Source organism: Nonomuraea salmonea (genome assembly GCF_042428605.1).
Classification (GTDB): Bacteria; Actinomycetota; Actinomycetes; order Streptosporangiales; family Streptosporangiaceae; genus Nonomuraea; species Nonomuraea salmonea.
This window is the reverse complement of sequence record NZ_JBHMCF010000019.1, coordinates 113,177-202,011: the sequence shown is the minus strand read 5'-3', so window position 1 is coordinate 202,011 and position 88,835 is coordinate 113,177. Positions and strand designations below refer to the sequence as shown.

General features: G+C 71.8%; 83 protein-coding genes, 3 tRNA genes and 1 pseudogene (1 of these 87 cut by a window edge). 45 read left to right on the top strand and 42 right to left on the bottom strand.

All coding sequences use genetic code 11. From position 1 onward, the window contains the following. The first annotated feature begins 222 nt into the window (after positions 1-222). Positions 223-831, top strand: coding sequence for an AAA family ATPase (locus ACFFR3_RS20755; RefSeq protein WP_379483657.1), 609 nt, complete (start codon positions 223-225; stop codon positions 829-831). Here the strand turns inward: ACFFR3_RS20755 and ACFFR3_RS20750 are convergent. The 7 genes from ACFFR3_RS20750 to argG form a co-directional block, all read right to left on the bottom strand. Beyond that, on the bottom strand, positions 828-2,033 hold the full coding sequence (locus tag ACFFR3_RS20750; protein ID WP_379483656.1) for an MFS transporter: 1,206 nt from the start codon (positions 2,031-2,033) through the stop codon (positions 828-830). The genes ACFFR3_RS20755 and ACFFR3_RS20750 overlap by 4 nt on opposite strands. A 488-nt stretch (positions 2,034-2,521) precedes the next feature. Next, positions 2,522-3,763, bottom strand: a complete 1,242-nt coding sequence (locus ACFFR3_RS20745) for an amidohydrolase (protein WP_345386656.1) — start codon at positions 3,761-3,763, stop codon at positions 2,522-2,524. 160 nt (positions 3,764-3,923) lie between these two features. Beyond that, on the bottom strand, positions 3,924-5,102 hold the full coding sequence (locus tag ACFFR3_RS20740; RefSeq protein ID WP_345386654.1) for a glycosyltransferase family 4 protein: 1,179 nt from the start codon (positions 5,100-5,102) through the stop codon (positions 3,924-3,926). After that, complete coding sequence (locus ACFFR3_RS20735; RefSeq protein WP_364373335.1) at positions 5,099-5,971, bottom strand: sulfotransferase family protein; 873 nt, start codon at positions 5,969-5,971, stop codon at positions 5,099-5,101. Before ACFFR3_RS20735 ends, ACFFR3_RS20740 begins: the two co-directional genes overlap by 4 nt. A gap of 87 nt (positions 5,972-6,058) precedes the next feature. After that, the gene (locus tag ACFFR3_RS20730; protein WP_379483655.1) at positions 6,059-6,442 is read right to left on the bottom strand and encodes an ATP-binding protein; all 384 of its coding nucleotides are present in this window, start codon (positions 6,440-6,442) and stop codon (positions 6,059-6,061) included. Positions 6,443-6,573: 131 nt separating this feature from the next. Beyond that, the gene (locus ACFFR3_RS20725) at positions 6,574-7,383 is read right to left on the bottom strand and encodes an SAM-dependent methyltransferase (RefSeq protein ID WP_379483654.1); all 810 of its coding nucleotides are present in this window, start codon (positions 7,381-7,383) and stop codon (positions 6,574-6,576) included. 332 nt (positions 7,384-7,715) lie between these two features. Beyond that, positions 7,716-9,185 carry an argininosuccinate synthase gene (gene argG / locus ACFFR3_RS20720; RefSeq protein ID WP_345386646.1) on the bottom strand — a complete coding sequence of 490 codons (1,470 nt, stop codon included), beginning with the start codon at positions 9,183-9,185 and terminating at the stop codon, positions 7,716-7,718. A gap of 269 nt (positions 9,186-9,454) precedes the next feature. Between argG and ACFFR3_RS20715 the strand changes: the two genes are divergently transcribed. The 4 genes from ACFFR3_RS20715 to ACFFR3_RS20700 are packed head-to-tail and all read left to right on the top strand — an operon-like array spanning position 9,455 to position 12,218. After that, positions 9,455-10,126, top strand: a complete 672-nt coding sequence (locus ACFFR3_RS20715) for a TetR/AcrR family transcriptional regulator (RefSeq protein WP_364373346.1) — start codon at positions 9,455-9,457, stop codon at positions 10,124-10,126. Next, complete coding sequence (locus ACFFR3_RS20710; protein WP_345386644.1) at positions 10,123-10,323, top strand: ferredoxin; 201 nt, start codon at positions 10,123-10,125, stop codon at positions 10,321-10,323. The genes ACFFR3_RS20715 and ACFFR3_RS20710 overlap by 4 nt, the downstream gene beginning before the upstream one ends. Beyond that, positions 10,320-11,543, top strand: a complete 1,224-nt coding sequence (locus ACFFR3_RS20705; protein WP_345386642.1) for a cytochrome P450 — start codon at positions 10,320-10,322, stop codon at positions 11,541-11,543. Before ACFFR3_RS20710 ends, ACFFR3_RS20705 begins: the two co-directional genes overlap by 4 nt. 39 nt (positions 11,544-11,582) lie before the next feature. Further along, positions 11,583-12,218, top strand: a complete 636-nt coding sequence (locus ACFFR3_RS20700) for a nucleoside/nucleotide kinase family protein (RefSeq protein WP_379483660.1) — start codon at positions 11,583-11,585, stop codon at positions 12,216-12,218. Positions 12,219-12,254: 36 nt separating this feature from the next. Here ACFFR3_RS20700 and ACFFR3_RS20695 read toward each other — a convergent pair whose 3' ends face one another. Further along, positions 12,255-12,680 (bottom strand): hypothetical protein, encoded by a 426-nt coding sequence (locus tag ACFFR3_RS20695; RefSeq protein ID WP_364373355.1) that lies wholly within the window; start codon positions 12,678-12,680, stop codon positions 12,255-12,257. A gap of 223 nt (positions 12,681-12,903) precedes the next feature. Between ACFFR3_RS20695 and ACFFR3_RS20690 the strand changes: the two genes are divergently transcribed. Next, positions 12,904-13,365 carry a hydrogenase/urease maturation nickel metallochaperone HypA gene (locus ACFFR3_RS20690; RefSeq protein ID WP_379483653.1) on the top strand — a complete coding sequence of 154 codons (462 nt, stop codon included), beginning with the start codon at positions 12,904-12,906 and terminating at the stop codon, positions 13,363-13,365. Here ACFFR3_RS20690 and ACFFR3_RS20685 read toward each other — a convergent pair. Continuing rightward, positions 13,353-14,645: an ArsB/NhaD family transporter gene (locus ACFFR3_RS20685; RefSeq protein WP_345386634.1), complete on the bottom strand. Its 1,293-nt coding sequence runs from the start codon at positions 14,643-14,645 to the stop codon at positions 13,353-13,355. The two genes, ACFFR3_RS20690 and ACFFR3_RS20685, sit on opposite strands and share 13 nt — an antisense overlap. A 155-nt stretch (positions 14,646-14,800) precedes the next feature. Here ACFFR3_RS20685 and ACFFR3_RS20680 point away from each other — a divergent pair, with 155 nt between their 5' ends. The 5 genes from ACFFR3_RS20680 to ACFFR3_RS20660 all read left to right on the top strand — a co-directional run bounded on the left by ACFFR3_RS20680 (position 14,801) and on the right by ACFFR3_RS20660 (position 19,746). Next, a complete protein-coding gene (locus tag ACFFR3_RS20680; RefSeq protein ID WP_364373362.1) occupies positions 14,801-15,544 on the top strand; it encodes a class I SAM-dependent methyltransferase in 744 nt (247 codons plus the stop codon). A 373-nt stretch (positions 15,545-15,917) separates the two neighbouring features. Then, positions 15,918-16,454, top strand: coding sequence for a hypothetical protein (locus ACFFR3_RS20675; protein ID WP_345386630.1), 537 nt, complete (start codon positions 15,918-15,920; stop codon positions 16,452-16,454). 115 nt (positions 16,455-16,569) lie between these two features. Beyond that, entirely contained in the window at positions 16,570-18,813 is a 2,244-nt protein-coding gene (secD, locus tag ACFFR3_RS20670; protein ID WP_379483652.1) for a protein translocase subunit SecD, read from the top strand. A 69-nt stretch (positions 18,814-18,882) separates the two neighbouring features. Continuing rightward, entirely contained in the window at positions 18,883-19,266 is a 384-nt protein-coding gene (locus ACFFR3_RS20665; RefSeq protein ID WP_345386626.1) for a VOC family protein, read from the top strand. 108 nt (positions 19,267-19,374) lie between these two features. Beyond that, positions 19,375-19,746, top strand: coding sequence for a hypothetical protein (locus tag ACFFR3_RS20660; RefSeq protein WP_379483651.1), 372 nt, complete (start codon positions 19,375-19,377; stop codon positions 19,744-19,746). Here ACFFR3_RS20660 and ACFFR3_RS20655 read toward each other — a convergent pair. Then, positions 19,743-21,833 carry a SpoIIE family protein phosphatase gene (locus ACFFR3_RS20655; protein ID WP_379483650.1) on the bottom strand — a complete coding sequence of 697 codons (2,091 nt, stop codon included), beginning with the start codon at positions 21,831-21,833 and terminating at the stop codon, positions 19,743-19,745. The two genes, ACFFR3_RS20660 and ACFFR3_RS20655, sit on opposite strands and share 4 nt — an antisense overlap. 191 nt (positions 21,834-22,024) lie before the next feature. Further along, entirely contained in the window at positions 22,025-22,645 is a 621-nt protein-coding gene (locus ACFFR3_RS20650; protein WP_345386619.1) for a TetR/AcrR family transcriptional regulator, read from the bottom strand. A 141-nt stretch (positions 22,646-22,786) separates the two neighbouring features. Between ACFFR3_RS20650 and ACFFR3_RS20645 the strand changes: the two genes are divergently transcribed. The 5 genes from ACFFR3_RS20645 (at position 22,787) to ACFFR3_RS20625 (ending at position 28,500) form a co-directional block, all read left to right on the top strand. Further along, a complete protein-coding gene (locus ACFFR3_RS20645) occupies positions 22,787-24,010 on the top strand; it encodes an SGNH/GDSL hydrolase family protein (protein ID WP_379483649.1) in 1,224 nt (407 codons plus the stop codon). Positions 24,011-24,117: 107 nt separating this feature from the next. Continuing rightward, positions 24,118-25,494, top strand: a complete 1,377-nt coding sequence (locus tag ACFFR3_RS20640; RefSeq protein WP_345386615.1) for a glycoside hydrolase family protein — start codon at positions 24,118-24,120, stop codon at positions 25,492-25,494. Positions 25,495-25,579: 85 nt separating this feature from the next. Next, positions 25,580-26,056, top strand: coding sequence for a VOC family protein (locus ACFFR3_RS20635; protein WP_364373388.1), 477 nt, complete (start codon positions 25,580-25,582; stop codon positions 26,054-26,056). A 267-nt stretch (positions 26,057-26,323) separates the two neighbouring features. Beyond that, entirely contained in the window at positions 26,324-27,331 is a 1,008-nt protein-coding gene (locus ACFFR3_RS20630; RefSeq protein ID WP_364373391.1) for a sporulation protein, read from the top strand. A 191-nt stretch (positions 27,332-27,522) separates the two neighbouring features. Next, positions 27,523-28,500: an ArsR/SmtB family transcription factor gene (locus ACFFR3_RS20625; protein ID WP_379483648.1), complete on the top strand. Its 978-nt coding sequence runs from the start codon at positions 27,523-27,525 to the stop codon at positions 28,498-28,500. Between the two features lie 128 nt (positions 28,501-28,628). Here the strand turns inward: ACFFR3_RS20625 and ACFFR3_RS20620 are convergent, their stop codons facing one another. Continuing rightward, entirely contained in the window at positions 28,629-30,107 is a 1,479-nt protein-coding gene (locus tag ACFFR3_RS20620; RefSeq protein ID WP_379483647.1) for an Nramp family divalent metal transporter, read from the bottom strand. 172 nt (positions 30,108-30,279) lie between these two features. Between ACFFR3_RS20620 and ACFFR3_RS20615 the strand changes: the two genes are divergently transcribed. Beyond that, positions 30,280-30,639, top strand: a complete 360-nt coding sequence (locus ACFFR3_RS20615) for a hypothetical protein (protein ID WP_379483646.1) — start codon at positions 30,280-30,282, stop codon at positions 30,637-30,639. 228 nt (positions 30,640-30,867) lie between these two features. Here ACFFR3_RS20615 and glgC read toward each other — a convergent pair whose 3' ends face one another. Next, positions 30,868-32,103 (bottom strand): glucose-1-phosphate adenylyltransferase, encoded by a 1,236-nt coding sequence (gene glgC, locus ACFFR3_RS20610; protein WP_345386598.1) that lies wholly within the window; start codon positions 32,101-32,103, stop codon positions 30,868-30,870. A gap of 158 nt (positions 32,104-32,261) precedes the next feature. On the opposite strand from glgC, the gene glgA reads away from it, so the two are divergent. Continuing rightward, positions 32,262-33,434, top strand: a complete 1,173-nt coding sequence (gene glgA / locus ACFFR3_RS20605; RefSeq protein ID WP_345386596.1) for a glycogen synthase — start codon at positions 32,262-32,264, stop codon at positions 33,432-33,434. Here the strand turns inward: glgA and ACFFR3_RS20600 are convergent, their stop codons facing one another. Next, on the bottom strand, positions 33,435-33,839 hold the full coding sequence (locus ACFFR3_RS20600; RefSeq protein WP_364373405.1) for a nitroreductase family deazaflavin-dependent oxidoreductase: 405 nt from the start codon (positions 33,837-33,839) through the stop codon (positions 33,435-33,437). Between the two features lie 80 nt (positions 33,840-33,919). Here ACFFR3_RS20600 and ACFFR3_RS20595 point away from each other — a divergent pair, with 80 nt between their 5' ends. Then, positions 33,920-40,063, top strand: coding sequence for a CHAT domain-containing protein (locus tag ACFFR3_RS20595; RefSeq protein ID WP_379483645.1), 6,144 nt, complete (start codon positions 33,920-33,922; stop codon positions 40,061-40,063). On the opposite strand, the gene ACFFR3_RS20590 is transcribed toward ACFFR3_RS20595, so the two are convergent. The 5 genes from ACFFR3_RS20590 to ACFFR3_RS20570 form a co-directional block, all read right to left on the bottom strand. Beyond that, positions 39,955-40,257: a hypothetical protein gene (locus ACFFR3_RS20590; RefSeq protein ID WP_345386586.1), complete on the bottom strand. Its 303-nt coding sequence runs from the start codon at positions 40,255-40,257 to the stop codon at positions 39,955-39,957. The two genes, ACFFR3_RS20595 and ACFFR3_RS20590, sit on opposite strands and share 109 nt — an antisense overlap. A 33-nt stretch (positions 40,258-40,290) precedes the next feature. Then, complete coding sequence (locus ACFFR3_RS20585; protein ID WP_379483644.1) at positions 40,291-40,746, bottom strand: hypothetical protein; 456 nt, start codon at positions 40,744-40,746, stop codon at positions 40,291-40,293. Between the two features lie 111 nt (positions 40,747-40,857). Beyond that, positions 40,858-41,406: a GNAT family N-acetyltransferase gene (locus ACFFR3_RS20580; protein ID WP_364921308.1), complete on the bottom strand. Its 549-nt coding sequence runs from the start codon at positions 41,404-41,406 to the stop codon at positions 40,858-40,860. 43 nt (positions 41,407-41,449) lie between these two features. Beyond that, positions 41,450-42,157 carry a sirohydrochlorin chelatase gene (locus ACFFR3_RS20575; RefSeq protein ID WP_379483643.1) on the bottom strand — a complete coding sequence of 236 codons (708 nt, stop codon included), beginning with the start codon at positions 42,155-42,157 and terminating at the stop codon, positions 41,450-41,452. Positions 42,158-42,377: 220 nt separating this feature from the next. Then, positions 42,378-43,703 carry an MFS transporter gene (locus ACFFR3_RS20570; RefSeq protein WP_345386578.1) on the bottom strand — a complete coding sequence of 442 codons (1,326 nt, stop codon included), beginning with the start codon at positions 43,701-43,703 and terminating at the stop codon, positions 42,378-42,380. 102 nt (positions 43,704-43,805) lie between these two features. On the opposite strand from ACFFR3_RS20570, the gene ACFFR3_RS20565 reads away from it, so the two are divergent. Continuing rightward, a complete protein-coding gene (locus tag ACFFR3_RS20565; RefSeq protein ID WP_345386576.1) occupies positions 43,806-44,477 on the top strand; it encodes a GntR family transcriptional regulator in 672 nt (223 codons plus the stop codon). An 11-nt stretch (positions 44,478-44,488) separates the two neighbouring features. Beyond that, entirely contained in the window at positions 44,489-44,848 is a 360-nt protein-coding gene (locus tag ACFFR3_RS20560) for a DUF2203 domain-containing protein (protein WP_345386574.1), read from the top strand. Positions 44,849-44,854: 6 nt separating this feature from the next. On the opposite strand, the gene ACFFR3_RS20555 is transcribed toward ACFFR3_RS20560, so the two are convergent. Next, positions 44,855-45,622 (bottom strand): VOC family protein, encoded by a 768-nt coding sequence (locus ACFFR3_RS20555; RefSeq protein ID WP_379483642.1) that lies wholly within the window; start codon positions 45,620-45,622, stop codon positions 44,855-44,857. Between the two features lie 176 nt (positions 45,623-45,798). Between ACFFR3_RS20555 and ACFFR3_RS20550 the strand changes: the two genes are divergently transcribed. Continuing rightward, positions 45,799-46,428, top strand: coding sequence for an alpha-ketoglutarate-dependent dioxygenase AlkB (locus tag ACFFR3_RS20550; RefSeq protein WP_345386569.1), 630 nt, complete (start codon positions 45,799-45,801; stop codon positions 46,426-46,428). Between the two features lie 3 nt (positions 46,429-46,431). Here ACFFR3_RS20550 and ACFFR3_RS20545 read toward each other — a convergent pair whose 3' ends face one another. After that, positions 46,432-47,286, bottom strand: coding sequence for a D-alanyl-D-alanine carboxypeptidase family protein (locus tag ACFFR3_RS20545; RefSeq protein WP_345386567.1), 855 nt, complete (start codon positions 47,284-47,286; stop codon positions 46,432-46,434). A gap of 340 nt (positions 47,287-47,626) precedes the next feature. Beyond that, positions 47,627-48,805 carry a glycosyltransferase family 4 protein gene (locus ACFFR3_RS20540; RefSeq protein WP_345386565.1) on the bottom strand — a complete coding sequence of 393 codons (1,179 nt, stop codon included), beginning with the start codon at positions 48,803-48,805 and terminating at the stop codon, positions 47,627-47,629. Between the two features lie 337 nt (positions 48,806-49,142). Here ACFFR3_RS20540 and ACFFR3_RS20535 point away from each other — a divergent pair, with 337 nt between their 5' ends. Continuing rightward, a complete protein-coding gene (locus tag ACFFR3_RS20535; protein WP_364373427.1) occupies positions 49,143-50,153 on the top strand; it encodes a LacI family DNA-binding transcriptional regulator in 1,011 nt (336 codons plus the stop codon). A gap of 70 nt (positions 50,154-50,223) precedes the next feature. Here ACFFR3_RS20535 and arfA read toward each other — a convergent pair whose 3' ends face one another. Then, entirely contained in the window at positions 50,224-51,717 is a 1,494-nt protein-coding gene (gene arfA / locus ACFFR3_RS20530) for an arabinosylfuranosidase ArfA (RefSeq protein WP_379483641.1), read from the bottom strand. Positions 51,718-51,990: 273 nt separating this feature from the next. On the opposite strand from arfA, the gene ACFFR3_RS20525 reads away from it, so the two are divergent. Genes ACFFR3_RS20525 through ACFFR3_RS20515 form a run of 3 tightly spaced genes read left to right on the top strand, consistent with a single transcriptional unit; the run spans position 51,991 to position 55,081 of the window. Further along, positions 51,991-53,334 (top strand): extracellular solute-binding protein, encoded by a 1,344-nt coding sequence (locus ACFFR3_RS20525; protein ID WP_379483640.1) that lies wholly within the window; start codon positions 51,991-51,993, stop codon positions 53,332-53,334. Further along, positions 53,331-54,251, top strand: coding sequence for a carbohydrate ABC transporter permease (locus ACFFR3_RS20520; RefSeq protein ID WP_364556111.1), 921 nt, complete (start codon positions 53,331-53,333; stop codon positions 54,249-54,251). Before ACFFR3_RS20525 ends, ACFFR3_RS20520 begins: the two co-directional genes overlap by 4 nt. Continuing rightward, positions 54,248-55,081 (top strand): carbohydrate ABC transporter permease, encoded by an 834-nt coding sequence (locus tag ACFFR3_RS20515; protein ID WP_364373435.1) that lies wholly within the window; start codon positions 54,248-54,250, stop codon positions 55,079-55,081. The genes ACFFR3_RS20520 and ACFFR3_RS20515 overlap by 4 nt, the downstream gene beginning before the upstream one ends. Before the next feature lie 173 nt (positions 55,082-55,254). Here ACFFR3_RS20515 and ACFFR3_RS20510 read toward each other — a convergent pair. From ACFFR3_RS20510 to ACFFR3_RS20495, 4 genes are all read right to left on the bottom strand, one after another. Then, positions 55,255-55,329 (bottom strand) — tRNA-Val (locus ACFFR3_RS20510). 1 nt (position 55,330) lies between these two features. After that, a tRNA-Cys gene (locus tag ACFFR3_RS20505) sits at positions 55,331-55,404 on the bottom strand. An 18-nt stretch (positions 55,405-55,422) separates the two neighbouring features. Further along, positions 55,423-55,494, bottom strand: a tRNA-Gly gene (locus ACFFR3_RS20500). A gap of 42 nt (positions 55,495-55,536) precedes the next feature. Further along, positions 55,537-56,172, bottom strand: a complete 636-nt coding sequence (locus tag ACFFR3_RS20495) for an ACT domain-containing protein (RefSeq protein ID WP_379483639.1) — start codon at positions 56,170-56,172, stop codon at positions 55,537-55,539. Between the two features lie 82 nt (positions 56,173-56,254). On the opposite strand from ACFFR3_RS20495, the gene dusB reads away from it, so the two are divergent. Further along, entirely contained in the window at positions 56,255-57,367 is a 1,113-nt protein-coding gene (dusB, locus tag ACFFR3_RS20490; protein WP_345386553.1) for a tRNA dihydrouridine synthase DusB, read from the top strand. A 16-nt stretch (positions 57,368-57,383) separates the two neighbouring features. Here dusB and ACFFR3_RS20485 read toward each other — a convergent pair whose 3' ends face one another. From ACFFR3_RS20485 to ACFFR3_RS20470, 4 genes are all read right to left on the bottom strand, one after another. Beyond that, positions 57,384-57,878 (bottom strand): DUF2087 domain-containing protein, encoded by a 495-nt coding sequence (locus ACFFR3_RS20485; protein WP_345386551.1) that lies wholly within the window; start codon positions 57,876-57,878, stop codon positions 57,384-57,386. A 228-nt stretch (positions 57,879-58,106) separates the two neighbouring features. Continuing rightward, complete coding sequence (locus ACFFR3_RS20480) at positions 58,107-60,605, bottom strand: DEAD/DEAH box helicase (RefSeq protein ID WP_345386549.1); 2,499 nt, start codon at positions 60,603-60,605, stop codon at positions 58,107-58,109. A 54-nt stretch (positions 60,606-60,659) separates the two neighbouring features. Beyond that, positions 60,660-61,163 (bottom strand): GNAT family N-acetyltransferase, encoded by a 504-nt coding sequence (locus tag ACFFR3_RS20475; RefSeq protein WP_379483638.1) that lies wholly within the window; start codon positions 61,161-61,163, stop codon positions 60,660-60,662. A gap of 46 nt (positions 61,164-61,209) precedes the next feature. After that, a complete protein-coding gene (locus tag ACFFR3_RS20470) occupies positions 61,210-62,487 on the bottom strand; it encodes an acyltransferase family protein (protein ID WP_379483637.1) in 1,278 nt (425 codons plus the stop codon). 186 nt (positions 62,488-62,673) lie between these two features. Here ACFFR3_RS20470 and ACFFR3_RS20465 point away from each other — a divergent pair, with 186 nt between their 5' ends. Next, on the top strand, positions 62,674-63,921 hold the full coding sequence (locus ACFFR3_RS20465) for a sensor histidine kinase (RefSeq protein ID WP_364373448.1): 1,248 nt from the start codon (positions 62,674-62,676) through the stop codon (positions 63,919-63,921). Then, positions 63,912-64,559 (top strand): response regulator transcription factor, encoded by a 648-nt coding sequence (locus ACFFR3_RS20460; protein WP_364373450.1) that lies wholly within the window; start codon positions 63,912-63,914, stop codon positions 64,557-64,559. The genes ACFFR3_RS20465 and ACFFR3_RS20460 overlap by 10 nt, the downstream gene beginning before the upstream one ends. Positions 64,560-64,843: 284 nt before the next feature. On the opposite strand, the gene mihF is transcribed toward ACFFR3_RS20460, so the two are convergent. Beyond that, entirely contained in the window at positions 64,844-65,149 is a 306-nt protein-coding gene (mihF, locus tag ACFFR3_RS20455) for an integration host factor, actinobacterial type (RefSeq protein ID WP_043641121.1), read from the bottom strand. Positions 65,150-65,752: 603 nt separating this feature from the next. Further along, positions 65,753-67,006, bottom strand: a complete 1,254-nt coding sequence (locus ACFFR3_RS20450) for an ROK family protein (protein WP_364373453.1) — start codon at positions 67,004-67,006, stop codon at positions 65,753-65,755. Positions 67,007-67,104: 98 nt separating this feature from the next. Here ACFFR3_RS20450 and ACFFR3_RS20445 point away from each other — a divergent pair, with 98 nt between their 5' ends. The 10 genes from ACFFR3_RS20445 to rbsK all read left to right on the top strand — a co-directional run bounded on the left by ACFFR3_RS20445 (position 67,105) and on the right by rbsK (position 77,882). Next, positions 67,105-68,331, top strand: a complete 1,227-nt coding sequence (locus tag ACFFR3_RS20445) for an MFS transporter (RefSeq protein WP_379483636.1) — start codon at positions 67,105-67,107, stop codon at positions 68,329-68,331. Between the two features lie 183 nt (positions 68,332-68,514). Further along, positions 68,515-69,555 carry a LacI family DNA-binding transcriptional regulator gene (locus ACFFR3_RS20440; protein WP_345386534.1) on the top strand — a complete coding sequence of 347 codons (1,041 nt, stop codon included), beginning with the start codon at positions 68,515-68,517 and terminating at the stop codon, positions 69,553-69,555. Beyond that, the gene (locus ACFFR3_RS20435; RefSeq protein WP_364921375.1) at positions 69,552-70,466 is read left to right on the top strand and encodes a carbohydrate ABC transporter permease; all 915 of its coding nucleotides are present in this window, start codon (positions 69,552-69,554) and stop codon (positions 70,464-70,466) included. Before ACFFR3_RS20440 ends, ACFFR3_RS20435 begins: the two co-directional genes overlap by 4 nt. After that, positions 70,463-71,281 (top strand): carbohydrate ABC transporter permease, encoded by an 819-nt coding sequence (locus ACFFR3_RS20430; protein WP_345386530.1) that lies wholly within the window; start codon positions 70,463-70,465, stop codon positions 71,279-71,281. Before ACFFR3_RS20435 ends, ACFFR3_RS20430 begins: the two co-directional genes overlap by 4 nt. A 9-nt stretch (positions 71,282-71,290) precedes the next feature. Next, entirely contained in the window at positions 71,291-72,589 is a 1,299-nt protein-coding gene (locus tag ACFFR3_RS20425; RefSeq protein ID WP_379483635.1) for an ABC transporter substrate-binding protein, read from the top strand. Continuing rightward, positions 72,586-73,536 carry an ADP-ribosylglycohydrolase family protein gene (locus ACFFR3_RS20420; RefSeq protein WP_379483634.1) on the top strand — a complete coding sequence of 317 codons (951 nt, stop codon included), beginning with the start codon at positions 72,586-72,588 and terminating at the stop codon, positions 73,534-73,536. The genes ACFFR3_RS20425 and ACFFR3_RS20420 overlap by 4 nt, the downstream gene beginning before the upstream one ends. Before the next feature lie 5 nt (positions 73,537-73,541). Next, positions 73,542-74,540 (top strand): ADP-ribosylglycohydrolase family protein, encoded by a 999-nt coding sequence (locus ACFFR3_RS20415; RefSeq protein ID WP_379483633.1) that lies wholly within the window; start codon positions 73,542-73,544, stop codon positions 74,538-74,540. Beyond that, positions 74,537-75,673: an ADP-ribosylglycohydrolase family protein gene (locus ACFFR3_RS20410; protein ID WP_379483632.1), complete on the top strand. Its 1,137-nt coding sequence runs from the start codon at positions 74,537-74,539 to the stop codon at positions 75,671-75,673. The genes ACFFR3_RS20415 and ACFFR3_RS20410 overlap by 4 nt, the downstream gene beginning before the upstream one ends. Continuing rightward, positions 75,670-77,001 carry an ADP-ribosylglycohydrolase family protein gene (locus ACFFR3_RS20405; RefSeq protein WP_345386522.1) on the top strand — a complete coding sequence of 444 codons (1,332 nt, stop codon included), beginning with the start codon at positions 75,670-75,672 and terminating at the stop codon, positions 76,999-77,001. The genes ACFFR3_RS20410 and ACFFR3_RS20405 overlap by 4 nt, the downstream gene beginning before the upstream one ends. Next, on the top strand, positions 76,998-77,882 hold the full coding sequence (gene rbsK / locus ACFFR3_RS20400; RefSeq protein ID WP_364373478.1) for a ribokinase: 885 nt from the start codon (positions 76,998-77,000) through the stop codon (positions 77,880-77,882). The genes ACFFR3_RS20405 and rbsK overlap by 4 nt, the downstream gene beginning before the upstream one ends. A 139-nt stretch (positions 77,883-78,021) precedes the next feature. Here the strand turns inward: rbsK and ACFFR3_RS20395 are convergent, their stop codons facing one another. Then, positions 78,022-78,516, bottom strand: a complete 495-nt coding sequence (locus tag ACFFR3_RS20395; RefSeq protein ID WP_364373481.1) for an NUDIX hydrolase — start codon at positions 78,514-78,516, stop codon at positions 78,022-78,024. A 42-nt stretch (positions 78,517-78,558) separates the two neighbouring features. On the opposite strand from ACFFR3_RS20395, the gene ACFFR3_RS20390 reads away from it, so the two are divergent. Next, positions 78,559-78,768, top strand: a complete 210-nt coding sequence (locus ACFFR3_RS20390; protein ID WP_345386518.1) for a hypothetical protein — start codon at positions 78,559-78,561, stop codon at positions 78,766-78,768. A gap of 353 nt (positions 78,769-79,121) precedes the next feature. Here ACFFR3_RS20390 and ACFFR3_RS20385 read toward each other — a convergent pair whose 3' ends face one another. Continuing rightward, entirely contained in the window at positions 79,122-79,826 is a 705-nt protein-coding gene (locus tag ACFFR3_RS20385; protein ID WP_379483631.1) for a FadR/GntR family transcriptional regulator, read from the bottom strand. Between the two features lie 173 nt (positions 79,827-79,999). Here ACFFR3_RS20385 and leuA point away from each other — a divergent pair, with 173 nt between their 5' ends. Beyond that, positions 80,000-81,715, top strand: coding sequence for a 2-isopropylmalate synthase (leuA, locus tag ACFFR3_RS20380; RefSeq protein WP_345386514.1), 1,716 nt, complete (start codon positions 80,000-80,002; stop codon positions 81,713-81,715). Positions 81,716-81,769: 54 nt separating this feature from the next. Here the strand turns inward: leuA and pyrF are convergent, their stop codons facing one another. After that, positions 81,770-82,594 carry an orotidine-5'-phosphate decarboxylase gene (gene pyrF / locus ACFFR3_RS20375; RefSeq protein ID WP_345386512.1) on the bottom strand — a complete coding sequence of 275 codons (825 nt, stop codon included), beginning with the start codon at positions 82,592-82,594 and terminating at the stop codon, positions 81,770-81,772. Positions 82,595-82,743: 149 nt separating this feature from the next. Here pyrF and ACFFR3_RS20370 point away from each other — a divergent pair. Both ACFFR3_RS20370 and ACFFR3_RS20365 read left to right on the top strand, forming a co-directional pair. Beyond that, a pseudogene (locus ACFFR3_RS20370) lies at positions 82,744-83,936 on the top strand (RNA-guided endonuclease InsQ/TnpB family protein); the annotation flags it as partial. Between the two features lie 157 nt (positions 83,937-84,093). Next, positions 84,094-84,588 (top strand): DUF2283 domain-containing protein, encoded by a 495-nt coding sequence (locus tag ACFFR3_RS20365; RefSeq protein ID WP_364373489.1) that lies wholly within the window; start codon positions 84,094-84,096, stop codon positions 84,586-84,588. Between the two features lie 121 nt (positions 84,589-84,709). Here ACFFR3_RS20365 and ACFFR3_RS20360 read toward each other — a convergent pair whose 3' ends face one another. After that, entirely contained in the window at positions 84,710-85,075 is a 366-nt protein-coding gene (locus tag ACFFR3_RS20360; RefSeq protein WP_345386508.1) for a hypothetical protein, read from the bottom strand. 385 nt (positions 85,076-85,460) lie between these two features. Between ACFFR3_RS20360 and ACFFR3_RS20355 the strand changes: the two genes are divergently transcribed. After that, positions 85,461-86,294: an HAD family hydrolase gene (locus ACFFR3_RS20355; RefSeq protein WP_345386506.1), complete on the top strand. Its 834-nt coding sequence runs from the start codon at positions 85,461-85,463 to the stop codon at positions 86,292-86,294. 60 nt (positions 86,295-86,354) lie between these two features. Here ACFFR3_RS20355 and ACFFR3_RS20350 read toward each other — a convergent pair whose 3' ends face one another. The 5 genes from ACFFR3_RS20350 to ACFFR3_RS20330 form a co-directional block, all read right to left on the bottom strand. After that, entirely contained in the window at positions 86,355-86,717 is a 363-nt protein-coding gene (locus tag ACFFR3_RS20350) for a hypothetical protein (protein ID WP_379483630.1), read from the bottom strand. Between the two features lie 173 nt (positions 86,718-86,890). After that, entirely contained in the window at positions 86,891-87,436 is a 546-nt protein-coding gene (locus ACFFR3_RS20345) for a TIGR00645 family protein (RefSeq protein ID WP_345386502.1), read from the bottom strand. A gap of 74 nt (positions 87,437-87,510) precedes the next feature. Then, positions 87,511-87,657, bottom strand: a complete 147-nt coding sequence (locus tag ACFFR3_RS20340; RefSeq protein ID WP_345386500.1) for a hypothetical protein — start codon at positions 87,655-87,657, stop codon at positions 87,511-87,513. Between the two features lie 96 nt (positions 87,658-87,753). After that, positions 87,754-87,960 (bottom strand): hypothetical protein, encoded by a 207-nt coding sequence (locus ACFFR3_RS20335; protein ID WP_345386498.1) that lies wholly within the window; start codon positions 87,958-87,960, stop codon positions 87,754-87,756. An 82-nt stretch (positions 87,961-88,042) separates the two neighbouring features. Then, positions 88,043-88,393 carry a winged helix-turn-helix transcriptional regulator gene (locus tag ACFFR3_RS20330; protein ID WP_345386496.1) on the bottom strand — a complete coding sequence of 117 codons (351 nt, stop codon included), beginning with the start codon at positions 88,391-88,393 and terminating at the stop codon, positions 88,043-88,045. Positions 88,394-88,497: 104 nt separating this feature from the next. Here ACFFR3_RS20330 and ACFFR3_RS20325 point away from each other — a divergent pair, with 104 nt between their 5' ends. Next, positions 88,498-88,835 carry the 5' end (the start) of an NADPH-dependent F420 reductase gene (locus tag ACFFR3_RS20325; protein WP_345386494.1) on the top strand. Its footprint extends 355 nt past the window's final position, so only the first 338 of its 693 coding nucleotides appear in the window; it begins with the start codon at positions 88,498-88,500; its stop codon lies off the right edge, out of view.

The following is an 88,835-nucleotide window of genomic DNA, read 5'->3' as shown; positions in this document are numbered from 1 at the left end:
CAAGGTGCTGATCAAGGAGATGCAGTCGCTGTGCCTCAACGTCGAGGTGCTCTCCAGCGATGGCTCGTCCATCGAGATGCGCGACACCGACGAGGACGTCTTCCGCGCGGCCGAGGAGCTCGGCATCGATCTGTCCCGGCGCGAGCCGAGCAGCGTGGACGAGATCTGACCGCACACCCCGGGGTGGGCCGCCGCGCCCACCCCTGCGATCATGCGAGGACGATGCGTTACATCCTCACCGGCACCCCCGGGGCCGGGAAGACCACGATCCTGCGCGGCCTGGCCGCGCGCGGCCACGTCACCGTCGAGGAGGCGGCCACCGCGGTCATCGCGGCCGAGCAGGCCCGCGGCGACGCCGAGCCGTGGACCCGCCCCGCCTTCATCGCCAAGGTCGCCGACCTGCAGCGCCGCAGGCAGGAGCAGGCGGACGCGGGCCCGGGCGGGCCTCCGGGCGAGGGCGCGAGGGGCCCGGGCGGGGTCGCCGTGCGGTTCTTCGACCGGTCGCCCGTCTGCACCCACGCGCTCGCCACGTACGTCGGCCACCCCGTCCCGCCCGCCCTGACCACCGAGGTCGAGCGGCTGGCCCGGGAAGAGGTCTACGACCGGCATGTCTTCTTCGTCCGCAACCTCGGCTTCTGCGAGCCGACCGACGCCCGAAGGATCACCTTCGAGGAGTCCCTGGAGTTCGAAAGCCTCCACGAGAAGACCTACCGGGCGTTCGGCTACCACCTCATCGACGTGCCGGCCGGGCCACCGGACGAGCGGGTCGCCCTGATCGAGGAGACGGCGTCGAGGCTGGCGGCCGGGGCAGGCTGCCCCGCCTGCCCTTAGGGCGTCACGGGGACGGCCTGGCGGACGGCGGGGGAGAGCCAGCTCAGCGCGAGCGCCGTCGTCGCGGCGCCCAGCGCGGTCAGGATCGGCAGGACGGCGGCGACCTCGTACAGGGCGGTGCCGAGCAGCGGGCCGACGATGAACGTGGTGCCGATCGTGGCGTTGACCAGCCCCGCCACCGAGGCGTGCTGGCCCGGCCCCGCCACCAGGGTCGGCGCGGCGGTGAAGCCCGGCGCCGCCAGCCCGAGCCCCAGCCCCAGCAGCACGAACGCGGCGACGATCAGCCAGAGCGTGTCCGCCGCGGCGAGCAGCGCGAACGACGCCGCCGTGAGCGGGGCGCCGGCCCGCATCAGCCGCAGCACCGGCCAGCGCAGCACCGGGATGAGCGCGCCCTGCACGGCCACGAGCACCAGCCCGGCCGCGACCAGCGTGACGCCCACCGCCCCCGCCGTCTCCTGCGGCCCCAGGTGGAGCCGGTCGGCCAGCAGGAAGCCGACGATCACCTGCACCAGGCCGAGCGACACATAGAGGCAGAAGCCGATCGCGAGCAGCGGCCACATGCGCGCGTCCCACGGGCGCAGCCGCGCCACCGGCTGCTCGGGCGGGGGAGCGGGCGCCACCGGCGGCCGTACGGTGACCAGCACCCACACCGTGAGCAGCAGGCACACGACGGGCGCCAGGTAGAGCGGCAGCATGAGCGAGACCACGGCCAGCGCGCCGCCGCCGGCCGGTCCGAGTACCAGGGAGAGTCCCTGCGCGGCGCCGATCAGCCCGGTGGCGCGGGTGCGCTCGGCCTGCGTGGTGGTGCTCGCGGCGGCGACGGCGAGCGTGGACACCGGCAGCGCGGCCAGGCCCGCGCCGAAGAGCAGGCTGCGGGTCACCAGCAGCAGGCCGAACAGCACGGGGGAGGACAGGTGTCCGTCGAGCCCCACCGCGGCGACGACCCCGAACCCGGTCATGCCCGCCGTCGCCAGGCCGAGCCCGCACAGCAGCACCAGGCGTAACCCGAGCCGCCGCAGCGCCATGCCCCACAGCGGGCTGGCGATGGTCAGGGACGTGGCGGCGGCGGTGACGACGAGCCCGAGCTGGGTCTCGGTCAGGTGCAGCTCGCGGGAGAGCGGGGCGAGGACGGGGGTGAGGAGTTGCTGGGCCGAGAACACCACCAGGATGGTGACAAGTAACGGGATCAGGGCCTTGCGCACCAGCTGTCCTTTCTTTGAAAGGTCAGGGACAGCGTACGTGTGCGCGGCAATAACGACAATCATTTCCCGATAAGGCGGGCGTCGCGAGCGCAGCCACATTTACCGATTTTTCGGGACATGTGGCTTTTCATTTAGCGCGAAAAATGGCCCTTCGCGAGGACTTGCGAGCTGCCCCGCAGCCGCGTCCGCCATCGGGCGCCTGACCCGCGACATCCGGTATGACCAGGCATGATCGGCCAAGTGCCGCCGTCCGGCCTGGGCACTGCCCGGCCTAGCCACCGAGCGGCCTAGCCGACTGAGCGGCCTGGCCGACTGAGCGGCCTGGCCGCTGCGCGGTCTCGGGGGCGTTGAATCCAGAAGTGGCCTGAGGTGGCGGTGCGGCCGATCTCGTCGTCCACGGCATCCGTTAGTCAATGGGCTTTTGCTGGAGTCTGTGGTGAAGGACGAGAAACGCCCCGGTGCTCTTGGCGGTTCAGCATGTCGAAGGTTCAGGGGGCGAGCCAGGCGAGGGCCGCGACCACGGCCGCCTGCACGCCGGTGTCCAACGTGGGCCGGATCGGCGGCGCGAAGCGGGTGCTGTGGTTGCCGGGGACGTCGGCGGTGATCGTGTCGCGCCCGGCGGCCGCCTCGTACGCGGCCGGATCCGCCCCGCCGAACGCCCAGTACGTGTACGGCACCCCGAACGCGTCAGGGATCTCGCTGAAGTCCTCGCTGGCCGTCTGCAGGTCGAGCGGCACCGCCCGGCCGTTGAAGCGGGCGGCGAAGGCGGCGGCGACCTTCGCGGTGGCCGCCTCGTCGTTGACCGTGGGCGGGAACATGCCGAAGTGGTCGATCTCCGGCGGCCTAGGGGAGTCGGATGCGGCGCTCTCCGCGCGGGCGATGCGGGTGACGGCGTCCTTGACGCGCCGCCGCACGTCCTCCCGGTACGTCCGCACGTTGATCTGGATCTCGGCCCGCTCCGGGATGTTGCTGGGGTTCGTACCGGAATGGATGCTGCCGACCGTGAGCACCACCGGGGACAGCGCGCTCACCTCCCGCGCGACGACCGTCTGCAGCCGCACGACCAGCATCGAGGCCAGCACCACCGGATCGACGCCCCGGTCGGGGGCGGAGGCGTGGGCTGAGCGGCCGTACAGGGTGACGCGGTAGTCGTCGGCGGCCGACAGCACCGCGCCGGGGCGGGTCAGCACCTGGCCGGCGGGATAGGGCAGCACGTGCTGGGCCAGGCACACCTCCGGCCTGGGCACGCGCTCGGTCAGCCCGTCGGCGAGCATCGCGCGGGCGCCGTCGCCGGTTTCCTCGGCCGGCTGGAACAGCGCGACGTGCGTGCCCCGCCAGGCGCCGGTGGCCTGTGACAGCAGCCGGGCGGCGCCCAGGAGACAGGCCATGTGCAGGTCGTGGCCGCAGGCGTGCATGAGCGGGCGGCCGCCGGCGTCGGTCGCGGTGCTCGCGTACGGGAGGCCGGTCTCCTCCTCGAGCGGCAGCGCGTCAAGCTCCGCGCGGGACAGCACGCACGGGCCCGCGCCGTTGCGCAGCACGCCCACGACGCCGGTGCCGCCGATGCCGCAGTGCACCTCGTAGCCCAGCGCGCGCAGCTCGTCGGCCACCTTGGCGGCGGTGCGGTGTTCCTGGTGGCTGAGTTCCGGGTGGGCGTGCAGGTCGCGGTAGAGCTCCTCCAGGCCGGGCCTGGCGGTGTCCAGACCGGCCAGCACCGTTTCGACGTTCCGCACACCGGGATGCTTTCCGCGAACGGCGCGTCAATGGCTATGGGCTCGCAAATGCTTCGGCAAGCCGCACAGACCGGCCGCACAGACCGGCCGCACAGACCGGCCGCACAGACCGGCCGCACAGACCGGCCGCACAGACCGGCCGCACAGGGCGGCCGGTCGTTCAGCGGGCCGCCCAGGCGGGGTCCGTGAGCGGGGCGCCCGTCGCCAGCGCGGCGAAGAGCTTCTCCCAGAGGGGCATGACGACCTCGGGCGTGTAGCCGTGGGCGGTCTGCGCCGCGGCGGCGCCCAGGCGGACGCGCAGGTCGCGGTCGCCCATGACCTGGCTGAGCGACCGGGCGAGCGCGTCGACGTCTCTGGGCGGCACCAGGATGCCGTCCTTGCCGGGGGTCAGCACGTCGGCGGGCCCGGTGGGGCAGTCGAAGGCGACGATCGGCAGGGCGTGGCCCATGGCCTCGATCATGGCCATCGGCAGGCCCTCGATGCGCGAGCTGAGCGCGTAGACGGACGACTTCGCCAGCTCTTCGTGGATGCGGTTGCTGCGTCCCATGAGCTTGATGCGGTCGCGCATGCCGCTCTCGTCGATGCGCTCCTGCAGCCGTTCCTTCGACGGCCCGGTGCCGAAGATGCGCAGCTTCCACCCCGGATGCTCGGCCGCCGCGGCCGCGAAGGCCGGGATGAGCATGTCGAAGCCCTTCTGCGGCACCAGCCGCCCCACCGCGATCACGATGGGGTTGCTCTGGTCGGTGTGCTTGCGCTGGTCCATGTGGACGGCATTGGGGATGCGGACCACAGGGGTGCCGGACAGCAGGTCCGTGTATTCGCGGCGGCTGGTCTCGGTGAGCACGGCGATGGCGTCGAAACGGCCGTAGTGGCGGCCGATCTGCTCGCGTACGGCCTCGTGGTAGGAGGCGAGGTTCATGTGCTCCTGGGCCACCCGGATCACGCCGGCGTTGGCGCGGCGGGCGGCGATCAGGTTGAGCGCGGGGCGGGTGGTGACGAGGATGCCGTCGCGCAGCTCGGAGACGTAGTCGATGACCGCCCCCTCCACGCGCTCGGTGAAGTATTCGGCGGCGAACTCGCCGTACGGGACGATCTTGCCGCGGGCGCGCCGCCACACCTTGCGGGCCAGCGAGTCGGCCACGACGCCGTCGCGCTGGTCGACCAGCGCGGACAGCCGCACCCGCGGGTCGATGGCGAACTGCGGCTCGTCACGGCGGCGGACCACGCTGACGATCTCGACGTCGTGGCCCGCCTCGACCATGGCGTGCGCCTGGTTGACGACGGTGCGGATGGTGCCGCCCATGCCGTAGGCGTGCAGCAGCATGTAGCGGATCTTCATGAGAGGTACTCCCAGGTCCGGCACATGTCCTTGAGCACGTCGGGGATCTCGTCGGCGCCGGGCAGGTCGCGCCCGCGCTGCACGGTGCCCGACTGGATCTTGTCCTTCCAGTCGCCCAGGCCCTTGGTGACCACCTCGGGCTTGCCGTACGACAGGAGCTGCGGCGACCACGGCACCGACAGGAAGTCGCAGATGGCGCGCCCGATCTTCTCCGGCTCGGCGGTCAGCTCCTCGTAGCGCACGGTCAGGCCGGGCAGGGCCTTGCGGGCCCGTTGCACGGCCTTCATGTAGCGCAGGGCGTCGGCCGCCGCCTCGTCGCGGGTGCGTTTGCCCGGGCTGGCTTCGTACCAGGAGGCCGCGATGGAGGCGGGATGGCGCAGCAGGAACACGAACCGCGCGTCCGGCCAGCAGGCCGCCAGCCGCTCGTACGCGAACGCGTTCGCCGGCGTCTTCTCCACGATGAACCGCTTGCCGCTGCGGACCAGCTCACGGTGGAGCACGCGGTCCCACAGCAGGTGTTCGAGGTCGGCCTTGTTGTGCCCGAGGGCCTCCATGGCCTTCTCCGCCAGCGAGGTATCGAATTCCACGCGCAACCGGCGTACGTGCAGCTCATGGGGAGCGTGCAGGTCGGGGTGGGCGTTGAGCATCGCCCGCAGCAGCGTCGAGCCCGATCGCACCGGCGAGATGATGAACACCGGCGCCTTGACGAGGCGGTCGGTCTCGGGATCGGCGGGCGGGCGGAACGGCGACTGCGGCCGTTTCTCCGGGGCGGGCTTGGGCGCCGCCACTTGCCCCGCTTTACCTACTCGGTTGAGCTGGAATCCTGTGTACCTGGCCAGCGCTCCGTTGATTGTGCGCTGCCACTTCATGCCGAGCGAGGCTACCTGTCTTACCTGGGGATTGCCTGAAGGACCCTTGCAGCTTACCCGGTCAGCATGAGATGTGGCTCACAGTGTTCACGGTGTGACGCAGAACCACACGACCTTGCCGTTGTCCGTGGCCGTCACGCCCCAGGCGTCGGCGATCGCCCCGACGATCTGCAGCCCCCGCCCCGAGATCGCGTCCATGTCCGCGGCCCGCGGGCGCGGCACGCCCTGGCCGGGGTCGAAGACCTCCCCGTAGACCTCGCCCGCGCGCTCTTCCAGGCGCAGGGCGTAGGCGGAGCCCCCGTAGCGTACGGCGTTGGTGACCAGCTCGCTGACGATGAGCAGGCAGTCGTCCACGATGTGCGCGAGTCCCCAGTCGGTCAGATCGGTCCTGATCAGCTCGCGTGCCCTGCCGACGCCCGACGGTACGGACGGCAGCAGGTATTCCACCATGCGGGCCGGTGGTGCTGACAAGGACCCCGGTTGGAGGGCCATACGCATCACATCTCTCGGTTTTGGGAGCGCTCCCAACTCCACGATAAACGCTCGCCCTCACTCTTGTGAATGCGCACCGGAAAACTTTGCAAACGAGACTTGACGTGCTTTCAGGGGATGCGGGCGACAGCGCCGTAGTTGCCGGACTTGCTGGGCTCCTCCTGGCAGGAGAGGTCCTCGCCCAGCGGCCGCCACTCCGGTACCCAGACCAGGCCGGGCGCCACCAGATCGAGTCCCTCTAACAGGGCCGCCACTTCCTCTTTCGAGCGTACGGCCAGGTGGGGGAGCGTCATCGCGAGCAGGTCGTCGATGGCGGGCAGCAGCTCCGGTGGGACACCGTCGAACGTGGTGTGCAGAAGGGTGAGGAAACTACCGGCGGGAGCCGTGTGACGGAGTCGCTTGATGACATAGTGGGCATACTCCTCATCGTGCAGGCTGTAGGCCGACAGCAGGAGCACCGCCACCGGGCGGTCCCAGTCGATGAAGGTCCTGACCACGTGGTGGTCGAGCACCTCGTCGATCTCCCGCACGTCCCCCTCCACCACGCGCACCAAGTCGGTGAACGGCTCGATGGTGGCCTGCGCCAAGGTCACCACCATGGGGTTGTTCTCGACGTACAGGACTCTCGGGGCGGGCCCGCCCGGGTGCTTCGCCAAATCGTGCAGATTCCGCCCGGCGGACAGCCCGCTCGGAATTCCGCTGCCGACGATCAGGAATTGATCCACTTCTTCCTGCACCGCCAGATGACGGATCACCCGCGACAAGAACTCCAGCACCGCGTGGGCGGCGTTCGTCAGAGCCGGGGCGGCTTGATCGAAATGGCGCACCGCGTCCTTGTCGACCAGGAAGTTGTTCTTCCCGCCGGCGGCCGCGTCGAAGATACGCGTGATCCTGGCCTGCGTGGTCTCCAACTTGGCCAAATTCCGGACAGCACGCTGGTGCATGAGCGTTGCCCCTTTCCCCTCGCCGCCGACCCTTATTCGCGGTAAGCGATCTTTGGACCTCACTCAGGACTCGAACCATATGTTCCAACAATTCCAGTCAATGACAACCCGATAGACCGGTTATCTTGGGAAATGTTTGTTACCAGAATCATCGTGGCAAGAAGCTCTGAGTGCGCACCGGCAGGGCCCTACGACGGCTCGCGGTAGGGCGGCACCGGGCCTGAGCAGGGCGAACTCCCCCTGGAGACGACGAAACCCCGCGTGCTCGCGGGCACGCGGGGCGGTCGAAGCGGGACGGATCAGACGGATCAGTCGGTGCCGAACTCCATGGCGGCGTGGTCGAGCAGCACGTCGTCCTCGGGAACCTCCGAGGGGGACGTGATCGACTCGCCACGGGCCGCGATGGCCTCGGCGCCGCCCTCGTCGAGCGAGCCGATGAGGCCGCTGGCCGCCGCCTGCGGAGCGCCGAGGAGCGACTGGTGGGGGCTGCCCACCATGCCGAGCCCGGCGTACTGCTCCAGCTTGGCGCGGGAGTCGGCGATGTCGAGGTTGCGCATGGTGAGCTGGCCGATGCGGTCGAGCGGGCCGAACGCGGCGTCCTCGGTGCGCTCCATCGACAGCTTGTCGGGGTGGTAGCTGAAGGCGGGGCCGGAGGTGTCGAGGATCGTGTAGTCCTCGCCGCGCCGCAGCCGCAGCGTGACCTCGCCGGTGACGGCCATGCCGACCCAGCGCTGCAGCGACTCGCGCAGCATCAGCGCCTGCGGGTCGAGCCAGCGGCCCTCGTAGAGCAGCCGGCCCAGCTTGCGGCCCTCGATGTAGTAGCTGGCCAGGGTGTCCTCGTTGTGGATGGCGTTGACCAGCCGCTCGTACGCGGCGTGCAGCAGCGCCATGCCGGGAGCCTCGTAGATGCCGCGGCTCTTGGCCTCGATGACGCGGTTCTCGATCTGGTCGGACATGCCGAGCCCGTGCCGCCCGCCGATGGCGTTGGCCTCCAGCACCAGGTCGACGGCCGAGGGGAACTCCTTGCCGTTGATGCTGACCGGACGCCCGCGCTCGAAGGCGATCGTGACGTCTTCTGCGGGGATCTCGACCTCAGGGTCCCAGAACCGCACGCCCATGATCGGCTCGACGATCTCGATGCCGGCGTCGAGGTGCTCGAGCGCCTTGGCCTCGTGGGTGGCGCCCCAGATGTTCGCGTCCGTCGAGTACGCCTTCTCGGTGCTCGCGCGGTAGGGCAGGTCGCGGGCGAGCAGCCACTCCGACATCTCCTTGCGCCCGCCCAACTCGCTGACGAAGTCGGCGTCGAGCCACGGCTTGTAGATGCGCAGGGACGGGTTGGCGAGCAGGCCGTAGCGGTAGAACCGCTCGATGTCGTTGCCCTTGAAGGTGGACCCGTCGCCCCAGATGAGCACTTCGTCGTCGAGCATGGCGCGCACCAGCAGCGTGCCCGTGACGGCGCGGCCGAGCGGGGTGGTGTTGAAGTAGGTGCGGCCACCGGACCTGATGTGGAACGCCCCGCAGGCCAGCGCCGCCAGACCCTCCTCGACGAGGGCCTCCCGGCAGTCGACCAGGCGGGCGACCTCGGCGCCGTACTGCGTGGCACGCCCGGGCACCGACGCGATGTCGGGCTCGTCGTACTGGCCGATGTCGGCGGTGTAGGTGCAGGGCACCGCACCCTTCTCGCGCATCCACGCGACAGCCACGGAGGTGTCGAGGCCGCCGGAGAAGGCGATCCCGACGCGTTCGCCTACTGGGAGGGAGGTGAGCATCTTGGACACGAGTAGAAGTATATACACACGAATGCATGACCATTCAAAGCCGACCCCATGAAATGGCGTGATCAGGCGGAGAGTTGCCTGGTCAGCGGCGAGATGTCCGATTTGCGGCCGGGATGGCATGATCGCCGCCGGCGGCGTCCCGTCCGGCGGGGCGTCATGGCGGAGCAAAATTTAAAGCAGTCGCTTGACTTACGCCCACCTGCTTGATTGGCTGAATTCGCCCGAATCCGACGGATCCAGTCAGGATCTGTCAGCGTGAGAGGTGGACCATGGCGACCAGGACGGCCCGGGTCAACGCCACCCGGGAGCAGATCCTCACCGCCGCCGAGCGGCTCTTCGCCGAGCACGGCGTGTACGCCGTCTCCAACCGCCAGGTCAGCGAGGCCGCGGGCCAGGGCAACAACGCCGCTGTCGGCTACCACTTCGGCACCAAGGCCGACCTGGTACGCGCCATCGTGCGCAAGCACGCCGACCAGGTCGAACGGCAGCGCCGCCGCTTCCTGGCCGAGGTCGAGGGCACGGGCGAGGGCACGGCCGAGGCACGCGACTGGGTCGGCTGCCTCGTCCGCTCGCTCACCGAGCACCTGGCCGCACTCGGCACCCCCACCTGGTACGCCCGCTTCGCCGCCCAGGTCATGACCGACCCCGCGCTGCGCAAGATCATGCGGGAGGAGGCGCTCACCTCGCCCGCCCTCATGCGCGTCCTGGAGGGCCTGCGCCGCTGCCTGCCCGAGCTGCCCGCCGACGTACGCGCCGAGCGCGACGAGATGGCCAGCCAGCTCCTCGTCCACATGTGCGCCCAGCGCGAGCGCGCGCTCGCCGAGAACCTGCCCACCCCGCGCTCCACCTGGCACGACGCCGCGACGGGCCTGATCGACGCGATCACCGCGATCTGGACCGCCCCGGTCACCAGGGACGCCAAGGAAGGAAGAACGTCATGAAGGTCACCGTGGACCAGGACAAATGCTGCGGCGCCGGGCAGTGCGTGCTGCTCGCGCCCGACGTGTTCGACCAGGGCGAGGACGACGGCATCGTGCTGCTGCTCGACGCGGAGCCGCCCGAGGGGCTGCACGCCGCCGTACGCGAGGCCGCGGCCGTCTGCCCCGCAGGCGCCATCGACGTGAGCGAGGACGCATGACCGGCACCGTGCACGAGACCGCAGGCCAGGAGCAGGTCCCGCAGTTCCCCGGCGTCAGGGCCGTGCGCTGTCCCTTCGACCCGCCGCCCGGGCTGCGGGCGCTGCAGGAGAGCGGGCCGCTGACGAAGGTGCGGCTCTGGGACGGCAGCACCCCTTGGTTCGTGACCCGGCACGCCGAGCAGAAGGCGCTGCTGAGCCATCCGAAGGTGAGCGCCGACGTCACCAGGCCCGGCTACCCCATCCACACGCCCGCCGCCGGCGGCGGCTCCCTCAGCTTCATCCTCATGGACGACCCCGAGCACGCCAGGCTGCGCCGCATGGTGCAGGGCGCGTTCACGGTCCGGCGCGTCGAGGGCATGCGGCCGGCCGTCCAGCGCATCGTGGACGACCTCATCGACGAGCTCCTCGCCGGTCCGAAGCCGGTGGACCTGGTGGAGGCGTTCGCGCTGCCGGTGCCCTCGCTGGTGATCTGCGAGCTGCTCGGGGTGCCGTACGCGGATCACGGCTTCTTCCAGGACAACAGCAAGACGATCATCAAGCGGAGCGTCACGCCGGAGGACCGCGCCGTCGCCTTCGGCCGCCTGTACGAGTATCTGGACGGCCTGGTGGGAGAGAAGCTGGCCGACCCCGCCGACGACCTGCTGTCGAAGGTGGCCGCCCGCGTGCGGGACGGCGAGCTGACCCGGCAGGAGGCCGCGCAGATGGGCGTGCTGCTGCTCATCGCCGGCCACGAGACCACCGCCAACATGATCGCCCTCGGCACCCTCGCCCTGCTCCAGAACCCCGCCCAGCTCGCCCTGCTGCGCGACTCCGACGACCCCAAGCTGGTCGCGGGAGCGGTCGAGGAACTGCTGCGCTACCTCAACATCACCCACAGCGGACGCCGCCGCGTCGCACTGGAGGACATCGAGATCGCCGGCCAGGTGATCCGCGCCGGCGAGGGCATCATCATGCCCAACGACATCGGCAACCGCGACCCCGGCGTCTTCCCCGACCCCGACCGGCTCGACGTGCGGCGCGACGCCCGCCGCCACGTCGCCTTCGGCTTCGGCGTGCACCAGTGCCTCGGCCAGCCGCTGGCCAGGGTCGAGCTGCAGGTCGTGTACGGCACGCTCTACCGGCGCATCCCCACCCTCGCGGCGGCCGTGCCGATCGAGGAGATCCCGTTCAAGCACGACGGCCAGGTCTACGGCGTCTACGAGCTGCCCGTCACCTGGTGAGCCCCATAATGAACCTGGGCTGATGGGGGTGCGGTGCTGATGGGCGAGGCGCTGGTCGAGCGGGTGCGCGGGCTGTGCGGCGGCGGGGAGCGGGTGATCGTCGGCATCGCCGGCTGCCCCGGCGCCGGCAAGTCGACGCTGGCCCGATGGCTGGCCGGGGCCCTGACCGGCGCCGGGCTGCCCGCCGTCCACGTGCCCATGGACGGCTACCACCTCGCCGACGTCGAGCTCGACCGCCTCGGCAGGCGGGCGCGCAAGGGCGCCATCGACACCTTCGACGCCCACGGCTACCTCGCGCTGCTGCGGCGGGCCCGCACCGAGGCCGGCTCCATCGTGTACGCGCCGTCCTTCGACCGCGACATCGAGCAGCCCGTCGCCGGCGCGATCCCCGTCCTGCCCGGCACCCGCGTGGTCGTCAGCGAGGGCAACTACCTGCTCTCGCGCACCGACCCCTGGCCCGCCGTCCGGGCCGCCATGACCGAGGTCTGGTACGCCGACCTCGACGACCGCGTCCGCCTCGACCGGCTGACCAGGCGGCACGTCGAGTTCGGCAAGACGCCCGACGAGGCGGCCCGGTGGGTCGCCTCGGTGGACGAGCCCAACGCCGCCGCCATCCGCGCCACGCGTCACCTCGCCGACCTCCACATCGACATCGACGCCCTCACCCTGTCCTGACCGATGTCGCCGGACCCGTACGCCGCCTGCGCGAGGTCAATGGTGGGGGACACCGGAGATGAGGAGATACCGGTACAGCTCGTACGCCACGAGCGCCAGCACCGGCAGCCCCGTGACGATCAATAACCGGCGTGGCAGCCCCGCGCGTACGGCGGGCCGCTGCCGCGCCGGCTCCACGGGCAGCGCCGGCACCCTGGCGGGCGGCAGCGGGTCGGCCGCCACCAGCTCGGGATGGCGGTCGAGGTAGCCGGGCGGGAACGAGGTCAGCGACGACGACCCGCAGGCCGGGCAGCACGGCCCCGACCAGGGCGGCTGCACCGGGACGCCGTGCCTGAGCCAGACCTGGACCGTGTGGCCGTGGCCGTCGCTGAGGTGCCTGACGACGTAGTCCTCCTCCCAGACGTGCAGGCAGCGCAGGCACTCGAAGGGCCAGGACTCGCGGGATTCGAACTCGTCGCGCACGAGGAACCACCCCCGGGGCAGCTTCAGCGTTCACCTTGAGTGTGCGCCGGGGGCCACGTCCTCCTTCAAGGCGCGGTCGCGACACTTTGCGCCACACAATGGTCACCGTTTGTCAGGTTGCGTGGTCAAGTGTTCCCTCGGTCAGGCGCGTTTGTGCAGGTCGGCCGTGCGGTATGGGCGCTCCTGAAGACGGCCGGACGGCCGGCACAGGAGGAGGGGATGGATGCGGGGGTACGAGAGCGGGCTCTGCGCGGAATTCGTCGAGGTGATCCACCGCCAGGCGGCGGGGCGGCGGGTGTCCGCGGTGCGCGTACGCGTCGGGGCCAGGCACGCGGTGACCGCTGAGACGTTCAGGCAGGCCTTCTGCCGGGCCGCCCGCGGCACGGCCGCGCAGGACGCGGCGGTCCACCTGGTCGTCTCCCCGGTGACGATCGACTGCGACGGGTGCGGCCGGCGTACGGAGTCGATGGATCCGCCGCTCAGGACGCCCGCCCGCGCCCGGGCCGCGGCCGGCGCGGCGGGACCCGCGCCCGGCCCCTCGCTGGCTGAGCTGGATGAGCTGGATGAGCTGGATGAGCTGGACGGGGCGTACGTGTGCCCGCGCTGCGCGGGCGACCGCGTGACCGTCAGCGGCGGTGACGAGCTGGCGCTGGAGGCCGTCTGGTTCCGTACTCAGGCGAGGTAACGCAGCCACAGGTACGGCGCGCACAGGGCGACCGTGACCACGGTGACGACCAGGCCGTACCGGGTGAACTGCCAGAAGCTGATCGGGGTGCCGTTACGGGCGGCGATGCCGAGCACCACCACGTTGGCCGCCGCCCCGACGGCCGTGGCGTTGCCGCCCAGGTCGGCGCCGAACGCCAGCGCCCACCACAGCACCTGCGCGTGCTCGTTGCCGCCGTTGGCCTGGACGAGGTCGGCCACGATGGGGCTCATGGTGGCGACGTACGGGATGTTGTCCACGATCGCCGACAGCACGCCCGACGCGCCGAGCAGCACCATCGTGGTCAGCCCCAGCCGTCCCTGCGTCGCGTCGGCCGCGGCCTGCGACACCTGCTCGATCACGCCCGTGTGCACCAGCGCCCCGACCATGACGAACAGCCCGGCGAAGAACACCAGCGTCGGCCACTCCACCTCGCGGATCGCCTCCGACGTGGTGATCCTGGTGGCCGCCACCAGCACGCCGGCGCCCAGGACCGCCACCACCGACGGCTCGTAGTGCAGCACGGGATGCAGCACGAACGCCACCATGACCAGCGCCAGCACGGCCAGCGACTGCCACAGCAGCCGCCGGTCGGCGATCGCCTCGCGCTCGTCGAGCGCCATGACCTCGGCCGCGCGCTCCGGGTCGTAGATGAAGGACTTGCGGAACAGGAACCGGCACATCCCGATGAAGACGACCATCAGGACGACCACCATCGGCGCCATGTGTACAAGGAAGTCGTTGAAGCTCAGCCCGCCGCGGCTGGCGATGATGATGTTCGGCGGGTCGCCGACCAGCGTGGCCGCGCCGCCGATGTTCGACGCCATCGCCTCCGCGATCAGGAACGGCACCGCGTTGAGCGCCAGTCGCTCGCACACCAGGAACGTCACCGGCGCGATCAGCAGCACGGTCGTCACGTTGTCCAGCAGTGCCGAGGCCAGCGCGGTGATGACCACGAGCAGGACCATCAGCCGGTACGGTCGGCCCTTCGCCCGTTTGGCCGCCCAGATCGCGAGATATTCGAAGACCCCGGTCTGTTTCAGCACGCCGACGATGACCATCATCCCGAGCAGCAGGAAGATGACGTTCCAGTCGATGCCGGTCTCTTCGGAGAAGAACGCCGCCTGCGCGTCGGTGGCGTGGATCAGCAGCATGATCCCGGCCCCGCCGAGCGCCGCGGCCACGCGGTGCACCTTCTCGCTGGCGATCAGCGCGTACGCGAACAGGAACACCGCCACCGCGGCCCACGCGATGAAGGTCACGAGCGGGCCTGCGGGCAGAACGTGCTGGGCATGCGGCGGGTGCCTCCTCAAGGAACGACGATGACCATCGCCGACCAGACTTCCCGGCACACCTGTCACCAAAGTATCAAGCCGCGCCAAACGCCACACCATCAGGAGCGGCGTAGCGTGATCGCATGGCCGATGCACACGCCGACGCACACTTCGAGCACCCCCGTCTCGCCGCCGTCTACGACCCCCTCGACCCCGATCGCAGCGACCTCGACGCCTATGCCGCCATCGCCGCCGAGCTGAGGGCGCGCCGGGTGCTCGACGTCGGGTGCGGGACGGGCACGTTCGCGCTGCTGCTGGCCGGGCGTGGGCTCGACGTGACCGGTGTCGATCCCGCGGCGGCCTCGCTCGACGTGGCGCGGGCCAAGCCGGGCGCCGATCGGGTGCGCTGGATCCACGGCGACGCCACCGCCGTGCCGCCGATCTCGGCCGACCTGGCCACCATGACCGCGAACGTCGCCCAGGCGATCGCCGGGCCCGACGGCTGGTCGGCCACCCTCGACGCCGTGCACGCGGCCCTGCGGCCCGGCGGGCACCTGGTGTTCGAGACCCGCGACCCGGCCAGGCGGGCGTGGCTCGGCTGGAACCGGGAGGAGACGTACGTGCGGGCCGACGTCCCCGGGGTGGGCGTGGTGGAGCACTGGGTGGACCTGCTCGACGTCAGCGGGCCGCTGGTGACCTTCCGCGGCACGTACGTGTTCGCCTCCGACGGCCAGGTGCTGACCTCGGACTCCACGCTGCGCTTCCGCGAACGCGACGAGGTCACGGCCGACCTCGCCGCCCACGGCTACACGCTCAAGGACGTCAGGGACGCCCCCGACCGCCCAGGCCGCGAGTTCGTCTTCCTCGCCGAACGCCCCACCACCTGACGCCCCCGTGGCCGAACGCACCTTTCCAAAGGACCCCGCCGCACTCCGGCCGAAGTCCTTTTGGGTGTGAGGGGCGTGGGGATCTCGCCGTACTTCGGTTGGGGGTGAGGGGTGTGGGGATCTCGCCGTACTTCGGTTGGGGGTGAGGGGTGTGGGGATCTCGCTGTACTTCGGTGGGGGTCCTTTGGGGGTGAGGGGTGTGGGGATCCCGCCCGCGCCGCCTGACGCCCGCGCCCCTGAGGCCCGCGCCGCCTGACCCCCCCGCCTGGTCCGGCGGCCTCCTACTTCATCCCCTGCCCGCCTGATCCCTGCGCGGCGCGGTGCCGGGCTGGCCTGGGGCGGCTAGGGTGAGGCGCGAAGGGAGGGGAGCGTCATGCGTACTCGGCTGCCTGCCGCGCTGCTCCTTCTCCTGTCCTGGTTCCTGCCGCCCGCCGCTCACGCGCAGGCCGTGCACGCACAGGCCGTCCAAGCGCAGGCCGTGCACGCGCAGGCCGTCCAAGCGCAGGCCGTGCACGCGCAGGCCGTCCAAGCGCAGGCCGTGCACGCGCAGGCCGTCCAAGCGCAGGCCGTCCAAGCACAGGCCGTCCACGCACAAGCGGCCCACGCACAAGCCGTCCAGCTACTCGCCGCCCACGCGGGCGTTCAGGCGGCTGTCGATGCGGCTCCTGGGCGGGCCGAGCAGGACCAGGCGGTGTTGCGGCAGGTGCCGCAGTTGCCGCCGGTCGTGCGGGTCTGGTCGCCGTTCTGGGCCGGCGGTGCGGTGCCGGGCGGGGTCGCCCCGCCGCAGCCTGAGCAGGGCGGATCCGGTGGCTCGTGGGCGGTCGTCGTCCCGCGGGCCGCCTGCGGTGCTCCGGCGGGATGCCGGCCACCGGCGACGCCGCCCCGCGCGCCGCCTTCCACAGGGCACTGACGACGTCCCTTTCCTAACGACCCGTCCCCGCACGTCGCTCCGGCGATGCGCGTGACCCTCCCTGCCCGCTGGGCAGGTGTGGGCGGAGGGCGGGCCAAGCCCTGTGGAGGCTCTCATGAAACGTGCGCCGCTCTGGCGTGCGCTGGCGGCCTGTGCCGTCATCGTGATCTCAGTGATCGTCAGTTTTTCCGCCACGCCGCGTCTAGGACTGGACCTGCGTGGCGGCACCCAGCTCGTCTTCGAGACCAAGGACTCGCCCACGGTCAAGGCCGACGCCGCCGCCACCGACCGGGCGATCAGCGTGCTGCGTCAGCGGGCCGACGCGCTCGGCGTGGTCGATCCCACCCTGGTCCGCTCAGGCGAGAAGCGGATCATCGTCGAGCTGCCGGGCGTGCTCGACCCCCGGCAGGCCGCCGAGGTCATCGGACGTACCGCGCAGCTCACCTTCCACGCCGTGCTCGGCACGGCAGAGGAGGGCGACAAGTCGGCCGTACGCGATGAGAGCGGCGCGCCGCTCAAGATCGGCCCCGCGGTCATCACCGGCGACGGCGTCACCGACGCCGCCGAGCGCAGCGACCCCCAGCGCGGCCCGGGCTGGTGGGTCAGCATCGACTTCCGCGACGGCGCGGCGTGGGCGAAGCTCACCGGCGAGGCCGCCTGCCACCCGTACGGCGACCCGAAGCGCCGCGTCGCCATCGTGCTCGACAAGGAGGTCATCTCCTCGCCGTCGGTCGACCCGTCCGTGGCCTGCCGCGTCGGCATCCCCGGCGGCAGCACCGACATCACCGGGTCGTTCACCCACGAGGAGGCCCGCGACCTGGCCGTGCTGATCAAGGGCGGCGCGCTGCCCGTGCCGCTCGACCTGGTGGAGCAGCGCACGGTCGGCCCGACGCTCGGCGAGGCCGCCATCAAGGCCAGCGCCGAGGCCGCGGTGACCGGCCTGCTGCTGACCGCCGTCTTCATCGTGGCCGTCTATCGCCTGTCCGGGCTGCTGTCCACGATCGCCCTGCTCTGCTACGGCCTCATCTCGTACGCCGCGCTCGTCGCGATGGGCGCCACCTTCACGCTGCCGGGTTTGGCCGGGTTCGTGCTGGCCATCGGCATGGCCATCGACGCCAACGTGCTCGTCTTCGAACGCGCGAGAGAGGAGTACCAGCAGGCGCAGAAGAGAGGGCTGCGCGCGGCCCTCGTCCGCGGCTTCAGGAACGCGTGGAGCGCGATCGCCGACTCCAACATCACGACGCTGATCGCGGCCGGGCTGCTGTTCTGGCTCGCGTCGGGCCCGGTCAAGGGGTTCGGCGTGACGCTGGGCGTCGGCGTGATCGCCTCGCTCGTGTCGGCCATGGTCATCACCCGTGTGCTCACCGAGGCCGTCATGAACAGGGCGGGGCCGCGCGTGTCGGGGCTCGGCTCGCCCGGAGCCGTCAGGACGTGGCTCAACCGCAGGAACCCGGAGCTCATGCGGGGACGCAAACTGTGGCTGGCGATGGCCGGCGTGCTGGCGGCGGCGGCCGTCGCCGGGCTGGCCGTACGCGGCCTGAACTTCGGCGTCGAGTTCACCGGCGGCCGGCTCGTCGAGTTCGGCACGTCCAGGCCGGTGTCGGCCGAGGCGGCTGGGCAGGCCGTCGCGCGGGCCGGGTTCCCCAGCGCCGTGGTGCAGACCGGCGACGACGGCGTCACCGTACGCGCGGCGCGGCTCGGCCTGGAGGAGACGGCCAGGATCGAGCAGGAACTGAGGGCCGAGGCCGGCGAGGTGACCAAGCGGCGCGAGGAGTTCATCGGCCCCAGCCTAGGCGAGGAGCTGCGCCGCAACGCGCTCATCGCGCTCGGCGTGGCCGTCGCCATGCAGCTGGCCTACCTCGCCTTCCGCTTCCGCTGGACGTTCGGCGCGGCGGCCGTGACCGCCCTGGTCGTGGACGTCGTGCTGGTGAGCGGGATGTTCGCCTGGCTGGGCAAGCCGATCGACGGCGTGTTCCTGGCCGCGATGCTGACCATCGTGGGCTACTCGGTCAACGACAAGGTGGTGGTGTTCGACCGGGTCAGGGAGCTGTGGGCGATCCGGCGCAAGGAGCCGTTCGCCTCGTCGGTGAACGGCGCGATCCTGCAGACCCTGCCGCGTACCGTCAACACGGGGCTCGGAGCGCTGTTCATTCTGGTCGCGCTCATGGCGTTCGGCGGCGACTCGCTGCGGGACTTCGCGATCGCGCTGGTGACGGGCATCGTGGTGGGCACGCTGTCGTCCGGCTTCGTGGCCGGTCCGGTGGCCATCCTGCTGGCCCGCTTCGACCGCAAGCCGCCGCCCGCGCCGCCCGCGCCCAAGGTCAAGCGTGAGCGCCGGGGCACGGGAGCCGTCGTGTGAGGCCCGGGGGCGGGGAGCCCGGTCCCCCCGCCCCCGCATCTCGGGCGCTTCGCGGGGAACGGATGCGGCATGGAGGTGCTGAGCAGCCGCGTGCTGCTGCGTCCAGGTGACCTTGAGCGCAGCCGCCGCTTCTACGCCGAGACCCTCGGCCTGGCCGTCTACCGCGAGTTCGGGCCGCCCGATCACCCCGGCACGGTGTTCTTCCTCGGCGGTGGCTTCCTGGAGGTGTCGGGCCAGGGCGCGCAGGACGGCTCGGCGCACACCCTGTGGCTGCAGGTACGCGACGTCGCCCACGAGGAGCGGCGGCTCAGGCAGGCGGGCGTCACCGTGCTGCGCGAGGCGCGTGAAGAGCCGTGGGGCCTGGTCGAGCTGTGGATCGCCGACCCCGACGGCCACCGCGTGGTGCTGGTCGAGATCCCTGACGACCACCCCCTGCGCCGCGACACCCGCTGAGCCCCGGGACCGGTCCCGGGCCGGGCATCGCATACTGGGGCGGCTGACGGAAGGCACCCTCTTCCGTACGATCCGGTCAGCGATCAGCAGCGGAGAGCTAGGAGAGTCATGCCCGCCACGATCACCACCGCCCTGGCGGTGGCCGCGTCCCTCGCGTTCGCCCCCGCCGTCACGACGGCGGCCCCCGCCACCGTGGCCCATGCCGCGGCGAAGAAGCCGAACCTGCGGGCCTGCTACGACGGCAAGTGCAACCTCACCCTCACCAAGTCCGTCTCGTTCCGGGTCAGCTCCCGGTACGGCATCACCCGCCTGGCCATCTCCTTCTCCTCCACCAGGGTCCACGTCAAGGGCACGGGCCCGGGGGTGACCTCGCAGGCCTGGCTCGGCAAGGGCACGTCGGGGTCGGTCAACAACATCGGCGTCAAGGTGGTCTCGCTGTCCTCGGGCAAGGCCAAGCTGCAGCTGGCGCCGCGCCGCTAACCGGGCTCGCAGGAGTTGCGCAGGAGCAGCACGGCGATGTCGTCGGGACGCTGCTCGATCGCGGCCGGATCGGTGAGCGCGTCGGCCAGGCCGTGCAGGGGCAGGCCGGGCTCGGGGCGGAAGCGGGCGGCCAGGGCCGCCATGGAGTCGCCCAGGTCGACGCCGGGCTCCTCGATGAGCCCGTCGGTGTAGAGGAGCAGCACCGAGCCGGGCGGCATCGGCAGGGGAGTGGTCGCGTACGTGGCCTCGGGGTCCACGCCGAGCAGCAGGCCCGGCGTGGTGTCGGCGACCTCGCCGGGGCCGTCGGGCCGGCCCAGCACCGGGGGCGGGTGCCCGGCGCTGGCCAGGTGCACGGTGTGCGCGGCGAGGTCCAGGCAGACGTACAGGCAGCTGGTGAACCGGTCGGGGCTCAGCTCGGTGAGCAGCCTGTTGGTGTGCGCGAGCACCTCGCCGGGGTCGGCGCCGGCCGTGGCGTGGGCGCGGACGGCGGTGCGCACCTGTCCCATGAGCGCGGCGGCGGTCACGTCGTGGCCCTGGACGTCGCCGATGACGGCGGCGGCCATGTCGTCGCCGAGCCTGATCAGGTCGTAGAAGTCGCCGCCGATGTCCATGCCGGGGGTGGCGGGGACGTACCGGGCGGCCACCTCCAGGCCGGTCACCCGGGGCAGGGTGTGCGGCAGCAGCCGCGCCTGGAGACACTGCGCGAGCTGGTGCTTGACGTCGTAGAGCCGGGCCCGCTCGAACGCCTGCGCGATCAGCCCGGCGAGCGCGGTCAGCGTGGCGCGCTCGTCGGTGCCGAAGGAGCGCGGGCGGTCGTAGGCGAGGACGCAGGAGCCGATGGGCCGGCCCGAGGTGATCAGCGGCAGGAACGCCCACGCGCACATGCCGTCGGAGCGCAGCGCGTCGGGAGAGGCCTCGTGCAGCTCCTCCCACGTCGAGAAGAAGGCAGGGCGGTCGCCTCCCGACGGCGTGGGCCCGACCTCCGGGCGGCCGTCGAACTCCTCCACCGCCCGCCTGCTGAAGCCGCGCGACGCGGCCACCCGCTTCCTGCCGCCCACGGAGGTGAGGATGGCCAGCGCCTGCACGTCGTAGACGGGCATGACGTGGTCGGCGACCAGGTCGATGACCTCCTGCGCGGTCACCGCGCGGGCCAGCGCGGCGGCGAGCCGCAGCATCTCGTGCACGGCGATGACGCGCGGCGGCCGGCCGCCGGAGGCGTGCACGTCCATGGCGGCCGTGATGCGCAGGGTGACGCCTGAGGGGCCTGGGAACATGCGGAACGACAGGGCGCGCCCGCCGGGTGCGCGGGTGGTGACGTCGGTGGTCTCGCGGCCGACGATGGCGGCGCGGTAGGCGTCCTGGAACGTGGGGTCGCGCAGCCACGGGAGCGCGTCCCACAGGCGTTCGCCGATCAGGTCGGTCGGTGAGCGGCCGAACAGGTCGGCGGCCGGCGCGCTGAGCAGGGTCACGTGGCCGTCGGTGTTGAGCGCGCAGTGGCCCTCGGGCAGGCGGTTGAGGCAGTCGAGGGCGACGAGGCGCGGGTCGGCCTGGTCCGGCGGTCGCGGGGGCAGGATGCGGGGCAGCGGGCCCGCGGTGACCGGCCGGCCCGCCCTGAGCGAACCGTTGATCAGGCGGCCGATCTCGTCACAGGCCCGCTCGATGACCGCGTGCTGCCGCTCGGTCAGCTCGCGGGTGCGGCCGGCGGGCCACAGCATCATGATCCCGCCGCAGACCCGGCCGTCGGCGCAGACGGGGGACAGGGCGGCGGCGAAGTGGTAAGGCAGGGTCAGCGCGGCCTCGGGGAACTCGCGGGCCAGTTGCTCGCGGCCGGTGATCCAGATCAGCCGCTGCTCGCGTACGGCGACGGCGATGGGGATGGGGTCGCCGGTGCGCACCCTGGACCAGGCGCGGGCGATCGGGGCGGGCAGGCCGGTCACGGCGGCCATCTGGAGGACCTGGCCGCCTTCGTCCAGCAGGTACGCGGCGCCGATGTGGGCGCCTGCTCCGGTGACGGCCTCGGTCAGCAGCCCGTCGAGGCGAGACGACTCGTTCGCCGCGCCGCGCCTGTGACCGCGCTCTTCGAGCACGTGCTCAGCACACCTCGCTCACGGCACGTGACCATGACCCCCGGACGAAACTTCGCATAAAGGCAGAATACGCTCAGCAGAGGAAACAATCCGTCACGTTCCGCTAATCTCCCTCTCCGCCGAGCCCGCTGGGCCGGTGGGTATATGGGGGCGCCGGTTCTCCACGCCCTTCTGCCGGGCCGGTGGGGGCGCTAGGCGTCCGGGAGACGGAGGCCGCGGGCCAGGAGCTGGTGGAGGTGGGCGCGGAAGCGGGCCAGCTGGTCCGGGTCCTCGGCGCCGCGGCGCGCGCCGGTGCCGTCGAGGACGCCGCTCAGCACGAAGCCGTGGATGCACCAGATCACCGTGTACGTCATGTGCACCGCATCGGCCCCGGCCGGCTCGGCCGGCTCGGCCATGGCGTTGACGACGTGCTGGATCAGCGGCTGCGCGCTCTTGATCTCCAGGTCGACCACGTCGCTGGCGTCGGACAGCCAGCGATGCATCCACAGTGCGGGGATCTCCGGATGGGCCACGCAGCCGTCCAGATAGGCGTCGATGAAGTGGCGCAGCGCCTCGCTCCGCCGTTCGGGCGGCGCCGCCAGCAGCTCGTCGGCCCGCTCCTTGATGAGCGCCGCCAGGCGGTCGCGAGCCCGCCGCATGACCTCGAGATACAGCTCCCGCTTGGCCGGGAAGTGCGCGGCGACCTCCGCCTGGTCGAGGCCCGCCGCCTCGGCGATCTGCGCGGTGGAGGTGACGTCGTAGCCGAGCGCGGCGAACAGGCGGGTCGCCGTCCGCAGGATCAGCTCCCGCCGCTCGTCATCAGGAGAGTCCATGAACGCGACCCTAGGCGCGAGGAGTGGCCATGACCACGAGGTGATCGGCAAGCGCCGGTAAAAGCCCACCCGGCCCAGCCAAAGGGCGAAAGGTTCGATATGGTGCCGAAAATTTCGATCTATCGACGGGAGCGTGCCGACATGGGCCAGGAGCCGATCCGCCCCGCCCGGCACTGGGTGACGACCTGGACGGCCATGCCCCAGCTCACCGAGCCCCACAACATGCCGCCGCCCCCGTACGCCAAGGAGGGCCTGAGCCTGCCCGACACGACGCTGCGGCAGACCGTCCGGGTGTCGGCCGGCGGCCGGCGGATGCGGCTGCGGCTGTCGAACGCGTTCGGCGGCGCGCCCTTGCCGCTCACCCGCGTCTCCGTGGCGCTGCCGCGCGGCGGCGCGGCCGGCGGGAGCGCGATCCTGCCCGGCACCTCGCGGCCCGTGACGTTCTCAGGGCGGGCGTCGGCCGTCGTGCCCATGGGTGCGCACGTGGTGTCGGACCCGGTGGAGCTGGACCTGGCGCCGGGGTCGGTGCTGACCGTGACCGTCCACCTGGCGGAGGGGCTGGCGTCGGGGGAGCTGACCTCGCATCCTGGCTCGCGTACCACCTCCCACCTGACCGGCGGCGACCACGTGACGGCCGATGACCTGCCCGGCGCCACGCCCGTCGACCACTGGTACCTGCTCAGCGCCGTCGAGGTGTGGGCCCCGGCCGGCGTCGGGACGCTGGTCGTGGTGGGCGACTCGCTGACCGACGGCAGGGGCTCCACCACCAACGGCAACGACCGCTGGCCCGACCTGCTGTTCGACCGCCTGCCCGGCATCGCGGTCGCCAACCAGGGCGCGGGCGGCAACCGGGTGCTGAACGACGGGCTCGGCCCGAGCGCGCTGGCCCGGCTCGACCGCGACGTGCTGGCGCAGAGCGGCGCTCGGTGGCTGGTCGTCTTCGAGGGCGTCAACGACCTCGGCACCGCCCCGGCCACCCGGGCGGCGCAGGAGGAGGTCGCGCAGGCGCTGATCGCCGCGTACGAGCAGATCGTCGTGCGGGCGCGGGCCAGGGACCTGCCGGTGTACGGGGCCACGCTGACGCCGTTCGGCGGGCACGACCCCTACGACGACCCCGACGGGCACCGGCAGGCCGCGCGGCGCCAGGTCAACGACTGGATCAGGACGGCGGGCCGGTTCGACGCGCTGATCGACTTCGACGCGGCGGTCCGCGACCCGGCCGCGCCGCATCGGCTGGGGGCCGCGTACGACGAGGGCGACCATCTGCATCTGAGCCCGGCCGGCTATCGCGCGCTGGCCGCCGCGGTCCCCGCAACCCTGTTCACTGACGTTCGCGCTGCTCGGCGGGCACGTGCGCATCGGTAACGATTGTCTGAGAAAAGTCTGAGAAATCCAGCCCCGGCATGTGACCCCTCGCCCACTCGTGGAACGCTACGAGCGGCATACACGCGGTTGAAGTCAGGTGAGTACGGTTGGTTACGGACAACGGGGGATCGTTCTGGCGCAGGCTGGGGAGGGCCGCGGGCATCACGGCCCTGGCGGCCGTGGTCGCGAGCTGCGGCGCCACCGGCACCGGCGGGCAGGGGACACCGCCGCAGGAGACCTCCGCCGCGCCGCAGACCCGCAGCGCCGCTCCCGAGGGCGACGCCGTCAAGCCGCCGCCCGTGGCGCAGGACTGGCCGCGCTGGGGCTTCACGCACACGGGCGTCAGCGCCAACAACGTCACCCGGCGCTTCGAGCAGGTGGTGGCCGGTTCGCTGGAACGCACGCCGATGCTGCAGAACCAGCACATCATGGGCTTCGGCGCGATGAACCCCGAGCCGTACCCCGGTGAGTTCATCTGGGAGGACCTCGACAGCCGGCTCAACCTCATGAAGATGTCGGGCGCCACGCCGGTCATCACGCTGTGCTGCGCCCCCGACTGGATGAAGGGCGGCCCGCAGGGGCCCACCGAGGAGTCGGCCTGGGCCGAGCACCTGGAGGACGCCCCCTACCCGCAGCACTTCGACGACTTCGCCAAGCTGTCGGCCGCGGTCGCCGAGCGCTACAGCGACGTCAAGTACTTCATGGTGTGGAACGAGCTCAAGGGCTTCTGGAAGGACCACGCCAAGCCCGCCGACTACAAGGGCTACACCCAGCTCTACAACAAGGTGTACGACGCGGTGAAGAAGGTACGGCCGGACGCCATGATCGGCGGCCCGTACATCGGCTTCGACAGCAACCGCAAGGGCGGCTCCGAGCTGCGCGGCGACTGGGGGGTCGTCAACCAGCACGTGATCGACGCCTTCGACTACTGGTTCGAGCACAAGAAGGGCGCCGACTTCATCGTGGTGGACGGCGCCTCGCCCACCGACGCGCACGAACTGCTGCCCGACGAGTTCGGCGCGCTGGCGAAGTTCGCCGACGTCACAGAATGGCTGCGGAAGAAGACCGGCGACATGCCGATCTGGTGGTCGGAGTGGTACTTCGTGCCCGAGGACGGCACCCGCTGGAAGGAGCCCAGGAGGCTCGCCGTGCAGGCCGTTTCCATGATCGAGATGGCCCGCGGCGGCGTGTCCACCGCCCTCTACTGGAACCCGCAGGCCAAGGAGGGCGAGTGCGTGGGCTGCATGTGGGACCCGCGCAGCGGAGCCGAGACCCCGACGGGCCGGCTGGTCGCGGACTTCACCCGCTGGTTCCCGGCCGGCGCCGAGCTCGACCCCGTCACCTCATCCGACCCCGCCGTGCGGGTGCTGGCCCAGCCCGAGCAGCTGCTGCTGGTCAACACCTCGGACGCGGCCGTGACGACGACGGTGGACGGCAAGGAGCACCGGCTCAAGGCGTACGAGATCAAGTGGACCGGCCGCTAGCCCCTGAACGGAGTCGGCCGGAATGAACAGTGGCGGCCAGGGGTTGGCACGGGGACACAGGACCTCACGTACCCGAAGGAGCCCCATGAGTGCCCCCCAGGAGAGCAGCCCGGCCGTCCGCCAGCTCAGGCTGGTGGTGGAGGCGGAGGACTACGAGGCCGCCGTAGCGTTCTACCGCGACGTTCTCGGCCTGCCCGAGGAGGCGGCCTTCAGCGGCGGCGACGGGGCGCGGGTGGCGATCCTGGACGCCGGACGGGCCACGCTCGAGATCGCCAACCCGGCACAGAAGAAGATGATCGACGAGGTCGAGGTCGGACGGCAGGTGGCGCCCAAGTTCCGGGTGGCGTTCGAGGTGGACGACGCTCGCGAGACCACCGGGCGGCTGGTCGCCGCGGGCGCGGACGAGGTCGCGCCGCCCACGGTCACCCCCTGGGAGTCCCTGAACGCCCGGCTCGACGCTCCCGGTGGCCTGCACATCACGGTCTTCCAGGAGCTGAGCACCCTTGAGGACCGCACGTCGCACGACGGCTTCGGCACGGACGCCGGCCGCTCGGCAGACTAGGCGACGGAGGCGGGGGCCTGGTCCGGTGCGGTGACGCCGCTCGCCGGGCCAGGCCGCACCAGCGGCGACGGCCTACCGGGATCCCGGCCGAGGCGCAGGCGAATCCCCCTGATCTCACCTCCGTACGGGCCCTACCACCTGAACCCTCCTGACCAGGCACGTCAGACCGGATCGATATGCGTGCGGGCCCGCCGGAACTCCGGTCACGGGCCGATCGTTGACGCCAGCGGCACACAAGTCGATCTTCGAAACAGGGAGAACAGAGCCGTGGTCTTCAAGAGGATGCTGGGAGCGTTCGGCGTCGGCGCGCCCTCCGTGGACACCGTGCTGTCCACGCCGCGGACCCAGCCGGGCGGCACGCTGGACGGTGAGGTGCGCCTCAAGGGCGGCGACTTCGACGCCGAGATCGAGCACGTCACCCTCGGCCTGGTCGCCCAGGTCGAGATCGAGCACGGCGACGGCGAGGCGGCCGGGCTCGGCGAGTTCTCCCGCGCCCAGGTCTCCGGCCCCTTCACGCTGCGCAAGGGCGAGGACCGCGTCATCGCCTTCCAGCTGCCCGTGCCCTGGGAGGCGCCGATCAGCGAGATCGGCGGGCAGCCGCTGCGCGGCATGGCGGTGGGCGTGCGCACCGAGCTGGCCATCGCCAAGGCCGTCGACAAGGGCGACCTCGACATGGTGGCCGTCGAGCCGCTGCCCTCGCAGCTGCGCATCCTGGAGGCGTTCCTGCAGCTCGGGTTCGCGTTCAAGTCGGCCGACCTGGAGGCGGGGCAGCTCTACGGCGTGGCGCAGCAGCTGCCGTTCTACCAGGAGATCGAGTTCTTCCCCGGGGGCGACTACGCGGGTCTGGTGGGCGAGGTCGAGGTCACCTTCGTCGCGAACCCGGCCGGTCTCGACGTGGTGCTGGAGGCCGACAAGCGCACGGGCCGCTACTCCTCCAGCGACGCCATCGGCCGCTTCCAGGTCAGCCACGACGACGCGCTGCGCACGGACTGGGCCGGTGAGCTGAGCCGCTGGCTCGGCTCCCTGTCCCAGTACGGCCACGCCGCCCCCTACGGTCACCACGAGGGCCACTACGGCGACCACCACGGGCACCACGGCGATCACCACCACGGCGGGCATCACGGGGGCCACCACGGGGGCCACCACGGGGGCCCCGGCCTCGGCATGGTCGCCGCCGCGGGCGCCGCCGGCGTGGTCGGCGGGCTCGTCGCCGGCGAGGTGGTCGAGGAGGTCGTGGAGGAGTTCTTCGAGGGTGACGAGGGCGACGACTGGTAGCCGCCTGATTCATCCCGCCCCCGGACTCGCGCCGCCGGGGGCGGTTCTTGCGTGTACGGCCAGATCAGCCGTACCGACAAAGCACTTTCAACCCTGCAATCGCACTGTAAGTCAGGAGAAAGCGGCATGAATAGGTTGGCTCACTGTCCGTAAGAGCCGACCTCTAGGAGCCGACAGTAACCAGCACGACTGTGTGGAGCGAACTGCACCTCACCTCCACGCCTCAGCTGTCCCTCTCGATCTCCCCGCATCTCACGGCGCTCGCCTGGATCACCGACGCCCTCGCCGGCCGCCGCAGGGGCCTGCCCGACCTGTGGCGCAAGGCCATCGGCGCCCGCGTCTCCCGCCTCGGACACCAGGCCGTACGCCCGCTCGCCGCCCCAGGCGGCCACGTGGGGCCCGACTGCCTCGTGCCCCGCCCCCCGGGCGACGGTGACGTCCCGATTAAGGACCAGCTCGCCGCCCTGCGCGACCTGCCTCCCGGGCGTCTCGTCAGCGACCTGGAGCAGGCGTTCGGCAGCGGGCCGCTGCCCGTCCAGTGGCGCTCGGCCGCCGAGCGGCCCCGCCAGTGGCTGCACGGCTACGCCGGCGCCGTCGCCGACGTCTGGACGGCCGCCGAGCCCCTCTGGAAGCGCGCCCGCGCCCTGCTGGACAAGGAGGTCACCAGGGTCGGCGTGGCGGCCGTGCGCGGCGGCCCCGAGCTGCTGCTCGGCGCCCTCAGCGACCGCATCACCTGCGGCGACGGCGGGCTGCGCGTCGCGGGGCTCGACGGCGGCAGGTACGAGCTGGGCGACCGGCGGATCGTGCTGGTGCCGATGCTGGCCGGCAAGGACGCGGTCATCGCCGGGCTCGACGACCCCGAGGCCGTGTGGATCGCGTACCCGCTGCCGGGGGCGCAGACGTTGTGGAGCAGGCCCGCCGCCCCGGCGCTCGACGAGCTGTCGGCGCTGATGGGCCCGGTGCGGGCCGACCTGCTCTGCGCGATCGGCCGGCCGATGACCATGAGCATGCTGGCGGCCGACATGAAGGTGACGCCGAGCAGCATCACGTACCACTGCGACCGGCTCAGGGACGCCCGCCTCATCACCAGGGAGCGGCGCGGCCGCGAGGTCTGGGTGGGCCGCACCCACCGCGCGGAGGAGCTCCTGGAGCTCTACCACCGCCGCTGACGGGGAGGAAAGGGGCGCGCCGACCCGCAGCAGTCCGGCACGCCCCCTGTCTCTGCGCACGCTAGCAACGCCCGACCAGCGCGGAGATCACTTCGGCTAACGTGAAAGCTTCCTCCCTGTACGTCCGCTCAGAACGTCACCAGCGGGTCCCCGACGAAGTCCGCGATGAAGTTGACGAAGAAGAACCCGAAGAACAGCACGTTGAGCACCAGGATCACGTAGTGCCACGGCCGCGGCCTGGCGGGGCGCGGCAGCTTGCTGTTGAGGTACATCAGCAGGAACGGATAGAGCAGCGCCCCCAGGTTCGACATGTTCGCCGACCACTCCACCAGGCCCACCGGCAGCGACTGGAAGATGATGATGGAGATGATGACCAGCAGGAAGAGCATGAACGGGTAGTAGAAGCGGCGCGGATCGCCCTCGATCAGCCGGCGCAGGCGCGGGCTGGTGGCGTTGGCCGCGTCGGTGGTGACCCGGACCATCGCCTCGAAGATGCCGAGCTGCGTCGAGAACAGCACCAGCACCCCGACCACCAGCGCGACGTAGAAGACCACCCTGCCGTACTCGTCGCCCAGCGCGGAGGCCACGAACGTCGGCACGTTCGCCCTGGTCGGCCGCTCGCCGGACAGGGTGACCGCCTGCGCCATGAGCAGCGTGGGCAGCAGCATGCCGAGGATCGCGCCGACGAAGAACACGCCCCACATGTCCACCAGGAGCAGCCGGTACCAGCGCCGCCACAGGCCGCGGTTCTTCTCGTCGTCGGGGAAGGTGACGCCGCTGGCCAGGATCGCCTTCCTGTCGCCGCGCAGGCCGGAGATGTAGCCGACCCGGTGGCCCATGCCGTAGCCCTTGTCGCGGTAGTGGCCCATGATGTACCAGTTCAGGCCCGAGGCCAGTGCCGTGAACCCGGCCAGCGCGCCGAGCTGGGTCGCGGTGATGCCGGCGGGCGGCGCGGCCGGGGTGAGGAAGCCCCGGATGCCCTCCCACCACTGGCTGATCGGCACCACCAGGAGGTCCACGGCCAGCAGCGCGACGAGGATGGTGCCGATCAGCACCCAGTTGACCAGCTCCAGGACCCGGCTGATCCGGCGGGCCGCGGCGGTGATGAGGAACACCAGCACCAGCAGGCCGATCGCCCACAGGCGCGGCTCGACCGCGTCGGCGGCCGGCGGGACGCCGTGCACGAGCGCGTACACGCCCTGGCCGGCCGACGCGGCCCAGCCGCCGGCGATGAACGAGAAGATCACGATGAGCACCGACAGCGGCACCCACAGCGGCCAGCCCGGCGGCACCCTCCCCCAGCCGACCACGGGGGCCTCGCCGGTGGCGACGACGTAGCGTGAGCACTCGACGTTGTAGAACGTCTGCAGCAGCGCCGACACCACGATGACCCAGCCGACCCCGACGAAGCCGTACTGGCCGACGCTGAGCGGGCCGAGCAGCCATTCGCCGCTGCCGATGGAGATGCCGAGGGCGATCAGGCTGGGGCCGACGGCGTACTTGAAGAGTTCCTTGGGGCCGATCCTGGAGACCTTGAAGACCTCCTCCGGCGTGGGCAGATCGGCGACTTCCAGGTCAGGACGGCTGACTCCGAGCGGGTGCGACATCTCACTGCCTCCTGCCGCCCAGCGTGATCCCGGACTGCCGTCACAACAAGACCCAATTAGTCGTTCACGCTCACGTAAGGCCACGAGCGGGTCAGGCGTGGCGGTATTCCCCCTAACGGGACTGACTACGTAGAGTGATTGTCGTTGTCACAAGGTGACTACAGGGGGAGAAATGAAAGGTAAGCTCATAGCGGTCGGCGGCGTGCTCGCCACCGCTGCCACATTCTGTGCCATGGCCACGCCGGCCGAGGCGGCCAACCGCTGCGACCTCAGCGTCGGCGACCGCACCCACACGCTGCGCATCACGCCGTGGGGCGTGCACGCGGGCAAGCGCGACGCCAAGGCGTGCCAGGCCAAGGAGAAGTTCGAGGACGACGACGACGAGTTCGAGGACGACGACGAAGGCGACGAGGCGGAGTTCGGCGGCTGGAACGACGGCCCCGGCTACGGCTGGGACCACGGTTACGGCGCCGCGCGTCAGGGCGACTGGAACGGCTACAACTGGCCGGGCACCTGGTACGGCCAGGAGTGACATCACCGGCCGATCCTGACTCATAGGGCCGGCCGTCAAGCCCCGGGGCGCTCTTCACGGTGCCCCGGGCACCCTCCACCCCCTGTAGCACCCGCCGGCCTCCCTGGAGGCCCGCCCCCTCCCATGACGTCTCGGCCCCGCCCTGTCCGCACGGCGGGGCCGTCGGCATGCCAGTCCGGCATGCCCGTCACGCGCCCCGGCCCGGCGCCGGGGCGCGACCTGCCGGGGTCAGCGGTCGACGATCTCGTTCTTGCCGATCACCACGACCCCGCCCCTCGTCAGCGCGAACCTGCTGCGGTCGTACTCGGGGTCGAAGCCGATGCGGGCGCCGTCGGGGATGACGACGTTCTTGTCGATGATCGCCTTGCGCACGACCGCGCCCCGTCCGACCTTGACGTTCTCCATCAGCACGGAGTCCTCCACCAGCGAGTGCGAGTGGAGCACCACCTTCGGCGACAGGATCGACCTGATCGCCGTGCCGCCGGAGACGATCACGCCGGGGGAGACCAGCGAGTCGATCGCCCGCCCCACCCGGTCGCCGTCGTTGTGCACGAACTTGGCGGGCGGCAGCGGGTCGTGTCCGGTGAAGATCGGCCACTTGTCGTTGTACAGGTTGAACACCGGATGCGCCGAGATGAGGTCCATGTGGGCCTCGTAGTAGGCGTCCAGCGTCCCCACGTCGCGCCAGTAGCCGCGGTCGCGCTCGCTGGAGCCCGGCACGATGTTGTGGGCGAAGTCGTAGACGTCGGCGCCGCCCGACTTCACCAGCATCGGGATGATGTTTCCGCCGAGGTCGTGCTTGCTGGAGGGGTCGAGCGCGTCCTCGCGCAGCGCGTCGATCATCGCCTGCGTCTTGAACACGTAGTTGCCCATAGACGCGAACACCTCGTCGGGGGAGTCGGCCAGCCCCACCGCGTCCTTCGGCTTCTCCCTGAACGCCACGATGCGGCGCCCCTCGGGATCGGTCTCGATCACGCCGAACTGGTCGGCCAGCGACAGCGGCTGCCTGATCGCCGCGACCGTCACGTCCGCGCCGGAGTCCTCGTGCTGCTCGACCATCTGCCGGGGATCCATCCGGTAGATGTGGTCGGCGCCGAACACGATGACGTGCTCCGGCTCCTCGTCGTAGATCAGGTTCAGATTCTGGAACAACGCGTCGGCCGAGCCGGAGAACCATCTCGGCCCCAGCCGCTGCTGCGCCGGAACCGGCGTGACGTAGTTGCCCAGCATCGCCGACAGCCGCCACGTACGCGAGACGTGCCGGTCGAGGCTGTGGTTCTTGTACTGCGTCAGCACGACGATCTTCAGGAACCCGCCGTTCGCGAGGTTGGACAGCACGAAATCGATGAGCCGGTACATCCCCCCGAACGGCACCGCCGGTTTCGCCCGATCCGCCGTGAGAGGCATGAGCCTCTTGCCCTCTCCACCTGCCAGCACAACCGCAAGCACCCTCCGGGACCTCATGCCCAGGACGCTACCCCCAAATGGCCGATCTATCGACGAAAGGCCGCAGCGGGATCATCCCGTGTGTCGGTATTTGCGATGCAATGTACGAACCGGAGTTGCCGAGCTTTGGTTTGTCGCTGTGTTCGCTGTGCTCAACCAGCCCGTAGTGTCGTCTCATGCGCGTTGATCTGCTCAGCAGGGAATACCCGCCAGAGGTGTACGGCGGGGCAGGGGTGCACATGGAATACCTGGCCAGAGAGCTGCGAAAGCTGGCCGACGTCCACGTGCGCTGCTTCGGTGCGGCCCGGGTCGAGCCGGGCGTCTCCGCCTACCGCGTGCCCGACGGCCTGGCGGGCGCGAACGCGGCCCTGCAGGTGCTCGGCGTCGACCTCGAGATGGCGGCCGCGTGCGCGGGCGCGTCGGTCGTTCACTCCCATACTTGGTACGCCAATTTCGCCGGGCATGTCGCGAAGCTGCTCCACGGCGTGCCGCACGTCGTCACCACGCACAGTCTCGAGCCGCTGCGGCCGTGGAAGGCCGAGCAGCTCGGCGGCGGCTACACGATCTCCTCGTGGGCCGAGCGCACCGCCCTGGCCGCCGCCGACGCGGTCATCGCGGTCTCCGAGGGCATGCGGCGCGACGTCCTGGCCGCCTATCCCGAGATCCCGCCCGAGCGGGTCAGCGTGATCCACAACGGCATCGACACCACCCAGTACGCGCCCGACCGCGGCACCGACGTGCTGGAGAAGTACGGCGTCGATCCCACGCGGCCCTACGTCGTCTTCGTCGGCCGCATCACCCGCCAGAAGGGCCTGGTCCACCTGCTCCACGCGGCCCGCTCCTTCGACCCGGCGGCGCAGCTCGTGCTCTGCGCGGGCGCGCCCGACACACCGGAGATCGCCGCCGAGGTGACCGAGCTCGTCGAGGGGCTCGACCGCGCGGGCGTGTTCTGGATCCAGGAGATGCTGCCCAAGCCCGAGGTCATCCAGCTCCTGACGCACGCCACCGTGTTCGTCTGCCCGTCGGTCTACGAGCCCATGGGCATCGTCAACCTCGAGGCGATGGCCTGCGAGACGGCCGTCGTGGCGACCGCGACCGGCGGCATCCCCGAGGTGGTCGCCGACGGCGAGACCGGCCTGCTGGTGCCGATCGCGCAGGCCGCCGACGGCACGCCGCACGACCCCGAGCGGTTCGCCGCCGACCTCGCCGAGCGGGTCAACGCCCTGCTCGGCGACCCGGCGCGGGCACGGGCGATGGGCGAGGCGGGCCGGGCCCGCGCCATCGAGCACTTCTCCTGGGAACGGATCGCCCACCGCACCATGCGGCTGTACGAGACGCTGACCGGGTGATCAGCCCACGCGTTCGAGCACGACGACCGGGATCTCCCTGTCGGTCTTCTTCTGGTACTCGTCGTACTCGGGCCAGGTCCTGGCCATGACCTGCCACATCTCGGGCTTCTCCGACGCCTCGGCCGTACGCGCGCGGGCCCGGAACCTGTCGCCCTTGACCTGCACCTCGACCTCGGGCTCCGCCAGCAGGTTCTTGTACCACTGCGGATGCTCGGGGTCGCCGCCCTTCGAGGCCACCACGAGATAGTCGTCGCCGAAGCGCTGGTAGATGAGCGGGGTGGTGAAGGGCTGCCCGGACTTGCGGCCCTTGGTGGTCAGGAGAAGGACGACGGTGTTGTTCCAGTCGTGGCCTTCGGCCCCGTCGGTCTCCTGATAACGCCGAACGTGTTCTTTGCCGTAGAGCATGCGAACGCACCTACCCAGGACGCGCCCGACCTCACCGGGAGCCGCTGTACGGGGCGGCACGCCAATGAGAGTCTTTGCCCATGACCGATCCGGCCGGGGCGCTGGCCGCCCGCATCGAGCGGTTCGAACAGGCCGCGGATCCCGAGCTGATCTGGGATCCCGCGGCGCTGTCCGAGGCCGAGCAGGCGATGCTGGCCTGCTCCGGCGACCGCTCCGACGCGGCCACCTGGCGGCTCATCGGCATGCTCCACCTGGCCCGCTACCGGCTCGACCCGCGCACCACCCGCGACGCGGCGGTGGCGGGCGCGTTCTTCGCCGCCGTGGCCGTCGTCGACCCCGGCCGGCTGCCGGAGAAGCTGCGCGGCTCCCACCTACCTCCGGGCGAGTCGGCCGGCACCTGGGCGGGGCTGGTCGAGGAGGTGTTCAGGCACGTCGACCCGGGTGCCTACCGGCACGTGGGGCTGCTCATCCACGCCCTGGTCCGGCGGGCCATGGCCGAGCCGGTCGCTGAGGTGTCGGAGCGGCTCGGCGAGTTCCTGCTGCAGGAGTCCGTACGCTCGTCCGACCCCTCGTGGGCGCCCGGCGCGCTGGGGCCGCTCGGAGCCGGGCTCGTGCGCCTCTACGAGGCCATCGGCGAGCGCGAGATCATCGACGACGCCGTCCACATGCTGCTGCGCGCCGCGCTCGGCGAGCCCGCCTACACCCCCGACCTGGCCGCCGCCCTCGCGCTCGCGGCGCCCGGCGACGAGAAGCTGGCCGCCGCGTACCTCGCGGCCGCCGAGTCGGGGGAGCAGGACCGGTCGTGGGCGCTGCTCGCGCTCGTCGAGCTCACCCGTTCCCGCGCGGTCGCCTCCTGGGCCGACGACGACCTGCTGGCGTTCATCAGGGTCGGGCAGTGCGCCCTGGACTTCTGGCACGAGCGGTGGGCGCATCCGGGGGTGCTGGCGCCGTACGCGTCGGGGCTCATCGAGTGGTACGTCGTCACCGGCGATGAACGTTCGCTCGAAGCCGGCCTGGAGATGCTCGACGCGTTGCGCGTCACCCCCGACGAGGACGTACGCGACCTGCCGGACCCGCTCGTCCGGCTGCGCCTGCTCGGCGACCGCAGGATGCGCCGCCACGAGGTGAGCGGCGACCCCGCGGACCTGGAGTCCGCCGTCGAGGCCCGCCGCGACGCGCTCGCCATGGTCCCTGACGGCCACCCCGCCAAGCCCGCCCTCCTCACCTCCTTGGCCACCGCCCTGCTCGGACTGGCGGTCCTGACGGACGGCGACCCGGCCGCCCCGATCGCCGCGGCCCGCGCCGCCCTGTCCGCATATGGCGACCACGCCCCGCAACGCCCCGACACGTTCCTCCTCCTCGCCGAAGCCCTCACCCTCCCCCTGACGACCGGACCCGCGCCGCACGGCGCCCCTCACCCCGCCGACGAGGCCGTCTCCGTGTTGCGGGAGGCACTCGCGGCGGGTGAAGGTCTGACCCGGCGGGCCGAGGCGTACGGGCTGATGTCGGAGGTGCTGCGCCGGCGAGCCTCCAGCGCCGACGCCGACCGGAGCGCCGCCGATCTGCGGGAGGCCGTCCAAGCAGCCCGCCAGGCCGTCGAACTGGCCACGAAGGACGCACACGGCCAGACCGGCGCCCGGCGCGCCCTGGCGGAGGCGCTGCTGGCGCGCCACACGGTGTACCAGGACCCCCGCGACCTCACCGAAGCACTGTCCCTGACCGGTGAGACCGGCCGAGAACCCGACGCCGCTTTGGACGCCGCTTTGGACACCGCCTTGGACACCGCTTTGGACGCCGCCCTGACGCGCGTGCTCGACGGGGCGGGGGAGGTGGATGAGCAGCTCGCGGCGACCGCGACCGAGCTCGCGCTGCGGTCGCCGCGCGAGGAACGGGCGCTCACGCTGCTCCAGGTGGCGGAGCGGCAGGCCGAGAGCGAGGCGGAGCGCGGTGAGTTCCTCGCCGAGGCGGCGGAGCGGCTGGCCGAGGCCGGGCGGGCGGGCGTCGCGGGTCGCGTGCTGGAGCGGGCGGTGGAGGCGTTGGAGGCGGCGGGGGAACGGTCCCGCGCCGCCGCCATGCTGTCCCGGCTGGGCGGGCTGGCCGAGCCGGGGCAGGCTTTGGAGGCGTACGCGCGGGCGGCGGACGTCCACCATGACCTCGGAGATCCCCGTGCGGAGGCGCAGGAGCTGACCCGCATGGGCCTGCTCCACCTCGCCGCCGGTGAGCCCGCCCGCGCCGCCGGCCTGCACCGGCGGGCCGCCGCCCGGTGCGCGGACGCGGGGCTGCCCGCCGACGAGGCTTCGCATCTCCGGCACGCCGCCGAAGCCCACCTCGCCGCCGGCGACCCGGCCGCCGCCGTCGAGTGCGCCGCCCGAGCCCGAGACCTGCACCTGAACGTGGGCGAACCCGTCCTCGCCGCGCTCGCCCTCGTCCTCGCCGCCCGCGCCGCGCTCGACCAGGGCGACCTCACCGCCGCCGGCGAACGCATCACCGCCTGCGCCATCGAGCTGGAGGCGGCCGGAGACTGGGAGGAGGCGTGCCGGGCGCTCGACGCGCACGCCGTCCTGCTCGCCGTACGCGGCCACCCCGGGCAGGCCGCCGCCTGCGAGACCCGGCTCGTGGAGATCGTGCGGCGGCACGGGCGGCGGCGCGAGCCGGCCGACGAGTGGTACCGGATCGCGCAGCGCCGCCGGGGCCGGGGTGACGCGGATGGGGCCCGGGTCGCCTTCGAGCTGGCCGGACGCGAGTACGACGCCCTCGGCAACCCCGACGGGGCCGCCTCTGTGCGGTACAACCTGGGCGTTCTCGCGTACGGGGAGGGGGAGACCGCGCAGGCGATGGAGGCGTTCGGGGCGGCGGCGGAGGCGTTCGCTCAGCTGGACGGCCCGGTCAAGGAGTCGCTGGCCCTGACCATGCGCGCCGCCTGCCTGACCGCCCTCGGCCTTCCGGACGACGCCCTGACCGACCTCGACCACGCACTCGAAACGGCCGCCTCCGACCCTTACGCCCTCCTGGTCGCCACCCTCGGCCGCGCGGCCGTTGACGTAGAGCTGGGCCACCTCGGGGAGGCCGAGGAACGCCTCCACACAGCCCTCACGCTGGCGGGCGACGACCGGCTGGCGAAGGGCGTCGTACAGGACCGCCTGGCGGCCTTACACGGACGCACGGGCAACCTCGACGCCCAGGTCGCCGCACTCGAAGCCGCCTTGTCCGCCTTCCACACCGCCGCCCAGCCCCAGCCAGCGGCCCTGACCGCCGTCAAATTGGGCCTCGCCCTGGAACATCGCGGCGATTACCGCGCCGCCCGCCAGAGCCTGGAAACCGCCCTCACCATCCTCCAACCCCACCTCCCCCCGCCCACGGAACCCCCCGCACCCGCCTCACCAGGCACCTCCGTGAACACCCCGACCAAAGCTGACGAGGCCGCTCTCAGGGACACCACCCCCGCGCACGCGACGGGCGACGGGCCGGCGGGCGGCTCGGCGGGCACTCAGGCACGAGGCCCGGAGCGCGGTACCGCGGGCGTTCCTGCGGGTGGGTCAGCGGCGGAAGCAGCCGAGGAAGCGCCGTTCGAGCTCATCGCCGCGATGAACAGCGACATCGACGCCGCCGCCCTGTCCCACCTGGCGACCCTCCACCTGACCCTCGGCGACCTCACCCGTGGCCGCGCCGCACTCACCTCCCTGCGGGCGGGTGGACGCTGGAGCGATGCGGTGGCTCGCCTGGAGTTCTGGCTTCAGCTCGCCGAAGCGGAAGCGGCCGGCGACCTCGCCCAGGCCCGCGCCCTCGCCACCCAAGCGCTGACCGCCCCCACCCCATCCCCACCCACCGACACCGCCCCCGCCCCTGGCATCCTCGCCCCTGGCACCCCCGCACGTGGCACCGCCGCGCCGGGCGCCTCTACGCGGGGCCGCGGTTCGGAGGGCGGGGAGCTGCTCGCGGGGTTGGAGGCCGGAGATCGGTCGTACCTGCTGGTCAAGTTGTCGGGCTACTGCCGGGCCCTGGGCGACCTGCCTGCCGCCTACGCGTACGCCGCGCGTGGGTGTGAGTTGCGTGATGAGCGGGCGGGTGAGCATCTGCGGAACCTTGGGGCGGCGGCGCTGGAGCTGGGACGGGCGGAGGAGGCGATCACGCACCTTGAGGCGGCCGTCGAGGAGGCCCGGGGTGCGGTGCCTGCGCAGCTCGCCGGGGCGCTCGCGCTGCTCGGGGCGGCCTATACCGATGCGGCGAGGTGGAGGGAGGCCGGTGAAGCCTACGAGGAGGGGCTGGCGCTGACGGCGCCTTTCGTGTGGCGTTTCCTTCGCGTTCCGCTCCTCATCGGGAGTGCCGCCCTTCACCTCAAGCTCGGCGAGCTGGACGAGGCTGCCGCCCGTTACCGTGACGCCATCGCGCTCGGTGAGGAGCTCGGCCGCCCCGCAGGCCGGCCCGCCGACCTCGCCGCCGCCTACGCGGACCTGGCTCTCGTTCACGAGCTTCGTGGTGATCTCGAAGAGGCCCGGCCTCTCGCCGAGCGTGCCCTGCACCTGCGACGCGCTCACGGCGATGCCCGCGGCACCGTCCTCGCCCTGGTGGCGCTCGCCCGTCTGACCGTCGAGCAGACCGACCGGATCCAGGCCGTCAGGTGGCTGGAGGAGGCCGTGGCGCTGGCGCAGGAGAGTGGGTTCAGGGCGGGGGAGGCGGTGGCGCAGTGCCGGCTCGCGGTCCTCGACCTGGGCTCAGGCGCGTACGACCGGGCCGGCCACCGCCTCCGTACGGCCATCGGCACCCTGACCGACCTGGGCCACGACATCGAGCTGCGGACGGCGTACCACCTGAGGTCGGTCGCCGCGGAAGAGCTGGGCGACCTCGCAGGAGCGCTGGCCGACGCCGAGCGGGCCTGCGTGCTCGGTCACGCCCCGTCGCGCGAGAGAGCCGTCCGCCTGGCCGTCACCCTTGGACGGGGCGGGACGGCCTGGGAGCACGCCGAGCAGGCCAGGGTCGCCGCTCTCGCCGCCCACCTGGACGACCGGCCCTGGCCGGCGCCCGAGGGTGTGCCCGCGAACCTCGTGGAGGCCGAGCAGCAGGCATTGACCACCGTCCAGACTCTGATGACGGCCGCGGGACACACCAGGGACCCGGACCGGGCCGCCCGCCTCATCCACCGCGCCCGCGCGGCCAGGACCGACCTGGAGTCCGTGTGGCGCCGCATGGCCCCCTCGGCCCCCCATCACGTGTCCCTGCGCCGGCGGTCAACCTCCGCCCCGGGGACGCGTGGGACGGTCGCCATGCTGGCGTTCCACCTGGACGAGAGCGCCGGCACCACGACCGTGCTGGCCCACCGTACGGGCCGGCCGGAGCCCCTGGCCTTCACGACCACCGTCGGCCGGGAACTGCTCACCGACTTCCTGCACACCACGTACGCCCCCAGACCAGGGCTCCTCGACATCGACGCCCGCCGCCACCGCGCCGACGTGTGGCGGCGCGTGGCCGACGGCCTGCTGGCCGAAGTCCTGCGGAACCTCGACCTCCAGAGCGGCGACCTGCTCCACCTGCTCCCAGGCCCGGGACTGCACGGCATCCCGCTGCACGCGCTCACACCCTCCGGCGGCCGGTCTCTGATCGAGCACGGCCCCGTCACCTACGCCCCCGCCACCACGACGGAGGGCCGGCCGCAGGCGCGGCGCGGCACACCGATGGTGATCGGCCAGGAGGAAGAGGCGGCGGCGCTGCTCGGCACCACCCCCGTCACCACCCCCGTCACCGCCACCGCGGCCGACTTGCGGGGCGTACGCCCCGTGCTGCTCCTGGCGACCGACATGGTGCTGGACGAGAAGGACCCGTTCGGCTCGGGCGTCGTGCTGGCCGACGGCCTCCTGTCCGCCCGCCGCCTGATGACCATGAACGTGGCGGCCGACCTCGTCATGCTCACCCCGCACACCGCGACGCCGGGAACGGGCACGGCCGTGGCCGCGCTGGGTCAGGCGTTCCTGCACGCGGGCGCCCGCGCCGTGCTGCTCCCTCTCTGGCCGGTCGCCAAGGAGATCAGCCGGGCCCTCGTGCACGACCTCGTCATGCGCCTGCGCGCGGGAGACGCCCCCGCCACGGCCCTGCGCGCCGCCGTGCTGGGGCTGCGCGAGCTCTACGGCTCGGCCGAGCCCGACCTCTGGGCGTCGTACGTGCTCATCGGCCCGCCGGGAGGCTCACCCGTCCACTTCGACCCCGGCATGAGGGTCACCAGCACCAGATAGCCGAAGAACGCGACCAGCAGCCCCACCGCGTAACCGCCGAACACCGAGGGCGGGGCGAGCAGCGCCACCACGAACCCGCCGCCCACGACGGCCACCACCGCCGCCACATCGGCAGCGGACGCGCGGCGCCGCAGCAGCCCGTGGGTGATCCAGCCGATGACCAGTCCGAAGCAGAACGCGCCGAGCACCGCCATGGGCTCACGATCGCACGAGCCGGGGAAGCGGGGCTAGAGGTAGGACCGGGTCGCGCTCACCAGCTCGCTGGCCCCGTCGCGGGTGTCGACGTAGATGGCCTTGCCGGGGGTGCGCTCGCGGACGTCGTGATCGCGGATGGCGAACACGGCGGGCGGCACGCCCACGTCGCCGTAGCGCGCGGTGACGGCGGCGCCGATCGCCCGCCGCACGTCGGACACCACCTCGCGCGGCCCCTTCCCGGAGCCGGAGGCCGCGAGATAGCCGAGCATGCCGGCGAAGCGCAGCTCACCCTCGGCCGGCGGGCGCTGGCCGGGCAGCACGGGACGGTCGAGCCAGAACACGTTGCCCGCCAGGAACGCCGGATAGCCCGCCCCCTCATCGCCGAGCGAGCGCGCGGTCTCGGCGAGCAGCTCGCCGAACTCGGCCAGGTCCGCCCCGGGCGGCAGGTCCGTGGTGACGAACAGGGGCACGATCAGCGAGTCGAGCATGTGACTATCCCTCCGTGAGAGGCCTCATCGTAGGATGCCGCACCGACAATCCCGGGACCCGCGACTCCGCCCGGACTTGACCCGGCGCTCACGAAGCGCGGGAAGTGGGGATCAGCGCTCGACCCACTCGTCCTCCAGCGCCGAGTGCACGATGGAGTCGCGCCAGCCGTTCGGCGTGGGCAGGTGGTGGCGGATGCGGCCCTCCTCGACCATCCCCGCGGTGAGCATGGCGAGCTGCGCCGGCAGGTTGGCGGGGGAGCGGGCACCCCAGATGCGGTGCAGCCCGAGCTGCTTGAAGCCGAAGGACAGCAGCAGGCGTACGAGGTCGGTGCCGATGCCGCGCCCCCACTGCTCGGGATGGAGCCCGAACCCGATCTCGGCGCTGTGCGGCAGCTCGGCCTCGATGCGCAGCCGGGCGACGCCGACCACGTCGCGGCGGCCCGCGTCGAGCACGGCCAGCACGTAGAGCAGGCGCGGCTCGGCGGCGGCCGCCCGCACGGCCTCCTCGACGAGGCCGGTCACCTCCTGGAGGCTGCGCGGCGCGAAGGGCGCGTGCTGGGTGGCGACGGGATGGCCGTAGACGCCGTGCAGAGCGGCGATGTCCGCCTCCGTGACGTCACGGAGGCAGACGCGTTCGCCCTCGCAGACCACGCGGCGCATGCGCCGACCGTAACGCGAGTTCCGTGATCTTTACAAGCCCTTGTCAAGTCGCGAGTTGACTGCCGTAAGCTCGCGCGACAAGTTCGGCGACGGCGCTGTGCGAGCCGAGCGGCTCGGCGTGGCCGGCGTTGATCGCCGCCGCGGCCTGTTCGATCAGCGCGTACGGAGCCTCGTGGCCGATCATGCACGGCGCGATGGCCAGCCGCTCGGCGCCCGCAGCCCGCAGCCGCTGGGCCGCGACCGGCACGCCGGGCTCGCTGTCCAGCGACGCCGCGACGACCGGCAGCGTGAGCCTGGACGCCAGCAGCACCGCGGTGGCCTGCACGGCGTGCACGGCGCGCTCTCCGCCCACGGTGCCGAGGATGACGGCGTCGACGGGGCTGGAGACGTTCAGCAGGCGGACCCGGTCGGCCCTGGCCAGGCCGCGCTCGGCCAGCCGGATGTGCAGGGCCTCGGCCAGCAGCGGATGCGGGCCGAGCGCCTCGGTGACGACGGCCCCGCTGCCGGTGGCGGCGACGGCCTTGCCGATCTCCGCGAGGACGGCGGGATCATCCCAGGTGAGGAGCGGTACGACGACGGCTTCGCGGCCGGAGGGCAGGGAGTCTGCCAGGTCGCTCACGCTCGTCAGGCGCACCTCGATCTGGGGGTTGTCGACGCGTACCACGGCCGCGATCTCCTCGGCCACGCCGTCCGTCGTGCCGGGAGTGGCGAGCACGAGCACGGGGGCGTCGGGCGGCAAGGACGTGGGCACGGGACGGCGGTGACGACCGCCGCCCGGCCGGGGGGAACGTTCTCGTACAGGCAGGCTCACAGGCGGGCAGTTTATGCCTATTCGGAGACGGTTGTTCTGTGAATCGATGGCGATACGGTCACAACCCTGTTGACTAGGGGCTTCCGCGCCCGGAAAGCTTCCGCGGGCGGTGTCGGCAGCCACCGCCCGCGGCTCTCGCGGCATTCCCCTGCGAGGTCTGTCAGGCGAAGGGGCCCACCTGCGGGGCCTTCCTGGCCTCTTCCGACCTCTCGGCCAGGTCGACGTCGCGGGTCTCCGGCGCGATGGCCAGGCCGACGGCGGTGACGGCGAGGGCGGCGACGACGTACACGGAGACCGCGATCGTGGACTGGAAGGACTGGTAGAGCTGCAGGGCGATGATCGGGGCGAGCGCGCCGCCCACCACCCCCGCCACCTGGTAGCCCATGGAGGCGCCGCTGTAGCGCAGGCGGGTGCTGAACAGCTCGGCGATGAAGGCGGCCTGCGGTCCGTACATCGCGGCGTGGGTCACCAGCGCCACCACGGCGGCCAGCGCGATCAGCGGGAACGAGCCGGTGTCGAGCAGCGGGAAGAAGGCGAACACCCACACCGCGGCGGCGACCACGCCGGCCAGGTAGACGGGACGGCGGCCGTACCGGTCGGACAGCGCGCCCGCCAGCGGGATCAGCGCGAGCTGCAGCGCCGAGCCGATGAGCACGGCGTTCAGGGCGTACGAGCGCGGCAGGTTCAGCGTCCCGGTGATGTAGACGATGATGTACGCGGTGAAGGTGTAGAACGCCACGTCCACCCCGATGCGCGCGGTGAAGGCCGACAGCAGCGCCCGGGGGTGCGTCCGCAGCACTTCGAGGAGCGGCATCTTGGCCGTCGCGCCCTGCTCGGAGACCTCCGCGAACAACGGCGACTCGGTGATCCGCATCCGCACCCACAGCCCGACGAAGACCAGCGCGCCCGACAGCAGGAACGGCACCCGCCAGCCCCACGACAGGAAGGCCGCGTCCGACATGGTGAACGACATGATCGTCAGCAGCCCGGTGGCCAGCACGTAACCGGCGGGCACGCCCACCTGCGGCCAGCTCGCGTTGAAGCCGCGCCGGCGCCCGTCGCCGTGCTCCAGCGACATGATCACCGCGCCGCCCCACTCGCCGCCCAGCCCCAGCCCCTGAACGAACCTCAGCAGCGCGAGCAGGACCGGCGCCAGCACGCCGACGGCGGCGTAGCCGGGCAGCACGCCGATGAGGAACGTCGAGACGCCCATCATGAGGAGCGTCACCACCAGCACGGTCTTGCGGCCGACCCGGTCGCCGAAGTGGCCGAACACCACGCCGCCGAGCGGCCTGGCCACGAACGCCACCGCGTTCGTGGTCAGCGACGCCAGGACCGCCGTGAAGGGGTCGAGTGAGGGGAAGAACAGCTTGGGGAAGACCAGGGTCGCGGCGGTGGTGTAGAGGAAGAAGTCGTACCACTCCAGCGACGTGCCGATCAGGCTGGCGAGGATCACCCGCCGGGTCTGTTGCGTGGAGCCTGACATCGGATCGCTCCTTGTGTCGAATGGGGAGTAGTTTCAACGTAAGGATCGTTGAACAATTCGACAAGAGGTTTGCTCCATGATTATCTGTTAAATGTGGATAACGTGGTCGCTGATCTCTCCCAGGACCGGCCCCGTCTGGGACGCAGCAGCACGGCCGAGCGGGTGGCCGACATCCTGCGTGACCGCATCAGCGAGGGCTTCTTCCAGCCCGGCCAGCGCCTTTCCGAGGAGTCGATCTCCGAGGCGCTCGGCGTCTCACGCAACACGCTGCGCGAGGCGTTCCGGCTGCTCGGCCACGAACGCCTGCTCGACCACCGGCTCAACAGGGGCGTCTTCGTCCGGCTCCCGTCCGCCGAGGACGTCTCCGACCTCTACCGCGTCCGCCGCGTGCTCGAAGGCGCCGCCGTGCGCCGCCCGCCGTCCGACCGCGCGCTGGCCCTGATCAAGGAGTCACTCCAGGACGCCGAGCGCGCGGTCGCGCAGGACGACTGGCAGGGCGTCGGCACCGCCAACATCCGCTTCCATCAGGCGCTGGTCTCGCTCAACGAGAGCCCCAGGATCGACGAGGCCATGCGCCAGCTCTTCGCCGAGCTCCGGCTGGTCTTCCACGTGATGGAGAACCCGCGCGCCTTCCACGAGCCGTTCGTCGAGCGCAACCACGTGCTGCTCGGCCTCATCGAGTCGGGCCGGCCCGACGAGGCGGCCGCCTACCTCGACGGCTACCTCGACGAGGCAGAACGCCTGCTCGTCCACGCCTACGAGCCCAACCGCTAACGTTGTCGGGCATGGACCGGCTCTTCACCCTCGACGAGGCCCGCGCGCTGCTCCCCGGCGTCATCCACGACGCCGCCGGGGTGATCGCCGCCCGCGCCGACCTGGCCGAGATCGACTTCGCCCGCCGCTCGGGCGGTAGGTCGGAGCGGGGCGGGCTGCCCGAGCTGAAGGGGCTGCAGGCGCGCATCGAGGAGATCGTCAGCGGCTGGAGCGAGCAGGGCATCGAGGTCAAGGGCATCGCGCCCGTGCTCGTCGACTTCCCCGCCGTGCTCGACGGTGTCTCGGTGCGGCTGTGCTGGATCGAGGGCGAGCGCGAGCTGGGCTGGTATCACCGTACGGAGCTGGGCTTCGCGGGCCGCCGCCCGCTGTGACGCCGGTCAGGCCGAGCTGGTGATCACCGCGAACGCGGCGCCGAACGGGTCGGCGGCGAACGCCATCCGCCCGACCCCTTCCGTGCTCGTCGCGGGCCCCCGCAGCGTGCCGCCGAGCCGCTGCGCCAGCGCCGCCGTCGCGTCGCAGTCGGGCACCTCGAAGTACGGCAGCCAGTGCGCACGCTCGCCCTCCGGCAGCCGGACGATGCCCGCGACGGACGCCGACTCGTCGCCCTCGGCCGGCGTGATCACCGGATAGGTCTCCCCGCCCATCGGCAGGTCCTCGATCCGCCAGCCGAACACGGCCCGGTAGAAGTCCCTGACGCCGCCGGGGTCAGGCTTGAACAGCTCGACCCAGCACAGCGACCCCTGCTCGGTGACCAGCCCGAGCCCCGGGGTGCCGCCCGGCTGCCAGACGGCGAACGACGCGCCCGCAGGGTCGGCGAACACCGCCATCCGCCCCTGCCCCTCGATGTCCCGCGGCGCGGCCAGCAGCCTGCCCCCGGCCTGCTCGACCTGCTTGGCGACGGCGTCGGCCTCGGGGGTGTGGAAGTAGGTCAGCCAGGCCGCCTGGCCGCCCGGCGGCAGATGCGGGCTGATGCCGGCCACGGTGCGCCCGCCTAGCTGGCAGAAGCGGTAGTCCGAGTGGGCGGGGCCCAGCGACACGGAGTCCCAGCCGAACAGGCCGGTGTAGAAGGCGGTGGACGCCTCCAGGTCGGGGGTGGTGACGTCGAGCCAGGAGGGGGCGCCAGGCAGGTAGGCGGTGGTGAGCATGGCCTGCTCCTTCGCATGGGGGAGAGCGGTGGGTGGCCTCTGCGCCTCGGCTGTGGTCTCGAAGGGGCGATGCCACTCATATCCGGCGGCTTCCAGCGTGACATCTCTGCGCCCCCGCGTATGGCACTTCCGCCCAAGTCGAATGGGTGTTTGAAGAATGGCATACACTCGGCACCATGACAGCCGCGTTCCAAGCATCTTTGCTCGGCTTCGACGAGGAGCTCGGGCTGGGCCCCCTGGCGGGCTCGGTCCGCCGCACCCACCTCGGCCACGGCGCCTGGATCGACCTGCGGCCCGGCTGGCTGAGCGGCGCCGACACGCTGTTCGAGCGGCTGGCCGAGCAGGTGCCCTGGCAGGCCGAGCGGCGCCGCATGTACGACCGAGTGGTCGACGTGCCGCGCCTGCTCGCGTTCTACGGCGAGGGCGACACCCTGCCCGACCCCGTGCTCGACGACGCCAGGCGCGCACTCGACGCCCACTACGGCGACGAGCTGGGCGAGCCGTTCCGCACCGCCGGGCTCTGCTTCTACCGCGACGGCCGCGACAGCGTGGCCTGGCACGGCGACACCATCGGCCGGGGCGGCACCGAGGACACCATGGTCGCGATCCTGTCGGTCGGCGACCCGCGCTCGCTCATGCTCCGCCCGCGCGGCGGCGGCCCCTCCATCCGCCACGACCTCGGCCACGGCGACCTCATCGTGATGGGCGGAAGCTGCCAGCGCACGTGGGAACACGCCATCCCCAAGACGGGCCGCCCCGCGGGGCCCCGCATCAGCATCCAGTTCCGGCCTCGCGGCGTGCGCTGAGACTCAGGCGCGCTGCTGGGCGGAGCCCCAGGTCAGCAGCTCCTCGGCGGTGCCGAAGCGGCGGCTCGAGCTCGACTCGCCGAGCAGCACGCCCACCAGCGGCCGGCCGTCGCGCTCGCTCGCGAACGCCAGGCAGTAGCCCGCCGCCCGGGTGAACCCGGTCTTGAGCCCGATCGCGTCCGACGTGCCGATGAGGCGGTTGGTGTTGCGCCACACGTACGAGCGGTGCTCGCCGGTGCCGTCGAGATAGTGCCGGCGGGTCCCGGCGACCTCCTTGATGAGCGGCACCTTCAGCGCCGCGGCGGCCAGCACGGCCTGGTCCCTGGCGGTGGAATATCCGTCGCCCGCCGGGGTGGGCAGGCCGTCGGCGTTGACGTACTCGGTGTCGTTCATGCCCAGCTCGCGGGCGGTCGCGTTCATCCTGGCGACGAAGCCCTGCACGCCCGGTCCGTACGTGCGGGCCAGCGCGTGGGCGGCGTCCGCGCCCGAGGGCAGCATCAGGCCGTAGAGCAGCTCGCCGACCGTGATGCGGTCGCCGGGACGCAGGTCCGCGGTGGTGCCGCCGCCGTCCTCCGCGTACGCGACGTCCGCCGCCTTGATCCGTACGACGTCGGTGGGCTTGGCGGTCTTCAGCACCACGTACGCGGTCATGGTCTTGGTGAGGCTGGCGATCGGCATGCGCTTGCCGCCGGCCTTGTCGAGCAGCACGTCGCCGGAGCTCGCGTCCATCAGGTACGCGGCCCGCCCGTACACGGCGGGAGCGTCCTGGCGGACGGTGGGAGCGGCGGGTGCGGCGGTGGTCGTGGTGGCCTGGGCCGGCGCCGTGAGCCCTGTGACCAGGGCAAGTGCGCCTGCCATGGCAGTCAGAAAAGCTTTCCGGTCACGCATGCGGCCCAGAGTGCCGCCCTCTTGAGCCTGCTTTTGCCGAAATAAGGGAAGTTTTAGACAGGAGTATCCAGAAACCCCGATTTTTCCGGAAAAATCGGGAGGTAAATCTTTTGCCCGGAAAGCCAGCCGGCGGGCCTGCCATGGCCGTGGGAGGGCCAAGGCCCGGGGGAGAGCCAGAACCGGTCGGCCAGGGCAGGGGCTCAGCCGGCCGGTCGGTGGCCGCGCAGAAGGCCAGCCGGCCGGGCTCAGTGGCCGGCCAGGTGGTCAGCCGGTCGGGTCAGTGGTGGGCCAGGGGGTCAGTGGGTCGGGGTCAGTGGGCCGGCCAGAAGGTGTCGCCGATTCGCTCGCCCGCCGCCAGCTCAGCGAACAGGTCCTCCCACACCGGCATCACGTGCTCGGCCGCGTACGCCCGCGCGGTCCGCCGGGCCGCCTTCCCCATGCTCACCCGCAGCTCCCGGTCGGCGATCAGCCGGCGCAGCGCCTCGGCCAGCGCGTCCACGTCCTCGGGCGGTACCAGCAGGCCGTCCACCCCGTCGGTCAGCACGTCGCCCGGCCCGGTGGGGCAGTCGAAGGCGGCGACGGGCAGCCCGTGCGACATCGCCTCGATCATCGTCATCGGCAGCCCCTCGTACCGGGAGCTGACCGCGTAGACCGAGGCGCCGGCCAGCTCCTTGTCCATCCGCCCGGTACGTCCCGCCAGCGACACGTGCTCGGCCAGCCCGTGCTGCTCGATCAGGCCCGCCAGCTCGCCCTGGCGCGGCCCGGTGCCGAAGATCCGCAGCCGCCACTCCTGATGCTCGGCCACCACCTGCGCGAACGCCTTGATCAGCAGGTCGAACCCCTTCTGCGGCACCAGCCGCCCGGCCGCCACCACGACCGGCGCGTTCTGACCTGATCGCTCACGCTTCGCGGTCGGCACGGCGTTGGGGATCCGCACGACCGGGGTCGCCGGCAGGAGCCGCCGGAAGTCCCGCAGGTTCGCCCTGGTCAGCACGGTGATCGCGTCGAAGGCGGCGTAGTGGCGGGCGATCTCCTTGCGGATCGTCTCGGGATAGGCCGACAGGTTCATGTGCTCCTGGGCGACCTTGATCACCGGCTTGCCGGCGCGGCGGGCGGCGATCAGGCTGAGCGCGGGCCGGCTGGTGACGAGGATGCCGTCGCGCAGCCCCGCGCAGTACTCCATCGCCGCCCACTCGACCCGCTCGGTGAAGTAGCCGGCCGAGAACTCGCCGCGCGGCACCACCTTCCCGCGCACCCGCCGCCAGGCCCGCCGGGCCAGCGAGTCCGGCACCCGGCCGCCGCGCTGGTCCACCAGCGTGGTGACGGTGATCCGCGGATCGACGGCGAAGTGCGGCCGCTCGCGGCGGCGTACGAGGCTCACCAGCTCCACGTCGTGCCCGGCGGCGGCCATCGCGTTCGCCTGGCTGATCACGGTCTTGACCGTGCCGCCCATGCCGTACGCGTGCAGCAGGAGGTAGCGGATCCTCATCTGCCGCACCCCCGGCCGCAGACAGAGCCGGAGACAGAGCCGCAGACAGGGCCCGAGACAGGGCCGCAGACAGGGCCGCAGACAGGGCCGCAGACAGGGCCGGAGCTCTCGCCGCGGCGTCGCGCACCGCGCCTCAGGGCCGTGACCAGCACATTGTTCGTCCTCCTCGGCGCATTCATGCCGACGCAGGTTACTCTCCGTTCCTGGTAGTTAGCTGAGAACGCCCGGCGGAGCGGGATAGGACCCCCTCCTGACGCGGGACCCCCTCGTGACGGGGGGCTGCGTTCGCGCGCTCGCGCGTTCCGCCTGTTAGCGTTACCGCTAAGGGGGGTGAGCCGTGGTGAAATCCAAACCCGGCCGGCCTGCGGTGCTCATGGACGTCGCCGTGCTCGCCGGTGTCTCCACCATGACCGTCTCACGGGTGCTCAACACACCCGACCGCGTACGCGCCGAGACCAGGGCCCGCGTCCTGGCCGCCGTACGCGAGCTGGACTACCGCCCCAACCAGGCGGCCCGCCAGCTCGTCACAGGACGCTCCGGCGTGCTCGGCGTGGTCAGCATCGACACCACGCTCTACGGCCCGGCCACCACGCTTTACTGCATCGAGCAGGCCGCCCGCCACGCCGGCTACAACGTCTCCATCGCCAGCCTCAGCTCGCTCAACCGCACCTCCATGGAGGAGGGCGTGCAGCGGCTGCGCACCCAGGCGGTCGACGGCGTGATCATCGTCGCGCCCCACGAGTCGGCCGCCGACGGGCTGCGCCACCTGCCGCCCGAGATGCCGGTCGTCGCGGTCGACGCCGCCGACGACATCCCCGTCCCGGTGGCGAAGGTCGACCAGGTCGCCGGCGCCGCCCGCGTCACCCGCCACCTGCTCGACCTCGGCCACCGTACGGTGTGGCACGTCGCGGGCCCGGCCGACTGGCTCGACGCCAACGGCCGCATCGACGGCTGGCGCGGCGTGCTGGAGGCGGCCGGGCGGCCGGTGCCCGACGTGCTGCGCGGCGACTGGAGCGCCAGATCCGGCTACCAGCTCGGCCGCCGCCTGGCGGAGGAGCCCGAGGTCACGGCCGTGTTCGTGGCCAACGACCAGATGGCGCTCGGCGTGCTGCGGGCGCTGCGCGAGGCAGGCAGGCGGGTGCCTGAGGACGTCAGCGTGGCGGGCTTCGACGACATCCCCGAGTCCGCCTATTTCTGGCCGCCGCTGACCACCGTGCGGCAGGACTTCCGTGAGGTCGGCAGGCACGCCTTCCACATGCTGCTCGACCGCATGGCCGGGGCCGAGCCCGAGAGCCGCCGCCTGATCGAGCCCGAGCTGGTGGTCCGCGACAGCACCGCACCCGCCTGAGCCCGCCCGGGCCGCCACGGGTCCGCCACGGGTCCGCCACGGTGCCCTTCCCGCCTGAGGCGGCGGGCGCTCAGGAGGCCAGGCGGATCACGTTCCAGGAGACCGGCGGCAGCAGCACGCGCAGCGGGTCCTGCTCGACGTCCCGGTTCGGCCTGGGCGTGATCCGGTCCGGCTCGTCGGCGGTGTTGCGGGCGTAGACGTCGGGGTCGGTCAGCGTGGTCGCCTCGACGACCCGCACCGCGCCCAGCGCCCGCGCGTCGATCTCCAGCGACAGCGGCCCGTCCACCGAGCGGTTGACGGCGAACACCGTCGTGCCGTCCGCGTCGTGCGTGGCCACCGCGTGCACCAGCGGCACCTCCCCGTACGCCGCCGTCTCGTACAGCGGCGACACCGGCTCCACCCGCAGCACGTCGCCGGACGCGTACCGGGAGGCCTGCGCGAACGGGTGGAACGTGGTCTGCCGCCAGGACCGCCCACCCGGCTCGGTCATGATGGGCGCGATCACGTTGACGAGCTGCGCCAGCGAGGCGGCGGTCACCCGGTCGCTGTTGCGCAGCAGCGTGATCAGCAGCCCGCCGAACGTCACCGCGTCGGCCAGGTGGTAGTGGTCCTCCAGCAGCGGCGGCGCGACCGGCCAGTCGTCGGGGGTGCCGGCGTCCCTGAAGCGGGACTGGTACCACACGTTCCACTCGTCGAAGGAGAGGTCGATCCGCTTGCGCGACTTCAGCCGCGCCCCGACGTGGTCGGCGGTGGCCACCACCGAGGAGATGAAGTACTGCATGTCGGTGTCGCTGGCCAGGAAGCTGCCGAGGTCGCCGTCGTGCTCCTCGTAGTAGGCGTGGCAGGAGATGTAGTCGACCAGCTCGTACGTCTCCTCCAGCACCTCCGCCTCCCACGCGCCGAACGTCGGCATGCTGGAGCTGGAGCTGCCGCACGCCACCAGTTCGAGCCCCGGGTCCACCATCCGCATCGCGCGGGCGGTCTCGGCGGCCAGCCGGCCGTACTCGCGGGCCGTCTTGTGGCCGGTTTGCCAGGGCCCGTCCAGCTCGTTGCCCAGGCACCACATCCTGATGCCGTGCGGCTCCTTGGCGCCGTGGCTCACCCGCAGGTCCGACAGGGCCGTGCCGGACGGGTGGTTGCAGTATTCGAGGAGGTCGAGCGCCTCGGCGATGCCGCGCGTGCCGAGGTTGAGCGCCATCATGGGCTCCACCCCCGCCTTGCGGCACCACAGGACGAACTCGTCCACGCCCACCTCGTTGGTCTCCGTGCTGCGCCAGGCCAGGTCGAGCCGGCGGGGCCGCCGGTCCTTGGGGCCGATGCCGTCCTCCCAGCGGTAGCCGGAGACGAAGTTGCCGCCGGGGTAGCGGACGGTGGACACGCCCAGCTCCCTGGTCAGCTCCAGGACGTCACGGCGGAAGCCGTCGTCGTCGGCCAGCGGGTGCCCGGGCTCGTAGATGCCGGTGTAGACGCACCGCCCGAGGTGCTCCACGAACGTGCCGAACGTGCGGCGGCGCACGGGGGCGACCTTGAAGGCCGGGTCGAGGGTGAGGCTGGCGTGGTGCACGGGGGAGACTCCCTGGGTTTCCGCGACGTTACGTGCCTCCGATTGTTAGCGCTATCACAGGCCAGGTCAAGAGCTGGTAAGCGGTTGCCAGAGGGCCCTTGACAGGCCGCTTGTTACCGCTAACACTCGGGTAACCCCGGCGAAACACCGGGGTGCGCACGGCGGCCGCCGCGACCCGGACGTGCCGCCTGTCCGCCTCCGACGGGAGGCCCTCTTGCTGCCCTCACCTGCCCTTTCCAAGACCACAGCTCGGTGTAAGGAAGAGGCCATCCAGTGCACGGTCCCCCTCATATCAACCGCCGGCACCTCCTCGGCGGCGGCCTCGCCCTGATCGCCGCCGCCGCGTCGGGATGCGCGCTCCCCGTGGGGTTCGGCTCGTCCCAGACCCGCATCAGGTACTGGCACTTCCTCGGCGCCAGCGACGGCATCACGATGAACGGGATGGTCAACGCGTTCGGCAAGGAGAACCCCGACGTCTTCGTCGAGGAGAACGTGCTCCAGTGGGGCGAGCCCTACTACACGAAGATCGCCATGGCCGGCGCCGGCGGACGCTCGCCCGACCTCGCCACGTTCCACCTCGCCCGGCTGGCCGGCATCGGCGCCGGGCGCATCCTCGACCCCATCGACACGAAACTGCTGGAGGAGGCCGGCCTGAAGGCCGCCGACTTCAGCCCGCCCATCTGGGAACGCGCCCACCTCGACGGCGTCCTGTACGCCGTCCCGCTCGACGCCCACCCGATGGTGCAGTACTACAACACCGACGTCTGCGAGAAGGCCGGGCTGCTCGGCGCGGACGGCAAGCTGCGGCCCACCACGGGCGTGGACGAGCTGATCGCCATGCTGACCAAGGCCAAGGAGGCCATGGGCGGCAAGCCGCCGCTCACCATGGACGCGCTCGGCCTCGGCACGGTCGGCCCGTGGCGGGTGTGGTATTCGCTGTACGGGCAGAGCGGCGGCACGCTGCTGACACCCGACAACACGGCGATCGCCATCGACGACGCCAAGGCGCTGGAGGCGCTGTGGCTGATGCAGCGGCTCGGGCAGGAAGGGCTGTGCGACCCGCGTACGGACTACGGCGCCTCCGTCGCCAAGTTCACCAACGGCGAGGCGGCGTTCCTGTGGAACGGCGACTGGGAGATCACCGGGCTGAAGGAGCGCGGCACGCCGTTCAGCATGACCCGCTTCCCCAGCGTCTTCGGCAGCGGCGCGGCGCAGGCCGACTGTCACGCGTTCGTCCTGCCCCACCAGCGCAGCAGGGACCCCGAGATCGAGCGGGCCACCTACCGCTTCATCGCCTACCTGGTCAGGAACAGCGCCGACTGGGCGGTCGCCGGGCACGTGCCCGCGTACCTGCCGGCGCTGGAGGAGCCCGACTACCTGGCGCTGGACCCGCAGTCGGAGTACCGCTCGGTCATCACGGAGGTCGCCCTGGACCCGCAGGCGTGGTTCGCCGGCTCGGCCTCGCGCATGTGGATCGAGTTCGGCGAGGCGTTCTCGCCCGTCATCAGCGGCGAGCGCAGCCCCGAGCAGGGCCTGGCCGCCGCCAAGGCGTCGCTGAACCGGCTGCTGTCGGCCCCGAACCCCTTCCCCGCCGAGGACGCCGAGGAGCGCTCATGACCGCCACCGTCGCGCCCACCGCGACCGCCGTCGCGGCCGTGAAGTCGAAGGTCCGGCGCGGCTGGACGGAGCACGGCCTGCTGTTCGTGGCCCCGTTCCTGCTGATCTACCTGGTCTTCCTGGTCTGGCCGACACTGCTCGGCTTCCAGATGAGCTTCTCCAGCGTCAACGTCGCGGGCGGCAACGACCACTTCATCGGCTTCGGCAACTACGCCGAGGCGTTCGCCGACCCGCGCATGTGGCGCTCGCTGTGGAACACGCTCGTCTTCACCGTGCTCAGCACGATCCCGCTGGTCCTGCTCGGCCTGGTGCTCGCGCTGCTGGTGCACCACCTGCGGTTCATGCAGTGGCTGTGGCGGCTGTCGTTCTTCGGGCCGTTCCTGCTGCCGTCGGCCGTGGTGTCGATCCTGTGGCTGCAGATGATCTACCCGCCCGAGTACGGCCTGATCAACGGCACGCTCGGCACCGACATCGTGTGGCTGGGCGACCCGTCGCTGGCCATGTGGTCGGTGGTGCTGACCACCGTGTGGTGGACGGTCGGCTTCAACTTCCTGCTCTATCTCGCCGCCCTGCAGTCCATCCCCCAGCACCTGTACGAGGCCGCCGCCATCGACGGCGCCAACGCCTGGGACAAGTTGCGCTCGATCACCCTGCCGATGCTCCGCCGCACCACGGCGCTCATCGTGGTGCTGCAGCTCGTGGCCTCGCTGAAGGTGTTCGACCAGATCTACCTGATGACCGGCGGCGGCCCCGAGGACGCCACCCGGTCGATCATCGAGTACGCCTACGACATCGGCTTCACCGGCTACCGCACCGGTTACGCCTCGGCCGTGTCGTACATCCTGTTCGCCCTCATCGTCATCGTCTCCCTGGCGCAGCTCCGGCTGTTCCGCAAGCGCGAGGAGGTCGCGTCGTGACCAAGCGGTTCAGCTTCAGCCAGTTCGTCCTGCTGGTGGCCGCGCTGGTGCTGGCGGTGCTGTGGCTCGCCCCGATCGCGTGGGCCGTGGCCACGTCGCTCAAGCCGGAGTCGGAGACCACGAAGCTGCCGCTGGAGTGGTTCGGCAGCACGCTCACGCTGGAGTCGTACGGGCTGGTCCTCGGCACCGGCGGGATCGTCAAGTGGGCGATCAACTCGACGGTCACGGCGGTGGCGGTGACGTTCCTGACCGTGCTGTTCTCGGCGATGGCGGCGTACGGGTTCGCGCGCACGCGGTTCAAGGGGCGGCGGGCGCTGCTGGGGCTCATCCTGGCGGGCATCATGGTGCCGCCGCAGGTGCTGATCGCGCCGCTGTTCGCCGAGATGGTCGCCTTCGGCCTGGTGGACACCTGGTGGGCGATCATCCTGCCGCAGGTGGCGGCGCCGCTGATCGTCTACATCCTGGTCAAGTTCTTCCAGGACGTGCCTGAGGAGCTGGAGCAGGCGGCGTTCGTGGACGGGGCGGGGCGGTGGCGGGTGTTCTTCACCATCGTGCTGCCGCTGTCGCGGCCGGTGCTGGCGGCGGTGTCGATCTTCACGTTCATCAGCACCTGGAACAACTTCCTCTGGCCGTTCCTCGTCTCGACCGACCCGAACACGATGACGCTCCCGGTGGGCCTGGCGAACGTCGTGCAGGGCACCTTCGGCCTGCGGTACGCGCAGATCATGGCCTCGGTGGTGCTGGCCGGGCTGCCGCTGCTGATCGTCTTCGTGCTCTTCCAGCGCCAGATCATCCGCGGCGTCGCCCACACCGGCCTCGCCGGCCAGTGACCCCGGGGGAGACCCCCATGCGGTGGGCTCGGGCGACCCCTCCCCACCGCCGCAGGACGAACCCCGCGCGGCGGGCATCCCCCTCCCGCCGCCGTGGGAAAGATCACGCGGCGGTCGCGCCCCTCCCACGAGAAAACCCCCGGCCGCCGAGCGGCCGGGGGTTTTCTGAGAGGTGGTGGACGATACTGGGATTGAACCAGTGACCTCTTCCGTGTCAGGGAAGCGCTCTCCCGCTGAGCTAATCGTCCTTGGAGGTGGCGACGGGATTTGAACCCGTGTGGACGGCTTTGCAGGCCGCTGCCTCGCCTCTCGGCCACGCCACCGAGTCAAACCCCTCTCCGAGCGGAAGACGGGATTCGAACCCGCGACCCTCACCTTGGCAAGGTGATGCTCTACCACTGAGCCACTTCCGCGCTGTTGCGTGGTTAACAATAGCGCGTTTCCGGACCGGATGCTTACTTGCGGAGCTGGCGGGCCACACTTCGCTCGGTCGCGGGGAGGCTCAGGAAGATCTCGAGGATCCGCGTGAGGCGGTGGACCTCGATGCGGTGGAAGGCGGGGCCCTCGCTGCGGCCGAGGATGAGGGAGAGCGCCAGCGGCGGCAGCGGCGCGTGGATCAGGTGCAGGCCGCCCTCGACGGTCAGCGCCGTCGGCCGGGCGGGCGTCTCGGCGGGGACGGTGAAGTCCTCGGGCGCGCGCCAGCTCGCGTACACGATGCGGCCCTCGGCGGCGGTGGCCGCCCAGTCGGCGCTGAACAGCACGGGCAGCGAGTCGATGAGCGTGGTCAGCGCCCGGTCGCCCGCCGCGGTGATGTATTTGAGTATCTCCAGCTCCGGGTAGGTGCCGGGCGCCTCGCGGGTGGGCCAGACGCCGTCGACGGTCACGCCTTCGAGGCTTTCGAAGCTCTTGACCAGCTCCTGCCTGGAGGTGCCGTCGGGGCAGTAGACCGTGATGTCGTCGACCGCCCGGCCGTCGCCTCGTTCGAGCACGGTCACCTGGGTGATGTCGGCCCCCGCCGCACCCAGGGCCTTGGTCACCTGCGCCAGCGCGCCCGGCCTGTCGGGCAGCGTGAGGCGTACGCGAAGAAGCATCCATCCCCCTCAACCGAAGATGCCGATCACAGACTATCGGCGGAATACCGGTTACGGCCTGACCTGCGCTACAACTGACGGGGTGAAGATTGGGCCGATCGGGGTGTGGCCCCCGGTGGTGCTGGCGCCGATGGCGGGCATCACGAACGCGCCGTTCCGCGTGCTCTGCCGCGAGCAGGGCGCGGGGCTGTTCGTGTGCGAGATGATCACTACGCGGGCGCTGGTCGAGCGCAATCCGAAGACGTTGCGGATGATCAGGTTCGCCGAGTCGGAGCGGCCCAGGAGCATCCAGCTCTACGGCGTCGATCCGGCCGTGGTCGGGCGGGCGGTCCGGATGATCGCCGAGGAGGACCTCGCCGACCACGTCGATCTCAACTTCGGCTGCCCGGTGCCCAAGGTGACCCGGCGGGGCGGCGGGTCGGCGCTGCCGTACAAGCGGAATCTGCTGCGGCGCATCCTGCGCGAGGCGGTCGCGAACGCCGGGTCGCTGCCCGTGACGATGAAGATGCGCAAGGGCATCGACGACGACCACCTCACCTACCTCGACGCCGGCCGGATCGCCGCCGAGGAGGGGGTGGCGGCGATCGCGCTGCACGCCCGCACGGCCCGGCAGCACTACGGCGGCGTCGCCGACTGGGAGGCCATCGCCCGGCTGAAGGAGGCGGTGCCGGAGATCCCCGTGCTGGGCAACGGCGACATCTGGTGCGCCGACGACGCGCTCAGGATGGTGGCCCGCACCGGCTGCGACGGCGTCGTGGTGGGGCGCGGCTGCCTGGGGCGGCCCTGGTTGTTCCGCGACCTCGAGAACGCCTTCAACGGCGGCTCCGAGCGGGCCACGCCGACGCTGGGCGAGGTCGCCGACGTCATGGAGCGGCACGCCGAGGGCCTGGCGGAGTGCTTCGACATCGAGCGCTACGCCGTGGCCGACTTCCGCAAGCACGTCGGCTGGTATCTCAAGGGGTTCACGGTCGGCAGTGAGCTGCGGCGCGAGCTGGCCACGGCCGAGTCGCTCGACGGGCTGCGCGCCGGGCTGGCGAAGCTGGAGCGCGACCAGCCGTGGCCGCCCAACACCGACACGCCGCGCGGCAAGTCGGGGGAGCGGTCGAAGGTGCTCCTGCCCGACGGCTGGCTGGACGACCCGTGGGACTGCCCGATCCCCGGCGCCGACGCCGAGTCCGACATCTCCGGCGGCTGACGCCGGCAAGGGGCTCTCAGATCTCGACCGGGCCGCCGCTGCGCCAATAGACGTTGTCCTCGCGGGACAGCAGGCCCTCGTCCACCAGATAGCGGCGCAGGGCGGCGTGGTCGTCGTGGAAGGCGCGCAGGGCGACGTCGACGTCCTTCTCCGGGTAGCGGACGCCGGGCTCGAAGACGCGCGCGATGTAGCGCAGCAGGACGAGCCGCTTGTCGCGGCGCATCGTCAGGGTCGTCAGCCGCCCGTCCACCAGGAACGTGCGCAGCACCCGTTCCTCCTGGCTCAGCTGCGCGGCCGGCTCGGCGCGCGAGCGCAGCAGGTCGCGGAAGCGCTCAGGGGTGGCGTGCCAGTTGCCGCTCTCGTCGCACGCGGCCAGCCCGCCGGCCGCCAGCTTGCGCAGCGCCTCGGGGGAGTGGCCGCCGGGATGCCCCAGCACGAGTGAGGCGAACGTACGCAACGTGTCGTCCTGGTAGAGCAGCCCGAGGACACGCCTGATCTCTTCGTCGTTCACCGGCCCATTTTGTCGTGGATCGTGACGTCGCCGCCACGCCTTATCACCGGCCCGACCTGGAAGATCGCACTATCGGCGACCGGCCGATGCGGGGAATGTCTCGATCTTGAGACATGATGATGACACATCCCCGACCTTTTCCGGCCGACACTGAAAGTGACAGGCCGGTGCCGGGACGCCCTTGCCAGTCCGTTCCGGCACACGGCTTGTTCTCATCTTTCGGCCCTTCTACAGCCGGTTGAGCCCCTGAACGTGCAGGACCGCCCGGCCCTCCTCATCGGATGCGGCCAGATCGACCTGGGCGTCGATGCCCCAGTCGCCGTCGCCGGCCGGATCCTTGATCGTCTGGCGCACCTTCCACAGCCCGCTCTCCTCCTCGATGCGCAGCAGCGCGGGCCCGCGCGCGTCGGCGTCGGTGTGGATCTCCTCGTGCTCGTCGTAGTACGCGTCGAGCGCCGCACCCCAGTCGACGTCGGGAGCCAGCTCCTCCAGCTCCTCCTCCTTCTCCAGCGCGCACAGCTCGACCAGCCGGAACATCGCGTTGCGCACCAGCACCCTGAAGGCCCGCGGGTTGCCGGTGACCGGCCGCACCTTGGCCTCGAGCTGCTGCTGCTCCTCCAGCGCCGCCGCCGGGTTGGTCAGCTTCTCCCACTCGTCGATCAGCGAGGAGTCGACCTGCCGCACCAGCTCGCCCAGCCACTCGATGAGGTCGACCAGGTCGTCGGTCTTGAGGTGCTCGGGCACCGTACGCGACAACGTGCGGTAGGCGTCGGCGAGGTAGCGCAGCACCGTGCCCTCGGAGCGGGCCAGCTCGTAGAACTGGATGTACTCGGCGAACGTCATCGCCCGCTCGTACATGTCGCGCACCACCGACTTCGGGCTGACCGTGTAGTCGGCCACCCACGGGTGCCCGCGCCGGTAGGTCTCGTAGGCGCCGAGCAGCAGGTCGTCGAGCGGCATCGGGTACATGACCTCGGCCAGCTGCTCCATGCGCTCTTCGTACTCGATGCCGTCGGCCTTCATCTGCGCGACGGCCTCGCCCCTGGCCTTCTTCAGCTGGGCCGACAGGATCTGGCGCGGGTCGTCGAGGATGGACTCGACGATGGAGACCATGTCGAGCGCGTACGACGGCGACTCGCGGTCGAGCAGCTCGAACGCCGCCAGCGCGAACGTGGACAGCGCCTGGTTGAGCGCGAAGTCCTCCTGCAGCTCGATCGTCAGCCTGGCCCTGCGGCCCTGCTCGTCGGGCTCGGGGAACTGCTGCACGATGCCGCCCGCCAGCAGCGACCGGTAGATCGCGATGGCCTGGCTGATGTGCCGCCGCTGCCACTTGCGGTCTTCGTGGTTGTCGGTCAGCAGGTGCTTCATCGCCTGGAAGCAGTCGCCCGGCCGGTTGATGACCGCGAGCAGCATCGCGTTGCTCACCTTGAAGCGCGAGGTGAGCGGCTCGGGCTCGGCCTCCTGGAGCTTGACGAAGGTGTCCTCGCTCCAGCCCACGAACCCCTCCGGCGGCTTCTTGCGGGCGTAACCGCGCCGCCGCTTGGGGTCGTCGCCGATCTTGGCCAGCGCCTTGGCGTTCTCGATGTCGTGCTCGGGGGCCTGGCAGGCGACGTAGCCGATGGTGTCGAAGCCCGCGCGCCCGGCCCGGCCGGCGATCTGGTGGAACTCGCGGGCCCGCAGCCTGCGCACCTTGTTGCCGTCGTACTTCGACAGGGCGGTGAACAGCACCGTGCGGATCGGCACGTTGACGCCCACGCCCAGCGTGTCGGTGCCGCAGATGACCTTGAGCAGCCCGGCCTGGGCCAGCCGCTCGACGAGGCGCCGGTATTTCGGCAGCATGCCGGCGTGGTGGACGCCGATGCCGTGGCGCACCAGCCGCGACAGCGCCCGGCCGAAGCGGGTGGTGAAGCGGAAGCCGCCGATCATCGCGGCGATCGCGTCCTTCTCCTCGCGGGTCGCCATGTTGATCGACATCAGCGCCTGGGCCCGCTCCATAGCCGCGGCCTGCGTGAAGTGCACGACGTAGACGGGCGCCTGGCCGGTGCTGAGCATCTCTTCGAGCGTCTCGTGCAGCGGCGTCATGCGGTAGGAGTAGACCAGCGGGACCGGCCGCTCCGCGTGCTTGACCACCGCGGTCTCCCGCCCGGTGCGGCGGGTCAGGTCGTCCTTGAACCTCGTGACGTCGCCGAGCGTCGCCGACATCAGCACGAACTGCACGTTGGGCAGCTCGAGCAGCGGCACCTGCCAGGCCCAGCCCCGGTCGGGCTCGGCGTAGAAGTGGAACTCGTCCATCACGACCTGGCCGATGTCGGCTGCGGCGCCGTCGCGCAGCGCCACGTTGGCGAGGATCTCGGCCGTGCAGCAGATGATCGGCGCGCCCGGGTTGACGCTGGCGTCGCCGGTCATCATGCCGACGTTCTCGGTGCCGAAGACGGCGCACAGGTCGAAGAACTTCTCCGACACCAGGGCCTTGATCGGCGCGGTGTAGAACGTGCGCATGTCGCGCGTCAGCGCCGTGAAGTGGGCGCCCGCCGCCACCAGCGACTTGCCCGACCCCGTCGGCGTGGCCAGGATCAGGTTGTTGCCGGAGACCACCTCGATGAGGGCCTCTTCCTGGGCGGGATAGAGGGTGAGCCCCCGCTCGGCGTTCCACGCGACGAACGCGTCGAAGATGGCGTCGGGATCGGCGTCGAGGTCTTCGGGCAGGCGGTCAACGAGTAGGCTCACACCCCTATCCTGCCGAAGTTTGCCGGGTGGTCGGACCGCCCGGGCCCAAGTGAGTCAGGTGGCGCGCAGATCCAGCTGGAAGAGCGCGGTGTCGACCCAGCGGCCCAGCTTGAATCCCACCCCGCTCAGCCGGCCCGCCGCGCGGAAGCCGAACTTCTCGTGCAGCCGCGCCGACGACGGGTCGCCCGCGTCCGCGATCACCGCGACGAGCTGCCTGGCGTGCGTCTCGCGGGCCCGCCCGATCAGCTCGCCCAGCAGCCGCCCGCCCAGGCCCTTGCCGGTGTACGCGGGGGCCAGGTAGATGCTGTCCTCCAAGGTGTGGCGGTAGGCGGGCTTCGGGCGGTATTGGGCGAGGTAGGCGTACCCGGCGATTTCGCCGTCCACCTCGGTCACCAGGAACGGCAGCCCCGCCGCCGCGACGGCCGCCGCCTTGGCCCGCCAGTCGGCGAGCTCAGGGGGCGTCTCGTCGAAGGTCACCGCGGTCGCCGTCACGTAGTGGGCGTAGATGCCGGCGACGGCCGGCAGGTCCTTGTCCTCAAGAGGGCGAATCGTCGTCATGCCGTCATTGTCGTGATCGGCGGATGACATCCGTGTTTCCTGCTCGTCACGCGCGCAGCCTGGGCGCCGTCATCAGCAGGCCGGCGAGCAGCGCCAGCACCGCCAGGAACGGCCCGGCGCCGGGCGCGAACCCGCCCACCGTCAGCGTCAGCACCCCGGCGCCGACCAGGCCCGACGCCACCAGCATGCCGCCCTGCCCGGCCGTGCCGTACGGCAGCGCGGGCGGCGCCTCGAACCGGGCGAACCCCTTCAGCAGCGGCCACATGACCAGGAACAGCAGCCCGAACCAGACCGGCCACCCGGCGAACCACAACACGCTGCCCGGCCGCGGCGTGTCCACGCCCAGCAGCACCACGACCACCCCGGTCACCGCGAACAGGGCCGGCATGTGCCACAGGTACACCGTCATGACGCGCGGCCCGGCCCAGTCCAGCAGGCGGGCCAGCGGCAGCCGCATCAGAACGGGACGCAGCAGCACGGCCAGCCCGATCTGGCCGACGCCGACGGCCAGCATGGCGAGCGTGGGCGGCGCCATGTTCGACACCTCCGCGCCGGGCAGGCCGATCATGCTGCCCGGGTACGGCCCGTACGCCACCAGCAGCGCCGCCGCCCCGAAGCCGCCCGCCGCCAGCAGGCCCGCCCCGCGCAGCCGGCCCTCGGCGTAGAAGAAGCCGAGCTGGTGCACGGCCAGCCAGACGAACACCACGTTCACGTACCCCAAGGCGTCGAAACCGGTCGAGAACCGCGCCACGTCCGTCACCACCGCACCCAGCGCCAGCACGACCGGCACCCGCCAGCCGTGACGCTCGTGCAGCCGCAGCGCGTACGGGGTGGCGACCACCGCCAGCAGATACACCGCGAGGAACCACAACAACTGCCCGGTCAGCCTCGCCCCCACCTCCAGCGGCTGCGCCGGCACGCCCAAGCTGAGCAGCAGCTGCGGCAGCGGGATCCACACCGCCGCCAGGGGCAGCAGCGGCCAGGCCAGCCGCCGCAGCCGCACCGCCTGCCACGCCGGCGCCGCCGTCCCGGCCCGCCGCGCGCGGGTGAAGCCGATCGCGTTCGCCGCGCCGCCCGCGAAGAACACCAGCGGCATCACCTGGCTCAGCCACGTCACCACCCACACGCCCGGAGTGGACAGCGCGTTGCCGGTCGTCAGCCGGCCGTCCTCGTAGTCGAGCACCGGGATCGTCCAGTGCTGGAGGACGACCAGCGCCATGCCGGCCACCCGCAACAGGTCGATGAAGTGATCGCGGCGCGCGATCGCAGGCGGCGCGGGCGGCGCGGGTGCCGCGACGGCCGGGCGGTCCAGCAGGACGGTCATGGGGGAGCCTCATCTCAAGGGGAAGTGAACGCACTCAAGGCTCCCGCCGTACGGCTCCGGGCACATTGACGCGAGCCGCAGTCCTCAGGTCGGCGTGCCACCACCCCAGGGGGTAGGGCCAGCCCTACCAAGGGACACCGGCGCACCCGCTCGTCCGGGCCCGCCCCACGACCTACCGTGGTCACCATGCGCTCCCTGACGAGGCGTGTCCTCCTCGACACCCGTTACACACTGGTCGGCTTCCCGACGACCCTGATCGGCTTCGTGCTCATGCTGCCGGGCTTCGCCGCCGGGCTGGGCAGCATGGTCATCTGGGTCGGGGTGCCGCTGCTGGCCGGCACCCTGCTGATCGCGCGCGGGTTCGCGGACGCGGAGCGAGGCTGGCTGTCGGACGTGCTGCGCAGGCCGCCCGTACGGCCCCGCTACAAGCCCGCCCCGCCGGGCGCCGGCCGCTTCCGCCGCCTCGTCAACCCCATGATGAGCGGGCAGTCCTGGCTCGACCTGCTGCACGGCATCATCAACCTGCCGTTCGCGATCCTCGCGTTCGTGCTGACCGTCGTGTTCTGGGCGGTGCCGATCGCCGGCCTCACCTGGCCGATCTACGGCATCGTCACCTCGCGCATCCCCGGCAACGTCGAGCTGCCCGAGCTGCTCGGCCTGGGCGACGGCTACGTCGTCAACGCGACCTTCTACTTCCTCGTCGGCCTGCTCTTCCTGCTGCTGATGCCGCTCGTCATCCGCGGCGCCGCGCTCCTGCGCGCCGGGCTCGGCCGGGCGCTGCTGACCGGCGTGGCCGAGCTGCACGAGCGCATCGACGACCTGGCGCAGGGCCGGGCCGCCGCCGTCTCCGCCGAGGCCAACGCGCTGCGCAAGCTGGAGCGCGACATCCACGACGGGCCGCAGCAGCGGCTGGTCTCGCTCGCCATGGAGCTGTCCAGGGCGCAGCGGCAGCTCGCCAAGGACCCCGAGGCGGCCCAGGCCACGCTCAAGTCGGCCATCAGCGCGACCCGCGAGACCCTCGACGAGCTGCGCGCGCTCTCGCGCGGCATCGCCCCGCCCATCCTGTCCGACCGCGGCCTCGCGCCCGCGCTGGCCGCGCTGGCCGGCCGGTGCACGGTCCCGGTCGACCTCGACGTGCAGACCGTGGAGCGCTACCAGGCCGCCGTCGAGAACGCCATCTACTTCGTCTGCGCCGAGACCCTCACGAACGTGGCCAAGCACAGCCGCGCGACCGTCTGCACCGTGCAGCTCGTCCGCCTCGGTGACGTCCTCATGCTGACGATCGGGGATGATGGGGTCGGCGGCGCACACGTCGCCAAGGGACATGGGCTCGCCGGGCTGGCCGACCGGCTGCGCGCCGTGGACGGTGAGCTGACCGTCCAGTCGCCCGACGGCGGGCCCACGGTGATCGTGGCGGAGGTTCCGTGCGGGTAGTCGTGGCCGATGACGCGGTGCTGATCAGGGAGGGCCTGGTCAGGCTGCTCGAAGAGTTCGGTTGCGAGGTGGTGGCGACCGTCGGCGACGGCGACGCCCTCGTGGAGGTGGTCGCGCAGCACAAGCCCGACGTGTCGGTGGTCGACGTGCGCATGCCGCCGTCGTTCACCGACGAGGGGCTGCGGGCCGCCGTCGAGGCCCGCCGCAGGGTGCCCGGCACGCCGGTGCTGATCCTGTCGCAGTACGTCGAGGTCTCCTACGCCGACGACCTGCTGGCCGACGCCAGGGGGGCGGTGGGCTACCTGCTGAAGGACCGCGTGGTGGACGTCGACGAGTTCCTGGAGGGCCTGCGGCGGGTGGCCGCGGGCGGCACGGTCTTCGATCCCCAGGTGGTGTCCCAGTTGATGGTGCGCAGGCGCAAGGACGATCCGCTGGCCCAGCTCACGCCGCGCGAGCGCGAGGTGCTCGGGCTCATGGCCGAGGGCCGCTCCAATCCGGCCATCGGACGGCAGCTCGTGATCAGTGACGGCGCCGTGGAGAAGCACATCAGGAGCATCTTCAACAAGCTCGGCCTCTACGCCGAGGACACCGACCAGCACCGCCGCGTCCTCGCCGTCCTGACCTACCTACGCTCCTGACCTACGCTCCTGACCGGTGTGCGCTCCTGGCGGGCCCGCGTCATGGAGTCGCCCGCGTTCTGCCGAGTTGCGGTTGTGACCGGCCACGCGGGCCTGGGGGATTCTGCTGTGGGGGGTGGGGGTGTGACCCCTCTGGGCGGGCCGGGGGTGGGGGTTCCGTGGGACGCCCGCCGGTCGAGCGGGGCGGCTCCGCTCGCCGGGCCCTGCCTGGCTGTGGGTGGCCGGGCTGTGAGGGGTCGCCGGCCGGTCCGCGCGGCGCTGCGCGCGGACCTGGCCGCCCGGCCTTAGCCGAGCGCGTCGACCAGCTTCTTGCGCTGCTGGGCGCCCAGGCCGCCGAGGCGGCGCTTCTCGTCGACGCCCGCCTCCTCCATCAGCGCGGTGGCCTTGGCCGGACCCACGCCCTTGACGGCGCGCAGCGCCTGCGACACCTTGATCTTCTTCGCGATGTCGTCGTCACGCTCCAGCAGCTGAGCGAACGTCAGCTCGCCCGCCTTGACCTTCGCCAGCAGGGCCGTGCGGGCGGCACGGGCCTCGGCTGCCTTGGCCAGAGCGGCTTGACGCTGCTCGGGGGTGAGAGTGGGAAGTGCCATCTCAGTTCTCTCCTCGGGGAGTTTTACGTTCGGGTTCTGTTACCCGTGGTGCAGTGGCTAATCATGGCGGATACCAGCGGTTCGTGTTGCGGAAAGTGCCCTGTCAACGTGCCTCCCGCATCGATGCGGCGGCCCCCGCACACGTCACGCCCGGCAGGACGGTGCCCCCGCTGACCCCTATGCCGCCGACCACGCGTTCTGTCACACCGTAGCCCGAAAAGAGCGGCATGCCGCTTTCTACGGGACGAATCCGGCACCCGCCGGGCCCGCCTGCCCGCCCCTGCCTCCGGAGCCTCCGCCGGTCTTCCTGATCGTCCGCCGACGCCTTGGGCGCGTCACCCGCCGGCGCCGGCCCGGCGATCTCGTGACCTGTCATGAGCTGGGCGGACGCCGCGCCCGCCGCCCCGTCCACCGTCGGGACCAAGATCGCTGAGCGTCGTCGAACCCCAGCTCGACGGCCGCCTCGCCCGTGCGGGGCGCGGGTCCAGGACGTACGGGCACCCACCCCCGGGCCGGGAGGGGTGAGGCGGCTACGGACGGTTCCGTCCCGGCTTCCGGCTCTCTGGCCTGGCAAGATCGCCTACGGGGCCCTCAAGCGAGGCGTTATAGCGGCCTATCCCCGTCCGGGGTGGAATGCGTCACACTTTGCCGGTCGGGCGTGTCGGGGGCCTGGTCAGGGTGGTTTTTGCGCCACAGTTCAAGGCCCTCGACGGTCAGGAACGCGTCGAACACCGACTCCATCGCTCCCAGCAGCGCGCCCCGCCAGCCGAGCGCCGACCCCTCGATGCGCGGCGGCCGCTCCCGGCGGATCGCCATCAGGTACGGCTCGCCGGCCGCCAGGAGCGCCGCCCCCGCCCGCTCGAACAGCTCAGGGCCGTGGCCCGACAGGGTGACCACCTCGGGGTCGTGCGCGTTCACCAGGGCGGCGATGCCCCGGCCCAGCATCCGCGCGGTCGCCTCGACCGCCGCCGCGTCGTACGCGAGCACGTGCTCGGCCTGCTCGCGTCCCCGGCCGCCGCCGTGGGCCAGGCCGGCGTGCCGCAGCAGGGCGTTGGCTCCCACGTCGGCGCCCCAGCAGCCGAGGGCGCCGCACGCGCACAGCCGCCGGCTCTCCGTCAGCGGCATGTGGCCGAACTCGGCGCCGGCCCCGCCCGCCCCGGCGACCGGCCGCCCGTCCACCATCAGGACGCCGCCCAGGTCGAAGTCCACATGCAGGTGCAGCCCCACCCGCACGTCCCGCAGCCGCCCCCGCCGCGCCTCCGCCACCGCCGCGAACGCGGTGTCGTTCCCCACGACCGGCACCTCAGCCGGTGGACCCGCCTCGTCCCGGTCGCCGGCCGCCAGCAGGGCGGGGACGTCGACCCCGTGCCAGTCCAGGTGGGCGATGTCCACGAGGCCGCCGTGGCGTACCGGGCCGGCCAGAGCCACGCCCGTGCCGACGGCCCGGTGGCCGAGGCGGTCGCGGTGGGCGGCCAGGGCCGCGCCCAGCGGGCGGAGCGCGCCTTCCGGGGTGCCGTCGTGCGGGCGTATCTCTAGGACCGTGACGCGGCCGCCCAGCTCGCACTCCGCCAGCTCCCACGCGTCCTCGCGCACGTCCACGGCCAGCGCCACCGGTCCGTACGGATGCGGCCCAGGCACCTGCGTCGGCCGCCCGCGTGCGTGCTCACGCGCCGGCTCCTCGTGCAGCAGCTCGTCCTCGGCCAGCCCCGCCACCAGGACCGATGCCGTGCCTCTGGCCAGCCGCAGATCGCGGGTGAGCTGGGACCGGGTGCGGGTGGCCCCGCAGTCGTGCACGGCGCGCAGCAGCCTGACCCGGTTGTGCGCGCGCAGCTCGCCACTCGTCGTAGCACCATTCACGTTTCACAGTTTATGCTCTAGTCGTGAACAAAAGCGCCATTGTCGCCAGACGGGCTCGTGTCGGAGTTTTCGGATTCTTCTTCCTCGCCGGTCTTGTCATGGGGTTGTGGGCGGCCGGGCTGCCCTCGCTCAACGACCGGCTCGACCTCGGGCCCGCCCTGCTCGGCCGGGTCCTGCTGCTGATCTCCGCCGGTGCGCTGGCGTCGATGCTGCTCGCCGGGCGGCTGGTGGACCGGTGGGGGAGCAGGCGGTTGTGCTGGATCGCCGGGCCGCTGTCCGGGGTGGCCCTGCTGGGGCCCGCGCTGGCGCCGTCGGCCTGGGTGCTGATGGTGCTGGCGGTGGTGTTCGGCATGGGGCTCGGGGTGATGGAGATCGCCATGAACGCCCACTCCGTGGAGGTCGAGCGCTGCTACGGCCGGCCCGTCATCTCCGCCTTCCACGGCACCTGGAGCCTGGGCGGCGCGGCCGGCGGCGGCATCACCTCGCTGGTGCTCCAGGCCGGGCTGGACGCGCAGGGGCTGCTGGTGGTGGCGGCGATCGTGGTGCCCTTCCTGTACCTGCCCGCCGCCCGCCTCCTCCTCCCCGACGCCTGCACGAGCCCTGCCCCGCAGAACGCGGCCGAGGGCGTGGACGTGGACGTGGACGGGGGCGGCGGGAAGCCCGCTGAAGGTGCTGCGGGCGGCTCGGGTGGTGGGTCGCTCAAGTGGGGGCTCATCGCGCTGCTCGGGGTGGCGGCGTTCGCCGGGCATCTGAGCGAGGGCGCGGCCATCGACTGGGCCGCGCTGCACGCCAGGATGGTGCTGGAGACCGATCCCGCGCTCGCGCCGCTGGCGTACACGATCTTCTCGATCGCCATGACCACCGTGCGGCTGCTCGGCGACCCGATCAGGGCCCGGCTGGGCTCGGTGCTGACGATCAGGCTCGCGGGCGTGCTCGCCACCGCCGGGTACGTCCTGGTGCTGGTCTCGCCGCTGCTGGGTGACCCGCTGCGGGTGGTGTGCGCGTGGACCGGGTGGGCGCTGGCCGGGGTGGGGCTGGCGACGGTGGTGCCGGTGCTGTTCAGCGCGGTGGGCGCGGCCGGCGGCCGGGTCGGCAGGGCGCTGGCCATGGTGACCGCCTTCGGCTACACCGGCCTGCTGCTGGGCCCGGCGGTGCTGGGCTTCGTGGCGGAGGCGGCGTCCCTGCCGGTGGCGCTGTTCATCCCGGCCGTGCTGGCGGCCGTGGTCACGGTGGCCGGCTCCCCGGCCATCCGCGCCCTGCTCGCCCTTCCCGGCGCCACCCCGTCCCCGGAGGCGAGCCCGGCGCCCGCTTCCGTGCGCGACTGAAAAAGTCCGAAGGCCGCCCCGCCGCTGTCCGGCCGGGCGGCCGGTTTGCGTTCACCTGCTCTGAACTGGTGTTATGCGATCGTGACTTGACCTGCAAGTTACATCCAGGTTTCATGTGCCCCACGCCGTAAACGTTTACAGCAGATCATTCGTAAACGTTTACACCACGAGGGAAGGACAGCCTTGGGCGACGGACCCACGATCACCACCATCGCCGAGCGCGCCGGTGTCTCGATCGCCTCCGTGTCGCGGGTCCTGAACGGCCTGCCGACCAGGCAGGAGACCGTGCGCAAGGTGATGGCGGCCGCCGACGAGCTGGGCTACGTGCGCAACGCCGTGGCGAGGTCGCTCAAGTCGCGCCGCACCCACCAGATCGCGTTCGCCATGGCCGACGTCGGCAACCCCGCCTACCTGGCGATGCTGCGGGAGATCCAGCCGGTGCTGAAGGCGGCCGGCTACCGGCTCGTGCTGCACTCCACCGACGCCGTCGTGGCCGACGAGATCGACGTGCTGCACAGCCTCGGCGAGCGGTACGTCGACGGCCTCATCATGAGCCCCCTGCGCGTCACCGACACCCACCTGCAGATGCTGGCCACGGCCAGGGCACCCGTCGTGATCATCGGCTCGGTGCCCGACGGGACGCGGGTGGACAACGTACGCGCTGACTCCCGCACCGGCGTCCGGCTGGCCGTCGACCACCTCTACGCGCTCGGCCGCCGCCGCATCGCCATGGTCAACGGCCCGCTCGACACGGTGCCGGGCGCCGCGCGCGGGGCCGCGTACCGGGAGGCGCTGACGGACCTCGGGCTGCCCTACGACGAGAACCTCGTGCAGATCGGCGACTTCTACCGCGAGGAGGGCCGCCGCGCGGTGGCCGAGCTGCTCGACCGCGCCCCCGAGATCGACGCGCTGATGTGCGCCAACGACCTGATCGCGCTCGGCGCGCTCGACGTGCTGCGCGCGAAGGGCCGACGGGTCCCCGAGGACGTGGCGGTGGTCGGCATGGACGACACCGACCTGGCGGCGGCCTCGTGGCCGTCGCTGACCAGCGTCTCGCTCGGCTCGGCCGAGCGCGGCAAGGCGGCGGCGGAGCTGCTGCTGGAGCGGCTGCAGGGCGACGACGGCGACCCCAAGCGGGTCACGGTGGCGCCCAGGCTGGCGATCCGCGCCTCCACGGCCGGCCCCGACTACGAGCGAACCCAGAGGAAGGAGGGCGGCGCGTGACGGCGACCGTGACGCGATCCGCGCCCCCGCGGCGGCCGGGAGCCCGGCGCCGTGCGGCGTCGCGGCAGCGGCGCGAGATGTGGCTGCTGATGCTGCCGGCGATGGTGCCGGTGGTGCTGTTCAGCGTGGGCCCGCTGCTGTACGGCATCGGCCTGGCGTTCACCGACGCCCGCAACACCCGTAACCACCAGACCGAGTTCGTGGGCCTGGAGAACTTCACCCGGCTGATGACGGACGACGAGTTCTGGGCGTCGTTCCAGATCGGCGCGATCTGGTCGGTGTCGGTGACGGTGCTGCAGTTCGTGGCCGCGCTCGGCCTGGCGCTGCTGCTCAACGAGAAGCTCAGGGGCCGCGGCGTGGCCAGGGTGCTGTCGGTGGTGCCGTGGGCGATGCCGCCGGTGGTGGTCGGCCTGATGTGGAAGCTCGTCTACCACCCCGACGCCGGCGTGCTCAACGACCTGCTCGGCACCGACGTCAACTGGCTGGCCGACTTCTCGCTGGCGCTGCCGGCGATCATCGTGGTCGGCGTCTGGGCGGGCATGCCGCAGACGACGGTCGTGCTGCTCGCGGGCCTGCAGAACGTCCCGAAGGAGCTGTACGAGGCCGGCGCGATGGACGGCGCGGGCACCTGGCGGCGCTTCTGGAACATCACGCTGCCGCAGCTCCGCCCGGTGATCGTGGCGATCACCTCGCTCGACTTCGTGTGGAACATCAACCAGTTCGGCCTGGTCTACGTGCTTACGCAGGGCGGACCCGGCGGCCGCACCCGGCTGCCGATGTTGTTCGCCTACGAGGAGGCGTTCAGGTATCGCATGGCCGGTTACGCCTCGATGCTCGGCCTCGCCATGGCCATCGTCGTGCTCGCGGTGCTCGGTCTCTACCTGTGGCGCCAGATGAGGGAGGCCAGGTGAAGCGCGTCTCACAGTACGTCGCCCTGCTCGCGTACGTCGTCTTCCTGGCGTTCCCGCTGCTGTGGCTGCTGTCCACGGCGCTGAAGACGCCGCAGGAGATGGCGCTGACCGAGCCGACATGGATCCCGCGCGAGCCGACGCTGACCAACTTCGGCGCCGCGTTCGGCGAGCAGGACCTGGTCGGCGCGTCGCTGCGCAGCCTGGTGGTGGCGTTGTTCGCCAGCGTGATCACGGTGCTGATCTCGCTGCCCGCCTCCTACGCGATGGCCCGCTACCGGGGCCTGGTCAACAAGATCGCGATCGGGTGGGTGCTGGTCAGCCAGGTGTTCCCGTTCATCCTGATCATCATCCCGCTCTTCATGATCCTGCGTGACCTGGAGCTGGTGAACACGCTGCCCGGTCTGGTGCTCGTGCACGTCACGTTCACGCTGCCGTTCGCGCTGTGGATGCTGCAGGGGTACGTGCGCGCGGTGCCGCCCGAGCTGGAGGAGGCCGCGGCGGTGGACGGCGCCTCGCGGCTGCGCTCGATCGCGTCCGTGGTGGCCCCGCTGCTCGCACCCGGCGTGGTGGCGACGCTGCTGTTCTCCTTCATCTCGTCCTGGAACGAGTTCATGTTCGCGCTCGTCATCCTCCAGGACCCCGACGTCATGACACTCCCGCTGACGCTGGTGCGCTTCACCGGCCCGGAGGGGGTGGCCAGGCTCGGCCCGCTGGCCGCGGCGTCGCTCATGGCGACGATCCCGAGTCTGATCTTCTTTTCGATCATCCAGCGGCGTTTGAAGTCCGGCCTGATGGCCGGCGCCGTCAAGGGCTAGGAGGCTCATATGCGTATCACGTCCGCTCTGGCGGTGGCGGCGGTCCTCACGCTGGCCGCCGCGTGCGGCGGGGGAGGCGGCGAGTCGCCGGCTCCCGGCGAGCCGGTCACGATCGACTTCCTCAGCCTGGCGTGGCAGAAGGAGTCGGTGGCCGCGAACAAGCAGCTCGTGGACGAGTGGAACAAGGCCAACCCGGACATCCAGGTGACCTACGTCCAGGGCAGCTGGGACAACGTCAACGACCAGCTCGTCACCCAGTTCTCCGGCGGCACGGCGCCCGACGTCATCCACAACGACTCGCCCGCGCTGTCCGGTTTCGCCTCCGACGGCTACCTGCTGGACCTGAAGGACAAGCTGCCCGCCGAGCTGAAGAGCGACATCCCGCAGCCGGCCTGGGACACCGTCACCTTCGACGACGGCCAGGGCGGCCAGGGCGTGTACGGCGTGCCGTTCCTGCAGGAGTCGCAGGTCATCATCGCCAACAAGAAGCTGCTCGACGCCGCCGACGTCCGCGTGCCCACCCCGGACAATCCGTGGACGTGGGACGAGTTCTCCGCGGCGGCCAGGAAGATGACCAAGGGCGGCACGTACGGCGTGGCCTGGCCGATGAAGTCGCCGGTCAACAAGACGCTCAACCTGGCGCTCAATTTCGGCGGCACGTTCTTCCAGACCACCGACGGCAAGACCACCGTCAAGGTCGGCGCCGAGGAGCGCGAGGTGCTCCAGCGCATCCACGACCAGCTCCACAAGGACAAGTCGGCCGACCCGGCCGCGCTCGGCCAGGGCACCGCCGACCCGCTGCCCGCCTTCTACCAGGGCAAGTTCGCGATGCTGCCGACCGGCGTCTACCTGCGCCAGCAGGTGGCCGAGCAGGCTCCCGATGACTTCGAGTGGGTCACGCTGCCCGCGCCCAAGGGCACCAGCGCCTCGCAGGGCGCGGTCTCGCAGACGCTGTCGATCGCGCAGGACAGCAAGCACCCGGACGAGGCGATGAAGTTCATCGCGTTCTTCCTGAACGGCGCCAACCAGGCCAAGCTCGCCAAGGGCGACTGGCTGCTGCCGACCTCGCAGCAGGCCGCCGCCGACCCCGCCATCACCACCAAGGAGAACGGCTGGGACGTGGCGACCGCCTCCGCCAAGGACCTGGTCGTCGCGCCGTTCCTGAAGGTGAACGGGTTCGACGAGTGGAAGACCAAGGTCGCCACGCCGGTGCTGCAGGAGTACTTCGCCAACAAGATCTCCCTCGACGACGCGGCCAAGCGGCTGGTCGAGGACGGTAACAAGGTGCTGGAGCGGTACTACCGGTGATCTCACCACGCGACAGGGCCCGGGGGTGCCTGCTCGGCCTGGCGGCCGGCGACGCCCTCGGCGCCCCTGCCGAGAACCTGACCCCGGAGGAGATCCGCCGCCGGTGGGGCCGGCTCACCGAGATCGAGGGCGGCGGCACCGACGACACCGAGTACGCCATCTTCGCCGCCTCCCTGCTGGTCCGCCACGGTCACGCGCTCACCGCGGCCGACGTGGCGGCGGCCTACCGGGCCGAGGTCATCCCCAGCGTGCGGGGGCCGATGCGCGGCGCCGGGTTCTCCGAGCTGGGGACCGTCGAAGCGCTTCGCCGCGGGCTCGAACCGCCGCTGACCGGGCTGGTGCACTCGCACGGCTGGTCCGACGGGCTGGCCATGCGGGCGGCGCCGTACGGGATCTTCTGCCCGGGTGACCCGGCGGAGGCGGCCCGGCTGGTGGAGCAGGACGGGCTGGTCAGCGGGTCGGGCGAGGGCATCATGGGCGGCCGGGCGGTCGCCGGCGGGGTGGCCGCCGCCATGGGCGGCGCCTCGCCCGACGAGGTCGTCGACGTGGCGCTGTCGGTCGTCCCGGCCGACTCGTGGACCGCGCGGAACGTCACACGAGCCAGGGACGCTCTCAGGACCGGCGATCCCGCCGCGCTGCACGAGGCCGTCGTGGTCAGGCACTACCCGTGGACCGACGTCGCGCCCGAGGCCGTGGCGCTGGCGATGGCCGCGTTCCTCGCCGGGAACGGCGAGGTCGAGGCGGCCGTGACGTACGGCGTGGGCCTCGGCAGGGACGCCGACACGATCGGCGCCATCGCCGGCGCGCTGGCCGGAGCCGCCCAGGGAGAGGGCGGCGTGCCGGCGCGCTGGGCCGCGCGGATCGGGCCCGTGACGGGCAAATGCCTGCCCGTCGTGGCGGGAAGACACGTGCTGGACGTCGCCGACGAGCTGGCGGAAGGACTGTAGATCACATGTCGGGGGACAGAATCAGGGGAGCCTTCGCCGGGCTCGCCGCCGGTGACGCCGCGGGCTGGCCCGCGACCCGGCACCGCTCGGCCCGGCACGCGCCCTGGAGCCGCCGCCTGCACCGCGAGCTCGACGCGTTCGCCGAGGAGCATCGGGTGACCACGCTGCCGGTGCCGTTCGCGCTGAACCAGCCGGTCGCGCCGCTGCGGCTGGGCCCGTCGGACGACGCCGAATGGCTCGCCTGGACGGCGCTCACCATCGGCAGGCCGCGCGCGGAGGCGTACGGGGAGCTGGTGTCCGTACGCCCGGGCACCGGGCCGGAGAGCATCAGGGCCCGCATCTCCGTCGCGACCGCGCTGGACAACCTGGCCAAGGGGGTCGCGCCGCCCGCGTCGGGCCACGACAACCCGCACCACTTCGACGACGCCGCCGCCGTCAGGGCGGTCGCGTACGGGGCCGCCGGCAGCGACCCGACCCCCGACGCGCAGGTGACGAACGCGGGCGACGGCGTGCTGGCCGCCCGCGCGATGGCCGCCGCCGTGACCGCGGCCGTCGCGTCCGGACGGGTGGGCGCGGCGGTCGAGGCGGCACTGGCCGAGCTGCCCGAGGACACCGCCATCGGGCACAACGCCCGGCTCGCGCTGGCCGTCGCGCGGAAGGCGGGCGACGCGTTCGCCGCCGTCCCCGCGCTGGACGCGGCCCTGGTCGACCACGTCTACAGCTACGGCGTCGGCGCCGCGCAGACCGTGCCGGCCGCGCTCGCGCTGGCCGAGGCGGCGGGCGGCGACCTCACCCGCGCCGTGCCGGCGGCGGCCTGCCTGGCCGCGCTGGCCGACTCGGCGCCCGCGCTCACCGGAGCGCTCACCGGAGCCTGCGGCGGGTACGAGGCGGTCCCGGAGGGGTGGACCGCCTCGTCCCGCACGCTCACCGGCTGCTGCCTGCCCGACCTGGCGGGCCGAGACTTGATCGAAATAGCGGACACACTTTCGGAGGGAATCGCATGACGCCGCTTGAGGACAGGGCGACTGGCTGCGTGGCGGGGGCGGCGGTCGGTGACGCGCTGGGCGGCGCCACCGAAGGCTGGACCGCCGAACAGATCGTGGAACGTTACGGGGGCCGTGTCGAGGGCATCGTGCCGCCGTACAACGCCGACTGGCGCAACGCCAGGCCCATCGCCCCCTACCACAAGGGCGACGGCCACATCACCGACGACACCCTGATGACGCACGCGCTGATCCGCGTCTACGAGAAGGCCGGACGCCACCTGGACGCGTACGCGGTGGCCGAGCACCTCGTGCCCGAGCTGATGGGCGAGAAGCGCTGGATCCCCGAGCTGGAGGCCGAGGCGCTGCCGCTGCAGCGCATCTTCCTGGCCGAGAAGTGGATCGTGGCCCGCCTGCACTACGGCCACGCCGACCCGCGCGAGGCCGGTGTCGGCAACATCGTCAACTGCGGCGCCGCCATGTACGTCGCCCCCGTCGGCATCGTCAACGCCGCCGACCCCGACGCCGCCTACGCCGAGGCGCTCGACCTGGCCGGCGCCCACCAGTCCAGCTACGGCCGCGAGGCCGCGGGCGTGATGGCCGCCGCCGTCGCCGAGGCCATGCGGCCGGGCGCCACCGCGGACTCCGTGGTCGGCGCCTGCCTGCGCCTGGCCAAGGACGGCACCAGGGCCGCCATCGAGGCCGTCTGCGAGACCGCTTCGGGGCTCGGCCACTGGGAGGGCTCGTTCGAGGCGCTGCGCGCGGCCGTCCGCCCGTACGACACGGTCGCCGACACCTACCGCGACCAGGGGCTGGGCGCGCGCAGGCCGAGTAGGGTGCACAGCATCGAGGAACTGCCGCTCGCCCTCGCCTTCCTGGTGATCGCCAAGGGCGACTACCGCGACACCGTGCTCGGCGGCGTCAACTACGGCCGCGACGCCGACTCGATCGCCTCCATGGGCGGCGCCATCGCGGGCGCGCTCGGCGGGCTGTCCAGTGTGCCGGCCGAGTGGGTCGAGCAGGTCGGCACGGCAAGCCGTACGGACCTGGTGGCCCCGGGGCGTGCCATCGCCGAGGTCGCGCGCCGCCTGCACACCGCCGACGTCACCCGCCGCCGCGCCCACGAGGCCGCGTTCGCCGAGCTCGACGCATGATCCGGCTCACCTGGGTCCAGCCCGAGGACCTGATCGGGCACGAGCTGCGCCAGGCCGCCGAGGACGGCCGCGACGCCCGCGAGATCGCCGCCCGCTGGCACGCCGCGGGCGGCCACGACGCGCCGCCGCGCGCCGGCGCCTCGGAGCCCGGGGCCGCCCGGCTGCGCGGCCTGGCCGAGGAATTGCTGGACGAGCTGGCCGCGCTCCCGGTGCCGCCCGGCGAGCCGTCCGACCTGGACGGCATCATCGCCGCCTGCCCCGACTGGCCCGCGCCCCGGCAGGGGAGCGCCGGCGTGGACCCCGGCCGGGTGCTGGGCGCCTGGCTCGGCCGGGCCGCCGGATGCGTGCTCGGCAAACCCGTCGAGAAGATCCCGCGCGAGGGCATCAGGGAGATCGCCGAGTCGACCGGCAACTGGCCGATCACCGGCTGGTTCACCGCCAAGGGCCTGCCGGACGACGTCGCCCGACGCTGGCCGTGGAACCGCCGCAGCGCCGTCAACTCCCTGGCCGAGAACATCGACGGCGTCCCCGAGGACGACGACCTCAACTACCCGCTGCTCGCCCTGTCCGTGCTGGAGCGCCACGGGCGCGGCTTCACCACCGACGACGTCGCCAAGCTCTGGCTGGACGAGCTGCCCGCAGGGCGCACGTTCACCGCCGAGCGGGTCGCGTACCGCAACCTCCTCGACGGCCTCGAACCGCCCGCCACCGCCACCCGCCGCAACCCGTTCAGGGAGTGGATCGGCGCGCTCATCAGGGCCGACGTGTACGGCTGGGTCAACCCGGGTGACCCGGCCACCGCCGCCGAGTACGCCTGGCGCGACGCCCGCCTCACCCACACCGCCAACGGCGTCTACGGGGCCATGTTCACGGCCGCGATGTGCGCCGCCTCGCTGGTCGCCACGTCGGCCGACGAAGTCGTGCGGGCCGGGCTGTCCGTGGTGCCCGCCGGGTCGCGGCTGCACGAGGCCGTCACCCTCGCCGTCGCCGACGCCCGGAGCGAGCCCGACTTCGAACGGGTCATCGACCGCCTGCACGAACGCCACGGGCACCTCCACTGGGTGCACACCGTCAACAACGCCGCCCTCGTCGCCGCCACCCTCGTGCACGGCCACGGCGACTTCACCGCCACCGTCGCGGGCGCGGTCGCCGGCGGCTGGGACACCGACTCCGCGGGAGCCACCGCCGGATCCGTGGCGGGCGCGCTGGGCGGCGGCGTGCCCGAGCGCTGGCGCATGCGCGACAGCCTGGCCAGCAGCCTGACCGGGTTCGACGGGGTGGGTCTTGCCGAGCTGGCCGCGCGTACACAGGAGATGATGGCGTCATGATCTCGGTTTTCGGCAGCGCCAACATGGACCTCGTCGCGTACGTCTCCCAGGCCCCCCGGCGTGGTGAGACCGTCACCGGCCACCGCTTCCGCACCGTGCCCGGCGGCAAGGGCGCCAACCAGGCGATCGCCGCGGCGCGGGCGGGCGGTGAGGTGGCGTTCCTGGGGGCCGTGGGCGACGACGGGTTCGGCGCCGAGATGCGGGTCACGCTCGCCGACGCCGGAGTCGACGTACGCGGGCTGCGCCAGGTGCCGGGGCCCAGCGGCATCGCGCACATCGTGGTGGACGACTCGGGCGGCAACTCGATCATCGTCGTCCCGGGCGCCAACGGCACGGTCACCGGGCCGTCCGGCTCCGACCTGGCCGCCATCGCGAGCTCCCAGGCGCTGCTGCTCCAGCTGGAGCTGCCCATGGAGGCCGTCGCCGGGGCCGCGCAGGCCGCCCGGGTGTCCGCCGTCCACGTCTACCTCACCCCGGCGCCCGCCCAGCCGCTGCCGGCCGAGCTGCTCGAGGCCGTCACCACGATCGTCCCGAACGAGCACGAGGCGGCCGCCATCACCGGCGTCTCCACTCCCGACGGGGCCCTCGACGCGCTGCTCGAACTCGTGCCAGAAGCGGTCATCACGCTCGGCTCGGAAGGCGCGCTCTACGGGGCGCGTTCGGGGGAGCGGCACCGGGTGCCCGCCGTCAAGGTGAACGCCGTGGACACGACCGCGGCCGGTGACACGTTCGTCGGCGCCCTCGCCGTCGCCCGGTCCGAGGGGATGGCGGTGCCGCGGGCGCTGGAGTTCGCCTCGGCGGCGGCGGCGCTGTCGGTGCAGCGGGAGGGCGCGAGCACCTCGATGCCCTCCCGCCGCGACATAGAAGACACCCTCACCTGAACATCCGCCGCATCTGCCGGTGCTTGCCCGCGCCGGCCCCCGTGCTTGCCCGCGCCGGACTTCAGGGTTTGCCCGCTCCGGCTCAGGGCCTCCCCGCCTGGGCTCGGCCGGCCGGCCGATTCGGGTGGCGACCGGCCGATCACCAGCCGAGCTTGACCGGCTCCGCCGGTCTGTCGCCGGCGAGCAGGGCCGGCAGGATGCCGGCCAGTCCGGGCGGGAAGACCGGCTCTTGGACGGCGGCCAGCTCGTCGGCACGCCACCACCGGTGCCCCCGCGCCAGCTCCTCCACCTCGTAGTCCTCCAGCGCGCCGGGCTCCAGCGTCGCCGCCGCCACCCGGGCGAAGAAGTAGGTGTGGACGCTGTAGAAGTGGCGTCCCAGGTTCGACCAGGGGCCCTCATTCGTGGCCACCGGCCCGACGAGAGCCTGCGGGTCCAGCACGTGGCCGGTCTCCTCCCACGCCTCCCGTACGGCCGCGTCGGCCGCGCTCTCACCCGGCTCGATGCCGCCGCCGGGCAGGTGCCAGGAGAGCACGCGCGGCCAGGGATCGGGCGGGAGCAACCGGAGCATCAGCACCTGGTCGCCGGGATCGGCCAGAATGACGCGGGCGGTGGGGCGCTGCGTGTATAAGGGCATGCCCGGAAGGTAGCAAACCGGGCATCGGGGCAGGTGGGAGGCATGAGGAAGACATCCGATGAGCTCCCCGAAGCGATCGGCGGCGTGGACGGCGAGAGCGACATCGTCGCGGAACGCTCCGGCTGCAGCACCCCGCGCACCCGCCGCCCGGTGTCCGCCGACCCACCCGACGAGCAGGACGAGCCGGAACCGGAAGAGCTGCTCGACGAGGAAGAGGACATCATCCGCCCCGACATCGGCCCCACCGGCTGACCGGCCCTTCACGAGGCCACCGTCTCCTCTGCCCAGCGGGCGGGTGGTCCTCCAGCCTCCTCTGCACAGATCGCCGCCGCCTCCACCGGCCAACGACCACGGGCGCTCTTGACACGGATGTCCTGCGCTTGAATCGGGCTCACGAGCTCAGTTCGCTACTCCAAGTAGCAAAAAACCGGGCTCCTACGTATGCCTATGCGTCACCAGAGTCAACCCAACGGGACAGGAGACGCCGGTGCCACCGATGTCGCAGTAGCCGTTGGGGGCTTGAGAAGACATTGGTGGTGGCTGCGGTCGGCGGACAAGTTCGCTGGTCGCCCTCCACCTCCTGAGGACGGCGGTGGTGACTGCGGTCAGCTGCGGGGTGCGGGGTGCGTGTGGAGGTGGGTCAGGGTTTGGTGCAGCTCGGTGTGCAGGGTCTCGGCGGCGGCGTCGGCGTCGCCGTTCCTGATCGCGGCCACCAGTGCCGCGTGCGTGTCGTGGCCGATGTTGGGGTCGTGTTCGCGTAGCGACAGCAGCTCCACCAGGGAGATCAGCCCCTCCCTGAGCACGGGTGCGAACTCCTCGAACAGGTCGGTGAGCACGGGGTTGCGGGCCGCTGCCACGACCGCCGCGTGCAGCGCGATGTCGGCGGCGACGAAGGCGGCGTCGTCGCCATCCGCCGCACGGGCGCGGGCGGCCAGAGCAGCCTCCAGGGCCGCCACGTCCTCCTCGGTACGCCGCTCCGCCGCCAGCCGCGCCGCCTGGGTCTCGACGATGACGCGGACCTCGTACACGTCGGTGATGGCGGCCCGCCGCAGCCGGGCGGGCCAGTCCTCGGCCGGCTCGGTGGCGATCACGTAGACACCGGACCCCTGCCGCGCCTGCACCAGCCCGGCGCCGGCGAGCGCCCGCAACGCCTCGCGCACGGTCGAGCGCCCCACCCCCAGCGTCTTGGCCAGCGTGTTCTCCCCGGGCAGCCGGGTGCCGACCGGCCACTCTCCCTGGGTGATCTGCTCGCGCAGATGCTCGGTGGCCTGCTCGACGAGCGGGCTGGGGCGAAGGGAGCCGAGCGGCATGGGCGTCAACCTCTCAGGTTGTCTGAGGACCTGTGATGTGGTTAGTCTAGCCCGCATGTCGTACGGTCTGCTGCTTCTCGGCCGCCGCGGCGGGGCCTGACCGGACCGGCACCCCGCCGCGGTGGTCAGGGTGCCCGCCGGTCCCCCGAAGAGCGACCGAAGGACAAAGAGAGATGTACGACTGGAACCGGCAGCGCCCGAGCGCGATGCCGTACCACCGCTACCGCCCCGCCCACGACCGCGTGGAGGTGCCGGCGGCGGACCGCGCCTGGCCCGCGCGGCGCATCACCGAGGCGCCCCTGTGGGTCCCGGTGGACCTGCGCGACGGCAACCAGGCGCTGGCCGAGCCGATGGACCCGGCACGCAAGCGCCGTATGTTCGAGCTGCTCACCACGATGGGCTACAAGGAGATCGAGGTCGGCTACCCCTCGGCCAGCCAGACCGACTTCGACTTCGTCCGCCACCTGGCCACCCCGGGCATGGTGCCGGACGACGTGAGCGTGGTGGTGTTCACGGCGGCGAGGCGCGACCTGATCGAGCGTACGTTCGCCGCCATCGAGGGCATGTCCCGCGTGGTCGTGCACCTCTACACGGCCACCGCCCCGACCTGGCGCGAGGTCGTGCTCGGCCACGACAGGGCCGAGCTGCACGCCCTGATCAGGGACGCCGCCGAGCACGTCGCCCGCCTGGCGGGCGACCGCGACATCCGCTTCCAGTTCTCGCCTGAGGTGTTCAACCTCACCGAGCCGGACTACGTCCTGGAGGTCTGCAACGGCCTGACGGCCCTGTGGGACGCCTCACCCGACCGCCCGGTGATCCACAACCTGCCGGCGACGGTCGAGGTGGCGACGCCCAACGTGTACGCCGACCAGATCGAGTACATGCACCGCCACCTCGACCGCAGGGACGCGGTGATCCTGTCGGTGCACCCGCACAACGACCGCGGCACCGGCGTGGCCTGCGCCGAGCTGGCCGTGCTGGCGGGGGCGCAGCGGGTGGAGGGCTGCCTGTTCGGCAACGGCGAGCGCACCGGCAACGTGGACCTGGTGACGCTGGCGCTCAACCTGCACTCCCAGGGCGTCGACCCGATGGTGGACTTGTCGGACATCGACGAGGTGCGCCGGGTGGTCGAGCACTGCAACAGGCTGCCGGTGCCCGACCGCCACCCCTACGCCGGCGACCTCGTCTACACCGCCTTCTCCGGCACCCACCAGGACGCCATCAACAAGGGCCTGGCCCACCACGCCAAGCGGGCCGCCGACCTGGGCGTGCCGCCCGAGCGGGCGCCGTGGGAGGTGCCGTACCTGCCGATCGACCCCGCCGACGTGGGCCGCGACTATCAGGCGGTCATCCGCGTCAACAGCCAGTCGGGCAAGGGCGGCATCGCGTACCTGCTGCACACCCGCTACGGCCTGGAGCTGCCGCGCCGCCTGCAGATCGACTTCTCATCGGTCGTGCAGCGGGCCACCGACGGCAGCGGCGAGGAGATCACCGCAGAGCAGCTGTGGGAGCTGTTCCACGCCACCTACGTCGCGCCGGGCGAGGGCGCCGCGCCGGTGGAGTGGAGGACGGTGGAGAAGGCTCCCGGGGTGCACGTGTTCGAGGGGACGCTGCCCGGCGGGCGCCGCGTGCACGGCACCGGCAACGGCCCGCTGGCCGCGCTCACGGCGGCGCTCGCCGCCGGCGGCACGGAGGCGGACATCCTGCACTACGCCGAGCACGCGCTCGACCCCGGCAGGGGCGGCAGGGCCATCGCGTACGTCGAGCTGCGCGCGGGCGGCGTCACCCGCTGGGGCGCGGCCCAGGACACCTCGGTGCTGACGGCGTCGGTGCACGCCGTCATGGCCGCCGTCGCGCGGGCCCGCGAGGGGACAGCCGTTCAGGTTTGAGCACCCACGGGAGAGCCGCCGTTCAGAACTGAACGGCCCCGAGGGAGCCGCCGGTCAAAGGTGAGCGGCGGTCTGAGGTGACAGGTGGGCGGCGCATTCGTCGCGGTAGCGCAGCACGCGGGCGCGCAGCCGCTGCGGGTCGGCGAGCACGGCACGGGAGACGGACGGCACGACGGCGTGGCGTACCGGCCCGAACAGCCGCGCCACGTCGGCCGGCGTCGCCCCCTGGACGCCCATCCCCGGCGCCAGGATGGGGCCGTTGAGGTCGTCGAGCGGCAGGTCGAGCCGCTGCAGCGTCGCCCCGATCACCAGGCCGACCGGCCCGAACGGCGAGTGTCCCGCGTTCGCGGCCACGGCGCCCGCCAGCACCTGCCCGGCCACCGGCTGCTGGAAGTCCGCCGACTCGGGGTTGGAGGTGCGTGTCACCACGAACACGGCCGCGTCGTTGGCCACCGCCGACGTGATCGCGCCCTCCAGTGACCCGAACCCCTGATACGGGCTGAGCGTCACCGCGTCGGCCGCGAGCGGGCTGCCCCGGTCGAGGTAGGCCTCCGCGTAGGCCGTCATGGTGCTGCCGACGTCGCCGCGCTTGGCGTCGAGCAGCACCAGCGTGCCCGCCTCGCGCAGGTCGGCGATGGTGCGCTCCAGCACGGCGATGCCGCGGCTGCCCCAGCGCTCGAAGAAGGCCGACTGCGGCTTGACGACGGCGGCGACGTCGGCGACGGACTCGACGACCGTGCGGCTGAACCGCTCGATCCCGGCCGGCGCGTCGTCGAGCTCCCAGGCGTGCAGCAGCGCGGGGCTGGGATCGATACCGACACAGAGCGGCCCGTACGCGTCGAGCCTGGCGCGAAGGCGGGTCCCGAACGACTCGTTCATCAGATACCTCCGTGGCAACCCCCGCCTTCAGGCGGGGGAGGAATCGGACCCCTGCGGAGCAGGACAGGGGCAGCCGGTTCGCCGTCAGGCGAACCGTATTCATCGAACACGCATGCGACCTGTTGTTGATCGGCGGTAGGTTGTGGGTTGTGGCGCAGATCGTGAAGCGGGCCTACAAGTACCGCTTCCACCCGACCCCCGAGCAAGCCTTGGAGCTTGCCCGGACGTTCGGTTGCGTCCGTCTCGTTTACAACAAGGCACTCGAGGAGCGCACCCGCGCCTACCGGCTGGAAGGCCGCCGTGTCTCCTATGTGGAGTCTTCTGCGCGGCTGACGGAGTGGAAGCGCAGCGGCGAGTGCGGCTTCCTGTCGGAGGTGTCGTCGGTTCCTCTTCAGCAGGCGTTGCGGCATCTTCAGGCGGCGTTCGCGAACTTCTTCGCCAAGCGCGTCAAGTACCCCACGTTCAAGTCCCGGAAGAGGTCCCGGGCGTCGGCGGAGTACACCCGCTCGGCGTTCCGCTGGCGTGACGGGGAGTTGACGCTGGCCAAGATGGACACGCCGCTGGCCATCGTGTGGTCGCGTCCGCTGCCGGAGGGTGCGCGGCCGTCCACGGTCACCGTCTCCCGCGACAGCGCGGGACGCTGGTTCGTGTCCCTCCTGGTCGAGGAGAAGATCAGCCCGCTCCCGCCTACCGGGCGCAGCGTCGGTGTAGACGCCGGCATCACCGCGCTGCTGACATTCTCGACCGGCGAGAAGATCGTCAACCCCAAGCATGAGCGCGCCGATCGGCGCAGGCTGGCCAAGGCTCAGCGGGCCCTGGCCCGAAAGGAGAAGGGGTCGAACAACCGGGCCAAGGCCAGAGTGACGGTCGCCAGGGTGTACGCCCGGATCGCCGACCGCAGAAGAGATCACCTGCACAAGGTCACGACACGGCTTGTTCGCGAGAACCAAGTGATCGCCGTGGAAGACCTGACCGTCCGCACCATGGTCAAGAACCGTAGTCTGGCTCGCGCCATCTGCGACGCCTCGTGGCGAGAGATGCGCGGCATGCTGGAGTACAAGGCCGCGTGGTACGGGCGGACTGTGGTGGCGGTTGACCGCTGGTTCCCGTCGTCGAAGCTGTGCTCGGCGTGCGGGGCCCTGCGGGAGAAGATGCAGCTGAACGTCCGGGAGTGGAGTTGTGCCTGTGGTGCGGTCCATGACCGGGATGTGAACGCGGCCAGGAACGTGCTCGCCGCCGGGCTGGCGGAGAGCTGAAACGCCTGTGGAGCGGGTGTAAGACCTCAACGAGAGTCCTCTCGGACGGGCGACCGGCTGTGAAGCAGGAACCCTCACGGGCGACCGTGGGACCTCCCTCGTTCACGAGGGGGAGGATGTCAAGGAGGCTTCCTCACGGCCGCGACGGCGGCGGCCCCTGGGCGGCGTGGCACGAATGGTTCTCCGGCGACGATAAGGCACGGGGCCCGGCGTTGCCTAACCGAGTCTTCCGGGTGCGGCCCTATGGGTAGATCAGCAGACATGTACGAGATCGCCCAACGGGTGCTGGCGTTGCGTACCGATCCGCCGCGTGAAGTGGTCGTCACCATCGGCCTGCCGTACGAGGAGCCCACCGGCGAGTGGTCGTGCCCGTACCGGATCGACGGGCTGGAGGGGTGGGAGCACGAGCGGAAGGTGACGGGGCTCGACTCGCTGGAGGCGGTCGAGCGGGCGATGGTCATGGTGCGGGCGGCGCTGGCGGGCTCGCACGAGGCCAAGGAGGGGCTGCTGTCCTGGGAGGGCGTACCGGGCGGTCAGCGGGCCCAGACGGTGTACGTCACCGTGGACGACGAACGGAACATCGCCTATATCGCGATGAAGAATGAAATAGTGCCAGGTGAGGTGGTTCGTCAGGTCGCTGCGGAAGGTGTGGTCCTCGACTACGGCGACTCCGGCCGCCTCCTCGGCCTGGAACTCCCCGACGCCGCCGGCCTCCTCCCGTCGGAGATGCGCATCTGATTCCGGCGACGGCGCGGGTCCGACCGCCCGGCGGCCGCGGGGCCTCGGTCAGCGGGGGTCAGCGGGGCCTGGATCCAGCGGGGCCTGGATCCAGCGGGGCCTGGATCCAGCGAGGGCTGGGTCAGTGGGGCCTGGGTGCGCGGGACAGCAGCCACCGCCAGCGCGGCAGCTCCAGCACCACCGTCACCACCGCCAGTACCGTGACCACCGCGGCCGCCACGGCGTGCCACACCGTCCACGCCGCCGCCACGGCCGCCACGACCTGCAGAAGGACCAGCCCGATCGTCACGAACCCCGGCACCGCCACGACCACGTGCCGCTTGTCGCCGGGGGTGGCGAAGAACGTCGGCAGCCCGATCAGCAGCACCGTGGAGAGCACGGCCAGCGGGATCGAATACCCGGCCAGCGCCCACGGGACGGCCACCCAGGCCACCAGCTCGACGGCGAACCGGAACACCGACGCCAGCCGATCGGCCGGCCGGTCCACCGCGAGCAGGGAGGGCCGGGGCGGCGGGGGAAATGCGGCCGCGTCCGCGAACGGCGTGTGCCCGGGCGGCGTGTCCGCATACGGTACGTTTCCGGGCGGCGTGTGCCTGGACGGCGTGTCCGCATACGGTACGTTTCCGGGCGGCGTGTGCCCGGTCGGCGCGTCCGCATACGGCACGTTTCCGGGCGGCGTGTGCCCGGTCGGCGCGTCCGCATACGGCACGTTCCTGGACCGCGTGTTCGAGGTCAGTGGATCTCCGGAGGGGTTCGCCCAGGGCGAGCCGTCGGGCGGGGGCGGGTTCGAAGGGGGCGTGTTCGAGGACACGTGCGTACCATAACAATGCCTAGCAGGTGATCTAGGGATTGAAGTCGGGATAATCACGTTCGTGACTCCCACACCGTTCCCGCGCATCGTGGCCACCGACCTCGACGGCACCCTCCTCACGTCAGACGGCACCGTCAGCCCGCGTACCAGGCAGGCGTTGCGCGCGGCCCGCGCCGCCGGCGCCGAGATCGTCTTCGTCACCGCGCGGGCCCCGCGCGGCGTCAGGGAGATCGCCGCGCGGACCGGCGTGGACGGCACCGCCATCTGCAGCAACGGCGCCATCGTGTACGACGTCGCCACCGACGAGATCACCCACAGCAGCCCGCTCACCCCGTCGGCCGCCCGCGAGGTCGCCGAGACCCTGGCCCAGGTGCTGCCCGGCGTCGGCCTGGCCGTCGAGACGGGCAGGAACGTGCTGGCCGAGTCCGCCTACACCCGGCGAATCGAGGCGGACATGGCCTTCTACCGGGAGGTCGCCTCGGTGTTCGACGCCGGCCAGCCCATCGTCAAACTGCTCGCCATGTCGGCCGCGCACACGGCGGACGACATGTACGCCGCCGTGGCCGACGCCATCGGTGACCTGGCGGAGGTCACGTACTCGGGAGTGGAGGGGCTGCTGGAGATCAGCGCGGCCGGGGTGACGAAGGCGGCCACGCTGGACCGGATCTGCCAGGAGCGGGGGATCGACGCCGGGGAGGTGGTGGCGTTCGGCGACATGCCCAACGACCTGGCCGTCCTCATGTACGCGGGCGCGGGCTACGCGATGGCCAACGCGCACCCGCTCGTGCTGGCGGCGGCCCGGCACCGCACGCTGTCGAACGACGAGGACGGCGTCGCCGCCGCCCTGGAGGCGCTCTTTCCCCTGAGCCTCGGTCGCGGGATCCCGCGACGCTGACGGGGCGAGGCGTGCCCGCCCGTGCGGGGGGCGGGCACGTACGTCCTCACGCGTCCCTCCTCAGGCGTCGTCGTCCGATACCCGCGAGGCGCCCGGGCAGGACCCGGGTGCCTTGCTGAGCAGCGGCACCAGCCCGCCACAGGTCGTCACGGGCAGCGACACCGGCTCGACGATCTCGTCATTGAAGATGATGACGTTGCCGATCAGGGACCCGCCGGTCTTGGGCGGAGCCTCGGCCGCCTCAGGGGGCTCCGCCGGTTCGGCGGCCTGCGCGGCCTCGGTCGGCTGTGCGGGCTCGGCGGGCTGTGCGGGCTCGGCGGGCTGCGGTTCTGCGGGTTGCGCGGGCCCGGCGGCGTTCGCGGCCGGCTGCGCCGGGGGCGGCTGCACCGCCTTGGCGGGGCCGCCGAGCAGCGCCATCGCCACGAGCGCGATCCCGGCCGCACCCCCCAGCCGAGCGACCCGCAGCCCACCCGGGGTGACCGCCGTCGCTCTTGCCGCCGTCGCCACTGCCGCCGTCGCCGTCGCCGCTGCCGCGTTCGCCGCTGCCGCGTTCGCCGGTGCGGCCGCGCCAGGGAGCCGTGCCCTGTCCGGCCGCTCTAGGCGGCCATCCGCTGCTGCGGCATCTGGCCGGTGTCCTCGCTGCTGCCGGTGCCGTGGCTGGGACGTCCGCCTGCCATGATGCGGTCGATCATGGCGAGCGCCAGGGCCGAGACCACGAAGGTCAGGTGGATCAGCGTCTTCCATATGAGCTCCCTGTCGGTGATTTCGGGACGTGCCGCGTTGATGAATATCTGGAGGAGGTGGATGGAGGAGATGCCGATGATCGCCATCGCCAGCTTGACCTTCAGCACGTTGGCGTTCACGTGCGAGAGCCATTGCGGCTGGTCGGGATGCCCCTCGATGCGCAATCGGGAGACGAACGTCTCGTAGCCGCCGATGATGACCATGATGAGCAGGTTCGAGATCATCACGACGTCCACGAGCCCGAGGACGATCAGCATCACGGTGGTCTCCGCCGGCGTGCCGCCGAAGCCCAGGTGGACCAGATGGACCAGCTCCGCCATGAAGCGCCACACGTAGACGACCTGGGCCACGATCAGCCCGAGGTAGAGCGGCACCTGGATCCATCGGCTGAGGAACATGACGTAACCGACACGCCGGAGCGGGGACACTGGCCCGGCCGGCGTGTCGGTCACGGGCACCTGCGCGAGACGCACTACGACGTCAGGATGTTGATGTGCTGGACGAAGGTGTGCATCTCAATGAGGGGCGGATCCAACGAGCCGAGAGTGTCGAGGACGATAGGGGGCGTGCCGAACGCCATCGCCAGGGCGGCGACGGCGAGCAGGACTCGTGCCTTCAACGGAACTCCTTGCTGCTGCGCTTCGATGGCTGGGACCGGACGGCATGGGGGCGCCGTCCGTACCGTGTCGAGGGGTGGTCCCTTACCTGTGTCGCGTCAGGGCGCGAGGCAGCCCGTCAGGGGCAGCTCGGCCGGCAGCCCGGGAGCGGCGGGGTCGATCAGCGTGGTGAGGTCGGTGGCGGTGGAGACGCAGCCGAGCACGAGGGCGGGATCGACGACGGCGTGCGACGCGGGTGCGGCCAGCAGCGTGAGACCACCGGCGACGACGGCGGCGACGGCTGCCCTGCGCAAAGCGACGTGCATGGAACCTCCTGGGAGTTGGTGAGGAACAACCTCCGACTAGTTACCCAGAGTAGTTATTCAGTAACACTGCGTCTAAGTGAACTCAGGGAGAACGGGTGCCGTCCAACCGATCCTGCGCCTCCAGCACCTCGTCGGCGTGGTCGAAGGCCCATTCGCCGAACGCCGCGATCGGGGGTAGCAGGGAGTGGCCGAGCGCGGTGAGCTCGTACTCGACCCTGGGCGGGGCCTCGGCGTACGCGTGACGGGTCACCAGGCCGTTGTACTCCAGGCGGCGCAGCGTCTCGGTCAGCACCTTGGTGCTGATGCCGCCGATCGTGTCGCGTAGCTCTCCCGGCCGGCGCGGGCCGTGCCGCAGCGCCCACAGCACGACCGCGTTCCACGTGTTGCCCAGCAGGTCGAAGGCCAGCCTGGCCTGGCAGTCGGCGAGGAACAACAGCGGCCTCCGTTAGGCACCGAATGGTGTGCGACGAGCTTTCTAGTGTCCTCCTATCACGGTAAAGCCCCACATCGGGGGCTTATGGATGGAAGGCGGGACATATGCGGATCGGGATCCTGGGCGCGGGCGGCATGGCGGACGCCCTGGGCACGCAGTGGGCACGTGCCGGACACGAGGTGATGGTCAGCGGCCGGAACGAGTCGAGCGGCGCCACACGCGCGAAGACCATGACCGCCGCCCTCGCCACCACGCCGGGCGAGGTGCGGCCCGGATCGCGCGGAGGGCCGGGAGAGGTGCGAAGTGGGTCGTTCGCGGAGGTGGCCGCGTTCGGTGAGGTCGTCGTGGTGGCGGTCAGGGAGGCGGGTCTGGCCGACACACTCAGAGCCACCGGTACGGCCCTGCGCGGCAAGCCGCTCATCGACGTCGTCAACACCGCCGA

Bases quoted from the DNA above. Each gene is read 5' to 3' on its own strand.
- ACFFR3_RS20755 (WP_379483657.1), top strand. From the start codon at position 223: ATGCGTTACATCCTCACCGGCACCCCCGGGGCCGGGAAGACCACGATC.
- ACFFR3_RS20740 (WP_345386654.1), bottom strand. From the start codon at position 5,102: ATGAAGATCCGCTACATGCTGCTGCACGCCTACGGCATGGGCGGCACC.
- ACFFR3_RS20735 (WP_364373335.1), bottom strand. From the start codon at position 5,971: ATGAAGTGGCAGCGCACAATCAACGGAGCGCTGGCCAGGTACACAGGA.
- ACFFR3_RS20715 (WP_364373346.1), top strand. From the start codon at position 9,455: ATGGCGACCAGGACGGCCCGGGTCAACGCCACCCGGGAGCAGATCCTC.
- ACFFR3_RS20710 (WP_345386644.1), top strand. From the start codon at position 10,123: ATGAAGGTCACCGTGGACCAGGACAAATGCTGCGGCGCCGGGCAGTGC.
- ACFFR3_RS20705 (WP_345386642.1), top strand. From the start codon at position 10,320: ATGACCGGCACCGTGCACGAGACCGCAGGCCAGGAGCAGGTCCCGCAG.
- ACFFR3_RS20700 (WP_379483660.1), top strand. From the start codon at position 11,583: ATGGGCGAGGCGCTGGTCGAGCGGGTGCGCGGGCTGTGCGGCGGCGGG.
- ACFFR3_RS20690 (WP_379483653.1), top strand. From the start codon at position 12,904: ATGCGGGGGTACGAGAGCGGGCTCTGCGCGGAATTCGTCGAGGTGATC.
- ACFFR3_RS20680 (WP_364373362.1), top strand. From the start codon at position 14,801: ATGGCCGATGCACACGCCGACGCACACTTCGAGCACCCCCGTCTCGCC.
- ACFFR3_RS20675 (WP_345386630.1), top strand. From the start codon at position 15,918: ATGCGTACTCGGCTGCCTGCCGCGCTGCTCCTTCTCCTGTCCTGGTTC.
- secD (WP_379483652.1), top strand. From the start codon at position 16,570: ATGAAACGTGCGCCGCTCTGGCGTGCGCTGGCGGCCTGTGCCGTCATC.
- ACFFR3_RS20665 (WP_345386626.1), top strand. From the start codon at position 18,883: ATGGAGGTGCTGAGCAGCCGCGTGCTGCTGCGTCCAGGTGACCTTGAG.
- ACFFR3_RS20660 (WP_379483651.1), top strand. From the start codon at position 19,375: ATGCCCGCCACGATCACCACCGCCCTGGCGGTGGCCGCGTCCCTCGCG.
- ACFFR3_RS20650 (WP_345386619.1), bottom strand. From the start codon at position 22,645: ATGGACTCTCCTGATGACGAGCGGCGGGAGCTGATCCTGCGGACGGCG.
- ACFFR3_RS20645 (WP_379483649.1), top strand. From the start codon at position 22,787: ATGGGCCAGGAGCCGATCCGCCCCGCCCGGCACTGGGTGACGACCTGG.
- ACFFR3_RS20635 (WP_364373388.1), top strand. From the start codon at position 25,580: ATGAGTGCCCCCCAGGAGAGCAGCCCGGCCGTCCGCCAGCTCAGGCTG.
- ACFFR3_RS20620 (WP_379483647.1), bottom strand. From the start codon at position 30,107: ATGTCGCACCCGCTCGGAGTCAGCCGTCCTGACCTGGAAGTCGCCGAT.
- ACFFR3_RS20615 (WP_379483646.1), top strand. From the start codon at position 30,280: ATGAAAGGTAAGCTCATAGCGGTCGGCGGCGTGCTCGCCACCGCTGCC.
- glgC (WP_345386598.1), bottom strand. From the start codon at position 32,103: ATGAGGTCCCGGAGGGTGCTTGCGGTTGTGCTGGCAGGTGGAGAGGGC.
- glgA (WP_345386596.1), top strand. From the start codon at position 32,262: ATGCGCGTTGATCTGCTCAGCAGGGAATACCCGCCAGAGGTGTACGGC.
- ACFFR3_RS20600 (WP_364373405.1), bottom strand. From the start codon at position 33,839: ATGCTCTACGGCAAAGAACACGTTCGGCGTTATCAGGAGACCGACGGG.
- ACFFR3_RS20595 (WP_379483645.1), top strand. From the start codon at position 33,920: ATGACCGATCCGGCCGGGGCGCTGGCCGCCCGCATCGAGCGGTTCGAA.
- ACFFR3_RS20590 (WP_345386586.1), bottom strand. From the start codon at position 40,257: ATGGCGGTGCTCGGCGCGTTCTGCTTCGGACTGGTCATCGGCTGGATC.
- ACFFR3_RS20585 (WP_379483644.1), bottom strand. From the start codon at position 40,746: ATGCTCGACTCGCTGATCGTGCCCCTGTTCGTCACCACGGACCTGCCG.
- ACFFR3_RS20580 (WP_364921308.1), bottom strand. From the start codon at position 41,406: ATGCGCCGCGTGGTCTGCGAGGGCGAACGCGTCTGCCTCCGTGACGTC.
- ACFFR3_RS20570 (WP_345386578.1), bottom strand. From the start codon at position 43,703: ATGTCAGGCTCCACGCAACAGACCCGGCGGGTGATCCTCGCCAGCCTG.
- ACFFR3_RS20560 (WP_345386574.1), top strand. From the start codon at position 44,489: ATGGACCGGCTCTTCACCCTCGACGAGGCCCGCGCGCTGCTCCCCGGC.
- ACFFR3_RS20555 (WP_379483642.1), bottom strand. From the start codon at position 45,622: ATGCTCACCACCGCCTACCTGCCTGGCGCCCCCTCCTGGCTCGACGTC.
- ACFFR3_RS20550 (WP_345386569.1), top strand. From the start codon at position 45,799: ATGACAGCCGCGTTCCAAGCATCTTTGCTCGGCTTCGACGAGGAGCTC.
- ACFFR3_RS20545 (WP_345386567.1), bottom strand. From the start codon at position 47,286: ATGGCAGGCGCACTTGCCCTGGTCACAGGGCTCACGGCGCCGGCCCAG.
- ACFFR3_RS20540 (WP_345386565.1), bottom strand. From the start codon at position 48,805: ATGAGGATCCGCTACCTCCTGCTGCACGCGTACGGCATGGGCGGCACG.
- ACFFR3_RS20520 (WP_364556111.1), top strand. From the start codon at position 53,331: ATGACCGCCACCGTCGCGCCCACCGCGACCGCCGTCGCGGCCGTGAAG.
- ACFFR3_RS20495 (WP_379483639.1), bottom strand. From the start codon at position 56,172: ATGCTTCTTCGCGTACGCCTCACGCTGCCCGACAGGCCGGGCGCGCTG.
- ACFFR3_RS20475 (WP_379483638.1), bottom strand. From the start codon at position 61,163: ATGACGACGATTCGCCCTCTTGAGGACAAGGACCTGCCGGCCGTCGCC.
- ACFFR3_RS20470 (WP_379483637.1), bottom strand. From the start codon at position 62,487: ATGACCGTCCTGCTGGACCGCCCGGCCGTCGCGGCACCCGCGCCGCCC.
- ACFFR3_RS20465 (WP_364373448.1), top strand. From the start codon at position 62,674: ATGCGCTCCCTGACGAGGCGTGTCCTCCTCGACACCCGTTACACACTG.
- mihF (WP_043641121.1), bottom strand. From the start codon at position 65,149: ATGGCACTTCCCACTCTCACCCCCGAGCAGCGTCAAGCCGCTCTGGCC.
- ACFFR3_RS20445 (WP_379483636.1), top strand. From the start codon at position 67,105: ATGGGGTTGTGGGCGGCCGGGCTGCCCTCGCTCAACGACCGGCTCGAC.
- ACFFR3_RS20425 (WP_379483635.1), top strand. From the start codon at position 71,291: ATGCGTATCACGTCCGCTCTGGCGGTGGCGGCGGTCCTCACGCTGGCC.
- ACFFR3_RS20415 (WP_379483633.1), top strand. From the start codon at position 73,542: ATGTCGGGGGACAGAATCAGGGGAGCCTTCGCCGGGCTCGCCGCCGGT.
- ACFFR3_RS20410 (WP_379483632.1), top strand. From the start codon at position 74,537: ATGACGCCGCTTGAGGACAGGGCGACTGGCTGCGTGGCGGGGGCGGCG.
- ACFFR3_RS20405 (WP_345386522.1), top strand. From the start codon at position 75,670: ATGATCCGGCTCACCTGGGTCCAGCCCGAGGACCTGATCGGGCACGAG.
- rbsK (WP_364373478.1), top strand. From the start codon at position 76,998: ATGATCTCGGTTTTCGGCAGCGCCAACATGGACCTCGTCGCGTACGTC.
- ACFFR3_RS20395 (WP_364373481.1), bottom strand. From the start codon at position 78,516: ATGCCCTTATACACGCAGCGCCCCACCGCCCGCGTCATTCTGGCCGAT.
- ACFFR3_RS20390 (WP_345386518.1), top strand. From the start codon at position 78,559: ATGAGGAAGACATCCGATGAGCTCCCCGAAGCGATCGGCGGCGTGGAC.
- ACFFR3_RS20385 (WP_379483631.1), bottom strand. From the start codon at position 79,826: ATGCCGCTCGGCTCCCTTCGCCCCAGCCCGCTCGTCGAGCAGGCCACC.
- leuA (WP_345386514.1), top strand. From the start codon at position 80,000: ATGTACGACTGGAACCGGCAGCGCCCGAGCGCGATGCCGTACCACCGC.
- pyrF (WP_345386512.1), bottom strand. From the start codon at position 82,594: ATGAACGAGTCGTTCGGGACCCGCCTTCGCGCCAGGCTCGACGCGTAC.
- ACFFR3_RS20365 (WP_364373489.1), top strand. From the start codon at position 84,094: ATGGGTAGATCAGCAGACATGTACGAGATCGCCCAACGGGTGCTGGCG.
- ACFFR3_RS20345 (WP_345386502.1), bottom strand. From the start codon at position 87,436: ATGTTCCTCAGCCGATGGATCCAGGTGCCGCTCTACCTCGGGCTGATC.
- ACFFR3_RS20335 (WP_345386498.1), bottom strand. From the start codon at position 87,960: ATGCACGTCGCTTTGCGCAGGGCAGCCGTCGCCGCCGTCGTCGCCGGT.